Source organism: Cellvibrio sp. PSBB006, assembly GCF_002162135.1.
Classification (GTDB): domain Bacteria; phylum Pseudomonadota; class Gammaproteobacteria; order Pseudomonadales; family Cellvibrionaceae; genus Cellvibrio.
This window is the reverse complement of record NZ_CP021382.1, coordinates 807400-922742: the sequence shown is the minus strand read 5'-3', so window position 1 is coordinate 922742 and position 115343 is coordinate 807400. Positions and strand designations below refer to the sequence as shown.

The 115343-nt window shown below is 48.6% G+C and carries 73 protein-coding genes (1 of these 73 running past the window's edge); 48 read left to right on the top strand and 25 right to left on the bottom strand.

Annotation, left to right across the window (positions count from 1 at the left end):
• Positions 1-40 precede the first annotated feature (40 nt).
• From CBR65_RS03805 to CBR65_RS03795, 3 genes are all read left to right on the top strand, one after another.
• Positions 41-1651 carry a methyl-accepting chemotaxis protein gene (locus tag CBR65_RS03805; RefSeq protein WP_087465620.1) on the top strand — a complete coding sequence of 537 codons (1611 nt, stop codon included), beginning with the start codon at positions 41-43 and terminating at the stop codon, positions 1649-1651.
• 82 nt (positions 1652-1733) lie between these two features.
• Complete coding sequence (locus CBR65_RS03800) at positions 1734-2942, top strand: hypothetical protein (RefSeq protein ID WP_087465619.1); 1209 nt, start codon at positions 1734-1736, stop codon at positions 2940-2942.
• 10 nt (positions 2943-2952) lie between these two features.
• On the top strand, positions 2953-3363 hold the full coding sequence (locus tag CBR65_RS03795) for a phosphate ABC transporter substrate-binding protein (protein ID WP_087465618.1): 411 nt from the start codon (positions 2953-2955) through the stop codon (positions 3361-3363).
• A gap of 25 nt (positions 3364-3388) precedes the next feature.
• On the opposite strand, the gene CBR65_RS03790 is transcribed toward CBR65_RS03795, so the two are convergent.
• Together CBR65_RS03790 and CBR65_RS03785 are read right to left on the bottom strand one after the other, a co-directional pair.
• Positions 3389-4705, bottom strand: coding sequence for a sorbosone dehydrogenase family protein (locus CBR65_RS03790; RefSeq protein ID WP_087465617.1), 1317 nt, complete (start codon positions 4703-4705; stop codon positions 3389-3391).
• Positions 4702-5130, bottom strand: coding sequence for a DUF2231 domain-containing protein (locus CBR65_RS03785; RefSeq protein ID WP_087468913.1), 429 nt, complete (start codon positions 5128-5130; stop codon positions 4702-4704). The genes CBR65_RS03790 and CBR65_RS03785 overlap by 4 nt, the downstream gene beginning before the upstream one ends.
• Positions 5131-5338: 208 nt before the next feature.
• On the opposite strand from CBR65_RS03785, the gene CBR65_RS03780 reads away from it, so the two are divergent.
• The 5 genes from CBR65_RS03780 to CBR65_RS03760 all read left to right on the top strand — a co-directional run bounded on the left by CBR65_RS03780 (position 5339) and on the right by CBR65_RS03760 (position 8409).
• Positions 5339-5917: a hypothetical protein gene (locus tag CBR65_RS03780; RefSeq protein WP_087465616.1), complete on the top strand. Its 579-nt coding sequence runs from the start codon at positions 5339-5341 to the stop codon at positions 5915-5917.
• Positions 5918-5984: 67 nt separating this feature from the next.
• Positions 5985-6281 (top strand): putative quinol monooxygenase, encoded by a 297-nt coding sequence (locus CBR65_RS03775; protein WP_087465615.1) that lies wholly within the window; start codon positions 5985-5987, stop codon positions 6279-6281.
• 160 nt (positions 6282-6441) lie between these two features.
• A complete protein-coding gene (locus tag CBR65_RS03770; RefSeq protein ID WP_087465614.1) occupies positions 6442-6861 on the top strand; it encodes a VOC family protein in 420 nt (139 codons plus the stop codon).
• 217 nt (positions 6862-7078) lie between these two features.
• Positions 7079-7432, top strand: a complete 354-nt coding sequence (locus CBR65_RS22675) for a GFA family protein (RefSeq protein ID WP_087465613.1) — start codon at positions 7079-7081, stop codon at positions 7430-7432.
• A 203-nt stretch (positions 7433-7635) separates the two neighbouring features.
• The gene (locus CBR65_RS03760; protein ID WP_087465612.1) at positions 7636-8409 is read left to right on the top strand and encodes a lysozyme inhibitor LprI family protein; all 774 of its coding nucleotides are present in this window, start codon (positions 7636-7638) and stop codon (positions 8407-8409) included.
• Positions 8410-8479: 70 nt separating this feature from the next.
• On the opposite strand, the gene glgA is transcribed toward CBR65_RS03760, so the two are convergent.
• Both glgA and glgB read right to left on the bottom strand, forming a co-directional pair.
• Positions 8480-9916, bottom strand: coding sequence for a glycogen synthase GlgA (gene glgA, locus CBR65_RS03755; protein WP_087465611.1), 1437 nt, complete (start codon positions 9914-9916; stop codon positions 8480-8482).
• A 200-nt stretch (positions 9917-10116) separates the two neighbouring features.
• Positions 10117-12345 carry a 1,4-alpha-glucan branching protein GlgB gene (glgB, locus tag CBR65_RS03750; RefSeq protein ID WP_087465610.1) on the bottom strand — a complete coding sequence of 743 codons (2229 nt, stop codon included), beginning with the start codon at positions 12343-12345 and terminating at the stop codon, positions 10117-10119.
• A 548-nt stretch (positions 12346-12893) separates the two neighbouring features.
• Between glgB and glgC the strand changes: the two genes are divergently transcribed.
• The 8 genes from glgC (at position 12894) to CBR65_RS03710 (ending at position 22911) form a co-directional block, all read left to right on the top strand.
• Complete coding sequence (gene glgC, locus CBR65_RS03745; protein ID WP_087465609.1) at positions 12894-14165, top strand: glucose-1-phosphate adenylyltransferase; 1272 nt, start codon at positions 12894-12896, stop codon at positions 14163-14165.
• On the top strand, positions 14155-15903 hold the full coding sequence (locus tag CBR65_RS03740) for a glycoside hydrolase family 57 protein (protein WP_087465608.1): 1749 nt from the start codon (positions 14155-14157) through the stop codon (positions 15901-15903). Before glgC ends, CBR65_RS03740 begins: the two co-directional genes overlap by 11 nt.
• Before the next feature lie 10 nt (positions 15904-15913).
• On the top strand, positions 15914-17428 hold the full coding sequence (malQ, locus tag CBR65_RS03735) for a 4-alpha-glucanotransferase (RefSeq protein WP_198300869.1): 1515 nt from the start codon (positions 15914-15916) through the stop codon (positions 17426-17428).
• 112 nt (positions 17429-17540) lie between these two features.
• On the top strand, positions 17541-17948 hold the full coding sequence (locus tag CBR65_RS03730; RefSeq protein WP_087465607.1) for a hypothetical protein: 408 nt from the start codon (positions 17541-17543) through the stop codon (positions 17946-17948).
• Between the two features lie 243 nt (positions 17949-18191).
• Complete coding sequence (locus tag CBR65_RS03725; RefSeq protein WP_369825647.1) at positions 18192-19283, top strand: helix-turn-helix domain-containing protein; 1092 nt, start codon at positions 18192-18194, stop codon at positions 19281-19283.
• Between the two features lie 184 nt (positions 19284-19467).
• A complete protein-coding gene (locus CBR65_RS03720) occupies positions 19468-20781 on the top strand; it encodes a glycoside hydrolase family 5 protein (protein WP_232461343.1) in 1314 nt (437 codons plus the stop codon).
• A 43-nt stretch (positions 20782-20824) separates the two neighbouring features.
• Positions 20825-21223 carry a hypothetical protein gene (locus tag CBR65_RS03715; protein WP_087465604.1) on the top strand — a complete coding sequence of 133 codons (399 nt, stop codon included), beginning with the start codon at positions 20825-20827 and terminating at the stop codon, positions 21221-21223.
• A 47-nt stretch (positions 21224-21270) separates the two neighbouring features.
• Entirely contained in the window at positions 21271-22911 is a 1641-nt protein-coding gene (locus CBR65_RS03710; RefSeq protein WP_087468911.1) for a family 43 glycosylhydrolase, read from the top strand.
• 82 nt (positions 22912-22993) lie between these two features.
• On the opposite strand, the gene CBR65_RS03705 is transcribed toward CBR65_RS03710, so the two are convergent.
• The 14 genes from CBR65_RS03705 to CBR65_RS03640 all read right to left on the bottom strand — a co-directional run bounded on the left by CBR65_RS03705 (position 22994) and on the right by CBR65_RS03640 (position 40088).
• A complete protein-coding gene (locus tag CBR65_RS03705; RefSeq protein ID WP_087465603.1) occupies positions 22994-23239 on the bottom strand; it encodes a hypothetical protein in 246 nt (81 codons plus the stop codon).
• Positions 23240-23292: 53 nt separating this feature from the next.
• Positions 23293-24174, bottom strand: coding sequence for an SDR family oxidoreductase (locus tag CBR65_RS03700; protein WP_087465602.1), 882 nt, complete (start codon positions 24172-24174; stop codon positions 23293-23295).
• A 31-nt stretch (positions 24175-24205) separates the two neighbouring features.
• Positions 24206-25300 (bottom strand): glycosyltransferase, encoded by a 1095-nt coding sequence (locus CBR65_RS03695; protein WP_087465601.1) that lies wholly within the window; start codon positions 25298-25300, stop codon positions 24206-24208.
• Positions 25301-25348: 48 nt separating this feature from the next.
• Positions 25349-26374, bottom strand: a complete 1026-nt coding sequence (locus CBR65_RS03690) for a Gfo/Idh/MocA family protein (RefSeq protein WP_087465600.1) — start codon at positions 26372-26374, stop codon at positions 25349-25351.
• A gap of 69 nt (positions 26375-26443) precedes the next feature.
• Complete coding sequence (locus tag CBR65_RS03685) at positions 26444-27442, bottom strand: NAD-dependent epimerase/dehydratase family protein (RefSeq protein ID WP_087465599.1); 999 nt, start codon at positions 27440-27442, stop codon at positions 26444-26446.
• 389 nt (positions 27443-27831) lie between these two features.
• Positions 27832-29991 (bottom strand): cellulase family glycosylhydrolase, encoded by a 2160-nt coding sequence (locus CBR65_RS03680; protein WP_087465598.1) that lies wholly within the window; start codon positions 29989-29991, stop codon positions 27832-27834.
• A 779-nt stretch (positions 29992-30770) separates the two neighbouring features.
• Positions 30771-31931, bottom strand: a complete 1161-nt coding sequence (gene cfa, locus CBR65_RS03675) for a cyclopropane fatty acyl phospholipid synthase (protein WP_087465597.1) — start codon at positions 31929-31931, stop codon at positions 30771-30773.
• A 142-nt stretch (positions 31932-32073) separates the two neighbouring features.
• Positions 32074-34143, bottom strand: coding sequence for a TonB-dependent receptor (locus CBR65_RS03670; RefSeq protein WP_087465596.1), 2070 nt, complete (start codon positions 34141-34143; stop codon positions 32074-32076).
• Positions 34144-34171: 28 nt separating this feature from the next.
• Positions 34172-35296: a HupE/UreJ family protein gene (locus tag CBR65_RS03665; protein ID WP_087465595.1), complete on the bottom strand. Its 1125-nt coding sequence runs from the start codon at positions 35294-35296 to the stop codon at positions 34172-34174.
• On the bottom strand, positions 35296-36381 hold the full coding sequence (locus CBR65_RS03660; protein WP_087465594.1) for a lipopolysaccharide assembly protein LapB: 1086 nt from the start codon (positions 36379-36381) through the stop codon (positions 35296-35298). The genes CBR65_RS03665 and CBR65_RS03660 overlap by 1 nt, the downstream gene beginning before the upstream one ends.
• A 77-nt stretch (positions 36382-36458) precedes the next feature.
• The gene (locus CBR65_RS03655) at positions 36459-36956 is read right to left on the bottom strand and encodes an Ig-like domain-containing protein (protein ID WP_087465593.1); all 498 of its coding nucleotides are present in this window, start codon (positions 36954-36956) and stop codon (positions 36459-36461) included.
• Positions 36957-36966: 10 nt separating this feature from the next.
• Entirely contained in the window at positions 36967-38556 is a 1590-nt protein-coding gene (locus tag CBR65_RS03650; RefSeq protein ID WP_087465592.1) for a DUF4331 domain-containing protein, read from the bottom strand.
• 276 nt (positions 38557-38832) lie between these two features.
• Entirely contained in the window at positions 38833-39543 is a 711-nt protein-coding gene (locus tag CBR65_RS03645; RefSeq protein ID WP_087465591.1) for an anti-sigma factor domain-containing protein, read from the bottom strand.
• The gene (locus tag CBR65_RS03640; RefSeq protein WP_087465590.1) at positions 39540-40088 is read right to left on the bottom strand and encodes a sigma-70 family RNA polymerase sigma factor; all 549 of its coding nucleotides are present in this window, start codon (positions 40086-40088) and stop codon (positions 39540-39542) included. The genes CBR65_RS03645 and CBR65_RS03640 overlap by 4 nt, the downstream gene beginning before the upstream one ends.
• A 437-nt stretch (positions 40089-40525) precedes the next feature.
• On the opposite strand from CBR65_RS03640, the gene CBR65_RS03635 reads away from it, so the two are divergent.
• The 22 genes from CBR65_RS03635 (at position 40526) to CBR65_RS03535 (ending at position 71010) form a co-directional block, all read left to right on the top strand.
• Complete coding sequence (locus CBR65_RS03635; RefSeq protein ID WP_198300868.1) at positions 40526-41119, top strand: DUF4255 domain-containing protein; 594 nt, start codon at positions 40526-40528, stop codon at positions 41117-41119.
• A 49-nt stretch (positions 41120-41168) separates the two neighbouring features.
• The gene (locus tag CBR65_RS03630; protein WP_087465589.1) at positions 41169-42020 is read left to right on the top strand and encodes a hypothetical protein; all 852 of its coding nucleotides are present in this window, start codon (positions 41169-41171) and stop codon (positions 42018-42020) included.
• A 58-nt stretch (positions 42021-42078) separates the two neighbouring features.
• Complete coding sequence (locus CBR65_RS03625; RefSeq protein WP_087465588.1) at positions 42079-44307, top strand: phage tail sheath subtilisin-like domain-containing protein; 2229 nt, start codon at positions 42079-42081, stop codon at positions 44305-44307.
• A 29-nt stretch (positions 44308-44336) separates the two neighbouring features.
• The gene (locus CBR65_RS03620; protein ID WP_087465587.1) at positions 44337-44795 is read left to right on the top strand and encodes a phage tail protein; all 459 of its coding nucleotides are present in this window, start codon (positions 44337-44339) and stop codon (positions 44793-44795) included.
• An 82-nt stretch (positions 44796-44877) separates the two neighbouring features.
• The gene (locus tag CBR65_RS03615; RefSeq protein ID WP_087465586.1) at positions 44878-46359 is read left to right on the top strand and encodes a hypothetical protein; all 1482 of its coding nucleotides are present in this window, start codon (positions 44878-44880) and stop codon (positions 46357-46359) included.
• Positions 46352-46834 (top strand): phage tail protein, encoded by a 483-nt coding sequence (locus CBR65_RS03610; protein WP_087465585.1) that lies wholly within the window; start codon positions 46352-46354, stop codon positions 46832-46834. Before CBR65_RS03615 ends, CBR65_RS03610 begins: the two co-directional genes overlap by 8 nt.
• Positions 46827-47747 (top strand): hypothetical protein, encoded by a 921-nt coding sequence (locus tag CBR65_RS03605; protein WP_087465584.1) that lies wholly within the window; start codon positions 46827-46829, stop codon positions 47745-47747. The genes CBR65_RS03610 and CBR65_RS03605 overlap by 8 nt, the downstream gene beginning before the upstream one ends.
• A 3-nt stretch (positions 47748-47750) precedes the next feature.
• Complete coding sequence (locus tag CBR65_RS21980) at positions 47751-47909, top strand: hypothetical protein (protein WP_157671963.1); 159 nt, start codon at positions 47751-47753, stop codon at positions 47907-47909.
• Positions 47902-48951, top strand: coding sequence for a phage late control D family protein (locus CBR65_RS03600; RefSeq protein ID WP_087465583.1), 1050 nt, complete (start codon positions 47902-47904; stop codon positions 48949-48951). Before CBR65_RS21980 ends, CBR65_RS03600 begins: the two co-directional genes overlap by 8 nt.
• Before the next feature lie 9 nt (positions 48952-48960).
• A complete protein-coding gene (locus tag CBR65_RS03595; RefSeq protein ID WP_087465582.1) occupies positions 48961-49599 on the top strand; it encodes a phage baseplate assembly protein V in 639 nt (212 codons plus the stop codon).
• A complete protein-coding gene (locus CBR65_RS03590) occupies positions 49593-51269 on the top strand; it encodes a hypothetical protein (RefSeq protein ID WP_087465581.1) in 1677 nt (558 codons plus the stop codon). Before CBR65_RS03595 ends, CBR65_RS03590 begins: the two co-directional genes overlap by 7 nt.
• 11 nt (positions 51270-51280) lie before the next feature.
• On the top strand, positions 51281-51652 hold the full coding sequence (locus CBR65_RS03585) for a GPW/gp25 family protein (RefSeq protein ID WP_087465580.1): 372 nt from the start codon (positions 51281-51283) through the stop codon (positions 51650-51652).
• A 4-nt stretch (positions 51653-51656) separates the two neighbouring features.
• The gene (locus CBR65_RS03580; RefSeq protein ID WP_087465579.1) at positions 51657-53822 is read left to right on the top strand and encodes a putative baseplate assembly protein; all 2166 of its coding nucleotides are present in this window, start codon (positions 51657-51659) and stop codon (positions 53820-53822) included.
• 46 nt (positions 53823-53868) lie between these two features.
• On the top strand, positions 53869-56289 hold the full coding sequence (locus CBR65_RS03575; RefSeq protein ID WP_087465578.1) for a hypothetical protein: 2421 nt from the start codon (positions 53869-53871) through the stop codon (positions 56287-56289).
• Entirely contained in the window at positions 56286-57221 is a 936-nt protein-coding gene (locus CBR65_RS03570; RefSeq protein ID WP_087465577.1) for a hypothetical protein, read from the top strand. The genes CBR65_RS03575 and CBR65_RS03570 overlap by 4 nt, the downstream gene beginning before the upstream one ends.
• Positions 57218-59245, top strand: coding sequence for a hypothetical protein (locus CBR65_RS03565; RefSeq protein ID WP_087465576.1), 2028 nt, complete (start codon positions 57218-57220; stop codon positions 59243-59245). Before CBR65_RS03570 ends, CBR65_RS03565 begins: the two co-directional genes overlap by 4 nt.
• A 21-nt stretch (positions 59246-59266) precedes the next feature.
• Positions 59267-61024 (top strand): hypothetical protein, encoded by a 1758-nt coding sequence (locus CBR65_RS03560; protein WP_087465575.1) that lies wholly within the window; start codon positions 59267-59269, stop codon positions 61022-61024.
• A gap of 18 nt (positions 61025-61042) precedes the next feature.
• A complete protein-coding gene (locus CBR65_RS03555) occupies positions 61043-62908 on the top strand; it encodes a hypothetical protein (RefSeq protein ID WP_087465574.1) in 1866 nt (621 codons plus the stop codon).
• Between the two features lie 6 nt (positions 62909-62914).
• Entirely contained in the window at positions 62915-64390 is a 1476-nt protein-coding gene (locus CBR65_RS03550) for a hypothetical protein (RefSeq protein WP_087465573.1), read from the top strand.
• Positions 64387-66381 carry an ATP-binding protein gene (locus CBR65_RS03545; RefSeq protein ID WP_087465572.1) on the top strand — a complete coding sequence of 665 codons (1995 nt, stop codon included), beginning with the start codon at positions 64387-64389 and terminating at the stop codon, positions 66379-66381. Before CBR65_RS03550 ends, CBR65_RS03545 begins: the two co-directional genes overlap by 4 nt.
• Positions 66382-66393: 12 nt before the next feature.
• On the top strand, positions 66394-70047 hold the full coding sequence (locus CBR65_RS03540; RefSeq protein ID WP_087465571.1) for a DUF4157 domain-containing protein: 3654 nt from the start codon (positions 66394-66396) through the stop codon (positions 70045-70047).
• Positions 70048-71010: a lipopolysaccharide assembly protein LapB gene (locus tag CBR65_RS03535; RefSeq protein ID WP_087465570.1), complete on the top strand. Its 963-nt coding sequence runs from the start codon at positions 70048-70050 to the stop codon at positions 71008-71010.
• On the opposite strand, the gene CBR65_RS03530 is transcribed toward CBR65_RS03535, so the two are convergent.
• Complete coding sequence (locus CBR65_RS03530; RefSeq protein ID WP_087465569.1) at positions 71007-71420, bottom strand: putative quinol monooxygenase; 414 nt, start codon at positions 71418-71420, stop codon at positions 71007-71009. The genes CBR65_RS03535 and CBR65_RS03530 overlap by 4 nt on opposite strands.
• Positions 71421-71452: 32 nt before the next feature.
• A complete protein-coding gene (locus CBR65_RS03525) occupies positions 71453-71905 on the bottom strand; it encodes a DUF1330 domain-containing protein (protein ID WP_198300867.1) in 453 nt (150 codons plus the stop codon).
• A gap of 95 nt (positions 71906-72000) precedes the next feature.
• Between CBR65_RS03525 and CBR65_RS03520 the strand changes: the two genes are divergently transcribed.
• A complete protein-coding gene (locus CBR65_RS03520) occupies positions 72001-72954 on the top strand; it encodes a LysR family transcriptional regulator (protein ID WP_087465567.1) in 954 nt (317 codons plus the stop codon).
• 101 nt (positions 72955-73055) lie between these two features.
• On the top strand, positions 73056-73610 hold the full coding sequence (locus tag CBR65_RS03515) for a DUF1566 domain-containing protein (RefSeq protein ID WP_157671962.1): 555 nt from the start codon (positions 73056-73058) through the stop codon (positions 73608-73610).
• An 18-nt stretch (positions 73611-73628) separates the two neighbouring features.
• On the opposite strand, the gene CBR65_RS03510 is transcribed toward CBR65_RS03515, so the two are convergent.
• Positions 73629-75527 (bottom strand): TonB-dependent siderophore receptor, encoded by a 1899-nt coding sequence (locus CBR65_RS03510; protein ID WP_087465565.1) that lies wholly within the window; start codon positions 75525-75527, stop codon positions 73629-73631.
• A 180-nt stretch (positions 75528-75707) separates the two neighbouring features.
• On the bottom strand, positions 75708-81260 hold the full coding sequence (locus tag CBR65_RS03505) for a discoidin domain-containing protein (protein ID WP_087465564.1): 5553 nt from the start codon (positions 81258-81260) through the stop codon (positions 75708-75710).
• A 227-nt stretch (positions 81261-81487) separates the two neighbouring features.
• Here CBR65_RS03505 and CBR65_RS21975 point away from each other — a divergent pair, with 227 nt between their 5' ends.
• Complete coding sequence (locus CBR65_RS21975; RefSeq protein WP_157671961.1) at positions 81488-81838, top strand: hypothetical protein; 351 nt, start codon at positions 81488-81490, stop codon at positions 81836-81838.
• A gap of 116 nt (positions 81839-81954) precedes the next feature.
• Here the strand turns inward: CBR65_RS21975 and CBR65_RS03495 are convergent, their stop codons facing one another.
• A complete protein-coding gene (locus tag CBR65_RS03495; RefSeq protein ID WP_087465562.1) occupies positions 81955-84423 on the bottom strand; it encodes a TonB-dependent receptor in 2469 nt (822 codons plus the stop codon).
• Positions 84424-84765: 342 nt separating this feature from the next.
• On the opposite strand from CBR65_RS03495, the gene CBR65_RS03490 reads away from it, so the two are divergent.
• On the top strand, positions 84766-85746 hold the full coding sequence (locus CBR65_RS03490) for an IS110 family transposase (RefSeq protein ID WP_087465561.1): 981 nt from the start codon (positions 84766-84768) through the stop codon (positions 85744-85746).
• 65 nt (positions 85747-85811) lie between these two features.
• On the opposite strand, the gene CBR65_RS03485 is transcribed toward CBR65_RS03490, so the two are convergent.
• Both CBR65_RS03485 and CBR65_RS03480 read right to left on the bottom strand, forming a co-directional pair.
• On the bottom strand, positions 85812-86558 hold the full coding sequence (locus CBR65_RS03485; RefSeq protein ID WP_087465560.1) for an AraC family transcriptional regulator: 747 nt from the start codon (positions 86556-86558) through the stop codon (positions 85812-85814).
• Between the two features lie 69 nt (positions 86559-86627).
• Positions 86628-87773 carry a glycosyl hydrolase gene (locus tag CBR65_RS03480; protein WP_255377177.1) on the bottom strand — a complete coding sequence of 382 codons (1146 nt, stop codon included), beginning with the start codon at positions 87771-87773 and terminating at the stop codon, positions 86628-86630.
• A 22-nt stretch (positions 87774-87795) separates the two neighbouring features.
• Between CBR65_RS03480 and CBR65_RS22415 the strand changes: the two genes are divergently transcribed.
• The 6 genes from CBR65_RS22415 to CBR65_RS03455 form a co-directional block, all read left to right on the top strand.
• Positions 87796-88095 (top strand): hypothetical protein, encoded by a 300-nt coding sequence (locus CBR65_RS22415; RefSeq protein WP_232461341.1) that lies wholly within the window; start codon positions 87796-87798, stop codon positions 88093-88095.
• Between the two features lie 1156 nt (positions 88096-89251).
• Positions 89252-91201 (top strand): hypothetical protein, encoded by a 1950-nt coding sequence (locus tag CBR65_RS03475; RefSeq protein WP_087465558.1) that lies wholly within the window; start codon positions 89252-89254, stop codon positions 91199-91201.
• Between the two features lie 288 nt (positions 91202-91489).
• Positions 91490-91720 carry an MbtH family NRPS accessory protein gene (locus CBR65_RS03470; RefSeq protein ID WP_087465557.1) on the top strand — a complete coding sequence of 77 codons (231 nt, stop codon included), beginning with the start codon at positions 91490-91492 and terminating at the stop codon, positions 91718-91720.
• 361 nt (positions 91721-92081) lie between these two features.
• Positions 92082-103706, top strand: a complete 11625-nt coding sequence (locus tag CBR65_RS03465) for a non-ribosomal peptide synthetase (protein WP_087465556.1) — start codon at positions 92082-92084, stop codon at positions 103704-103706.
• Complete coding sequence (locus tag CBR65_RS03460; protein ID WP_087465555.1) at positions 103703-108334, top strand: MupA/Atu3671 family FMN-dependent luciferase-like monooxygenase; 4632 nt, start codon at positions 103703-103705, stop codon at positions 108332-108334. Before CBR65_RS03465 ends, CBR65_RS03460 begins: the two co-directional genes overlap by 4 nt.
• 68 nt (positions 108335-108402) lie before the next feature.
• Positions 108403-115343, top strand: partial view of a hybrid non-ribosomal peptide synthetase/type I polyketide synthase gene (locus CBR65_RS03455; RefSeq protein WP_087465554.1) — the 5' portion only. It continues 82 nt past the right edge of the window; 6941 of the gene's 7023 nt are visible here — the first part of the coding sequence; it begins with the start codon at positions 108403-108405; its stop codon lies beyond the right edge, outside the window.

Sequence of the window (115343 nt, the reverse complement as noted above, 5' to 3'; positions counted from 1 at the left end):
TCAAAATCGAGTCGCCATTTTCCGCCTTGAGGGCACACTGATGTTTCGCTTTACCATTTCCCAAAAGCTCATGCTATTGGTCAGCATTGCCTTGTTGGCATTTTTATTTACCCAAGGGTATTCGTACCATGTAGAGCGTGAAAACGCATTCCGGTTACAGGATGTCGATCAGCGCCTTTACCCCACTTTGGAACTCACGACTATTAATCTCGGATCTTTGTTGCTCATGGAGCAGCAAATTAATAACTCTGTTACTACGGGTGATGAAGAAGCCCTACAGTTGGCCGAAAATTATTATCGCGAAATTCGTGAAAATCTCGCGCGCCTTGCGACCCTGAGCTCTGAACTGTCCGGCCAGGTGGGTGCCATCGACAGCGAACTGCAAATCTGGTACGAAACGGCAACCCGTATCGCGCAGAGTTTTATCTCAGGCACTGTCGATTTCACCAAGGTGGCGGCCGAAGCGAACGCCAATGCCGAACGATTGACCAATCTGCGCGAAGACCTGGAGGCCATGAAGCAACAAACAGAACTCGCATTCACAAACAGTATTCGTGTCACGATCGAGCGATCACATAACGCCAGTTTTATTGTGCTCATTATTGCCATTCTTGCAATCGTCGTTTTAGCGATGGTGAGTTTAATTATCGGCCGTTCGATCAGGGCAAGTATATTTCAAGTTTCCAATTCATTGCATGAGATGTCGAAAGGTGAGGGCGATTTGACCACTCGCATTGAATATCACGGGCGTGATGAAGTGCGCGACCTAGTGAATCATTTTAATGAGTTTATCAGCAAGCTACACAGTTCATTCGCCAATGTGAGCCACGATGTCGGCGGGCTGAGTCAGGTAGCGTCGCGCTTGATGGATTCCAGTAGCACCAACTTAAAGCAAATTAACGCGCAATCACAAGCTATTTCGTCGGTACGCACTGCCATCGAAGAACTTATGAACAGCGTAACTGAAGTTGCTGCGTTTGCAGAAAATGCCTCGGTGCAAGCGGGGGATGCCAGTCAAGCCGCCGCCTTGGGAAAAACCACCTTAACCACTAACGTAGACACCATTCGTACTCTCGCGGTGGAAGTGAAGCAGTCTGCTGATGTTGTTAATCGTTTTGAAAGCTTCTCGACGGATGTAGGACAGTTATTAAACACAATTCAAACGGTAGCGGAACAAACGAACTTGCTTGCGCTTAACGCAGCTATTGAAGCAGCGCGCGCGGGTGAGCATGGTCGTGGCTTTGCCGTTGTGGCGGATGAGGTGAGGGGGCTTGCGGTGCGTACGCGCCAGGCTACCGAGGAAATTCATAAAGTCATTAATGAGCTGAGACAGGTATCGGCCAGTGCCGTGACGGCCATGCAGGGCAGTGTAGAGCGTGCAAATCGCGGTCTGGACGCAACCAATGCGTCAGGTGAAGTATTAAATTCCATTTTAAATAATGTACAGAATATCAGTCAGATAAACGAAAAAATTGCATCAGCAACCAACCAACAAAGCCAAACATTTTCCTCGGTACTGCACCACGTTACAGAAATTTATCATAACGCCGAAGGCGTCACTGAACGAACCAACGAGCTGGACACCATCAGCCACGACATCGATCGCATTAGTCAGGCATTGCGAACTATCGCTGGTCAATTCCGCGTTTAATTAGCACTTTCCCTATAAGAAAAATTAAATAGATTCTTAACAGCTGCTTTATTGTTAACTATAAAACAATCTGGAGGTTTCAATGAAAAACTTAGCGCCGTTTGAAAAACATGGGATGGCAGTAGTAGCTTTATTAGCGGTAACTGGTGCACAAGCGCAAACATCGGATACCCAACGTATCGAGCAGCTGGAGCGGCAAGTTGCGACTTTGCAACAGAAGCAGGCAATGCCGACTGCAGAGCGGGTACGCTTTAATGGTTTCCTCAGCGTGGCTTATGGGCGTGCGAGTAATGACGCCGGTTACGGCGGCTACCTGGAAGATTACAGCCTTGAAGATGAAAGCCGGTTGGGCCTTCAGGGCACTTTTAATATCAGCGCTTCTACCGAAGTCGTTATGCAACTCGTTGCTCGTGGTATCGACGAATGGGACCCTGATATGGAGTGGGCGTATATCTCGCATAAGTTCAACAATAATTTTAAAGCACGCGCGGGGAAAATGCGGCAACCTTTATTTATGTATTCCGATTCTCTGGAAGTAGGTTACGCGCAACCTTGGGCGCGACCACCCATAGAAGTATATGGCCAACTACCCTTTAGCACCTACACCGGAGTGGATGGCATTTACGACTGGAATTTCGATAATTCCACGCTGTCGGCGCAACCATTCTTCGGTCAAACGAATGTAAATATTGAAGGTACTGAGATTGATGTAAGGGACATCACCGGCGGGTCACTTACCTGGACCGATTTTGTCTGGACGTTCCGTGGTGTATACAGTGCCGCAGAGGTGGTTCTGGGATCGGAGGCGCTGGATGCAAGTTTCTACGGTTTTGGTGCGGCCTATAACAACGGCAACTGGCATGTTCTTGGTGAGTTTACCAACATTGAGCTGGACGGTCCGACAACCGATTCGCGTTCCGCTTACATCACGGCGGCAAGACGATTTGGGTCGCTTACACCTTACGTCACCGTCGCGATGATCGAATCCACAGATGATGGGGAGCGGTCATTGTCAGCAGCGCAAGCGTTTGCGTTGTTCACCACGCCCGGCAGTCCTTTCTATAATGATCCCAATATTTTTACTGCTAGTGACCTGAATAATATTGAACGTACAGCAACCGGTGTTGGCTTGCGGTGGGACGCACTAACCAATGTTGCGATTAAATTTGATGTGACACGTACCAGTAGTTTTGGCGATACGGGAGGTGGGTTGCCGGGCAATCTCACCGCGCCGGCGCGGCAATACAGTGATGCCACGCTTTACACCATCAAACTCGATGCTGTTTTCTAAGGAGGCCACAATGAAAATCAACTACTGGATATTACTTATGCTGCTTGCATCGCCTTTCGCTTTTGCCGATGTTGTAGTTATCGGCCACCCGGCGGGCCCGGATTCGCTAGACGCCAATCAAATACGCGATTTGTTTATCGGCCGAAGTAATCAACTTCCGAATGGGCAAGCCGCAGTACCGCTCGACCTGGAAGCGGGCAATCCTTTGCGCGAAGAATTTCACACCAAGGTTACCGGTCGCAGTCAGGCGCAATTGAACGCCTTTTGGTCGCAGCAGGTTTTCACGGGCAAAGGCCATCCCCCGCGAACCCTCGACTCGACTGCGGCGATGAAAGCCACGGTTTCTGCCACACCTGGTGCTGTGGGATATATCTCGGCCAGCGAAGTGGATAACAGCGTGAAGGTATTGCTAACGCCCTAATTTTCTCTGTGATGTAGAAAGCCCGCTATTCGCGGGCTTTTTCCACCGGCGTCACCCGCCAAATCGTATTGGAAAGATCGTCTGCGATAATCAGCGCGCCTTCTGGATCTACCGTCACTCCAACGGGGCGGCCGCGGGTTTTGCCGTCGTCGCCGCGAAAACCGGTAACGAAATCCACCGGTTGGCCGTCGGGACGGCCGTTGCGGAAGGGGACGAACACCACTTTATATCCCACCGGATTTTCACGATTCCAACTACCGTGCATACCGACGAACACGCCATCGGCGAACTTCGCGCCCATGCTGGCTTCTGAAAAGTCGAGCCCGAGTGCCGCAACATGCGATCCCAACGCATAATCAGGCGTGATGGCGGACGCGACCTTTTGTGGGTCTTGTGGGCGAACCCGGTCATCCACATGTTGGCCCCAATAACTGTAAGGCCAACCGTAAAATCCGCCCTCCTGAACCGAGGTCAGGTAATCAGGCACCAGGTTCGGTCCTATTTCATCGCGTTCATTCACCACTGCCCACAACTGATCGGTACCAGGTTGAATCGTCAGCGCGGTAGGATTTCGTAAACCCGTCGCATAAGGTCGATGCGCGCCGGTTTCTGCATTCACTTCCCAGATCATGGCGCGGTCGACTTCGGCAATCATGCCGCGCTCAGTAATATTGCTGTTGGAACCGATGCCGACGTAGAGGAATTGTCCATCAGCGCTGGCGGTTAAGGCTTTGGTCCAGTGGTGATTAATGCGCGACGGCAGATCAGTAACCTTGGTGGGCGGACCGCTCGCCTCGGTTTGCCCTTCGCTATAATCGAAGCGGACCAGTGCATCCTGGTTGGCGACGTAAAGGTTATTATCAACCAGCGCCAGGCCGTAGGGCGCATTCAGGTTGTCGGCGAACACAGTGCGCAATTCATAAGTGCCGTCGCCATCGGCGTCTCGCAACAACGTCAACCGATTACCGCTCTTCACCGAGGTAGTCCCTTTGGATTTTATATACCCGGCGATAATATCTTTCGGTTTAAGTGCGGGAGCATTTCCGCCTTTGCCTTCCGCAACCAGGATGTCACCATTGGGCAGGACCAGCATCTGCCGTGGGACTTTGAGGTCGGTAGCAATGGCAGACACGGTGTAACCTTGCGGTACAGTTGGTTGTTGATCGCCCCAAGGGGCAGGCTGGGCAATCGTCATCGCTGGCAACAGTCCGCGTTCTGGCGGCGGAAGCTCAGGATTGGTTCCGTGCTGCGCAGACTCAGGATCATTGCCATCACAAGCGCTGAGCAGACCAGCCACGATCACAGGAATAAACAGCCGCTTATTCGACGTAAAAAAGTTCATCTTGCACCTCCTACACCAAATCTGGCGAAGCCGATCCAGGTGGACGCACAGGCGAGTAACATCACGATAATCGACAGAATCAAGCCGGTCGGCATCGTAGCCCAAGCGTCTTTGGCGTGGATGAGGGCATTAAAGAATCCAAGTATCCAGGTCGCCAGCAGGAAAAAAATATAGAGAAAGGCGTGGTGGTGACGATGCGCCGCGCGCACCAGATAAATAACGGCGGCCAACAATGCGAAGCCGCCAAATACAAGGCCCCCGGTAATGAACCAGGACGCGAAATTGCTCCACTGAATATGGTAAGTTGATGTGTAGGCCAGGTCGCTTAATAAACTCCCCAGAAATAAGGGGATAGTACCTGCGAGCACAACGCCATGAAGCGGATGAAGTCTTCTATGAAGTGCTCGACCGTCGTTGACTGTCACAACATTTCTCCTCGTTAGTGCAATGAATAAGGCTCCAATGCGAGCCACCGAGTTAACCATTGCTAGCCGCTTTTACGGGCATGTGACGTTCTCACGGCTGTCTGGTTCCACGTCATCATCGCGAATGTGGCCTAGCAAACGCATAGCCATGGCACATTAAACGCGAACGGGGTCATTGAAACGTATCATCTGTAAAAGGAAATAAAAAATGAAAAGTGCCATTCTTATTTTAATTTTATGCTTTTTGTCTGCCTGTAATTCTGCAACTAAAAAAGTAGATGCTCAGACCACTCAAGGTTCTGAGGCTTCATCATTAGAGAACTTCTGCGCAGAAAACCATTGCCGCAAGAACCGCCGAGTTACATTTATGACAGACGGTGAGCCAGTTGATGAGTTGCTTGAATTATATTGGCCGATTGTTCAAGGTGATAAGATATCTCTTTTACCTGGAGATAAGATTTACGTCGAAGCGGAAATAGTCGATGGCATGTTTTCCAATTTTAAGCAGGTTGAAGAAATTGTTAACGACGAGAAAACCATCGTCTTCGATTTTCAGCAGATGGAGGGGAAGGTCGATATGATGCTGAATGTTAAAAACCCCTTCCAAAAAGCCATGAAGTTTCATGTGGATATGATTGACTTTAAAGGGAACGCACACCAAACGAGTAGTTGTCCAGTGATGTCAGGTGGCGGTGTATATGAGCATTGGCCACATGCTATTCCGGAAATTATTTTGTCCAATATTCGAGCTGTCGAATTAACCGATATAGCGGGTTGCATTTACTAATGACACAACGTGTGAATTGCTAAGATTCACTTCAAATATCCAAAATGATCAATTTCAGGAAGACTCAATGTACGGTTTAATCGGAAAAATGAAAGCAGTATCAGGGCAGCGCGATGCACTTATTGCCATTTTGCTTGACGGCATTTCAAATATGCCAGGCTGCCTGAGTTATATTGTTGCGAAAGATCCAAAGGATGATGATTCGATCTGGATCACGGAGGTCTGGGACAATCAATCCAGCCATAAAGCTTCACTGTCGTTGGATTCTGTCAGAGAAGCGATCACGAAGGCGCGCCCGCTGATCGCAGGTTTTGATGAGCATATTGAGACGCAGCCCGTTGGTGGTCAGGGTATTCAGGCGTAAGACTGGGCCGATTGCGCGTGGACGGACACGGGTCCAAGACAGTTAAAATGCAGGGGCAGAATTTTTTTCCCGACCGTTGTCGAAATCCATTCGCGCTATTCGACTATAAAGTACAGCGCATGAGGCTGTTTATTAACCAACAATCTGGAGAAAATGAGTCATGTCCCGAATGATCTTTATCAACCTGCCCGTTACCGACCTTAAAGCCTCAATGGCTTTTTATGCAGCGCTTGGTTTCGAGAATAACCCGCAGTTCACCGACGATACCGCCGCCTGCATGGTCTGGAGTGAAGCGATTCATGTGATGTTACTGACCCATGACAAGTGGCGCACCTTTACCCAGCGCCCGATTCCACCCAAGACCTCCAGCGAAGTGATGATCGCACTGGCCCTCGACAGCCGTGAAGCGGTGGATGCCATGAACAAAACAGCCGCAGAACATGGCGGTACAGCAGATATCAACCCGGTTCAGGATCTCGGTTTTATGTACAACCGGAATCTGGCTGATCTTGATGGTCACGTTTGGGAAGCTTTCTGGATGGATATGGCTGCATTTCCGGGTACCGAGCAGGCGAGTTAAGCAACCCTGGCACAGCGACTTTGGCCAAACGCCCCTTCGGGGGCTTTATGTTTTTACCGTCCGGAATTATTACTTGAAACTTTTTCTGCGGTGACACGCTATGACTGAGAGAATCAAATCCAGGACAATTGAAGAATATATTCAGGCTGCGCCCGATATAGAGGGTGCTACCTGGATGTGAATATTTTCATACTTGCAAAGACGTAAGGAATGGCAAATGTACCAAGGCTCTTGTTTGTGTGGCGATGTGCAATATAAAGTTGATGAGAATATCACGCAGATCGAATGTTGCCATTGCCTTACCTGCCGTAAGGCGCATGCGTCGGCTTTTGCGATGGGAGTGACTATCGCCAAAAGCAGTTTTAGCCTCATAGGTGGTGCTGAATCATTAAAAGAGTTTGAGTCTTCTCCTGGAAAATTCCGGGTGTTCTGTAAGAATTGTGGTTCACACCTTTATGCCTATAGGGTTACAGAGCCTTCGCTAATACGGTTAAGACCTGCATGTCTTGATACTGATTTATCCAGCTTTGCAGTTAAACACATACATTGTGAAAATAGAATCGTCCTGTAATAAACTTGATGTTGCGTAAAAAATGGATTCTATTTAAACAGCCGATATTTGAGTAACAATCAATATATTTTTTGCAACACGCTATTGATATGATTCATGAAAATAAAAATGTCTAATACTGTCTGCCGCGACTTTAGATGATGGATTCCATGGTCCTGACTGGAATCTTTAAAAAGAAGTTCTAATTTAAATAAGGATGACCAATGTTAAGAGTAGTTGTATTGCTGAGTTGTATAATGTCTTTACCGCTATATGCCGCAAGTTTTAATTGCGATAAGGCTAGTTCAGGTATCGAAAAGATGATCTGTAACAATGCCGAGATTTCGTCTGCTGATGAAGCTTTGGCAAAGCGGTATAGTGAGGTGAAGGGTAAGGCCAAGCGTCCGGATTTGCTTACCAACAATCAATTGGAGTGGTTGTCGCAACGAAATTCCTGCAAATCTGAAGCCTGTGTTCTGGAGGAGTATAAAAGCCGAATCGAGTTCATTGGTGGTTGGTTGGATTATGAAGAGAAAACCTTGCCAAAGCCAGGCGGCGAAGTTCAGTGTACAGATCGACCGGAATGTTGGCCGGAAGGGAGCGCTATGCATACTGGTCTTGTAATAGCAGAAAAAAGACGGAAGGTATCGAGCCAATTGGAAGTCAAACTCGCTGACCTTATCGCTCTTCTGGCTTCCTCGCCAGATAATAACGGCGATATTTACCCTGATTCACGAACTATCTCTGCATTAAAAAAGCAGCAGCCCGCATGGGATCAATACGCAACTGATGAATGCGAATTAATCGGATCACTGACGGGAGCTGGTGGTTCCTGGCCTTCAACTTACGCGACGCGCTGCAAATTTAATTTGATGGAAGAACGATTGCGTAGGATTAATTCATCAATCAAATGCATTCAGAAGATACCGCTTGAAAAACGTTGGTTAGAGCAGTCAAGCTGCCTTCAACAGTTGGCGCCCTTGGCAAATAAAATTTAAATTTAGGTAAACAACAGCGAGCTGCCGAGAACGAGTAGCTCGCGAACTTCTATAATATCTCTATTAATCTTTATTCCAACAACTCCCCATAAAGCCTCCCATACTCCTCCGCACTCCGCTGCCAGCTCAGGTCTTTGCTCATGCCGTTGTTCTGTAACATCCGCCAGATTTTCTTATCCTGAAACGCAGCTAGCGCACGCTGGATTGCGTTGTAAAGGCCGTGGGCTGTGTATTGATAAAACATAAAGCCGGTGGCGTCGGTTTGGGTTGGTTCGGCGAAGTCGATGACGCTATCGCGCAGGCCGCCGACGGCGTGGACGATGGGCAGGGTGCCGTAGCGCAGGCTGTAGAGTTGGTTGAGTCCGCAGGGTTCATAGGCGGACGGCATCAGAAAAATATCGGCACCGGCTTCGATCTGATGGGCGAGGGTTTCGCTGTAGCCGATGGTTACAGACAACTGTTCTGAAAATTCCTGCGCGAGTTGGGCGAGCCTTTCTTCGTAATCTTTCATCCCGCTACCGAGGATGACGCATTGACAGCCTTCACTTAGCAGTTGTGGCAGATTACTGAGTATCAGATCCACACCTTTTTGATCGACCAATCGTCCGATAAAACCGAGCAAGGGTTTTTCTGATACCTCCAAGCCGCTACGCTCCTGCAACGCCACTTTATTTTTTTCTTTATTGGTGAGCGTGCGACGGTTGTAGGTTTGTGCGATATGTTTGTCAGTGCCGGGATTCCATTCGTCGGCATCAATACCATTTAAAATACCCGATAACACCGCTTGCCGATGTCTGAGCAAACCATCCAGACCGTTGCCCGCATCGGGCGTTTGTATTTCCTCCGCATAAGTTGGGCTCACCGTCGTAACACGATCAGCATACACCAGGCCGCCTTTCATAAACGAAAACTGGCCATAGAATTCCAGCCGGTCCATATGCCACAACTCATGGGGTAAACCCAGACTGACAAAAGTATCCCAGGAAAATAAACCGCGATAGGCAAGGTTATGGATGGTAAAAACAGTAGCAGGGCGCGGATTATCCTGCGCCAGAAGCGCCGGGACCATGCCAGTTTGCCAATCATTACAATGCACAACATCCACCGGCCAATCCAGACCGGCCTGATTCAAAGCAATCAACCGCGCTACCTTGGCAAACAACAAAAAACGCTGCGCATTATCCGGCCAATCAAAACCATCCGGACCGCAATAAGGATTCCCATCCCGCTCAGAAAACGCCGGCGCATCAACCAACCACACCAACACCCGCGTACCGGGCAACAACGTTTTCCACAGCGTTACAGGCTCTCCATCAACATCAAACACCGTCACTTTTTTCACATCACCAGCCGCCGCTTTCATAACCGACGCATAACCCGGCAACACAATCCGCACGTTATGTTTCAGCTTGATCAACGCACGCGGCAAACTCGCCGCTACATCGGCCAGGCCACCGGTTTTAATTAATGGAAAGACCTCGCTGGTGGCAAATAAAATATTGCTCATCGTTTAGATATGTTCCCAAGAAGATACAACTTAATAAAAATTGACATTAATACGATGCGAGTTTGGCGTTAGGCCTTGGGTTTCGAAACCCTCAATTCAAGGATGAATTGAGGGAGCTACAGGGATGTATGCATGCGTTTTCGAAACCCAAGGCCTAATGACAAACGGATTCCGAAGCCCCAACCCATCTATACTTAATTCTATGACTCCACCCGCAACACCAAAGCCCCCAACGGCGGCAACTTAATCTCTATCGACTGCTGCTGCCCCATCCAGGGAATAGGCGACGTATAAACCGGACTCCCATTCCCCACATTACTACCCGCATAAAACGCCGAATCCGAATTCACCAACTCACGATAACCACCCGCCACCGGCACACCAATACGATAATTGTCGCGCGGTGACGGTGTAAAATTAAGCACCACCACCGTCATCTCATCGCCACCCTTACGAATATAACTGATGACCGATTGTTCGCTGTCATGGCAATCAATCCACTCAAAACCATCGTGCTGAAAACTGCGCTCATAGAGCGAGGGAGAACCCGTGTAAAGGTGATTCAGATCCTTCACCAGATTTTGTAATCCCTGATGAAAATGCTCACCGGTTAAATACCAATCCAATTGTTTCCAGTGCGCCCACTCACTCCATTGCCCGAACTCGCAACCCATAAACAATAATTTGCTGCCGGGGTAGGTATATAAATAGGTGTAGAGCAAGCGCAGGTTAGCGAACTTTTGCCAATCATCACCGGGCATTTTGTTAATCATGCTGCCTTTACCGTGAACGACTTCATCGTGAGAAAACGGCAGCAAAAAGTTTTCGGTAAAGGCGTACATCATGCCAAAGGTTAATTGATCGTGATGATACTTGCGGAAGATCGGGTCCTTGGTCATATATTCCAGCGTATCGTGCATCCAGCCCATATTCCATTTCATGGAGAAGCCGAGGCCACCGACCCAGGTGGGCCGCGTGACTTGCGGCCAGGCCGTGGATTCTTCAGCGATCACGATCGCACCGGGATGCTGGCCGTGACACAACACATTGAGTTCGCTTAAAAAACTCATGGCTTCCAGATTTTCGTTACCACCGTATTTGTTGGGAATCCATTCGCCGTCTTTGCGCGAGTAATCCAGATGCAACATAGCCGCGACGGCATCGACACGCAGGCCATCAATGTGGAATTCTTTCAGCCAATACAGCGCATTGGCGAGCAGGAAGTTGCGCACTTCGTTGCGGCTGAAGTTGTAAATCAGCGTGCCCCAGTCCGGGTGTTCTCCCATGCGCGGGTCGGCGTGTTCATACAATGCTGTACCGTCGAATTGGGCGAGGGCGTGACCATCTTTGGGAAAGTGCGCTGGTACCCAGTCGAGGATCAGGCCCAGGCCATGGCGGTGCAAATGATCGACAAAATAACGGAAGTCATCCGGTGTGCCGAAACGGCTGGTGGGCGCGTAGTAGCCGGTGGTCTGGTAACCCCAGGAATCGTCGAGCGGGTGTTCAGTCAGCGGCAGGACTTCAATATGGGTGAAGCCCAGCGGTTTAACGTAATCCACCAGTTGATGGGCCAGGTCGCGATAGTTAAGGAATTCGCCATTGGCGCCGCGCCGCCATGAGCCGAGGTGAACTTCGTATACCGAGAGCGGTGCGTGTTGCCAGTTCCATTGCGCGCGCTGCTCCAGCCACTGGTTGTCCTGCCATTGATATTGTGAGGGCGGTACAACAATAGAAGAGGTTTTCGGGCGATGTTCAAACATTTGCCCATAGGGATCGGTTTTTAGAAAGACTTTGCTGGTCGCCCGATTGCGTATCTCGAATTTGTAGAGATCGCCACCGCTCAACCCGGGAATAAATAATTCCCAGATACCACTGCCACCGCGCACTCGCATGGGATGCTGGCGGCCGTCCCATGCATTGAAATCACCCACCACGCTGACGCGCTCGGCGTTTGGTGCCCAGGTTGCAAACAAAACACCGCTGACACCATCAACCTGGTGCAGGTGTGCGCCGAGCTTATTGTAGATGCTCCAATTTTGACCCTCTCCGAACAGGTGTAGATCGAAATCGCTCACTTGTGGTGCAAAGCAGTAGGGGTCGTACTCCCGGCGCAGTTGATCGTATCTGTCGCGCCATTCAACCTGGTAGTGAGGAGCTATGTTGGCTTCCGCACCGTACCATTCAAAAAAATCAGTACCCTCAACACGGCTCATGGCTACCGGTTTATTCTGGAGCAGCAAACTTGCGGACCGCGCACCGGGTAAAAAGCAGCGCACGCAGGTATCGAGTGTCGCAGGATTATCGGTTACCAAACGGGTAGGGCTGGTCGCCTTGTGTTTGCCAAGAACTTCAAATGGATCGTGGTGACTGGCGTTGATGATGCGTAACATCGCGTCATTAATAGGTTGTCCTTGTTGCAAATTCACCATTGAGGGTATTCCTGTTGTCATAAAAAAATCACTTATTGAGCGTTACTGTAACGGAATTGTGTGGTTTTTGCTGAACGCATTTTTCCCCGTCGGATGATAAAAAATCGAGGCACGCGCCAGCATCCCTGCGACAAGCTGATAAACACCTTGATGAAACACGCGAATGAGCACCCATGAAAAAACTACATAACGTGGCTATCAGTTTCGTTACATCGATTAGTGCGCCAATATTTTCATCACAACTTGGCTATAGCAGGTTCGGTGCCATTCTTGTAGCTACACTAGTTAATCGACAGTTCGGGATCTAACGTATAACGCGTTTAAAAATCCGGTTGATGTAAATCAATCGGTTCGTTTGATAGCAGGCTTAAAATTGAATTCCAGCCTTGGCATTGATATTGCTCCGCATACTGTGACGAAGTCTTGCAGCATTTCAGAATCTTTCTGGTTTATGGCCTGATTTATGGCCCGGTTTACGACATGGGTTCTATTGGTCAGTTGGAATCTTTTAAAAGAAAATTTTTCGATTCAACAGTAAGGGAGTTTTAATGAGTATTCACCAGACCTCTGGCCGTTTTGTAAGTCGCCTCACACGCGAAACCCTCGCAATCATCCTCGCTGGCGGGCGCGGATCGCGGTTACACCAACTCACCAACTGGCGTGCTAAACCGGCGGTACATTTTGGTGGCAAGTTTCGTATCATTGATTTCCCCTTATCCAATTGTGTTAATTCCGGTATCCGGCGCATCAGCGTATTAACGCAATATAAATCCCACTCCCTGGATCGTCATATACAGCGCGGTTGGGGCTTCCTCGGCGGCGAGCTGGGCGAGTTCGTTGAGCTGCTGCCGGCGCAACAACGTTTGGAAACCTCCTGGTATGCTGGCACAGCCGATGCCGTGTTACAGAATCTCGATATCATTCGCCGTCATAATCCTGAATATGTGTTGATCCTCGCAGGTGACCATGTTTACAAGATGGACTACGGTACTATGCTCGCAGCCCATGTTGAACGTGGTGCTGATATAACCGTGGGTTGTATCGAAGTACCGCTGGAGATGGCCACTGCGTTCGGTGTGATGGATGTCGATGCTGATCTCAAGATTACCCGCTTTACCGAAAAGCCTCCCAAACCCGAACCCATTCCCGGCCGCCCGAATCACGCGCTGGCGTCCATGGGTATTTATGTGTTCAGTACCAAAGTGTTGTTCCGCGAATTGTTGCGCGATCAGAACCTACCAGGTTCATCGCACGATTTTGGGAAAGACATTATTCCATCGCTGATTCACAGTCACAGCGTGATGGCATTTCCGTTCCGCGATCCGGTCAGTGGTGGCGAAGCCTACTGGCGCGATGTGGGAACAGTCGATGCGCTCTGGGAAGCTAACCTGGAATTAACCAGCGTCAGCCCGGAACTGGATTTATACGATGAAGAATGGCCGATCTGGACGTATCAGGAGCAGGTGCCGCCCGCCAAATTTGTTTTTGATGATGATGGCCGGCGCGGCTTCGCCGTAGACTCGATGATTGCCGGCGGTTGTATCGTGTCCGGTTCTACAGTTCGCCATTCACAATTATTCCCGCGCGTGCGTGTGCATTCCTACTGCGAAATTACCGACTCGGTTTTATTTCCGAATGTAGAAGTCGGACGCAACTGCAAGATTCGCAAAGCCCTGATTGACCGTTATTGCAAGATTCCTGAGGGTACTGTGATTGGTTACAACGAGGAGGACGATCGTAGACGCTTCCACGTTTCACCCAAAGGTGTCGTCCTGGTAACACCGGAAATGCTTGATGAGGATTTCCCCCATGTCAGCTAAAGGTGATGCAACCGCACGCAAAATGAAAGTTGTCTTTTGCTGGCACATGCACCAGCCTGATTACCGCGATCTGATGACCGGTGAATATTATTTTCCCTGGACCTATCTACATGCGATTAAAGATTATGTTGATATGGTGGCGCATCTGGAGCGTTATCCCGAGGCCCATGCCGTCTTCAATTTTGCGCCAATTTTGTTGGAGCAATTGGAAGATTATGCACATCAGATCGACGCGTGCCTGACGCGCGGCAAACCCATCAAAGATACATTGTTAAATGCACTGGTCGCAGAAAAATTACCGGCGGCGGGCACACCGGGTTTTGCCGAGCTAACGCATAAATGTCTGCGTTCTAATCGTGAACGGATTATTAACCGTTTTCCGGCTTACGCCGAATTGGCCGATGCCGTGGCGATGTTCGAAGAAAAGCCGGGCAACCTGCGTTACGTTAACGAGCAGTTTCTGATTGATTTGCTGGTGTGGTATCACCTGGGTTGGATGGGGGAAACCGTGCGCCGCACAGATTCCCGCGTGAAACGGCTACAAGAGAAAGAGGGCAGTTACACCCAGGATGATCGTCGGGAATTGTTGCGTATTATTGGCGAACAATTGAGTTCACTGGGTCCGCGTTATCGCCAGTTGGCGCAACGGGGCCAAATTGAAATTTCCATGAGCCCTTATGCGCATCCCATTGTGCCGTTATTGCTGGATCTGAAAAGTGCCCGGCAGGCCATGCCGGATGTAGCCTTGCCACACGCTGAAAAATATCCCGGCGGCGATGAGCGCGCGCGCTGGCATATGACGCATGGCTTGCACACCTTTGAACGCTTTTTCGGTTTTCGCCCACGCGGTTGTTGGGCTTCCGAAGGTTCATTAAGCGATGCCACCTTGCATCTGCTTGACGATTTCAATTTTGATTGGGCAGCCACCGGTGATTCGGTACTGCACAACAGCCTGGGGCATAAAACAAATCACCAGGCTGTACAGGCGTTGCACGAACGCAATGGCGGCGCGGTTCATCGGGTATATCAATTCAATAAAGCGTCTGCCTGTTGTTTTTTTCGCGACGACGGACTCTCCGATTTGATCGGTTTTAAATACGCGACCTGGCATGCTGACCACGCGGTGGATGATCTGATCAAGCATATGGAAAAAATTGCCGAGAGCAGTGAATTTTCCAGCGACGCAGTGATCTCCATCATTATGGATGGTGAAAATGCCTGGGAATATTTTCCCGAAAATGCCTATTACTTTCTCGATGCACTTTACGCACGCCTGAGCAAACATCCTACGCTGGAACTCTCAACATACAGCCGTGTGCTTGACGAGCAAAAACCTGCCCCGGTTGCACTGGAGCATTTGGTAGCCGGCAGTTGGGTTTATGGCACTTTTTCAACCTGGATTGGTGATCGGGACAAAAATCGCGGTTGGGATATGTTGTGCGAAGCCAAGCTGCAAGTGGACAAGGTACTCGCTAAAGATGTTTTGTCACCGGAACAGGTTGTGCAAGTAGAAAAACAATTGGCGTTATGTGAAGGCTCGGATTGGTTTTGGTGGTTCGGTGATTACAACCCCGCCGAAAGTGTCAGTGATTTTGAATATTTGTATCGTCGTCATTTAATGAATTTATACGCATTGATCGATCAGCCAGCACCGGATTACCTCTGCCAAAGTATCAGTAAGGGCAGTGGTTCGCCGGCGGCGGGTGGGGTGATGCGTCAAGGACACGCTGAGGCGTAAGGGTAAAAGAGTGACAGAAAACGGAAAGGCTTTCACAGGTTCTCCATTGTTCGCTAATCGTTGTGCCGGGGTATTGCTACACCCAACATCTTTACCTTCCAGTGCCGGTTTCTCGTCCGGTGATTTGGGAAAAGAAGCTTACCACTTTGTTAATTTTTTGGCCGATGCCGGTTTTACGATTTGGCAAATGTTGCCGACTGGCCCGACCCATGGTGATTTATCACCTTACCAGTCGCTGTCGGCCCATGCCGGTAACCCGGATCTGATCAGCCTGGATGCACTGGTGGAGCGCGGATGGATTGCAGCGGATGATCCAGGTCTGCACAGCAAGGAACGCAGCGAGCGGCAGGCAGCACGCCAGCGCGCAGAGAAACGTTTTTTTGCTTCAACGCAACATGATTCACAACTGCATCAGCAGTATCAGGAATTCTGTCAGGCCAACGCCACCTGGTTAAATGATTTCGCGTTGTTCCTTTCCTTGCGCGAACACTTTCATCGCAAACCCTGGAATGAATGGCCACTGGAGTTTGTGCAACGTGATACCACCTCCTTAAACGAGGCGCGTGAACAATTCGCTGAGCAGATTCAATTTTATTGTTTTGAACAATTTGTGTTTTTTCAGCAGTGGCAGGATTTGCGTAGCTATGCGCGCAAAAAAGGCATTTATTTTTTTGGCGATATGCCGATCTTCGTGGCCCATGACAGTGCAGATGTCTGGGCAGAGCAACAGAGTTTTCGCCTGGATGATCAAGGTAATCCATTGACGGTAGCTGGCGTGCCACCGGATTACTTTTCCGAGTTCGGCCAGCATTGGGGTAATCCACATTACGATTGGGAACGCATGGAGGCCGATGGTTTCCAGTGGTGGCTGGCGCGTTTGCGTTCGCAGCTGAATTTATTTGATTTGATCCGCGTGGATCATTTCCGTGGCTTTGAAGCCTTTTGGGAGATTCCGGGTAAGGTGAAGGATGCACGTCAGGGACGGTGGGTTAAGGCACCAGGGAAAGCGTTATTGGCAGCGTGTTTCAAGGAATATCACAGCTTGCCGTTGGTAGCGGAAAATCTCGGCGTTATTACTGATGAAGTAGAAGCATTGCGCCAGGATTTTTCACTGCCGGGGATGTTGGTACTGCAGTTTGGATTTGACGGGAATGCCGAGAATCCACATTTACCACATCGCCACAGTTTGCTCGACGTGATTTATACCGGTACCCACGACAACGATACAACCGTGGGCTGGTATCAATCCCTGAGTCAAACATCGCGTAAACAGATCGATGAATATTTTTTTCACGCGCAGGACACCATGCCCTGGCTGTTAATCAAGGCGGCTTTTGCTTCGGTTTCGCGGATGGCCATTGTGCCTATGCAGGATTTACTGGAGTTATCCAGCGAGCATCGCATGAACATGCCGGGGACGACAGATAAAAATTGGACATGGCGTTTTAGTTGGGACCAGGTACCGGAGAATCTCGCAGTGAAGGTACATAAACTCCTGGCTTTGTATGGTCGTTTGGCCAAGTAATGTGATTACTTCGTGTCGGTTGTAAGGGTAGGCGTGCGAGGGAATGTCGAACAATATGGGAAGGCAGACTTACATCCGGCGACATACATTCATTGACTAACGGGACGGCATTATGGAACACAGATGCAGCGAACGCGTAACGACAGACTTCAAAGTTCTGATATACAAAATGGGAGTGCCGGTCGCTATCGGGCGGTTAAAAAACGGCAGTAAATTAGGTTTCTTTGTGGAGACCGACTTTGCTGATATCAATGTCCTGCAACCGCTGGATATTGAAGTGCTGCTTCAACAGGGCCCGCATAACCTCGAACGCTACAGATACACCTCGCGTGTTATTCGCAAAGCAGAGACGGGTTTAGGACTGGAGCTGGAATATATGAGCCCCGAAGCAGCGCAGGCACTGGATGATTTATTGCGCTCGCCCCAGGCACGCCAGCAGCCGAAGCCGGCAGATCGCCCCTTGGCCGACGTGGTTCAAGTGGCCGCGAAGCTGCCAAAGAAAATGGCGCAAGCCAACTAGCTACTCCGGCAGGGTTTCCGCCTGCCGTCATCCCTAGCGTGAAACCCTTGTCTTGCAAGGGTTTCAGCTACACCGACACGAGCCCCATCGACCGCATCGATAAGCCACCCGAATTCCTATAGTATTGCGCCTGCGACATCCGGCTAATTGCAGGCGATAGATTACATGCAGGATTTTTATAATAAAGCGCTGATAAGTTTCATATGCCTGGTTCTGGTGAGCTGCCTTGCTGGCTATCTGTGTGTGGATAACACCTTTCTGAGGGTATCGCTGTTGCCTGTCACCAAGAGTGATCTTGCATGGCGCACGGAGAAGAATACGGATACTTCCCAAGGTGGGCTGTCAACGCTGACAATCGTAGATGACAGATTCAGCCTGAACTATAACATTACGCTATCACGCAAGGCTCAATACCCTTATGCGGCGTTTACCCTGGTTTTTGGCGAGGATCAGAATAACCCCAACCTTGTCGACTTATCCCGGTTCAACAGCATGTCTTTCAGCGTCAAATGCTCTGTGGCGAATACGCTCAGTTTTTCTATGCTGACTTTTGATGAAAAAGTATCCAGTGTTAACGACTTTTTGAGCTACCGCGCGCCGTCGACATTTTTCTCCTGCAGTGAAGATTGGGAATATGTCGAGCTTGATCTGACCAGACTCGAAACACCCCAGTGGTGGTTTACGATGTTTGATGTCGAGCTCTCACGCAAGGCGTACAAACTCGATAAGGTATCAAAAATAAGCTTTGGCAGCAGCTCCCAGAGTCCTTTTGATGTGGAGTCTAATGTCCAACTGAGTGAGATAACCCTGGTGGGGCGCAATTGGTTTTACATGTACGTGTTGGGCGGGTTCTTGCTACTGACCTGGGGTGGTTATGCTTTCTGGTTCTTCAATCAGCACACGCAGGCTTTGGTAGACGATTTGCGCAACAAGTTTCAGCGTGATCGACCTTTGGTGGCTTACCAGCAGCTTTCTGTGGAGACGCATAAAGACAAGGACCGGAGCGCGATCCTGCATTTTATGGCGACGCAGTACGCTAACGCCGATCTGAGCCTGGATACCATGACCTCCGCTATCGGTGTCAGCCGCACCAAGATCAACGACATTCTTAAATCGGAACTGGGTTTTACCTTTACCGGTTACCTGAACAAGCTGCGCCTGACTGAGGCCGCACGCCTGTTGAAACAAAGTGAGGATGCCAACATCGCCGAGATTGCTTATTCGGTCGGCTACAAAAACGTTTCCTATTTCAATAAGTTATTTAAAGAGGAATACGGTTGCCCGCCCAAGGCATTCAAAATACTGTACGAGAAGACTTCACATCCCAATTCGTGACCCAGCCACTTCAAATTTACTGAAAAAAACTTCAATTATTTGCAAATTGATACATTTTTTAGTGCAAAAGCTAATGGTTCATGCTGTTTTCCGAGCAAACTCTGCGTGAAGGTGCGGCCATGACAAGATGGGCCGCCAGGCTGTCATGCGCAGCTGCTTTTTGCTACGAATTCAGAGACTGATCATGAAAATAATAAATAGATTGTTACTGTCCTGTTGTCTGGTATCACTTATTAATTGCGGGGGCGGCGGAAGTGACAGCGCTACCGCACAATCCAGTTCAGCAACCCCATCATCCGTATCCTCCTCCAGCTCATCCGTTGCACCGCCGTCCTCCAGTTCGGCGGCATCCTCTTCCAGTACTGCGGCTGTGGAGGAGCTTTACCCAAGCTACAACACGAATCCGCTTCCTGCGGATAGCACAGGAATGTCAAGCAACGCGGTGGACATCGCCAGCAAGATCAGTCTGGGCTGGAACATCGGCAATACGCTGGAAGCAATCGGTGGTGAAACGGCCTGGGGCAACCCGATGGTGACGAATGAATTGATTCAACTGGTGAAAAGCAATGGGTTTGAGGCAGTCCGGATACCGGTGTCCTGGGATCAATACGCTAACCAGGAAACGGCAGAGATAAATTCGGCCTGGCTCGACAGGGTGAAGGATGTTGTGCAGCTCTGCGTCGACAATGATATTTACGTGATCGTCAACATCCATTGGGATGGAGGATGGCTGGAAAACAATGTCACGCCGAATAAGCAGGCCGCCAATGTCGCCAAACAAAAAGCATTTTGGGAGCAGATTGCGACGCATCTGCGCGAGTTTGATGAGCGCGTGATGTTTGCCGGTGCCAACGAGCCCAATGTGGATACCGCAGAACAAATGGACGTATTGCTTGCGTATCATCAAACCTTTGTTGATGCGGTACGCGCGACAGGTGGCCGGAACGCCTATCGGGTTTTGATCGTACAAGGGCCTGCAACCGACATTGAAAAAACTCACGAGCTGTGGTCGGACATGCCTGATGACACCGTCGCTGATCGGTTAATGGCCGAAGTCCATTTTTATACTCCCTATAATTTCACCTTAATGCGAGAGGACGAGAGTTGGGGGAACCAGTTCTATTACTGGGGTGAAGGTTTCCATTCGTTAACCGATACTGAACACAATCCCACCTGGGGCGAAGAGCCCTTTGTTACCGAGTTGTTTGAGCTTATGCAGCAACAGTTTATTGCGCAGGGTATTCCGGTGATTCTGGGTGAATTTGCCGCTATGCGTCGCGATAACCTTACCGGTGAAGCACTTGAATTGCACCTGGCGTCACGTGCGCACTACCTCAAATACGTTACGCAGGAAGCCCTGGATAAGGGGCTGATCCCGTTCTATTGGGATAGCGGCGCATTAAATAATCTTGGGTCGGGAATTTTTAATCGCCAGGACAATACCGTTTTTGATCAGCAAGCACTTGATGGATTATTGCAAGGTGCAGGAAAACAATAAGGTTTCCAGGGTGTCCCTGGCTACACTAACCGATGGAACATATATGCAAACCGTTACAGAAATTGTCAATAACCATCTGCTTAAATCATTTTTCATGGTGGACTTATTAGAGTGCAGCGCTAAAAAAGTCGCCTTTGGTTTGACGCCACAGGCAAGCCTTTTCAACAAAGAGCTGCAAGGCATGTATGGTTGTGTGTTTGACTGCGCGGCGCGCTCGGCCGGGTATGCAAGTATCGGCCAATGTGTTTTGTCTGAATGTGAGATGACTGTGCATTCCTCACCCTCATCTCCCGAGTTGATTGTGAAAGCCCGCATTGCCTCTGCGCATACGCTGCACGCGATTTACTGCTCGGAGATTTACAGTATGAGAGGGCGCCGGAAAATTCTGGTGGCGGAATCCCAGGGGACTTTATCTAAAACCACACCCATAGATCCGGCTTGATATGTCGAGCTTTCTGATATGGCTACACAATGTTTGGATGTTTTTTTATGCCAGAAGTAACGCGTAGAACACTGTTTAAAGCCTGTCTGGCGGGAGCGGCGGCATCTCCGTTGGCACTTCTCGCCAATCCGCAGCCGAAACCCACAGCCCCATGCACGCGAGCAGCGCCGCAATGGAAAACCGGAATAGAGGGACAACGTAAAGCGGATTTGGAAAACGGTACTTATCTTAATCCCATTATTGCCGGTGATCGCCCCGATCCTACTATCCTGAAAGACGGCAGCGATTATTACATGACATTCTCGTCATTTAATTCCTACCCGGGCATTGTGATATGGCACTCAACAGATCTGGTGAATTGGGCTCCCCTTGGCGCCGCGTTAACACGCAACATTGGCACCGTGTGGGCGCTGGATCTTTGTAAATTCGGCGACCGTTATTTCATATATATTCCAGCGCTCAGCGAAGGCAAACCCTGGTCGATTTATGTCATTTGGGCGGATGATATCAACGGCCCCTGGAGTGATCCGGTTGATCTGAAGATTACTGGCTGCATTGACCCGGGACACATCCGGGGCGAAGACGGAAAACGCTATTTGTTTGTGAATGGTATTCGCAAAATTCGTTTGACCGACGACGGACTGGCCACCGATGGCGAACTACAACCTGCCTATGATCCCTGGCGTTATCCCGATCACTGGATCGTAGAAAATTTCGCACCTGAAGGCCCTAAACTCTTGCGCAGGGGAGAGTGGTTTTATCTGGTAACGGCTGTTGGCGGCACTGCCGGCCCGGTGACGGGCCACATGGTCATTGCAGCGCGCTCCCGCTCGGTTCACGGCCCCTGGGAACATTGTCCGTACAATCCATTGGTACGCACCTTGTCTGATGAAGAACCCTGGTGGTCAAAAGGTCATGCCACGCTGATCGAAGGTCCGGCGGGTGATTGGTGGATGGTGTATCACGGTTACGAAAATGGCTTCAGAACTCTTGGACGGCAAGCCTTGCTCGAACCTGTTGAGTGGACTGAGGATGGCTGGTTTCGTGCACAAGGCGGTGATCTTTCACAACCGATGCGCAAACCTGTACAGGGTAAAGCAGGGCCACATGGCGCTGCGTTGTCTGATGATTTCTCCACCAATAAATTCGGTACGCAATGGTGTTTCCATCATCCCGCTGAGAATGAAATGGCGCGCGTCACTTATCGCGAAAACGCGTTGGAGCTTAATGCAAAAGGTCGCTCGCCCGCCGACAGTGCGCCATTGACTTGTGGGGTTGTCGATCGTGCCTATCAGGTTGAAGTGAGCCTGACGTTAACGGGAAGCGCCGAGGCGGGCTTGCTGCTTTTTTACAACCATAACGCCTTTGTGGGACTGGGTTTTACCGCAGATGTGCTCAAAAGTTTTCAATATGCAGAAGAGCAATCCTGGGCGCGCATGCCGCTAAAAACCCGCAGTTTACGCATGCGTATTACCAATGATCATCACGTTATCACCTACGAATACTCGCAGGATGCAGGCCGAAACTGGACGCGCCATCCAACCCGTATGGAAGTATCCGGCTTGAATCACAACGTGTTTGGTGGGTTTTTAAGCCTTAAAGCCGGTATCTATTGTGCTGGCAGTGGCAAAGTGCAGCTGCGCGATTTTCAATATCGTGCGCTGGACGAGGGTAAAAAGTTTAGCTAAACCTTGATAGCTTTCTTACGCGTGTTCGCTAAAAAGTGCATCGACAGCGCAATCTGTAAATGCACTTTGTCTGCCTGCCTGATCAATACTCTGACAATAAATCAATCAGATCCTGCTTACTCATCTTCCCGGCATGTTCAATTCCGAACTCCGCGGCTTTCTGATCCAGGTCGTAACGCGACCATTTTTCATAGCGGGAATATTTACTGTGGTGGCGGGTAGACGTCGGGTCCGCTTTGACGGAAAACTTTTTGCGATACATCCGTTGCATGCGTTGGGCTTTATAGTTGTCGCCATCGTCAAGATGGTTTTGATGATGAACAGCCATTTACACAATCTCCTGAGTTTTTATCATGTGGATCATAGCGAGGTGGGTAGCAATCAAAGTTGCCGCCGCCCACCGGTAACACCGTAAATTTCACCGCTAATATAGCTGGCATCTTCCGAAGCCAGGAATACATAGATCGGAGCCAATTCTGCCGGCTGGGCCGGGCGTTCGAATAGCGTGTTGGAACCAAAGCTTTTTACTTTTTCTTCCGGCATGGTGGAAGGAATGAGCGGCGTCCACACAGGTCCTGGTGCAACCGCATTCACGCGAATACCCTTCTTGATGGCTTCTTCGGCCAGCGACAGTGTGAAGTTGGCAATCGCTGCTTTGGTCGCTGCATAGGGTGCGAGGTTCGCGCTGGGTGAAAACGCCTGGATCGAAGTTGTGTTGATGATCGAACCACCAATAGACATAAACTTCAAGGCGTAACGCGAAAAGAAAAAGAAGGATTCGATATTTGTGCGAAACGTATAATCAATTTCTTCGTCGGGGATGTCTTCAATAGAGGAATAGGTTTTTTGAAAAGCCGCGTTGTTGATCAGGATATCCAGCCGACCAAAGCGTTCAAGGCAATCGTCTATCACGCGTTCGCAAGCAGCGCGATCCGCCTGGTTCATCTTGATTGACATGACCTCTACACCACATTGCCGAACAAGCTGTTCAGTTTCGCGCGCATCTTTTTCTTCTTCAAGATAAGTAAACACCACATGTGCACCTTCGCGCGCATAGGCCACGGCGATAGCGCGGCCTATGCCGCTGTCGCCGCCGGTAATAATAGCGACAGCACCATTGAGTTTTTTATTGCCGTGGTAGCTTTGTTCACCATGGTCTGCTTGTGGATTCATTTCACCTTCCGTGCCCGGAATGCTTTGCATGTCCGCGGGGAAGGTGGGGGTAGGGTATTTGGTTCTTGGATCTATAAAGACACTGTTCATACGGAGACTCCGTTAAGTGATCGAGTGTGCGTCATAATGCTTGCGCCAGAACAGGGGTACAGACATCTTCCCAGTAGTGCTCCAATTCCAGTGCGCGATGTGCTGAGGTGTGCTCGTGTAATATTTTCTGTTGTGCACGGCGGGCAATGGCAGTACGTTCGATGTCTGGCATTTGCAGATATTCCAATACGTCTTGCGAGCGTTGCGCGACCAAAATTTCATTGCCGGGTGTAAAAAATTGCTCCAGCCCCGGCCATGGGTTTGTGATAATCGGGGTTCCGCAAGCTGCGGCTTCAAAAAGGCGCAGGCTAGGGGTGTAACCAACGTTCATCATGACCTTGCGGGCTATATTCAAGGTAAATTTCTGCCCGTGATAAAAAGCACAATGTTGATAGGGTGCTATGTGCTGCACATAATCGACGTTGTCTGGCCAATAAATCGTCGGCGGATATTTTCCGCCGGAAACACAAAATTTTGCATCCCGATCGGTTATGGCGGGTTCCAGCAAAAGTTTGTTCAGCATGGGTTGGCGATCTTCTGTGTAAGTTCCCAAATAACCAAGGCTGTACGCCGGAGTATGTTGATCATCCTTGACCGGGTGGTACCAATCAGGATCAATGGCAAATAGCAAAGACCGCGCGCGCAATGCCCCCCATTTTTGCTCCAACAGGTCAAGCACTGGCCCCGCACTGCACGATAGATATAGGTCAAAGCGGGTAATCATGTTGGGTGTCAGGTATTCATAATCGCCATGCTGCAATTTCTCCAATGTCATCGGTGTATCGAGATCATAGAAAGCAAAACACGGGGGTGAGAATAGCGTGATTTTTTTCGACAGGAGTTCGGCATCGGTAACGCGCGAGCCAAGGATAACCAGATCAGCCTTTGCCAGTGTTAAACGGTAATCGTCTATCTCAGCAACAGAGTGATACAAAATGGTTTCACAAAACGAGGGGCTGGGGAGATCCCGGTATTGTTGATGGGAAGGCGTATTTTTTTCAAAGAAGGTGATCCTGTGGCCTCGTTTGGCTAAGGCTTTTATCAGGCTACGGTAAGTCGTTGCGTGGCTGTTGTTCCATGCTGAGGTGATCGATAAACCAAATACAACAATGTTCAGTGGCTTCATGATCCATATCCTGTGATGATATTAATTACGGCAGTCGCTGCCGCAAATTTAGCGGCAATAAATTCGGTCAACGACATCGGCGACCTGAATAATCTGTTCTATATCAGGATCAAAGCGATTGGTGCTGCACAGGGTTTTTGCCCAGTCGATTAGCGCGCGACCGCCATGTTCACCGGTCGCCCGCGCAATTTTTTCACGCCGATTTCCAGCAAACTGATGCACCTCAAAATCATTGAAAGATCCATTTACATTGGTGATGGAGGCTCCGCCCAGCGTGCCATAAAAACGTAATTCAATAATGGCATCGCGACCCGCATGCATCCCCCAGGAGCAGGTAAGCCGGGTGCGTGTCCTGCCATGCAGGAATTCGGCTGTTGCATAATCTTCGGTGGCTTCATAGGGTGGGAGCAGGGCTTTGCCGCGTTGCATTAAATTGCTGGAGACTTGCTTTATATCGCGGTTTCCCAGGATAAAAATAGCCAGATCAATAAGGTGAGCCCCAAGATCCATCACACAGCCGCCACCTGACGTGCTCACGTTGTAGTTCCAGGTTTTATCCGGGCCGTAAGCGCTGTGGAAGACCAGATCGGCAGCATAGATTTCACCAAATTCACCCATAGCGACTTTTTGCTTCAACGTTTCTACACCGGGTAAATAACGATAGGGAAAATCCACGCTCAACAGTTTATTGGTGGCGCGAGCTGCCTCAAATATTTGTTGGGTTTCCGCGACGGTTGGTGCAAGCGGTTGTTGGCAGAATACGGCTTTACTGGTTTTTAATGCGGCAATGCAGTGGTCGCCGTGCATGGCAGTAGGGCTGGCGACAACAACGCCATCAAGGTCTTGCGAAAGGATATCGGCCAGGCTGTTACTGACAGTAATACCGGATTGCATGGCAGCAGCCATGCTCGCCGCATCTAGCGAAGGATCATAGAGTGTGCAGCAATCGGCAATATGTTCTTCCATCAGCATCTGCATTTGTGTCGTGCCGATATGTCCAATACCGATGAAACCTAATTTCGGTTTTATTGGTGCGATAAACGCATCAAGAAGGTGTGCGGTGGCAGTGTTCATGTGTACTCCAACTGTAAATCTGTCAGGGTGTTGGCTTTATCCTCATGCACGACTGTTCATTAAGGTGTATCAGTACCCGCCATGAACGGCAAAGGGATAACGTTTGGTGTGCGCAAAACTGATAGCGTTCTCAAGTAACGTGTTGCTATGCAATTGCTGTTCTACATAGTCAATCGTTTTCATCAGTCCTTGCTCCAACTGCATTTTTTGTGGCCAACTCCGTTGGATATTCAGTGCCCTCTCTCTTGACGTTGTGTTGTTGTGATGTACTGCAAAATTGATAGGAGATGAAGATTGGGTCAGTTCAACAACCTTGTGGGCGAGCTCGATAATAGACAATTCGAATGTCTTGCCGCACTTAACCCACTCACTGGGTAATGACGAGTTCAGTGTTCGTTGTAGCGCGCTCACCAGGTCATCCACATACGAAAATGAACAGGGTTTTCCCGCATTGTTACAGAGATTAATTGGCTGGTTCATCAATGCTTTTACGATGATATCGGGAAGCAACAAACCTTTATCCAGCGGTAAGTGAGGGCCAAAAGCATTGGTGATTCGCATAACTCTGATGTCCAGGTTATGCAAGCGGCGATAATCCGAGCACAAGGCTTCAGAGCTGCGCTGCGCTTCTTTCTGGCAGATGAGTGGATGAATCGGGTCCAATTGATGACTGCTATCCAGTTGTTGGAATTCGCTATAAATGTTGCTCACGGATGCATGCAGTACACGCGCGTTTTGCGCAACAGCGAGTTTAAGCAGGTTGTTGGTAACCTCCATGCTCTGCCGCATGGTTTCAAGGGGATTTGCCTGGTAATGCGTGGGGGTTGCAGTATCGGTGAGGTTATAAATTTGATCTACATGAGCCTTGATAGGGTCAGTCATTTTCTGCTCAAGTAAAATGCAGTGCTTATAGGCGGATAAATGCTCGATAACATCGGCTTCGATACCAGGTTCCATACTTTGGAAATCATCCAGGCACACGACCTGGTAACCTTTGTCCAGCAGCTGCTTGCACAACTGAAATCCTGGAAATCTGCCTCCACCTGCAACAAGAGCGCGCTTTTTCATAAATTACATTCACCGTCAATATTAATTCTGCGTAATGACGCGTCTGACGGGTATCCTGAAATGCTCACCACACACTGGCTCGCCGATAGATACTCAATGACGCTGATATGTCAGAGCCATATTTATGCCAAGTTGGTGAAACGGCATTTAATTCGTCACGGACGCAGAATCAGGCGCTTAAAGTGCGGAAATTGTCGGCAAAGTTCGCGAGGATATAGCATCAATAACAACATAAACAGCAATAATTTTACAAACGTTTGTAATATTTACCCGGACCGTTCTGTTTGTTTAACGATGCCAATAAAAAAGCCAGATCCCGAAAGATCTGGCTTCATTTTCAACCTGTTTTTTGTGAAGCGGGATCAGCGTTAACCGATCCCACCGAACGATTAGTTACCGTTCCACAAACGTTGCAGCAGGCTGGTTTTTCTACTATCGAAGTTCAGCCAGGTGCCCCAACCGGATTCGTTAACATCGGGGACGTATGAGTGCTCATACAAACCGCCGGTGTCGGCAGATTCCGGGTTGATGGACCAGTAACAGGCCTCGATATCTTTTTCGATCATGTAATCAACAAACGCGTTTTGCCATTGTTGATCCACATTGGTGGTGATATGGCCCCACATTTCCTGCTCGGCTGCACGAGTGTTTTGTGGCCAGTCCATGTTGCCGCCGAACTCACCGATGATCATGGCATAGCCTTGGTCACGCAGGTAACCAAAGTGTTCTTGCCAGCCCGGCTCAAGTTTGGCTGGGTCGATGGTGATCTGGCAGTCAGCATTGCCAGCTTCATCGCCTTCCAGCTCAGCACATTCGCCAGTCATGAAGTGACGTTGAACGAACACGGAAGGACCGTAGGTGTGCGGAGACAGCACCAGACGCTCTTTCGGAATGTTCAGCGGACGCTCAGCGAAGCCGAAGAAGTTCTCACCCCAGTTCGGGTTGTAGTCCATGCTGCCGTGGGCAACATCAGTGCCGTCAGACTTCGCAGAACCTACACCTTCCACCACGATCAGCACATTCTGGTTAACTTCGTTGATGGCCTGGTAAGCGCTTTCAGCGAGGGTAGCCCACTCGTCCCAGGTGTAATCCCATGGTTCGTTGAAGATATCGATACCGAGGATGTTGTCCACACCGAGAGACTGCTCAAACCCTGCAATGGTACGCAGGTCTTCCAGCCACAGTTGCTCATTGTACGGATCATCATTCGGCGCACCACCGCCACAGGAGTATTCTTCACGGGTGAAGTCATACCCTTCGCGAGTCGCGTCCGCGTAAGGTGGATTTGCATCCAGACGGCCGGCACGCCAGCCTACGTAGTTGGAGCAGGAATGGATGTCGATGATGACTTCAAGATCGTTCTGGTCAGCCAGCTTGATGAAATCTTCCAGAGCCTGACGCGCGTTTGTTTGACGCACAGATTCATGGTTTTTCAGCACGCCACCGGAACGAATGTCGCCGATACCTTGCGGATCAGTTGGATCAAGGGTTTGTGGTGCGATAGGTATACGCAGTACGTTGATACCCACGTTTTTGATTTCGGTCATGGTTTGTTGCATGTCACGACCGGTATCCGCCCACCACATGTTGCCTACGTACAATTCCATCGGCGCACCGCCAGGATTGTTTTCAGCATCGGTTGGCTCATGTTGACCTTCAAGACCGAACCAGGCGCCACACTGAACGGGGAAAATGCTGCCGTTCTTGGTGATCTTACCGGTTGAATCTACACGCCAGCGACCGCTAGTTGGGGTACTGGAAGAGACTGAACTGGCCACGCTGGAGGCAACGCTTGAAGCGACGCTTGATGCAACGCTAGAGGGCGCACTGGATGCAACACTGGACGGTGCACTAGAGGCAACACTCGATGGTGCGCTTGATGCAACGCTTGAAGGTGCGCTGGAGGCTACGCTTGAAGGTGCACTGGAACTGTTACCCACCGGACCGTAAGGCGCCGGCTGGCTGCTACAGGTGCTGAGGGAGATACAGCTGCGGTTTTGTTCCCAACCCCAGCCACTCTGGGTGCTGGTACACAAGGGGTACAAAGTGCCGTACCAGTTACATTGTCCGCCCGTATTGTTGTTGGGGCTGGAACTGGATGCGACTGAAGAAGCCACGGAGCTAACGGTACTGCTCGCGGCGGATGATTGGTTGCCATTGCTGCCACAAACCGCACCGTTGACGGTAGGGTTCTCAGCGCTGCCGCCGTTTTTGTTGACCTGGAAACCGAACTCGACGGTCTGGCCGGGCTGAATTGAGCCGTTCCATCCGAGGTTGGTTGCTGAGTATGGATTGCTACCGCTGAGGTTGGCGTTCCACGAACTGGTCACGCGGTTGGCATTATATTGCCAGCTCACATTCCAGCCGTTGATCGCGGTGTTGCCATCATTGGTAATGCGAATGGCGGCAGTGTAACCACTGTTCCATTCGTTACTAATGACGTGGCTACACACGGCGGCCTCGGCAGAATTGCCGTAACCCGCAGCAGCGATACCAACGCTGAGGGCGGCGACTGCCAGGCTTAAGCCCTTTGGATTTGCCGTTAACATTTGTTAGCTCCTATCTTATTTATGATTTAAGAAGTTATGGCTCTTGCTCTGTTGTGTGTCACACGCGATACCCTAGAGCTGCAGACTTCACCGCGTGCTTGTGTCTTCCCTGTTGTGCGTAACAAGGCAAAATTGCCTGGCTTGTCGTTCCATGGCAGACGAAATTCATCCTGAATGATCAGGGTGAAGTTCGAATCTGTTCGGATATTGAAATTCTTGTTTGCGCATCAGCGATAGAGCACAAGCCAGGCAGTCAACGGATGACTGTAGCTAGGTGTTTACCTGACTGACGGGCAGCAAAGAAAAAAGCAAAACTCACCGCAGCTATTCGAAAATGTCGAATAGTGGCCGTGGTTTACGTCGATGTGAACTGTGTGGAACGCACTAAGAGCTTGCGTTTATTATTGATTTTTTTATATATAAAATTTTTAACTGCTTATCTACTTCTTACTTCATTTCGTCATGTATCAATTAACTTTTAATAGCTATTAAAAAAGAAATCCAATTAAAAGAAACGTTATTAAAAGAAAGCCCCGTGATACATAGCAAAAAATCATTGCGTTACGATTGATGCTGCAACGTGTATTGCGAATACTACTTCAGCTTGGCGATTATTTTCGGTATCGAGTTCCGCTTTATATTATTTTATGTGCCAATGTTTATTTCGTGTGAAAAATATCACAATAAATAGATTCATACCATCATCATTTGCTAAAAAAATAAGCAATGTGCGCATCATGACACTGTGATAACTGAAAGTTGTAGCTGCCATGTCGCTGTCATTCCGGCCGACGATAACCGCCGGGAATGCCGTGCTTGCTTAAAACCCATTGCCACAGCTGAATATTGCGCGCGCGAAACGCCCCGGCGCATGACAATAAATAATATCGCCACATGCGTAAGAATCGCTCACCGAGTCGATCAGAAAAATCTGGCCAGGCGTTCATCACATTGTCGTACCAGGCCATGAGCGTTTTATCGTAATCTGCGCCGAAATTATGCACATCTTCCACAATGAAATAATCCTCCAGCGCTTCGTCAATCTGACTGATTGCGGGTAGTTCCCCGTTAGGAAAAATATAGCGGTCAAGCCAGGGGTCCGGTGTGGTGCGGCGACGATTTTTGCCGATGGTGTGCAGTAAAAACAATCCATCATTGTGTAAACAGCGGTGAGCAACTTTCATGTAAGTGCGATAGTTTTTCTGGCCCACATGTTCAAACATCCCGACGCTGACGATGCGATCAAATTTTTCGTTCAGATCGCGGTAGTCCTGCAAACGAAATTCCAGCGGCAAACCGCGATAACGTTCCTGCGCCCATTTCGCTTGCTCTTTGGAGATCGTCACGCCGACACAGTTCACGTGATAATGCTCCGCCGCGTACCCCATGAAACTGCCCCAGCCGCAACCGATATCCAATACTCGCATGCCCGGTTGCAACTGTAATTTTCGGCAAATGAGATCCAGCTTCGCCTCTTGTGCCTGAACGAGATTATTCGCGTTTTTCCAATAACCACAGGTGTAAGTCATGCGCGGGTCAAGCATTGCCGCATAAAAATCGTTACCCAAATCATAATGCACTTCGCCTACTTGCCAGGCGCGTTTAGCATTCTGGCGATTCAGCAAGCGTGAACGCAGTGCATGAAAAATAAGTGTGTGTGGCTTGGCATGTTGTGCGACTCGCCCGCGCAGCAACCGATAAAAAAACTCATCCAGTTGTTCAACGTCCCATTCGCCATCCATATAAGCTTCACCCAGTCCCAGATTACCCTGTGCAAATGCGCGTTCAATAACACCGGGTGCGAGCAGTTGAATATCCCAGGGGCGGGTGCCGTTAATGGTAATGTCGGCTTGTTCCAGAAGCTCGGAAATCAGTTGGTGGAGGCTGGACTGCTCGGGAGAGAAATACTCACTATGAAGGGAAGGCAGGTCATGGGGCATAACAAACTCCTCTCAGTCATAAACAATTAACGCGTGAGGCGAGTGAGGCTACCGGAATACTGTCACGCCAATGTAACTGATCTTTTGGAAGGAAAAAAGTTTTTTATGTCGTGTGGAGTTGCATCAATGGTCGCGCTTCCTTTTAAAAGTACCATTCAATCGCCAGCCGCGCTGTGCGAGGTTCAAAGACATGATAATGATGATCGTCCGTGGGCTCGGCTTCCCCCGATAGTTGCGACGCATAAAAATATTCAATGTCATGATCATTGGAGTCGAACAGATTGAGTATATCAAGGGTCACTCTCACCTGATCTTTAACCTGATACCCCATACGCCAGTTCACTAATGTGCTGGCATCAGCAGTGGCTCCACCATCAAGAGGGTATTCGGCGATGTGGCGCAGGCGCAGGTGTGTAAAGAGATGGTCACTAAATTGCCAGTTAACGCCAGTGGTTAATACATGTTCCAGCGCCCCGGGAATGCGAGTCGAACCATCAAGCGCTTGATCAAACTCTGCATCGCTAAAGGAATATTCCACATCAAACATCCAGTGGTGGTTGAGGCGGTAATAAGCGGTCAGTTCGAGACCATGACGGGTACTGCCGACACCGGTATCTTCTGTAACGCCTTCATCACCGACGAATAACAATTCGGAGTCAATGTCCAGTTGCCATAATGCAACGGACGTGTTGAGTTTTTCAAAATTACCTCGCCATCCGATTTCATAGCCGAGCGTATCGACTAACGGGTCTGCCGGGTCGAGCGCTTCGGCAGTAACGGGATCAACACGCAAGGTCACGCCACGGGCATCGTTACTGTGAAAGCCCTGGCCCACACTGGAATAGATTTCCTGCTGATCATCAAGCGCATATATCAAGGAGAGCGAGCTGGTGGCAATGTCATCATGTTTTTCGCCACGATTGAGTATCAAAGAATCCGGATTTGCAGCAGACAGCGGTGAAACATCAAAAGAAAAATAATCGTAACGCAGACCCAGCACGCTACGCAGTGACGGTGTGAGAGCCCATTTGTGTTGCCAATAAAGGCTGTGGCTGGTTTCTTCCACGGCATCGGTGCGGATAGTACTGATGAATTGCCGCGCATGGGTGCGATTCAAACCGACCTCATTAATGTCATCTGTCCGGGTTTGCAACCCGAAGGTGTATTGAGAGGGCTTTCCCAGGAGTTCACGGCTGAACGTCCAGCTAAGGTCACCGCCATAAATTTTTCGGTCATCAATCTGTTGAAATTGGTCGCCATCTGGGTCGGTAAAATAGCTGAAGTTGGACCATAACGTCATATCATAATCAATGACGTACAGGTGCGCCTGTAACACATTTTCATCGGTATATTGATGGCGAAATGTACCCGATAAACTGTAGCGGCTGGATTCGCCGCCGACACTGGTGTCAATTGAACCGAGGTCGCTTATTAACCCTTGTTGCACGGCGCGTTGGGGTATCTGGTCCGCAGAATTCCATTGGTTATCGTAGGCCATGGCCAGCAAATGAAATGAAGAATTTCCTTGCGTCCATTGCTGCTTCAGCCAGACATTGGTCTTGCCCACGTCTTCATTGATGTCGTCCCACGGGCCTTGATAAGTTTGATATTCAATACCATAAACTAATTTACCCGCAGCGGCGTCAGCTTCACCCATGAACAGGGCGCGGTAAAAATCGTGTTCACCCACTCCAATCAGAAAGCGATCTTCGGTGGTGTGGGCAGTGAGAATATCGGCAGAACCTGCACCAGAAAAATCACCGACATCTGCGTAATAAGGGCCTTTTTTGTAATGAATACCACCGACCAATTCCGGAATAATAAAGTTGATATCGGTGTAGCCTTGGCCGTGGCCATGAGTGCGCATATTGACGGGCATACCATCAACACTGGTTGCGAAATCCGTTCCGTGATCAAGATTGAAACCGCGCAAGAAAAACTGGTTCGCCTTGCCGCTGCCACTGTGTTGTGTGGCGACGAGCCCGGGTACTGCTTCAAGTATTTCGCCGACCCTGAGCAGTGGCCGTATCGCGAGATCCTCTTGTGAAATACTGCCTTCGGATGCGGATATACGCTGACCGATAACGTGTGCATTGCGGCCCAGGACCCTGATTTCTTCAATACCGATTTTATCGGCAGTCGTGTAAGCCGAGAGTGTGGATAGTGTCGTTATTCCAGTCAGCCAGGCAATCCTGCGTGCATGCTTATTCATCTTGTCTCCATCAAATAATGTAAACATTTCAAAAACGTTCGAATACCCATTGCAGTGCAACCAGAGAGATCACGACCGATGCCGCAGTCAAGCTGTAGCGCGAGTACCAGATGCTGTTGCGCACAAAGATAAGCAGCGGTAATACTGCGATCACAATCACCATTTGTCCTATCTCCACACCAATATTAAATGCCAGTACCGTTAACACTTTTTGATCCGCCGGCAGGCCGAGTTCACCGAGCACACCAGCAAAACCCATTCCATGCAGCAACCCAAACGCAAAGGTCAGCCAGCCCAGGCGTATAACGACCGGAAAAATATTATTGAGCGCTGCAATCGCAACCGATGCGGCGATGCCTACTTCCACCCAGCGGCTGGGAAAATTAATCCAACCCAAGGCCGTAGCGGTAAGTGTGATGGAATGGGCGAGGGTAAAGGCAGTGACAATCCAGGTGGTATCTATCACGATATCGCGCACGCTGCTTTTGCCAACCCAGTGATGCTTTTTGCGGGTCAGTACACAGGTCAATAACAGCGATAGCAGGAATAAAATGTGGTCGAGTCCTTTCCAGATGTGGATTACCCCTTGGATGACGAATTCTTGAAAAGTAAGCCAGGTACTGCCGTTATTGTGACTGAGTGTGACGTTGCGCTGTACGTTGGATATCACGCGGCTGCTGATGTGATTGTCAGTTTCCGTTATTGATTCGGTCGCAACAGAAACCAATAATTTATGCTCACTGTCTTCCTTGAAGAACGCGCTGTAGTGAATGTGCAAATCGCCGGTTATTGGACATTGCGCGCGAACCGGTAATACGAGATAGCCCTCGTTGAAATGCTCGGTGATCTGCCACGCTGATTCAATCAACAGGGAGCACGGCAATTCACCGCGCTCGAACCGCAAATGGTGGGAAAGGTATTCATGGGCTTCTTGCGCGCGCGTTTGCAGCTCGCCCCACAACAATTCGCCATCCTGATTGCTGTCGACACCAATGGCCTGTTCAAGATCGTAAAGCCGAATTTGCCATTCGCCTTCAAGTATTCCGGTCTCGCCAAGCGTCCCGTTGAGATAGGCTGTACTCAACTGATGAGCGAAAGTTGCTTGGCTCAACAACCATAGAGATGCAATGAGAAAAATGAACCGTGATCGCATTAGTTATTATCCTTCTGTTGCTGTGCTGCACTTGCTCTTGCGCGTTCGAGTAATTCACGGTCGCTGTATTCGCGCGCGTTTTGCCAGTTTATTTGTGCCCAATAAAGCGCTTGCTGCGGCTGAGGGTCAATATCCAGGTAATAACGTGCAATCTCGTTGGCATGTTGATTGTCCATGCGTTGTTCGCGTAGCGTGATACGTTCGCGTAATTCTGTTCGCCATTGCTCACCGCCCATTTTTTTCTCCGCCAAGGCCAAACGTAATAAAAGTGCATCGTCAACATCGGTAGCGCCTTGAACGATCGGCTGTAATGTCTGTACTAATTTTTTCGGTTGATCGAGCGCGAGTTGTACATCTGCCCATTGACTCAGAAGGTTGACACTGGCGTTTTCTTTGCGCTGGGTGTCGAGCCATTTTTCAGCTGCAAGCGGATTTTTCAGACGTAGCGCCATATCTGCCAGTATCTGCGCCAGCCAGGGACCACGTTCATCTTGTGGCAGTTGTTCGCGTTCAACCAGTGATGCCAGTTGCTGATAACTTTGTGCGAGATCACTCTGGAAACTGGTTACCTCTAGCGCACAGCCGCTGGCCGTAAGAAGGTCGGCGTTGCCAAGTAATATCAGGCAGGACTGGCGTGCTGCATCGGCGTTGTCCTGGATTAAAAAAATACGTGCCGCCAGCAAATGGGCGTTGATGTTGTCCGGTTGCTGCTGCTTGACTTTTTCCAATGCGGCGAGGGCATCCTTGAAGGCGTGTTGGTGCTGTTGTACCTGAGCCCAGGCGAGCCAAATATCCGCATTGCCAGTACCCTGGTTGATCAAGGGTTGAAGCGCGGCCTGGGCCAAACCGTAGAAGCGCGAGTGGCCGGGCAGGGCAGCCTCGCGTAAATAGGCGTTGGCGAGTTGTGCTACGGCATGGGAGTCAGCGGGGCGCATACGTGTCGCTAGCTGTGCTTCCTGTACTGGCGTTGAACGTGATACGGGCCAGGTAGCAATCACCGTATCCGCTGATGCGGGAATTGTCTTCGCGGCAAATGTTGTTTGTGTTGCGATGGTTAAGACGATAAAAACAAGCCATTTTTTCATAAGCAAATTCCTGATGAATACGCATCGAATCGATAACGCCATCCCTGGCGATGTGTGTTTTTATGTTCAGCCCTGATTTATTCCAACAGATCGTCGTAAGCCATCGGGTCGGTCACATCCTGTTCAAACTCACGGCCATTAACCGGTAACGGTTCATCGGTGGCTGATTGTTCAAACGCTGCACGGCTGTAATCGTTGAAGGACACTTGCAGTGCTTCGATGGTGATATTCACCGTTGCGGTCATGGAAGTAGCTTTGCCATCCGAAACCGTGAAGGTAAATTGATCCATACCTGTCACTGTCGCGTTGGGCAAATAAGTAAAGCTGCCAGTGGCAGTAAGCGTTAATGTGCCTTGAGAGGGCTGCTCCACAGCGGCAAAAGTCAGGGAGTCCCGATCAGCGTCCATCCCTTCAAGCATGTCGCTGAGTTCGGTATCCGCCTGGGTTGTAAAACTGGCGGCCGTTGCAACCGGGGCAGTATTCATCTTCGGTGGTTTCGGTTTGCCGTCGCTTCCACCACACCCGATCAATGCAGTGGCAAGTAGCAGCGGCAATAACACATGATGGTTGTTCATGATGTGCTCCTTATTGTGAGCCTGGCAGTGGATCGGCCAGATAGGGGAAGGTCGCCTTCATCATTGATGCATCAAGCGGCGCGCCATCGGTAAAGGCCACGTTGCCGACATTGGCGTCAGCCGGATCACACAAGCCGAGGTCGGTATCAACACCATTAACCGGTATCGGATAACACAGGCGTCCCATCACCACACGCAACGCAATATCAACCACATCATCACCGGGACGGCGACCATTGGGGAAACCCGCCAGATCATTGCCAGCTACACCGAATGGCGATTGCTCTGCGGCCGGGGTAGCGCCGATGCCTGTGTTCAGGCGCAGCATTTCCGAGGGCGTGACCGTTGCTAATTGGTTAACGCCGGGGAAGCCGGTGAGGAACGCTGTTACCAGATCTGTGCGTGGAATGTTGGTGGGTGCCAAAGTCGGCAGGCTGGCACCGAGGGTGGTATTAACGGCGTCCTTGAAGAGGATATTCAACAATTCCGGTAAGGATGGATGGGTAACATAGTCGGCAAACTGACCGTCATCTTTGGGCTCTGCGCTGGAAAAGCGATCTTTATCTTTCAAGCCGATAACCAGCTCATTCACCAGTGGATTACCCAAACGCGACACCTGGGTTAATGCTCCGCCATTGACTTCGGTGTTATTGAATGCGGCTTGCGGGTTGAGGATTCGTGCCTGGGGCAGACTGGCGGTAGTCCAGGTACCAATGCTCCCATTGCCGCCACCGGTCAGGCACGCCTTGGGAATTTCAAGCGCAATCGCCGTGACATTTTTGAATTGCAGATCATCATTGCCGGCGGCTTGTGTAATCCCGCCCGGGAAGCCTTCACCGTCGCCAGCACCAGGCGCACTGTCACCTTCGACCGGAACGTAATTCACCAGATCAAAGGTCTTACCCAGATTTACGACGAAGGGATCTTTGCGTTGACCGACGAAGACGCGACCGGCCATGCTGCAATTGGGAATAGTAATGTCGTAGATAAAACTGTCTGCATAAGTGGCATAGGCTTCGATCGAACTGAAGCTCTTGGTGCCGATAAAATCCAACGGTTTATTAAAACTGGTACCGGGCGTGGTTGCATTCATCACATCGGCAGAGGTGCCGGTGCGGCGATTGCCGGTAATCAGCTTGACGCTGTAGCTCTCGCTAAAATTTACTGCGGACATATCCCCAGCCGATACACCACCGACATTTTTCAAAGGCACGGCAACGGATCGCGTATTGCCCTCCGGGCCTACCGTCAGCTTCACACCTTCACCATCGGCCAATGCCTGGGTGAAACGAAACTCATACGTCAGGTCTTCAACGGCATCGCCATTATTGTCAATGTGAATGCTATAAACACCCGCCGGGTCCATCGCAAAATAATTTGGGCCGCCGTAGGCATCTTGCAGTGGAATGTAGTTGGCAATCAGGGTGACATAATCACCACGCCCGCTTTCATAGCTGTTAAACGCATAAAAGTCAGTCGAGTCGAGTGTTGGCATACGGGTGATATTAGGTGCTTCGCGGTGGCTGGACGCCAGGCTGTTGACAGAAATCAGACCGGCACACAGTGCGCCGATAACTGCCGATAGATAGGTAGTCTTCATGATATTTCCTTCTCGTAAGATGTGGGTTGCATACTCCAAACGGCTCAAGTGGTTATTTGGATGCAGTATTTTTCAAATTTTTTTTGATTCTCTGGGGGCGCGAGGATTTATGTGAACATCTATGGATAAGACGTCGACGAATAGGCGTGATGTCGATGGGGAGATAGCGATAAGCGAATGGCGGGAAACAGCAAAATAAAAAGGCCCACGAAGGGCCTTCTATTGTTCGCTGCTTTATTTTTATTGCAACTGTGTTCTATGTTGGTCGCATACTCGTTACAGCGTGACTAATTCAGCGGTGTATAACACGGTGGTGGGTTGGCCCGTCGGCGATCCGCCTAATGGTTCCAGGCTAACGGCCAAGGCCGCAATCTCCACCTGATCCATCAACGCTATGCGTGGCAGCACCAGCTTGCCTTGTTTTGGTAATACACCGAGAGAGATTGGCGCGCGTCCATCAGCGGCCACCAGCCACAACTCATAATCCTTGTCGGTTTGAGCTTGCAATTTATCCGTTGCCTGAACTTCAAGTGTGTCAGCCCCCAACTCTATTAGCCACAGGGCCTGAGCTTTGTCACCTTGCACAATAGCGACTTGTGCTGGTGCTGGCGGCACTGAAGCAGGCTGCGGCCACATCAACATTACCGCGAACAAAATTGCCGCCGCTGTTGATAGTCCCGCGAGCCATTGCCACCGGTGTGGTGTGCGCTGGATGGGCAAGCGCACGACATTGTTAACCGGTGCTTGAGATGTTTCGTCAAAGCCGAGCCGGGCTTGAATGTTCTCCCATACCTGTGGACGCGGTGCTACAGAGGGCAGGGCACCGCCCATCGCGTTAAGGTATCTTTCCCAATACCAAAGACTCTGGCGCATGGATGGATACTGCATCAGGAGACGCTGATAGCGCACACGAGCGGGTCCGTGGAGTGTGCCGAGAACATACTCTGACGCTAAGGCATTTTGACGTTCTTCGATAAGATAATTCATGATTCAAGACACCTTTTTAAGCGTTCCAGTCCGCGACGAATCCAGCTTTTAACAGAACCAAGGGGCGATTCCAGATGGTCACACACCTCGATGTGTGTCAGCCCTTTAAAGTACGCCAGATGAATAGCCTGGCGCTGTGGCCCCTCAAGATGATCCATGCACTTATCAATGCGTACACGCTCGCGTTTTTCATATAAATCAAGCTCCGGGGAGCGATCATCCTCAGCTTCATTAAGGTGTTCATCGCCGCTGTTTTCACGTCGACTTTTGCTGGCGCGAAGCATATCCAGGGCACGATAACGCACGATGCTGATCATCCAGGTGAGAACGGTACCTTTTTCCTGTTGATACTCCCCCGCGTTGTGCCAGATGCGCACATAGGCCTCTTGTACCGCATCCTCGGCCCAATCGCGTCGGTGCAGCATCTGCAAACTAATGGCGTAGAGTTTTCCCGCCGTGTCATGGTAAAGCTCTGAAAATGCCGTTCGGTCACCTTGCGCGGTGGCGCTTAACAAGCGCAGGTAATGCTGGTGCGAGTCATCCATAAGATTAGTGTCTCTATTTATTGTGTGAGTATAGAAATAGGGGTTAACGCAGCTAATACGCGCAGGGCGTAAATTTGGATGCAAAATGTATCGCTAAATTTTCCACAATATTCACGCTCATTTTTTTCAGGTTGTATTGGGGCAGGTCTTTTCTATCACGCATGGCGTGGTAACGCATGTGGATGTTAGAAAAGGGTGGGTAATTTTTTACCCGAGCGGGTAAAAGTAAACCATCGCTTCGTGCCCTTACAGAGTCGATAACAAGTGGGTTTACCAAGTATGTATAGATAACAAGGGTGCGTTTTTTTTAACCCGCCGTCCGGATAAAAAATTATTAATTCGTAATATTTTCAATAGGTTATTTGAAAATATTCATCTGGCATAGAGCTTGCTCTCCATAATTAAAAGCCCATAAACGGAAATGGAGGTGTAGCTGAGTGGCATCGTTCAGGGCAGTTCCAGCGATATTGGAAGCATTAAGGAATTTTCTGGAGCTGCGTGCCGAAGCAGATCTCGCCAGTTTTATTACCTCGCCCGGCGTTTTGATTCTGGGCACCAAAGAGCTGGACGCGGAGCCGACAGGCAATAACCTTGGCATTTATCTACACCGTGTTTCGGTAGATCCGTTTGGCAGAAACCGATATCTGAATCCCACCAGCACAACCAAACCCATGCAACCGGAGTTGCCGATAAATTTGCATTTTCTATTGGTTGCCTGGACGGATACCGGTGAAAACGAAAGTGCGTTGATCAGTTGGGGATTACAACATCTGGGGGCATCGCTGGATCTGGATATTTCCCACATCGGTGGTGCAGATGCGTTCTGGCGGGATAACGAAAGTGTGCAAATTATTCCGGAAGACATGAGTACGGAAGATTTGTTGCGTATCTGGGATGGCCTGCCGCGCAGTTACAAATTATCAGTACCTTTTCTGGTTAAAACGGTGCGCTTGCTACCGGTACCGGAAAGGGTCAATGGACCGCTGGTGCAAACGCTTGTTACGCCGATGAACGTGATAAAAGGCGCCTGACCGGGATGCAGAAAAGAGGCTTATGGAAAATGATTAAGTGGACGCTGTTATGTTGACGTCGCAATTGCTTGAAATTCCGTTGCGCCACGGCAGTGATTACCTTCACTGCTATGACGCCACCGGTTATTCAGCGCCGGACCATCGCCCCATGGTGCGCGATGCATGGAGTTTGACCTTGCATCAGCCGCCGCGCGATTTACGTGTGCTCAGCAAAGCGCATCAAGTGCAATTTTTTCGCAAACTACCGGAAGCGATGCAACGCATTGTATTGCCCGATGAAACAGATTTTTCCCGTCCGCTTGCGGGTAGCTATCCATTGCATGGTCGCATCTCGCCCGCCAGGCGCTATTTCAACCCACGATTGTTTTCCATTGATGCAGGCCAGGGAACGGGGCACTGGCTTGCGTTGTATCGCTCGCCGTCAGGCACAGTGATTCCCTCAGCCGGAGCATTGATCGGTACGGTGATGTATGACGCGGAGGATGATCAACCCCCGCAAGATCAATCCTGGAAGCCTGCCGCCTGGGCTCTAGTGACGGCGGTAGTAACGCCAACGGTGGGTGACCCCTTGCGTTTTATCGCACAAGCGGACGCGCACGGCGATTTTATTTTGCCATTAAATCGTATGCCGGCACTGGCGAAGGATGCCCCTTCGTCCACTTACGCCGCTGTGTTAACAGTTCAAATGGCTGCGATTGATGAGGAAACGGATAACGAGGAAGAAAACACGAATCTGGACGAAGACAATGTGATCAATCCGGATCAATTAGTCGATGCAGATATTGAGAGCTTTACCGAGGCAGATGATTTCTTGCCTGCAATCGAGTTAGCAGTAACGCCGGGTAATGCAATGCGCATCACCAGTCAGGACAAAAATTTTATTGTGCTAAGACAGCGTTAAACCGTTTTTATGAACATGCCGTTACGGCCCCATTAACCTACGCAAAAGGAATCTGGTCATGCCGGAATATCTTGCTCCTGGAGTGTTTGTCGAAGAAGTCAGTTTCCGCTCAAAATCTATCGAAGGTGTAGGCACCAGTGTGGCCGCCATCGCGGGGCCGACCCGTTATGGTCCCGTGCGCGGCGCACCGGAAGTCATCACCAGCTATAACGAATATGAGCGGATTTATGGCGACCCCGGTTCCCTGACATTCGGCGATGAAATCCATATTAATTACACCGCGCTAGCCGCACGCGCATTCTTTGAGAATGGCGGCAAGCAATTATTTGTCGCGCGCGTCGTAAACGGCGGTAACGATACGGATACCAGCGGTGCCGGCAGTACGGCGGGAACTGCTGGCGCGGCGGCGCAAGGTTTAAGTATAGAAGCGCGCTTTCCCGGTTCCGGTGGCAATTTTGATGTCGAAGTGCTTTGGGAAGATACGCAAAGCTTACTCAAAACCCGCAGCTATTCCCTGGCAGATGACATTCCTGTTGGCGCTGTGGGATTGCTTTCACTGACGGGCATCGCCAGGGATCAATTCGATGAAACGCCTTCGCATCCACAGGAAAATTTTCCTCTGCTGTCGTTACAAGTTGTAGCAACCAAAACGGAAACCGGATTTGCTTTTCTGGCTGGCTCAACAGCGCAAGTAAGAAACACGCCGCCTGAAGATACGCCCCCTGCGAGCAGTTCTGTCGAAGTTGATGTTGCTGCGTTAGGTGAGGGTATCAGTAATGAAGTATTTGATGAGCTGCCATCAAGCTTCCGCCATGCGTCATTGTCTGCACCACCAAGCGGTCCCTTGGTTGGTGATACGCCGGTCGAAATAAGGCTCAATGCACCCTTGGCAGAAAATGGCCATATCGAGCTTGAGCTGGATGATCGTTTGATATTTCGTGGCACGATTAATCAGACGGGCGATACGCTCACGCTTGATCCCTTACCTCCAGCAGAAGAAGGTGATGAACCCGGTGAGCCCATAGCATTAGATCTGGAACACCTGGCCCTTTATCCCAACGAGGTAAAAGGCGTTTATATACAACGTGAATTTTCCCTGGACGTGATTCGGCGGAAAGTCGGCGTTGAGGATGAAGGAACACCCGGTAGGGGAGAGGTGGCATATCGCGCAGCCGGGCTCTCTCTGGATAGCACCCGGAGAAATTTCGTTTCCCGCGCCTTGCGACACGACCCGGAAAAGAAACTGGATGGTTTAACCCAACCCATTGCAGTAACAGCAGAAGGAAGTATTGAACAATTACATACTGCGCTTTTTGCGTTATTCAATACTGATTTAGTAAACCCTGACGAAGACTCCTTTGATGATCCCCGTTACATCATTACGCTGGCGGGCGGCACCGATGGAAACTTGCCGATTGCAATCGATTACGCCGGCGAAACGGATGAGCAACAGGGTTCCACCGGTTTGGCCGCGTTGGAAGAAATTGATGATATTTCTATCGTGATGACACCGGCGGCAGCGAATGATCCGGATAATCATCAAGCCGTTGTCGCAGAGTTACTTAAACATTGCATAAAGATGCGTTACCGCATCGGATTGGTCGACAGCCGTGAAAATATGAGCCTGTCGGAAGTGCGCGCTTTCCGCGATAACTTTGATGATTCCCGCCTCGCACTCTACACGCCCTGGGTTGTTACGTCTGATCCCACCGGCCAATCGCAAACCATTAATTTACCGCCCTCCGGTTTTATGGCCGGCATTTATGCGCGAACTGATGTTGACTTCGGGGTGCACAAGGCACCAGCCAATACACCGGTATTGGGCGCGCTTCGGTTTGAACAGGACATCAATAAATTCCAGCAGGAATTACTCAACCCCAACGGTATTAATTGTCTGCGTTCGTTTGCCGGTCGCGGTCATCGTGTCTGGGGCGGGCGCACCTTATCCAGTGACCCTGAGTGGAAGTACGTGAATGTGCGGCGTTACTTTCTTTATCTCGAACGCTCCATTGATAAAGGCACACAGTGGGCCGTGTTTGAACCCAATGGGGAAAAGCTGTGGGCCAATGTGGTTACCACGGTGGAAAGCTTTTTATTCAATGAGTGGAAAAACGGCCGCCTGCTCGGCAGTAAACCAGCGTCCGCGTATTTTGTGCGCTGCGATCGCAGCACCATGACGCAAAACGATATTGATAACGGCAGGCTGATTTGCGAAGTGGGCGTGGCGCCCTTGCGTCCCGCTGAATTTGTCGTTTTCCGAATCGGCCAGAAAACGGCTGATGCTTAATTTCTTCAGCCAATAGAAAGGAATTGATTATGCCTATTTCACGAGAAACACCTTATTCAGCGTTTAATTTTTTGGTGAATACCGGTTTTGGCGGCGAAGAAGAAGTCATCGGCGGATTCTCCGAAGTCTCAGGGTTAAATGCAGAAGTGACCGTTGCGGAATATCGCGCGGGCAATGCCAAGGTTAATTACGTCAGCAAAATATTGGGTATTCACAAAAGTGGTGATGTGACACTCAAGCGCGGCGTGATTGGTGCGGAAAATATCTGGGAATGGTTGAACCAGGCACGGGACGGCGAGATCACTGCCAAGCGCGATGGCATCACCATTAAATTACTCAGCGAAAACCGCCAGCAAACGGTGGTGACCTGGACACTGCACGGCGTTACCCCGATCAAATGGACCGGACCTACCTTGACCGCCAAGGGCGGTGGCGATGTCGCCATGGAAGAACTGGTGCTGTCGGTTGAAATGATTGAAGAGTCCTGATGAATTCTTTTGGGATTAGCGTAATTCAATAAACATAAACCATGCGCGACATTGTCGCGCCGACGGGCAGGGAATGGGTGCAATGAATTTTGATGGCAAGCGCATATACCTCGATCCGGAACCGGTGGTTGACCGTCAAGCTGCCTTTGAGGTGGTGATGATCGGGCATTGCCCCGGTGCGGCGAGTAAAGACGTTCTCTTCAACCATCAATCCATGACCAGGGAAATGGCTGCAATGGGCTACGCCGAGCAATTGGATGCCCTGAAAAAAAGCAGCGAGAAGTCAGACCCGTTATACAACCTGCCGATTCCGATTTATTCCCTGGCGGAATTCCTTCAATTGTTTTCGCAAGAAAAATCGGCCGCACAAGAAAACCCGGCGACCCTGTACCGCAGCCGCCTTGCCGGAAGCCAATTATGGTTGCCAGCCGCCGTGGAGGATTTTTTTCGCTATAGCGGTAGTCATGTGTTTAAAAAATTGTGGGTGATCAATGTTGATCAGGCCCTGGCACAACAAGCCTTTCTGCCTGATGAGCAGAACACCACGATGGACCTTCGTCCAGACAATGCTTTTATTCGCGCGTTGGGCTTGCCACGGGTGGGCTTGATGGTTATGCCGGATCTGGAGCGTTTGCAAATCCCTGCACATATTGAAGGTGTGCCGCACCTGCGTATTGCCAATCCGGTGCCGCAGTTTTTGCCCTGCAGCGCGAATCTCGAAGACGGTGTGCGCGAACGACGTAACAGCGAAGAAATGCAGCAGCCGCCTGCACCGCGCAATTTCGGTGAACTGATGCGGCAAATGCTCGCCGCGATTTCCCGCTTCCGGCCAGACCTGCGTATGTTGATCAGCCTGCCGCTGGATCGCGAATTGCTCGGTGAATTACCCCAGGAATCGCGCAGTGCATTGGCTGACATCAACACCTTACAGAAAAGCCAATTTGCCGAATCATTGCACCGCGTCCAGATTATTTATCCCTACGTGCGCGATCACCGCTATCGATTGATGAGCGCATCGGGATTGCTGGCGGGCAAGATGGCAGAAACCGTGGCCAGTAAAGGTGCCTGGCGCTCTGTGGCCGGCACGCCCCTGGCCGGCAGCTATGAACCTTTTCCACGACTGTCACAGCAACACATTGAAGTGCTGCGCAATGACAAATCGATTGGTGTATTGCGCTCACGCTTACAAAAAACGGAGCTGGATGATGAGCGTCTTTCCGGCGGCGTATTCGGTGATCAAACTGAGCATGCCCGCAGCGGCGAGATTTCCCGCTTTCTTGGTTGGCTCTACCGCGAACTGGAACACATGGGGCACCAACTCTTGTTTAATGTGGACCCGGCCGATCCGAAACCACTCATTGTTTTACAGGATTTTTTTAATCGTTTGCATCAACTGGGTGCGTTGCGCGGCAAAACGGCGGAACAGGCATTCAGCATCCAGCGGCTGCTGAGTGAAAACGATCCGTCTATCCTGATCTTCATCATTGATATTGCACCGGCATTTCCCATCGACACGATTCGTTTGCGGTTGCAACAGGATCGACTGGAGCTAAGCCGTGGCTGAATTTGTCCCGTTTCGTTTTGTTGTCAGCTTGTACGCTATTGATGGCGATAAAAATTCGCCCATCTGCCAGGGCGCATTCAGTGAAGTGTCCGGTTTTGAATCCACCATGACACCCAAGACGATGAAAGAAGGTGGACGTAACTGGGGCGAAATTCAATTGGCTGGCAACACCACCTTTCCAGCCATCGTGCTGAAACGGGGAGTAACCAAAATTCGCGATTTATATGCCTGGTTTGATGTCACAACCCGTCAGGCGAATTACGCTTACCGCATGACCGGCATCATTGAAGTGTATGACAACAACCGCTTCAATCAGGAGATAAAACCGATACTGAGCTGGAAACTGGAGCGCGCCATGGCGACCAAATTTAAAGGCCCGGATTTATCGGCCACTAGCAGTCAGGTTGCTATTGAGGAACTGCATTTGGTTCACGAAGGTTTATCGCTGCAACTGGAGGATCAACAAAATGAGTAGCAGCCCACCGCTGACCAAAGCTGTGTTGATTCCCATGAATGGCGATCAACCGGAAACCGATGAAACACAACATATCATCGTGCAGTTTAATCCCACGAGTTTGCGCGTGACCTTATCGAACACGCTCAAAGCGGAAAATGCCGGTGGCGAAACGTCCAACGCGGCGCAATACATTGATAAGAGCGAATCGACCCTGGCGGTGCAGTTGCTTTTCGATACCACGGTGCCAGGTGCGGTGAGTGGCTCGACCGGTACGCCATCAAATGATACGCAAAGAACGCAAACCCAATCGCGCGCGTCCCAGGCAGATCATGAAGCCAATACCGATGTGCGCCTGTTAACCAAAGCCATCGCCGATGTCTTTATGCAACCGCAGAATCCCGAAGCCGAACGGCCCAGCGCACCGAAACGTTGCCGCTTTCAATGGGGCGCTTTTGTGTTTGTGGGTATGGTCAGCAGCTACAACGAAACCCTGGATTATTTTTCGCCGGAAGGTGTGCCCTTGCGGGCAAGCCTGGCATTAACACTTAAAGAAGATCGTTATCAGTTTGAGACTGATCCCAACACAACCATCAGTGAGCGTAATCAACCCACATTTGCGCCCGGTGGTGAAGATGTCAGTGCCGCCAGTGCAACCCGCGCAGCGAATAAAAAGCCTCAACAATGGCGTGAGTTGGCGCTGTTTAACGGCATGGAAAATCCGCGCCTCAGTGCACAGTCCGGCTTGTCGATTCCCGGTGTGAGCCTCGGTGCGAGTGTTGGCATCTCCGCCAACGCGGGGTTGGGTTTTCGCGTCGGTAATTCTGCTGCACTGGGCACAAATATTCCCGGTGCTTTTTCGCTTAAAACAGAAAAAACCATCAAGGGCAGCGTAACGCTGCGGCTTGATGCGCATACAGAGTTGGAGGGGTAGATCATGCCGCTAATTATCAATGAACTGCTCACCCATATTGAATCCCCGGCGGATCATGCCACACAGCCGGCAACCGCTACCGGTTCGGATGACGCAGAGCAACAGGTGATGGAAGCGCTGGCGCTCAGCATGGAACGTGAGGAGCGGCTGAAAATTGACTGAAGAAAATATCGCCACCGTTAACGCGCGTCCGCGTATTCGTCTGCAAAACGAATTGCGCCCCGAATTAAATTCTTCGCTCCTGGATATGCGCATTAATTTGCCGCTGAGTGGTATGGCCAATGCGGAGGTGCGCTTTGTTAATTGGCGCAGTAACAGCGCAGATGGCGACGCTGACTTTGCTTTTCAAACCATTGAGCATGGCAACCGCCTGGAAATTCTGGCGGGTGACAGTGATGCTGACCCTTTATTCAGCGGCGAGATTACCGCCATCGAAGAGCGCTACGGTGAGGGCGCGCCGCAATTGGTGTTATTGGCAGAAGATCTTTTACATCACCTTGCGCGCATTCGGCACAACCGCGTCTTTGAAGACATGAGTCTTGATGATGTTATCACCTCACTGGTACGTGATCTGGGATTGGAAAACGATATTCAGGTCAGTCAATTGCAAAGTACCTGGCACCAGATGAACGAAAGTAATCTGGCGTTTATTGCGCGTTTACTCGCGCCCTACGATGTGAGTCTGCGGATCGATAACGGCAGGTTGCGTGCAAAAGCAGAAGAGCCGGATGCACAACCAGAGCCGCTTCATGCGCAGAATAATATTCAGCACCTGCGCATTGCCGCAGATTTGAATCATCAGCCGACACGGGCGCAGGTGAAAGGTTTTGATCTGGGAACCGACGCCGACTCCGACAGTGAGAACGACGATTTTCCCGGCGCGAGTGACACCAAAGCGACTGACATGTTGCAGGATTTATCCTGGGGGCAGACGGAAATTTTTCCGCAACCTTTCGCGCGCACACAAATGGAAGCGCAGGATTGGGCTAAAGGACGCTTTCACCAAAAAGCCAAACGCTTTCTGTACGGCGATATTTTATGCAGCGGCATTGCCGGTATGCGTGTCGGTCGTGAAGTGGAATTGCAGGGCGTGAGTCAACGGTTGCAAGGTAAATATCAAGTGGTGGATTGCCAGCATTGTTTTGATGCGCAGCGCGGTTATATCACGCACCTGAAAGTGCAACGTGGCGGTTGGAGTGGTTGATTAATTGTTATGAATCATCAAGCCGGTGTATTACAGGCGTTACACCTCGGGCGGGTACTGGATAACAGTGATCCGGAAACCCGCGGGCGATTGCAGGTGGAGATACTGAATACCGGTATGCAGCTGTGGGCAACCTGTATGACCAGCAGCGCGGGCCAAGGCTACGGAATAAGTTGCTTACCGAAAGTTGATGAAATTGTGGTGCTGGCATTTTTAAGCCCGGAATTGCCGGTGGTGTTAGGCGCAGTCTGGAGCGGTGGCAGCAGTCATCCCGGCGATGCGCAAGCGGTGGAAGATAAATACAGTTTGATTTCACCGCAGGGCACGCGCGTGATTCTCGATGATAGTGATGGACCGAAAGTCAATATCCAGACCAGCAGCGGCTATCACCTGACCATTACGGAAGCAAGTGGTGGGGAAATCAAGATAGAGAAGGGCAGTGAGTCGGTAACCCTGTCCACATCGGGCATCAGTATTGTCAGCGCATCAACGGTTGACGTGCAGGCTTCGCAGGTGAATGTCAGTGCGGGAATGGTAAAAGTGGACGCAGCGATGAGCCAATTTTCGGGCGTGGTGAAGTGCGATACCTTGATCGCCACCTCCGTGGTTGGCACCAGTTATACACCGGGAGCAGGAAACATATGGTAAAGCATCACGGCATTCATGTAACGGCGCCTTATTACGCCGCCAGTAATGACGGCACTATGTTGCATCGCTACCTGGACGATCAATTCATTGATCGGTTCCAGCGTGAAGCCAGCACCGGAAAACTGACCGGGCGCAGTGCGCAACGCTGGTTGACGGATGATCGCTTCGGCAAGGATCGCGTTGTGTTGCGTTTGCCGATTCATCGCACATTTTATGTGGTGTCTTGTGAAGTCAGTTGTGACCGTCAGGGCCAGCCCGCGTTGGACCCGGCGCGCATAGTGTCTGCCGGTTTGGTCGTACGCAAAGGCACACCACAGAATTACCAAACCTGGCAAGTGCGCGATGGTGTTGCCATTGGTTGGCGCCCCGCCAATGCCATTGATCCGGGGCAGGAACCGGATCATTATCGTCGTTTGCTGAAACGCGGGTTTATAAAAAGTAAATCGAAAACACCACCTTACAGTGGTGAACAAACTCACCCGCTGCATACGCAACTTGTTGCTCAACAAACAGAGCAGCACAGTCGCAATCACACCTTGCTGTTTGGTTATTTACCCTTAAGTGGTTCTGTTGAAGCGAGTCTGGCTAGCGATGTGGAGGACAACACAACATCACCGGCAGGCGCTTCACAAGTGTCCGCAACCGGACAACTGGCAGAGCACGAATGGCCCTTCGGCAGTTGGGATGTTAACAACGATAAACCCGTCTGCGATTGCAGCGGCCAATTGTCAGAAGTGGTTGATGAAATCGCACAACATTTCCATTGGCACCAGGAAACCGGATTGCAGGTGGACAACGGCATACCGACCCGCGCATTTGTCGGACTGCTACGCACGCTGATGCAACGCTATCAAGTGTTTGATGCCTCCATTGAAGACAACGAAGCCCTGCGTTATCTCTTATCCCAGATTTATTTTTACGACGGCATTGTGGTGAATGTGGGTGTGGCTGGCGATGCGTCGACACTAGGTCGTCCGGTAGTGGAGACGCTGTTGCATTACCTGCAGACACATCGCGATGACCTGTTTATGTGGCTGGCGGAACTGGATCGACAAGACATTCTGCATGCGAAAGAAAATCTGGCTCCACCTACGCTTTCTGTGTTGCCGGGCATCAATAAGGATTTATACATACGTGAAACCCAGGCCGCCAATTTGCGCGAGCAATTGGTGCTGCGCGCAGAACAAGCCGAACAGTTAATTGAAAAATCCCTGCCGCTGCCACGCTATACCCAGGGAAAAGACGATTATTACTTTGTGGTGCCGTTTGTGCGCTATCGCAACGACTGCGGTGATGAAGAGGTCGCCTGGGGTAGCCCCAGCCAATCCTTTCGCGTAGCCAGTCCGCTGGATGCGGAAGCGGCGCGCCCAGTGGTTATCCAGCTGCCTGAATTTCAGGACCTTAAACGCGGCTTCGCCAAAGGCGTAACCTTTTTGACACCCAAGTCCATGGCAGAAGCGCTCAACAGTGTGGTGCCGGATATGGAATTCAAAAAGCAAAACAAAAAGCATCGCCTGGATGCCTGCCTCGGTTTCAGTATCAGCTTCAGTATTCCGATCATTACCATCTGCGCCATGATTTTATTGATGATTATTCTGAACTTATTGAACCTGATTTTTTTCTGGCTGCCCTGGGCGTTTTTGCAACTGCCACGCTTGTGTCGCAAGTAAGGATCTCGACTATGCCATCGGTTATCAGTTTTCCGTTGAGCGGTTTTGACAGCAAGCGTTTGCCCTGGTCGACAGGCAATCAGAGTGTGCGTGAAGTGATCTGGAATATTTTGTTGACCCAGCCCGGCGAGCGATTGATGCGTCCGGAATTCGGTGCCGGGTTAAAACAATTTATCCACAAACCCAACAATGAAACGACACGGCGTTTGATGGCGGATATCGCACTTAAGGCGGTTCAACGGTGGGAACCACGCATTGATATTCTGGAATTAACGGTTAGCACCGAACCGGCGCAATTGAACAAGGTTATTTTGAGTTTGCGTTACCGAATCAGGATGACCGCCGAGGAAGACAACCTGGAACTGGGACTGCAATTGAGTTAAGACGATGCCAATACCCATTACATCACTCGATAACAGAAGTTTTGACGATCTGGTTGCCGAAGCCAGGCAGCGCCTGCAAGCGCACTTGCCAGAGATGCAACCGCTCGTCGAAGGCGACCCCATGTTGGCTTTGGTCGATGTCTTCGCATGGATGACGGAATCGGTAATCTATCGCGCGAACCTGATTCCCGAGCGACAACGACAAGCTTTCCTGAATTTATTGCATTTGCCTATGCGGCCAGCCCAGCCTGCGCGGGGTATTGTTTCTATCGATACCAAACCCAAAGGGCCTGCGTTGCCGCCGTTACTGCGCAGTGAAAGTACACTCGCCGCTGGCGAAGTTATCTTCAGCACACTCGGTGAGTTGCAATCAACACCCCTGGCATTGGCGGTGATGACGAAAGAGTCCGTATCCGACAACGACCTGGACGCCTTGGGTATACCGCGCCACAGCTTGCAGGAAATTTATGGCGTGAAGACCAAAGCATTTCGCCCGCGCAGTTTCAGTGCTGGCAAGGATGTGCTCGATTTGGCACACAGTCAGGACAAACGCTTTTATTTGTTGCTGCATTTGCCGGATAAAAAGCTGGCAGCACCGGCGACACTGGCCACCTTGCGTGAGAATCTGGCGGGGCAAATCATCAATGTGGGCATTGCACCGATGGATGATCAACCGGCAGAGATTGCTGAATCCCTCGCGCCGCGAAAATTGCAGTGGCATATCATCTGGCAAAAAAATGCGGCTGATCGCAAAGCGATGTATCTCCCGCTGGAAGTGATTCACGATACATCAAAAGGTGGGCGACAAACCGGTGTGGTGCGTCTGCGTTTACCTAAAAGTGTCGGGGTGTTGAAATCGCAATTTGCCAATGATCCCCAATACGCCGGTTTTGGTAATACACCACCGGAGCAGCCCGCCGATATTCCACCGGAGCAGGTTGTGTGCTGGTTAAGTTTAAGTGCACCGGGTGAGACGGATCTCAAGCTGGGTTATCTCGGTATCAATGCGGTAGATGTGATTGCCCAGGGTATTGTGCGCGACCAGGTAATTGGGATTGGCGATGGTCGGGTAGGGCAGGTTGCTTTGCTGAATCGCTCCGATGTGGATGCATCCAGCGTGCAAATTGAAGTCAGTGAACACGGCACCTATGTACCCTGGCAACCCGTACCCCATTTTGCGGCGAGCCGACCGGATGATCGTGTGTATCGCTTTGACAGCGCAACCGGTACCGTGCAATTCGGCGATGGTATTCGCGGCAGTCGGCCAGCACCGAACGCACGTATTCGCGCAGCCTATTATCGTTATGGCGGCGGCAAGCAAGGCAATTTACCCGCAGACAATATCAAACAATTGATTACCCCGGCGAGCACAGCATTTTTGCTGCGCCATGAATGGCGCACGGCTTACGGCCTTGATGCTGAAACCGTCGCTGACGCAGAGCAGCGCATTCCCGCACATTTAAATCACCGCAACCGCGCCGTAACCCAGAACGATTTTATTCAACTGGCGCGGGACAATCCCATTGCACCGGTCGGCCGGGCAGAAATGATTGCCGGTTTGTTGCCGGGGAATAGTCTGGCAAGTGTTCGTTTACATGTCCCCGGTGTTGTCAGTTTATTTGTGATGCCGCCGGCCATCCCCGCCTTTGCTGCCGCTCCGAAACCAACAGCGGGTTTGCTGCGCGATGTGTATACCTACATGGATGAGCGCAAATTACTCGGTACGGAATTGTATGTGCTCAGCCCGGAATTTATTCCCGTCGCGATTTCGTTAAGCGTCGAAGTCATTGATCCTGCTGTATTAACGGAAACCTTGAACACGGTGAATCAGGCCGTGTTGTTGTATCTGTGGGCCTTGGCTCCCGGTGGCCATTTAGCGCAAGGCTGGCCGATGGGGCGCGCGCTGGAAATCAATGAATTAATAACCGTTGCGGCACGCGTTAAAGGCGTGTTGGCGGTTAACCATGTGCGTCTGTTTTATCAGGTTGACAGTGGTGAGTGGATTGAAACGGACAAGCTGGCATTGCAGAAATATCAATTGCCGGAAGTCATGGTGGTAGAAACGCATGAAGGTGAAGATCCGCCACCAGCGCCGGCGATTATCGAGGGTGTGGACGGCGGCGATGATGACGATGCGATTGCCGTCCCGATTATTCCTGAGTTGTGCTAACAGTACGTGATGCGCTATTAGCGAGAATAGCTAAAGAGAGAAAGCAATGGATAGTTACGGAACACAATTTCAATTACTCAGCAGTGCCGGTGATTTTCGCACCGGCGGCTTTGATAATTGTGTGTGGGATGAATCCGTAGCGCTGTTTCGCCTGGCGGTTCAACAGACGCCCCGGGTGTCGGTTATCAATCGTGCCGGCGCATTTTTACAATGGCAGGAAGCGCAGCCCTTGGTTGAAGACGCGTTTGGTCAATTGGGTTTTTTAAGCGAAGACCGCCAACAACTGTGGTACGCACTTAACTGGCAACACAAACAAAAATTTGATGCGGGTGATGCAACTGCAACGGCTGGGCCAGTGCTGGCCACTAGCCAATCCACAACCGGTGACACTGCCGCTGCTATCAGTCTCGATCCGGTTGATGCGCCGACCAATACCCGCTTTATTGATCTACACCTGGGGGGCGATGGTCGCGTTGCGTTGATCTATCGTGGTGACACAAACCGGGGATTACTGCTGGTGCATCTGGCACGGCGTTGGCAATTGCGTCTGGATCTGGGCCTGGACCTGGATCAGGGTTTGAACCTTGACGCGCAACGCGTGTGGGTGGATTACCTTAATCGGATATGGGTTATTGGTAATAACAGCCTGGGTTTGTGCAGCGGGGAACCTTTGCCGCAAGCTTACCAAAAACGTGTAGATCGCTTTGAACCCTTGCAGGAAAATCCGCACCCGTTAAAACTTCATTGGCAACAAAATTTGCCAGATGATTTGACGATCATCGGTGTGTGTGCCGATGAACAGCATCTGTATTTATTGCTGCTAAATCAGATTACCGAAAAACAAGTATTGATAACACGTAGTCTCGACGATGATCCCGGTGCGCCATTGTCCACCTGGGATTTACCCGACTCGCCTTTTTTTACCGACATTGCCGTGTTGGCACCGCACAAAATTGTGTTGATGGTGCCGCAGGAAAACACGCCTGATCCCGCGCTCGATTTACCGGCGATGCTCTTGCATGACGGCGGCAATTTTACGCTTGAGCCACGCCGTTATCCGCAGCACAGCCAACAGAGCGTGCGCTTTGTCACCGGGCAGCGCGGCATGGTGCGCTACTTGTCAGAACAGGGCCCGAAGCGTTTGTATCCATTAGCCCAGGCGCGTTTCAAGGCCGAGGGCAGTGCCATCCTGAGCCAAACACTCGATTCAGGAAATTACGATACCGTTTGGCATCGGATTTATATGGAGGCCTGTATTCCACCCGGATGTGAATTGCGCGTGTCGGTAAAAGCGTTTGACGACTTCGATCAAGAAGGGTCCGACTGGCAGGAACAACCTGGACCACTCTGGTTGCCGTTGCAATCTGAAATACCTTTTTATCGCGGGCGCTTCGAGCCGGACCCACATCACGAAGGCTTGTTTGAAATTCAACTGCAACGCCAGCAAGGTGCCGTGAGACAAATTCGCGGTCGCTACCTGAAATTAAAAATTGCAATGCGCGGTGACGGACGGCACACACCGGCCATTGCCAGCATGCGCGTGTATTGCCCGCGTTTTTCCTGGCAAGCCCATTACCTGCCGGAACATTTTCATCAACAGGAAAGTATCAACATTACCGACACACGCGCAGCAAACGGCGCCGATGTGCGCGAACGCTTGTTGGCCAGCTTTGAAGGTTTGATGACGCCGGTGGAAGAAACCATTGTCAATGCCGAGTGCTGGTTGTATCCGGCCACGACACCGGAGCGTCGTTTGATGCGTCTGGGTTCCACTATCGGTTCAACCATGCCCGCAAGTTGGCCGACAGCGCGCAAGCGTCGCTGGTTGGATGTGGAAGGTTATCTGCAACAAATAAAAGGAACCTATGCGGGCTTGTGCCTTGCACTGGATGTTGCGACTGACGGTGCGGTCAGTCGTGGCCAGGTTATACCGGTGGAAAATTATCGCCTGCGGCGCACTCTGGCGACGATCATCGGTATCGACCTGGATGATAACGATCACCCGTTAACCTTGGGTACGGGTCAAAGCGGTAACAGTATTGTCGGTGAATCGCTGATTCTGACCGACGAAACCTCCCAGGAATTCCTTGCGCTGTTTGCGCCGGAGTTGGCAGAAACGTCGGAGCAACAAGAAGAAGTAGCGTCGTTTTTTGATCGCTATGCCTACCGGCTTTCGATTGTGTTGCACGGCGATGCACAGCCACAACGCAAGATGATCGAACAATTCCTGGTACAGCAAATTCCCGCGCATATGGAATGGAAAATTATCGAAAGCGATCTGCCGTTTGTGTTGGGTTTATCGCCGTTACTAGGCATCGATACTTATCTGCAACATGCCATTCCCTGGCGTGAAGTTATTCTGGATGACACCTGGTTGGGGCGCGAAGGCATCATGCGTAATCACGCGGCCTTGTCGCCCGCAGATCTGTTGTATGGCGACCGACGTTTTTATGGAGATCACCAATGAGTCAATTCACACTTGAAGAACACCTGCAACAGGATGCCGATTTCCACACGCCCCTGGAACGCGTGAATTTTGAAGCGGGTATGTTGTTAGGCATCGATGCCACGCGTGCCGAGCAGGCATACCATCGCTTGCGTATCAATCGCCATAATTATTGGTTTCACGGTGCGGGAACTCTGGTGGGCTTTGCGGTTAAGCTGGACCCGCCAGAGGGTACTGAGCCGGAAGAGCCGCCAGAGCCCGGTGAAGAACCGGACAATATCAGCGTGCGATTAATTGTCACGCCCGGCATAGGCATCGATGGGTTGGGGCGCGAAGTCATGAGCTTTGAACCCTATTGCGTCAACTTGCGCGATTGGCTCACCGCACAGCTTGAACAGCCCGATGGCAATCAATTATTGAGTGATGGTTTTATTGAAGGCGATACCGTTCTGAGTTTGTTGATCACCATGCGCTACCACGCGTGCGCAACCGGTTTGCAACCCGTGCTGGCGCGCAAGATCAACGCCGGAACTGATCCGGTACAACCCAGCCGCGCGCGCGATAGTGTATTGCTGGAAATTATTCCCGGACCTACACCCACTGCTACTGAAAATCCCTGGCGAGGCCTGAATCTGGAAACGGTTGATCCGGAAACGGACCTTACACCAACCGAAACCGCATTTAAGGAAGCAGCCGGCGAAGCGGAAGAAAAATTTTATGACGATAAAAGCCGTTTGATCTACGCCGTTCCGGCGTCCAATCGCGCGCTTGAAATCGATGGCGACATCGAGGATTTGTCGCGTACTTTGCTCGCCCAGGTGCGGGTTCCACTGACTGCCGATTTGCAGCCCGATATCGATCCCGCACGCATTACCGTTAACAACCTTGTGCGTCCTTTCGTCAGCACGGCAAACCAGCTGGCGTGGTTGAGCAGACAGGAGCCTACGTCATGAGTTTTTTTCAAAGCCCATTTAATCCGGTAAATTTTGCGCTGACCGAAGATAAAGCACGCAATATTTCCAGCATCGATCCCAAGCTATCGCGCACCAATTATTACGATGGCCGATTACTGAAAGCATCGGATTTGATTCGCGATCAATTGTATCTGGATGAACGCCTGCGCGAAGCAGGTCGAGTCATTGGTCAGGGCATTATCCGAGGTCTGGATGTACAACTGACCGATGAAGGAATGTTGCTGGTTACACCAGGATTAGCCATCGCCCCTTCCGGCAGAATTCTGGAGTTGGAGAAAGAAACCCTTGAAATCAATCTTTATGATCCAGCGAAGATGGCCGAGCTGAATCCCGGCTTTCGTTATCTGGAGCGAGGGTTGTATGCCGTGGTGTTGGAGTATGCGGAGAAGGGCGAGGGCAGCGCTGAGATCTATCCGCGCGACCTGGAGGCGGAGCGCGGTTTTCATTTTAATTTTTACGCTGAGGGTGTTGTTCTGACCTTGCAGGCATTGCCAACGCGCTACGTTTATACGACCAAATCCTCGGGCCAACGTTTGCACAGCTCGGTGGTATCGCGTGCGGCATTGGTGCGGGATTTTATTATGACGCAGCGCACTCAACCGCCGGAGCTGCCGGAGAATGGCATTGCCTTGGGATTGCTAGCGATAGAGAATGGAAAACCACAGTGGTTGGATCGCGGACTGCTACGTCGTCAACATCGGCCGGCCCAGTCACGTTACAACCTGCAAATGGATTTGTTTTATCACTATGAAGAACTCTTGCAGGACGTCTTGAAACTGCGCCAGCAAAGCACCCGCGAAGATCCTTTTCCCGCTACACATTACTTTGATCTTTTACCGCCTTTCGGCTCAATCCCCAAGCGTTGTGTCGATCCCGTCAATGGCTATCAGGGTTACTTTCCCGAGGGCTTTGAAGTCAGTATTGCGCCGGTCCGGCGCGACGACATCAATGCCATTGTTGAACAAAGTAAAGCGCTGGAACCCATCGATCTGCAAAAAGATACGGATGTGGACATCGTCATTCTGGTGCCCCTCAGCGATCAGGAATTTTCATTGCGGGCGCGGCAGCTCCAGCATACGCGGTTACTTTCAGATAGCGTCCCGGATAGCGATAGTGAACGTGACTTCGTGCATCCTCCCCATCTGGATGATTATGGATTGCGCGCGTATGGAGAAACCACACACGAGGAGAATACAGATTCAGCCATCTGGAATGCACTGTGGGCCGGCGATAAAAATATTTTCTATGTACGACGGCCAACGCGCGTGGCAGAAACGCAAGTCAGCGCTATCGTTCTGGCGGCGGGACGCTACGAAGACTTACCCGATATTAATGCTGAATTACCGCAGGATGTCGAAGAACTGGAAGCGCGCATTGATGAGCTGGAAGAAGATAACGAAGCCCTCCTGCTGGAATTGAATCGCGATCCGGATGAACGCCTCGACGAGGCGCGAGCCCTTATCGAAGATCTTAACGAGCAGATTGAAGAGCTTGAAGATGCGCTGGAGGCGGCGGAGAGCGGCGACGATCAAACTGCCGCTCTGCGTGAAAGAATCAGCCAGCTGGAAGAAGAAAATAAAAAAATCCTGGAAGAGCAGGATGCTCTTGAAAAGAAACTGGCAGAAGCCGAACAACGGATCAAGGAATTGGAATCTGGCAATGGCGGTCAATCAATGTCTATTGAAGAGATCCTTAAGCGCCGCCCCGTGAATGACGATGCAGCCAGAAAAGCGGCGCAGGAAATCCACGAGAATTTTGCGGATAGCCCGCGAACCCTGGCAACGATTGTTGATGCCTTGCTGGTGATGCCCGCGCGTTACGATGCGTTGAACTGGCCAACGCTTGCCGCCGTAGCGAATCAAAAGCAATTGCCCGATTTATTGACTTTATTCGAGAAAAATCCCGATACCAGTTTGCCGCAATTGATGGCGAAGATCGGCGAGCAATTCAAGTTGGATGAAAAGATTATTGAGCAGTGGAAGAAACTGGCCGAATCAGAATAGCTTTTGTCGTTGGAGTGCATTATGGAAACCAAGCGCTTGCAGTTGCATAACGTCATCGCCGACAACAATACCCGGCGTCTGCATTATTTTGCCGGGCGTTATCTGTCGGAGCAGGAATTTGACCTGATGCAGCAATATGTCGATGAGCGTTGCGAGGATTTACTGCGCAGCGCGCCGCCGGGAATTGTTTACGGCCTTGATGTGAGCATCACCGAAACGGACGACAGTATTGATATCAGCGTTCGCCCTGGCCTTGGTGTCGGTGGTGATGGTCGCGCCGTGCACGTTAATTTTCCTATTCGTCTCGACTGGGACTCGCTGATTGATGAATACCAGAACCGCATTACTCCTGAAGACCACGAAGCCGTACCGGTCGAAGGATATTATTTCCTCACCGTAAAACGTCAGATTGCCTTGCTCGATGAGAGCGAAGGCGCCGATCCCTGTTCACGCACCGAACCCAACCCGTTGCGCGACAGCCGTTTGGAAACCTTTGCAACCCTGGATTTACATTTTGTGTCCAAGGCCGCGTCCTGGATGAGCATGGAAAAAAATCGCGCGGCCATGCGCGTATTGGTGCGGTCATTGTCCGAATCACCTTTTGATCCAGACACCGGTGCAGTGCCTGTCTGCCTGCTCAAGATTGTCGACGACCAATTGCAATGGGTGGAGGACCGGGTAGGGCGTTTCGATGCGACAGGCGATAATGTTTACCAGAATATTCTGGGTTATTGGCAATTTTTGCAAAGCCAACTGCGGCATGAACATACCGACGGGGAAACGCTGGATAATCTGGCAACACTAACGGGCGTTGATTATTTGCCCGCCGCTGGACCCTTCCCTCGGGATTTGATTACCGATATCGCCGGTCGTGAAAGTGAAGACGACAGCAATCTCTGGCAGCGACCGGTATTGCATTTCAATCCCCGCGACTTGCAAATGGAACTGGTCGCAGTACCGGCCAACAGCGTCGACGGTGTTATTCAGCATGAATTACCTCGCGGCGTTATTGATCTCGTGCACAACCAACAGGATCGTATCCGCATCATGGTCGCTGTGGAGCCGGACGATTACCGGGCTGATCTGCTCGACCTGCCGGATATTGATATGGCATTGCTCAATGAATTGCACGAGCGCTATGTGCAGGCTGCTTCCGATTACAACGCCTGGGCTATCGAGTATTTTCTGTTGTATGGAAACATTACCCGGACGCCGACCGATTTTACCGAAGAAGATAAGGTATCGGTCCTTAAACAGATTTATAAAACCGCCGGCCCCGTTAGCGATTATTTTGATTTAACCGAAGAGGAGCGCAAGCTCGCCGGTTTGCCTGTCAGCCAGCCAGCGCCGCAAGCTACCTTTGACTATTTTACAGAGCTGGTTTCACAGCGACGTTTGCAATTGCGTGAGCCGGAAACCTTGCCTCGTCCTTACAGCGCAATTGATGCGCGAATATCCGATGAGGTTTGGGATGAAATTTTTTACACTTCACCGGAACCGGAATACCCCGACGAGCAAGAGGTCACTGACGGCCTTTATCGCCAGCGGGAAAATTTGCTCTATGAAATAGAAACCATTGAAAACTTTATCAGCCGCAGTACGGAGTTGATCAATGAGGTCAGTGACTTCCTGATCCTCCAGCGTCAACAACTCGATTCCATTACCGTGTCCTTTGCCGGGCTTGCCAGTGGCGTCGCTGGTGATGGAAGCGGCCTTAACCTGATGCGCTGGAGCGACAGTCTGGAGTATCGGGCCGTAGTGGAAGTTAAAGAGGATTAATCCTTAGGGGGCGTCATTATGGCAATCAAATATAACAAGATGTTATTAGGTGCAATGCAGGAAAAGACAGAAATTGCCAAGGTTGTCGAATACCAGACATCAGCCACGCACTATCTTGATCCGAAATACCTCGCCACCGAGAAAGGCCAAAGTATTAACGAGCATATCGGTATTATTAACGCTCAACTTTATACGCCCATGTTTTTGGATACCGAAGTGTATGAAAAACCGAATGAAAAATTCGGTACTATCGCCCATATCAATTTTGCGGATATCAGTTTTCTCGATGCGAAGAATGGTATTGGTACGTTACGCGATGAATTTGGCCTCAGCCAGGAAAACCGACTCGTCGGAAAAGTAAAGAAGTATCTGGATGAGATAAAGGGCAGTTGGGTTTATAGAATTTATGATTTCAAGAATTTTTCATTTATACGAAAAGATGTAAGCACCGCGCCTTGGGCTGATTATGAGATCGAAAAACTAACCGCCTACGATGACCCCAAGGATTCAACCGACACAAAAAAAATTACCAGCCATACTGCGTTATTCACTACCGGAAAGGCAATACGCCAAGATATTCTGCTTATAGAGCGGCTGCGTCGCGAACTGATCAATTTGCACAAGCTCCAACAAAAAATCCTGGCTGAAAAACGAACTGCTTTAAACAAGGTAGAAACCGACATTCCCCAACACCACCAGACGCTCGCTAACCTCAATCGACAACGGGTCCGCAGCGAAGGCGACTATCAGGTCGCGCGCCTGTTGGTTGCGGAAAATTGGACCGATGTTGAAAAAGCATACGCTGAGCGCGCCCGTATCCTCAATAATCACAAAGGTTTGTTCTACGCTCGCGTCCGCGAAACACCGATTAATTTACGCCCGGTCAACCCTTTGCCCCTACGCCACGGCAGTCTGGATGACCTGGTGCCGGGTTACCCTCTGGAAGATATCGATTTGCCTGAAGATCTACAGGTGTTTATGGAAGCAGTTCTGGATATCTCCATGAGTGACTGGGTGAGTCTGCACAACCACTACACGCTCTTGCCAAACCGTCCACAGTTGCAACGTATGTTGGGTGTGCGCCAGGCGCGCCTGGGTTATCGCATCAATCAGAATCATCAAGCAGACGTCAAGATGATTTCAGTAAAGCTGGGTCGCTTGCGCAATCAAAACCAGATGTTAATGAGCGATATGTTGCATAAAGCTTTTATTCCCAGTCCGTCCATCGTTGAATACCAACGCAATGCCGCGCAATTGCTATCGCTGGAAGATTTACTGAGCGGGCCGCCACATCGGTTACGGGGCTTGGCGGAAACCCAACGCAATAAACTGGATCAGGCTACGCACTCGTTGCTGAAAGAATTACGCAAGGTGTCGCCCTCTATTCGTTTGCAGTGGGCCGAAGCGGCTGAGCTGGATACGCTCAATGTAAAACAGCCTACCCAATGGCCCGGTATTGGACAGGCAGAAGCCAAAGACCTGAACGGTATTCGCACCTTGGTGGAATTAATCCAGTGGTGGTGGCGGCAACTCACAACAAACGCCAGCAGTACAAGCCATTCTGCCGTGCGCAATTTAATTCGTGCAACCTTGATGCTCGCTGCAGCGGATGACCCCGATCAGATACTGCGCGGTAATCTGGCTACGGTGCCGGGGCGTTTTGTTGTGGGAGATGCGTTGCGTTTAACTCTCAACAAGGAAGCCTTGCCAGGCACCTTGCTGCAAATGGTGAGTCCGGCGAATGTCTTGATCGGAACCTTAAGGATCGACGATTTTGATGATAAAGGTGCAGTGGCAACCTTGACCCAGCTGGTAACACAAAACGCTACGCCATCCACGGCTTACACCGTTACCGGTTTTATCATGCCCGGTAAGAAAAGGTAGATCGGAATGGACCATAGCAGTGTTGCCATTCAACGTATGACGCTAAGCGGAGCAACGCATCACCGCGAAGCGCTGCTGCAATCCCTGGACGCGCAATCCTGGCCGGGAGAGGATGACGAAAAGTTGATGGTAATCCGGCGGATTGATGTACGTGGACCCTGGTGGCAGTTGGGTGCAGATGCTGCCGCCATTGCTCGACAGATGACGGCCAGTGCTGTGCATATTTCACAGCCGGGCGCTCAGGTGGCAGACGTTATCTATTTTCACCATCGCACTGAGCAAGTGATTTATTTTTGTCTGGATCTTCTACGCAATACCTACCAGCATTGGTATTGGCAACCATTTATTCGTTCCGCATCAACTCCCGCCGCTATATTGCGTCATCTGTTTCAGGAAAACCTGTTTGATTTGCCCGACATTTTGTTTCAGCTGAATCGCGCGCAATGTTTCCCTGCGTTGATCAAAATCCTGGGGGCTGACAATGTTCGCGATATCTATCGGGATTTATGTCGTATCACACAATGGAACAGTGTCCCGGAAAAGACAATAAAAGACGGGGCGTTAACGCAAGAACATGTCGCTGTTGAAACTAAAAAAATCCTCAGTGAATGGAGCAATACGTTGGCCGCGCTCAAACATGATGCATCGGCTGATCCCCCCGTTATCTCATTAGTTGCATTGATCTGTGCCTGGAAAAGCTATCCACATAAATTAACAGATGGAGATTTCTCAAGGCGCTGGGAAAACGGGTTTCGTGAAGCTATCTATAACGTTAAAAAACCCGCTGACGATCAATATATCGCGCAGCACGATGCTCCATCTATTAAGACGAGCGAAGATGACATTCCCACAAATAAACATGAAAACCGCGAGAGCGATCCTGATACCCGTATATCCAAACAATCGCATCAGGTTTTGTACGCCGATACTGAAATTTCATCCAGGTTATCAAGTGATTCCACTGAAACAACGCCGTTGACGGATAGTCACATTTACCTGACCCAATACGGCGGAATTTTTTTCCTGATTAACGCATTGTTAGTCACCAGATGTACTGAAGATATTCAGGAAAGCCGGGTATCCCCATGGCAGCTCATCCAGCACATGGCGCACATGCTGGGGTGCGGCAAAGATGCAGGTTTGACAGATTTTCTGGAAAGCCAATTGACAACGCCCGAAGAAGAGGGCGCTTTACGATTTGCATCGGAACTTGCTGAAAAGCTGACGCCGCAAGTGATACATCGCTTTCATCAACACCTGCAATGGGATGCAGATTTTTTTCTTTTAAAAGCGCATATCGAACAACGCCTGCCTTATATCAACGTGTATTTCCATGTGTCGTCGATACAACTGCCGTTACGCTTACTGGGGTTGGATATCAATCCGGGGTGGCAACCCTGGCTGGGGCAGGTGATCAAGTATCACTATGTCACTGATCCGGATCTCCTACCATTAAACTCCCTACGAGAGCAAAATCCATGAACAGCAATGTCAGGATTTCAGCAATACCGGCGCAGTATGCGCGCCCAAAACAGGAATCGTTTTTTTCGTTGTGGATTCTGGCAGGTATCAGTGACTTCGGCAGGGCGCGGCTCGAATCACCATCGATCACATTTACGCAATCGGAGCACGCGCAACAATTAGCAACCCATTGGCAGCTTTCACGTTATGACTGGGCAGCTATTCGTTCACATACCCGCATCCCGCACCTGACGTTATCCGAACCGCTGCAACAGATGCTCAAGGATTATCAGCTTAGCCTGGCTGATATTTTTTTACTCGGTTTGTGCGGCGAAGTGGAAAATAGTCACTGGCTCAACCTGGCATTCGCGGAATTACAAACGCCGGATCAGCATCCGCGCCCGCGCGTGCACCTTGTGTGTGAATTATTGAATGATTTATTTGATGCGGATGTCACACCGATTGATCTTGTTAATCACCCCTTGGTGAGTGCAGGCATTCTCCAGGTGGTGGGTGATGAACCCTGGCCCTTGCGCCATCTACAAGTCGATGGACTATTGTGGTCATTACTGACGGGTGCGACGGTAATCTGGCCAAGTACCAAACAGCTTGTCGGTGATGAGCCTTTGGTGCCTGACGCCTTGCAACAACCGCTGGCGATTCTCGCGCAACATATTCGGTTAGGTCGCGCTCACACGATTGTATTGCGCGGCGCGCGTGCCACCGCTATCCATGTCGCCAGAGAGTTGGCCCGTTATTTGAATATTCAACCGATAAAAATCGCACCGGAATTGTGGGCGCGTGACAAAGCATTGCACCTCGCCGCCACCTACGGCAAATGGCTTCCGGTTATTGAACCGGTGCTCGGTCCGGGCGAGATTTATCAACTACCCGATGCCGCCGCCATGGCGCAAGTGGTGATCTGTGGCCATGAAGGTATTGTGCAGGGGCGCGCATCGGTTGAGTTGGATATTCCCGGATTTTCATTGCAAGAGCGGCAGATGTTGTGGCAGAGCTATTTGTCATCGCCAGATCTTGCGCAGGAGTTGGCGGAATCGTCCTTGATCGATGGTGCAAGTATTCAGACGCTGTCGCACATGGCACAAACCCAGGCAGCCCGTGAACAGCTACCACTTAAGCGCCAGCACATTCTGGACTCGCGTCTTCACCTGGGGAATCATCGGTTACGTCAATTAGCACAACCGGTGTTGCGCCAGGTGGATAGCAACGCGCTGGTGTTACCGGCGGGCGTGGATCAACAATTAAACCAGTTAATCCAGCGTTGTAAAAAACGCGAAACCTTATGGCAGGATTTAGGTTGCACAGCCCAGGCGTCAGTAAACCTTGGCATTCGCGTGTTATTTTCCGGCGAAAGTGGAACGGGGAAAACATTGGCTGCCAGTTATATTGCAACGCAACTTGGCGCTCCCTTGTATCGGGTAGACCTGGCATCGGTGATGAATAAATACATCGGTGAGACAGAAAAAAATCTTGGTCTGTTGTTAGATGAAGCAGCCGCGAGTGACACGATATTGCTATTGGATGAGGCTGATGCGTTGTTCGGAAAACGCACTGATACCGGTGGAGCCGGTGATCGCTTTGCCAATATGTTGACCAATTATTTACTCACTCGTATCGAAACCCATCCGGGCATTGCCATCCTGACCAGTAACGGTCGATCCCGTATTGATTCAGCATTTACCCGCCGTCTGGATGCCATTATCGAATTTATACCGCCGGCAGCCGCCGAGCGTTACCTGATTTGGCAATCCCATCTCGGCGCGCGAAATCCCGGTGATCAATTTTGCCAACTGCTAGCCAGCTACTCCGAATTGCCTGGTGGATTTATTCGCAACGCCGTGCTCACAGCTGCAACACACATCAATAGCGCGGAAAATCAAACAATCCCGCCTGGTATTTTGTTGCGCGCATTGATGGATGAATATCGCAAACTGGGTAAAGCCATCCCCACCAAACTTGAACATCTGGCGCAGTCATTGGCAGCACAGTAAAGGACGCCGACCATGGCAACACTTGCACAAAAAAAGCGTTCGGGAAAATCCGGTGGCCACGATAATAAAACGGCCCACCGCCAGGCTGAAGAGAAAAAAGATTCGGCAGCGCAGCGCAAGGTGATGCGTTCAGCCTACCTGCAAACCAAGATGGCTGTCAGCACGCCGGGCGATACCCAGGAACAGGAAGCCGACCGCGTGGCCGATGAAGTCAGCCGCATGCCAAAAGGTGTAGCACGCGTGGCCGACGAAACAGCACCACCGGGTTCATCCCAACCAGAAAATAATGCAGAGCAACCACAATCCCTGCAAACAAAAATTTCCCGAATGGGCGAAGAACCGGAAACTGCGCGCACCAAATTGTGCCGCGACAACCTTGAAGAAGCCAACCCAAAGTTAATGCGCAGCGAAGAAGAGGACACTACCGCGCAAGCAAAGCTCCATCGACAGGAAGAAGAACCCACCAATACGGAAACTGATGCTGAAGCGGCATCGCCCGAAACACCCGTCGTCGCCGACGAAACCGAACAAAAAATTGAATCCCTGCGCGGCCAGGGAAATCCCATGGCCGACGATATTCGCCAGGAAATGGAAGGCAAGCTGCACGCCGACTTCTCCCGCGTCTCCATACACACCAGCGGCGACGCCGATGCGCTATGCAAACAACTCAGCGCACGCGCCTTCACAGTAGGCAACGACATCTTCTTCGCCGCCGGCGAATACGCGCCTACGACAGAAGCTGGGAGGAAACTGCTTGCTCATGAGTTGACGCATGTTGTGCAGCAGCAAAAAGGGGTCAGCAGGAAGATATATCGCACGAATGGAACATCAGGTAGCCATTCTCCTCCGCCAGGGGTAACGCCTATTGAACCGGAACAAAGTTCCGGCCCTTTTGAATTTTCAAAGGAAGGAAAGAGATATAAATACATAGCGACGCCATCACCTAAACAGCTCCATATGCCGGAAGTCAGGATTCCAAATTTTAAAAGAAGGCACAGGGCGCTTCATACAGTCCCGGTTTCCCGGGAGGCCCATGCCCGCCCAACAGACCAGAGAACCAAGTGGGGGGATCACTTTAGTCCGCTCATGGATTCCAAAGTTGAAGACAAAATTAACGAGGCTAGAAGAAGAGGTGGCGTTTCCGACGCAGGTGGAGAGGAAATATATTTTTTTAAGGGAACGAGAAATCCTCAACTGATGCTTTTTGGTAACAGAGCTCAGTTAAAAGAAAAAGCGATATTTCCATTCTGGGACGCAAGACAGCAAGTTCGATCCTTTCAGGTTGATCATTGTAGGGAGGATCAACTCGGCGGCGAAAACGATATAACAAATTACGAACTATTGGATGCCGGTGCGAATGGTAGTTCGGGTTCACAAATATCAAGACAGATTAGCAATGAGATAAGCGAAGCAGTTTCTGTTTTTACGAGTCCTTACTATCGAGGTGTGATAGGTGGTGGAAGTGCAAGAATTTCTGCTAATACATCTCGTATTAGAGATAACTATACAATTCAATTTAATCTGGTTCGTTATGACTTGGGTGATGTAGAGAATTCAGATAGATATTGGTCAACAACCCAGTTCAATCAAGGTCAACATTTAAATCAATTCACGGCGCTCACCGATAGAGAACTAACACGGTTTGGAGATCCCAGGCGACCTTTACTTTATACCTCACCTAATGGCGGGATTGGAGTAAGGGCCCCACAGACTGCTGGTCAGACCGTTGAGATTTGGCCAAGGGTCGAAACAAGCAGCGCGTTGACCGTGGACGCAAACGATGAAAATCATGCAACCTTGACGGTAGATGCATACAAGAGCAGCGATAATCGTTCGCTTCAGGCATCTTATTCTGGCCTTACATTTCACTTTCGTCCCGTTCCGGGAATGGAGAATGCTGGCACATATAAATGCTGGGCACTGGATAAACGTCCGACATTGACAGGTGCTCGCAACATGGGGTCTGGTGGTGTGTTTCAGAGCCTCAGATTACCAGGTTTAAGCCCGGTCAGGATTGATGAGCTTGATATAGACCCCGCCAGAGGGTTTGTTGGAGGAGGAAAATTACTACCATCCATTCCCATATTATCGGATGCTGATATTGATTTGGTTATCGACGGTAGTGATGTTCGTTTGCAGAAGACATTTGATTTCGAAGAAATTGATATTCCTGCTCCCTTTGAAATTCAGCAATCATCTATTACAGCATTCATGGGGTCTCGTGGGCTTGGTGTAGATGGGTTGTTGAAATTCGGAATTACTAATATCGGTGACGGAGAGATACAAGCCAGTTTGTCAACCGAACAAGGCTTTGCATTAAATGGTCAATTCTCATTTGATGAGCGTATTTTCGGCGAAGGCACCACAGCCCAGGTCCGCATGGGCTACGCCAACGAACAATGGAGCATGGGCGGCACCATTACAATTCCGGAAGGAAAAGTACCAGGCGTTACCTCGGCAACCATTGATGTCAATTATTCCGAAGGTGACGGTTTTTCCGCGCGCGGTGACGCAACGCTGGATATTCCCGGTGTTGAAAGCGGCACGATTGAAATTACACAATCGGAAGAAGCCGGCTTTTCCATTGGAGGCACATTTAATTTGTCACCGGACGCTCCCGGTATCCGCGGTGGTTCTATCAGTGTCACGCTGAGTGAACGACCTGATGGTACCGGTTATGCGCTCAGTGCAACCGGTGAAGCGCAACCGGATATTCCGGGGATCAATTCAAACCTCATCGTCAGCTACAACGACGGCGCCTTCACCGCCGAAATCGAAGCCGATTATTCGCGCGGTATGTTATCCGGTCGCGTCAATGCCGGTGTTACGAATCGCAGCGTGAGCGAAGATGGTCAAACACTTACGGAAACCGCCGAGCCAGATAATCCCTTGATTGTTTACGGCGGCGGTTCGCTTTCCTTGCAACTCGCGCCCTGGTTACAAGCAACAGCCGGTATACAGTTTTCACCAAACGGTGAAATTACTGTAACCGGTGAAATTGGTTTGCCCGATGAGTTGGAAATTTTTGCGCGGCGCGAAATCAATAAATCTATTTTCAATATTGCCGTGCAGGCGCCAATTTTTCCCGGCATTGTGGCGGAGATCGGTGGCGGGTTGAGTGCTACGGCGGGTATTGGTCCCGGCGTTATTGATCAATTACGCCTCGGTGTGACTTACAACCCGGACCACGAAGAAGATACGCATATCACTGGCGATGCGCATTTAAATATTCCTGCGAATGCCGGTTTGCGTTTATCGGTGCGCGCGGGCATCGGTTTGGGTATTACCGGTGCCAGCGCAACCGGCGGCCTGGATATCGGTGGCACATTGGGTATTGAAGGCGCAGCAGAAGCCGGTGTGCATGTGGACTGGACGCCGGCTACCGGTCTGGATATCGAAGCGGAAGTGGCGGTGCATGCACAACCGAGTTTTACATTTGATATCGGTGGCTATGTCAGTGTGCGCGCGTTGGGCTTCAGTGTTTACGACGAGCGTTGGGAATTTGCGTCTTATACCTTCGGCTCCGACTATCGTTTCGGTATTCGACTGCCGATTCATTATCGCGAAGGTGAACCCTTTGATATTTCACTGGACGATGTTGAGTTTGAAGTGCCGGATATCGATACCAATCAATTACTACGTGGACTTGTTGCGAGGATTGCCTAAATGAATACAGCCATTGAACAAATCAAAGCCGGTGTAGAAGCGCATTTAAATGGCAACCTGAGAGCAGCAGAGTCTGCTTACCTGGCTGCGCTAACGGTGGATTCGGAGAATGCGACTGCCCATAATAATTTGGGGTTTATTTATGGTCAGTGCCAACGTTGGGATGAAGCGCTGTTACATTTACGCATGGCACTGGATTTAAACCCGGATCTATCCATGGCTCACAGTAATCTTGGTCAGGTGTTGATGAACCTGGGGTCGGCAGAAGAGGGGATGGCACACCTCGAAAAGGCGGTGGATATTGCCCCGGATAACCTGCAAGCCTGGGACAACCTCGGACGATTCTGTTTGCATGCAGGAAATTTTCAGCGCGCTGAATACAGTTGGTTGCGTGCGCTGGCAATTCGTCCGCACACTGCACATTTAATGGTGCGACTGGGAACGGCTATCGCGGCCCAAGGCCGGGTTGACGAAGCGATTGAACTCTATCAACAAGTTTTGCAGCAAAATCCTGCTGACGTAGATGCATGGGCGCAATTAGGCGTCTGCTATTTTTTACGCAAGGACTTTGGTAGTTGCCAGAATGCATTAGAACGTGCACTACACATTAAACCGGATGATCATATTGCCTTGCGTCATCTCGGATTGGTCCACATAGCCCTGGGTGCCAAGCAACGCGCGGAGGCGGCTTTTGCAAAACTGTTGCGTCATTACCCGGAAGACCGGGAGACATCCCTGGACCTCGCGGTGCTGCAATTATCGCTGGACAATCCAGCTACGGCACTGGCAAAACTGGAACAACTCTATGCAAACGATGCTACCAACGAACGCATTCGATTTTATTTAGCGCTTGCTTTACGCGCTTGCGGTGAACCAGCAAGAGCGGCTGATTATTTGATGGAGATCGCCGGTGCAAATGGACTCTATGCGCAAAAGGCCAGGCAGATGTTGGAGGTTCACTAGCGCTCATCTTGAGCAGGGGCGGGTTTAATACCCAGGTTGGGAATCAATGCATCGCCATCAATCAGTTCAAGGTGTTTCACCATGGCTTGAGTGCCGACTTTGTACTTTAAAAAATGAGGGCTTTTAATGTGCGCTTGATAAGCCTCCTGATCGGCGTAGATCTCTAAAATGGTCAGGTGGTTTGGCCGATTTTTTTCAAACACTGCATACAGGGTCAATACCCCCGGCTCAAGCCGTATGGAATCTTCAATCTCTTTCTTGAGCGCTTTTTTGTAATCATCCAACTGCGCCGGATCAATCTCCAGGCGAGAGAGCCGCACCAGCTGTTCGGACGCCGATTGTGTGAATGCGCTAAAAACCAATATCAATAAAAAAGTAATGCTTTTTAGCAGGTTCATATTAAGTCTCATGGATATCTCCTGGTATTCAAAATGTAAGAGGTTCAGTGCGAGTTTTGTGTATTAAGCGGCAGCGATACCCCTTCCACAAAATAAACTGTTGCTGTGGCGGATTTCTGACGAATCGGAATGAGGGATTGATAACGCTCGGAGTAATACCAGGCTTTGGCTTGTTCGAGGCTGTCAAAGGCGATAATCACCATTCGCTTATCCTGTTTGCCTTCCAGCGATGTAATTTTGCCTCCGCGCACCATATAACGTCCGCCATAAGGTTGAAAGCTGGCAGTAACCTGGGCGCTATAGGGCTTTATCCCCTCGGTATCGGTCACCTCAAACTCAGAGATGTAATAGGCCAGCCCTTTGGTCTCAGTTACGTCTAATGCGTACGCAGTAATTGAACTGTTCAAGATGCCCGCAAGCACGAATGTCAAAAGTGTTTTCATCGCTAAATTCCAGAGTGATAGCTGCCGGGTGAGTCGGCTGATAATAATCCACATTATTAGAAACCATAAGTCGATGATTGGTTGATGATTGCATAACCTAAGGTTGATAATGAGCGGCACTCCCTAACCAACCTTAAAGGCGCTCTACTATGAGCTCATCTAAACGTGTACGGGCAATCCTGTCATTTATCCAGGCAGCAGATGCGGGGAGCTTCGCCGCTGCGGCGCGGGTATTGGGAATTAGCTCGGCGGCAGTCAGTAAAAATGTGGCAAGCCTGGAGCAGAGTTTGGGTGTGCGTTTGATGAACCGAACAACGCGCACACTTAGCCTGACAGATGAGGGGGCTGCTTTCCTGGAGCAGGCGCGCATTGCCTTGGCTGCCCTGGATACTGCAGTCGAAGCGGTGGCCTCCCGCCAACAGGCGCCAAGTGGGCGTATTCGTATTGCAAGTAGTGTTGCTTTTGGTCGCGAGCAAATCATGCCGATATTGCCGGGTCTATTAGCGCGGTATCCAGAATTGTCAGTGGAAGTAGATTTTGATGATCGCATGATTGACTTTGTGCAGGAGGGTTACGATATCGCCGTCAGAGGTGGCGTGATTACCGATTCGGCGCTGATATCACGCCCTATCTGCCGTCTGAATATGGTGCTGGTGGCGACGCCAGCCTATTTGTCCCAGCGCGGTATTCCTCGTACCCCACAAGATCTTGTTCGTCATAAATTAATTGCCCGAAAATTTTTAGGAGGACGATTATCACCATGGAATTTTCACACCGCTGATGGCGGTTCGACTTCCATTGATCCATGTGCCGCTGTGCTGACACTCTCCGAGCCCGAGTCGCTGGTGCGGGCGGCGCTGGCCGGTATCGGTATTGCACAAGTTGGTGTGCATCACGCATGGGCGCATCTGGTGTCAGGTGATTTGAATGTGTTGTTGCCTGGCATCCACAATCCGGGCAGCTATGAGCTGGTCATGCAGTATCCCCACCGTGCATTGATTGCTCCACGTGTGCGAGTGACCCTGGATTACTTACTCAATGCGTTTGCCGAAGATAAAAGGCTGCACATTCCACTGAGCGACCTAAATACATTTAGTGTTTAAATAGCAGTAACCATTTGCTTGGGTTATGATTTCTTGCAGTCAATTATCACATCGGACTATCAATCATGAAAAAAATTAGCGCTACAAAACAGGCTGTTGTCATGGCTGCAATGGTTATTACTGTAATACCGCAGTATCTGTTCGCCGATACGGAGAAAAAGGTGTCAGCAGATTTTTATATTTCATTGAGTGCTGAGGGTGAGCCGACATCAACCGCAGCGCGCTGCCTGCAAGATCATCAAACCAGTTTGGTATGGGAATTAAAAGCAGACGACGACAGTCTGCACGATAAAGATAAAATTTTTCGTTGGGGTGGTGTGGGTGCTGATAAGGTCGGGAGCATTGCTTTTGATGATTGGAATGCGTTGGTAAAAGCAGCTAATAACGATACGTTATGTGGCTTCACCGATTGGCGTGTGCCAACCATTGATGAGTTAAAGCAGTTGTATAGCTTGCAGCAGTCTTCCGAAATAAAGCCGTATTTTTCTAATACTCTAGCCTCACCTTACTGGTCAGTTTCCGCTTACGAAAAATATCCGGAGCATGCGCAGACCGTACATTTCGGTAACGGGGTTTCTTATTATTACAACGGCTATCGCGGCAATCCTTTGCCGGTGCATCTGGTACGCGGCAATAAGCAGGATTCACCGCAATAGCCGGTGTCATTACATTATTTAATTAGCCAACTGCCAGCGCAAACCCACTCGCCACAATACACCGGGAGCAGGGAAGCCAACGGCAGTTTGATATTCCTCGTCCAGCACATTTTCCAGCGTGAAATTCGCTTTCACCACCTCGTTGATATTCCAGAATACATTCGCATCCACGCGATGATATTCATCCAGTTTCTCAAACACGGTGTCGCCGGTGTGTTGGCTGCTGGCGAATTGTTCGTCGACCCATTGGTAATCCACTGACGTATTCCAGCTGTCATTCACTTGCCAGTTTACCGTTACACCGGCGCGGGCTTGTGGACGGCCGGTGAGGATGGAGACGCTGTCTTTCACATCAATATCCGTATAGGTCGCATGAGTGCGTACACCGACGCGGCCATCGATGCTTTGCCACTGGGCTTGCCATTCCACGCCGCTGGTGTCGACGCGATCGCGGTTGACGTTGGTAAATAATTCGCTGTCGAAATCGATGGCGTCGCGGTAGGCGTTGTCAAAATAATTTACGCTGCTAAATAGTTGATCATTCACTTGCCATTCAATGCCCACATCCCAACTTTCCGCTTTTTCCGGTTGCAATGCCGGGTTGCCGACCAAGGGATGACCTAACGCAAAAAAGCTCGGCAATTTGTAGCCTTCGCCGAAGCTTGAACGCAGGGTTACTGCATCGGTAAGCGCAAAACGTAAACCGACTTTGGTAGACGTCTGGCTGTCAAAATTTTCCGGGTCGTCGTAGCGCACACTGCCTTGTAACAACAAGCGTTCGTTAACTTGTGCATTCAGATCGACAAAACCGCTGTCGGTGGTGCGTTCAAGAGAGAAGTCGGTGGGGAAGGGGAAGCCGATATCGAGATAACCGCGACTGTCGCCATCTTCTTTACGCTGTTCTACGCCGAGGTTAGCCCAGAATTTTCCTTGCTGACCGAGGGTGTTAATCCAGGACATTTGATCGCGCGTGAATTCAGTCTGCGCGCCGTTGGCGGGCACGGCCATATAAGGTGCAATGCCGGGTGATTCGTAATCTTCTTCACGCTGATAGCGTGTTGCTTGTACCTGGCTTTTCCAGAATTCCGTGACCTGATATTGCCAGGTAAGTGCGGCGCTTTCGTCGGTGTAATCGGTGAAATCCAGGTCGGGTGATGTTGCAAACAAAGGACCGCCACTTTGTTCAGGATAACTACTGCGCTCGCCGTCAAAATAACGGTAACTTACGGCAATATAATGCGCGTCGTTGGGTTGCCAACCTAAACGCAGGTTGGCTTCGTTGTCTTCTGCTTCACTGCCTTCCACCGGCTCGCCGCTATCGCGTGCGCGGAATTGCAGTGAGTAATCGAATTGTTCGGTTTTACCGGACGCGCCTAAACCGATTTGTTGATAGCCTTCATCGCCGCCGGCAGCAGACAGGGTTTGCTGATGACCCTCCTGCGGGCGCAAGGTAATAATATTGATTACGCCAGCCAAAGCATCGGCGCCGTAAATTGCTGATTGTGGACCACTCACAATTTCAATGCGCTCGATGGAATCCACATTGATGTTGCCAAGATCAAATGCACCGCCGCGTGTATTGCCGGGATCGTTCATGGCAACACCGTCAACCATCACCATGGTGTAGTTGGATTCACCGCCGCGAATCGAGGCAACAGTTAAACCACCGGGACCGCCCTGACGCTCGACGAGAACGCCCGGAACCGTTTGTAAAACATCAGCAAGATTGGTTTTGTTAAGTTGGGTAATTGTCGCGCGATCAATCACACTGACAGTCGATGACACTTGCGTCGTTGTGAGCGGGCTATAGGTGCCAGTCACAATGAGTTGTTCCTGTAATGGTTCCTGGAGCTGTTGGGCATACAGTGGTGCTGACGCCATGGTCAGGGCAATGGGCAGCAGTGGCGAAAATCTCATAATGCGTCTCTTCACTCGTTAAGGGTATGTCTGCAGTCATATGGCGCGCTGCGACAAAATTTTTTGCAGCGGCGTGGAGTGTAATGGATGTTGAAGGGAATGGTCACCCCTTCTTTCGTTAAGAAAAGAAGGGGGACATTGTTGTGAGAACTTCAGGTTTTTTTGCGGGCTATCGGCGGATTAATCCGCCGATGTCCATTCAATAGCCTTGCGAATCATCTCGATCATTTTTGGATCAGAGAAGTTGGCATCCACGTGGCCCATGGCAGTGTAAAACGCACGACCGGCGCCCACGGTATTTTTGAAGATCACAGGATGATCTTCCACTGGATAATTCGAGTTGTAACTTGAACGATCCAGATTGGCGAGTACTTCAATGTTACCCACATTGCGTGGATTATCTCGCCAGAAATACCACTCATCACCGATAGTCCATTCGCTGCCGATGTGATTAACCAGCACGTCACCGGGCTGCTCGATCTCCACGCGCGCTTGCGGGATACCATCACCGTGGTGAATAAATTCAGCTCCGCCCAGCAGCGTATCGGTATACCAGGTCCAATCGTGTTCGGTGTCGGCCGCCGAATGTAATCCGACAAAACCGCCGCCGTTTTCGATGTAGGAACGGAAGGCCGTTTCCTGGCTGGTATTGAAGATATCGCCGGTGGTGTTCATAAATACGATGGTGCTGTATTGCGCCAGGTTGGCGGTGGTGAACAGGCTGGAATCTTCACTAAAGGTGATATCGAAACCGTAGGTGTCGGCAATATCCTGCACCATAGCGTTACCGGCCTCGATCGAACCGTGGCGGAAGCCGGAGGTTTTGGAGAACACCAGCACATTGGGGCAGTTGTCGCCGCAGCTGACCGTAAATTCACGGGTACGCGGAATACCGACTTCGTTACCGCCATCATCCAACAGGCTGACGCGCAGGGTGTGGCGACCGGTGGGCAAGATGCCGAGGTTCACTGGCGTCAGACTGGCTAAAGTCACCGGCGCATTGCCGTCCAATGAGTAGCGGTAACTACCACCGCTGGACAACCAGCTGCTGTCGGTAATGCTGACCTGCAAGCTGACATTCTGATCTTCCGCAATGGCTTGGCCGGCACTGGGTGACACGACGTTGATAAAGGCCACACCCGCGTCGGCGGGGATGCCGTATATATCCACGTCATACAGCGAGTAACCGTAACCCGTACCGCGCTGGGTACCGTAGATGCGGATATAACGGCCTTGTTGGCCATCCAGCGCAAGATCCACCACGCCGCCAATGCCATTGTCGGTTTCGTAGATGGTCTGCCAGCTACCGCCCGTTGCAGAGATCTGGATGCTGTAGGCCCGCGCATAGGCGCCCTCCCAATCCAGGCGCATACGGCTCAGGTAAACGCTTTCGCCCATATCGGCCTGCAAGTACTGCGGGTCAGCGGATTCGCTTTCCCAACGGGTGGCGCGGTTGCCATCGAAGCCGCCAGCAGCTGTATTACCACCGACTGAAGTTGACGCGCTACTGCCGACCGGGATGAGTTTGGCCGGGGCAGGGGTGTCTGGCGTACTGCCGCCGGATTCCCGCACCGAGAAGCTGGCCGAACTGCTGGTGCCCACGGTCTGGCCCTGATTGTTGACGAGTGTGACCTGCACGCTGTGGTTACCGACTGACAACGCGCCCAGGTTCACGGGGTTGCCATTAGTGACAGTCACCGCAGCGCCGCCATCCAGCGAGTAGCGATAACGACCACCATCGGCAAACCAGTCACTGTCGGAGATCGCTACTTGCAGGTTCACCGCTGTGCCTTGCTGATACTGCTGGCCCGCTGCCGGTGCGGTGATGCTGATTTGCGGTGTCGGCGTTGGGTCGGTGCCGCCCGGTTCAGTACCCCAGACTTGGAATTCCCACAGCGAATAGCCCCAGGGCGTTGCGCGTGCAGTACCGGTCAGGCGCACGTAGCGGCCCTGGCCATTCACGATTAAATCATCTGTACCGCCATTGCCGGTGGTGGTGTTATAGATTTGCGTCCAGCTGCTGCCGTTGTCGGAAACCTCAATACGGTAGCCGCTGCCGTAGGCCCCTTCCCATTCCAGCAGGATGCGGGTGATGGTCATGCTTTCACCCAGATCAATCTGGATAAATTGGTTGTCGCTGTGGGCGCTGCTCCAACGGGTATTCATATTGCCATCCACCGCGTTGCTGCCCACGTAATCGCCCTCAATGTCGGACGTAGTGACCGTCTTACCGGTGGACAATAACTCAGGTTCTGCCGGTGCACCCGGGTCAACCGTAAACTGCACGGTTCGGGCGGTGCCGGTTAAGGCGCCGGACGCATTCAGCAGTTGCACCTGAACACTGTGCTGGCCGACCGCCAGGGCACCCAGGCTGATGGTGGTGCCGCTGATCACTTCCACCGGATTATTGCTGTCCAGGATGTAGCGGAAACTGCCGCCATTGCTGAACCAGTTTGCATCAGAAATACCTACCTGCAGGTTTACTGGCTGACCTTGGGTATAAGTCTGCCCGGCGGTGGGCGCTAGTACATTAATGGTCGGCGTAGGTGCGGAGGTGCCGCCCCAGACTTCAAACTCAAACAATGAATAGCCCCACACGGTAGCGCGCTGGGTGCCGGTGAGGCGGATATAACGGTAGGTGCCTGACAAGTCGTCAAAGGTTTCTGTACCGCCGGTGCCATTGGTCCGGGTCACGATGTTGGACCAGGTGTTGCCGTCGGTTGAACCTTCAATCACATAGGCACTGCCGTAGGCTGCTTCCCAGGTCAGCACAATGCGGTTGATGCGGTAGGCGGCTTCCAGGTCGATACGAATCCACTGCGGATCTTCAAACTCGCTGCCCCAGCGCGTCGTTGCACTTCCGTCCACGGCACTTTGGCCAGTGAAACCGCCTTCGTAGCTGGAGACTGTCACGGGTTTGTTGAGCGACAGCAATTCTTCGCCCACAGGTTCTTCCGGCTCATCGCCCGACAAACTGTCGATCCACTGTTCCAATACCTGGATGTATTCGCCATGCTCTAGGGCGCGGCCAATGGGTGGCATACGGTCATTCGGGTCGACGCTCTTATCGCGGATGTAAAGGATAGATTCCTCCGGTGCGCCGGCCGCGACTACCTTGGCATTATCAATACCGTAATCGTTCAGGTAATTACGAATACCGGTGGTGTTGGCGTTGACGATTTGCATCTGGTTCAGCGGCGTGTTGTAGCGCGCATCCCATTGCGAACCGCCTTTACCGACACCGTGGCAGTGGGCGCAGTTAGCGTCGATGTAGGACTTCACGCGTTGCTCCAGTGAGGCGCTGGTATCGGAGATATCCACCATCTTGTCGAAGCCCGAGACCTGGCTGTTGGTAAACGCGGGGCTGAACAGGTTGCGGTTGTTCCAATGGACCAACTGGTTCTGCGTGCCCGCACCGGGGTAGGCGAAGTTCTTGTTCAACTGCCGCGTGCTGAGGCCCAGAATCTTGCTGGATTCAGCATTGTGGCAATCGGTACATTCCGTCGGGCTCGGGTAAGCCCAGGTTTGCGTCCAGGTGGAGCCGTCTGCGGCGGTGATATTGATGTTCTCCGTCGCACCGGCCATCAGCAGGTCAGCATCGCTGTTGTCCGCGCGCCATTTGTAGGTCACACCGTAAATATTGCCATCGGCCTGCACCACAATCAGCCGGGTTTCCAGGCGTTTGGTCTGGGCCGGGTTGTTAGCGTTCAAAGGCAATTCGAAATGTTTAACCGCGACAGTGCCTTGCGGATAGGTCCAGTTATCCCGCGCGTGCCAGTTAATCGTTTTGTCAGCGGGGATGGAGATCCAGCGCAGTTTGTCGGCGCGGTCGGACCAAAGTTTGGCGTTGGGCTCAAACGGCAAGAGGTTTTCGCTCGGTGTCATATTGGCGGTGTTGCTGAACACGCCGGTTTGTGACAGCAGGCGCGGTACGCCGGTAAATTGCGTATCCAGCGTGTGCGGCATATTCAGGTAAGCGAACTCGGTCAGCTCTTCCGGTGGTTCTTCATCGCCACCGGCGAAGATTTCGAATTCATAAATGGAATGACCGTAGCCCGTGCCACGCTCAGTGCCGGTCAGGCGAATGAAGCGGTATTCGGTGGTCGAGTCGATCAAGTGAAACTCGGTTCCGCCGTGGCCGTCGGTGTTGTTCACCAGCACATCCCAATTAGTGCCATCCATAGAACCTTCAATCACGTAACGCGAGCTGTAGGCATTTTCCCAGGTAATGACAATGCTGCCGATGGTGGATGCCTGTTGCAGTTCAATATTGAGTGTTTGCGGATCAGACGCGGCACTTTCCCACCGGGTCTCCGGGTCGCCATCCACCGCGTAGGCCGCGAGGTTGCCGCCGACGGCAGAGGTTGCGCTTGCGGTGCTGCCCACAGAAATATTGGTGCCGTTATCTCGATCGCCGATGTGGTCAAAGCGATAGAGTGCGCCGCCACCGTAGGGCTCTTTATCACAGCAGCCGGAACCCCACTGCAACACGTAAAGCTGATGGGTGCGTGGGTCCAGTTCTGCATCAATCGCGCCCTGGAAGCCGTTGGTGTTGAGCGGCATGGGTTCAGCAATGGGCGGATTGTTGTTGGCGGTCAGGTCAATGGTGAAGAAACGGCTGCTGTTGAAATCCCAGAAGATCAACTTGCCGTTGTAATACGCTGGCAATTTGAAATCGTGGTCGACGCTTTCATTAAAGCGATACACCGGGCCAGACATGGTCGCCTGGTGGCGAATGGTCCACAGCGCCGATTTGGACGGGGGCAGGTTAGTGGCCCCGGTGTTGAGGTTGTAATTGTTGACAATATTGTTGGGGTTGAAACCGGCATAAGGCTGGTTGTAGCCGATGATATACGGCCAGCCGAAGTTGCCTGCTTCGCGAATCTCATTGATCTCATCCAGCCCGCCGGGGCCCTCGGCGCTATCCGCAGACGCGTCCGGGCCGATGTCGCCGACATACAAATAACCGGTCAGCGGGTCGATGTTAAGGCGGAAGGGATTACGAAAACCCATGGCATAAATTTCCGGCCGATGGGTTGCATCGCCGGTAAATAAATTGCCTGCCGGAATCGTGTAGCCACCGGCGGCGGTCGGTCTGATACGCAATACCTTGCCGCGCAGATCGTTGGTGTTACCGGACGTTTGTTGCGCAGCCGGCTGGAAATAACCACCGGCGGCCTTGTTATCACCGGTGGTGATGATCAGGTTGCCAGCAGTATCAAATTGCAATGCGCCGCCCATGTGCCCGTGAGCTTCATCACCGGTTTGCCATTCGAGCAGGATGCTCTCTGAATTTAAATTCAGCGTGTTGTTCGCGTTCACCGTATAGCGCGATACCCTTGTGAGACTGCCGGGCGCGGTGTATTGGAAATAAATATAACCGTTGCTGGTGAAGTCGGGGTCGAGCGCTACGCTCAACAAACCATCTTCAAATTCACAGCGGACATTGGGCACCGTCGAGGTCTGTGAAGCCACGCCGCCATCGAGATTCCACGCGTAAAACGCGCCGCATTTTCCGACCACAAACGCGCGACCATCTTGGGAGATCTCAAATTCCATCGGCAAGTCCAGACCTTCCGCGACAACATGCCGTTGAAAGTCGGTGCTTACCGGTGCTTGCGCAAATGCCGTTGTTGCGGCGAGCAGGTTGAAAACAAGAACGGATAGTAACCAGCGTGCATAGCGATCAATACTATTGCTTCGCCCACGCCAGAGCGTCTTCAGAGAGTTCATCGATGTTCTCCATTGTTATTATGTGGATGATTATTATGTGGATGCAGAGTTTGTACACACCACGGTTGTTGGTGAAACGAATGGATGAGAGCCATCCCGCCACCGTTTTTCGTGAGGTAAATCACAGATCCTTTAAAAAACAACTCCTTGAACGTCAGTTGAGCAACCGATATGGTGAAAGTCAGGAGGTTTTTATTTTCTCGGGCAAGTTAACCTGACTTATTCTCATGAAATCACAATCGCCAACCAATAACCGCGAAATCCCCACAACTTCATTCCCGCTTATCGCAACAGAAGCCCCTTTTATCGCAAGCGCTGGCTTGACGAGTAACAGCACGAAACGACGTAACGAAAAGAGAAATAAAAATCGATTGATGCGTGACCGGAAGAACGCAGAAGGTTATTGCAAACATGCTGTTTATCGTTATGTTTTCTGCACGCGGAATAAACTCACTGTCAACGGTGACTGGACTATAACTGAGGTACTAGTCGATCATCCAGTAACAGTTAACGCTGAGCGAAAGGTGGGAATTGGCAGTAGTGAAGTAAAGTGGGAAGCAAGGAAAACCGGCGTGTAGCGGCGATAAAAATACTGCGCTATTCCCTTGTTTCCCACACCAAACAAAAAGTGGGACACCTACAAAACCGTAGGTCGGATTAGCGCAGCGTAATCCGACACTGGTCAATCAATTACCTAAAAATCATACTTCGCCTTAACCCCCCAGGTAATCCCCCGCGCACGATAGGCCACGTCTTTTGCCGCGCCACCAAACAACTCTTTTTCCGTCGGTGCGTATTCAGAGTCATATTCCGTATCAAAACAATTCTTGCACCACAACTGGAATTCAAGGTTATCCGCCAATTGCAGCGCTATGCTCGAATCCACCAGGTTGACGGACTCCTGCACATCCTGACCATCCAGCCACCAGTAACGATCACCGGAATAGTTGTAATCCACGCGAGTGATCAGGGTTTTATCGCGACCAAAGGGTAATTCATGTAGTAAAAACAGATTGGCAGTCTGATGTGCAAAGTTGGGCAAGTGTTCGCCTTCAAACTGGTGATCAAAGGCTTCGCGCGTACCGGCGGGTAACTTTACGCTGTTGGCGGTACGTGCCAATAATTCGGATTCCATTCGATTAAAGATTTCATCATCAAATTCAACGATTTCAGAATCCATCCAGCCGAAACCGGCACCGGCAGTCAATGTCTCAGTCACCGCAAGATCAATGGTGCCTTCGATGCCGTAAATCGTACTTTCCGGAATGTTGTAAAGACTTTGCACAAAGGTGTTGCCATCGAACTCAAATTGCTGCGCGTTTTGGTAATCCTGATAAAAAATCGCTGAGCTTGCGCGGAGGCGACCATCCAGCAGTGTGGTTTTGAAACCGAATTCAAAGCTGTCGAGCGTTTCTTTGTCGTAAGTGTCAGTCAGCAGTGCGCCGGAGGCATTGAAACCGCCGCTGCGGAAACCGCGTGCATAAGTGGTATATAAACTCCAGTCTTCATTCGGTGTATAAACCAGGGACGCTTTGGGTTGAAACGCATCAAACGTTTCTTCAAGTTTTAAACCGGCAGGCGCACAATTTTCCGGATCGGCATCTGAATCGCAGGCGCCGACACCCGCGCCGTTGGTATCAACAGTGGGGCCATCAATGCGCGTGACTTCGCGCCGGTCTTCGTCGTAACGCGCTGCCAAGGTCAGCGTGAACACATCGGACAATTGATAATCGGTGCTGGCGAATAATGCCCAGGCGGTATTGTCCTGTTCATTCTGGGTCGCGTTGATTAATCCGTTGCACGTGAAGTCCGTAACACTCGGGCCGCCGGCGTAGGCGGGTGTGCAATTAAACGGCGCACCATTAGGTGTTTCCCAGGTTGCGCGAATCGTGTCAGCGCGATCCGTCAACAAGACATAAGCACCGGCGACGTAACTCAAACGATCACGTTCGCCTGAAAAACGCGCTTCGGATGACAGGGTTTCCACATCGTAATATTGATCGCTGCCGACAAAATTGCCCGCGAGCTGGTCGGCCATCTGCGCACTAAAAAATGCCTGATCCACGGGATCATCCAATTGCGCAATAAATTCTTCGACAAAGGGTTGGGTGAAAAACAAGACATTCCCGGTGCGATCATTGCCGCGCACTTCACCGGCAACACCGTAACGTTCGTTGGTGTCGGTGTGGTTGGTGATCCAGGAAAACTCCGTGTTATCGAATGCGTGTTTGAAAATCACGGTGTGGCTATCGATACCGCGAATCGCAACGGGGTTGCCGTTGGAATTGATCGGAAACTCATAGGTTTCTTCAGGATTACTTTCCAGGCGATAAATATTGCGGTACCACATAGCCCCGGATTCAAGATTATTTTCTGAATAACGATAATCCAAGGAGGTAAATTCCGAGGGATCCCACAATAATTGCACGCGGAAATCTTCGTTATCTTCAAAATCCATATAGGAATCTGATGGCGCATCACCACTTACACCACGGCTGTTGCGTTCAAGCACACGCTCAAGGTATTCGTTTTCGATGGTGCCATCAAAAGTGCGTTGGTTGCCGGCCACACGAAAGAATAAGTCATCTGCCAGTGGCCCGGAGAAGGATGCAGAGACCTCTTTCAAACCGCCACTGCCGGTGCCGATATTCACCTTGCCGGTAAAATCATCGCCCGGTTTTTTGGACGTAATAATCAGCGCGCCGCCCAGTGCATTTCGCCCATAGAGTGCACCTTGCGGGCCTTTTAATAATTCTATTTGCTCCACATCGTAATAAGACTGCGACACTTCAGAGGCACTGCCGACCTGAACGCCATCAACAACGACCGCCACGGCAGGCTCCGAATTGCGCACTGAAGAAATCCCGCGCACGATAATAAACGTGGACGTAGGACTAAGTGATTCCACAATAGACACGTTGGGCATACGCATCGTGATATCGCGCGCTGCACTGATGTTGGCGCGCTCAACGGTTTCGCCGGAAAGCACGGCCACCGTGTCCGGTACGGTTTGCAGGTTTTCGGTTTTTTTACGCGCCGTGACCAACACTTCTTCCAGTGCATATTTACCCGGTTGGGCATTGGCTGCGTGGATTAAACCGCCAATACTGGCAGCGGCGATGAGTTGTGAAAGCACTATTGAAAGTTTTTTTTGACGTAGCATGGTCTTCCCTTTAGAGGTTTATTGTTATCTTGAATGGAAAGCCAGACTACACCTGAGTGTGTAATGCAGTTTGTAACGTTTGCGCTAATTTTTGGTGGATTTTCGGCAATTGGGCGTGAAAACATTTGTCGGATTACGCTGCGCTAATCCGACCTTGTATCTCTCTGAAGAAGTTGATTAGCTACCAACTTCAACACCCGAGCCGGGTGAATGCGTATTCGACCTGAGGGAAACACCCTGTGCTGTAGATAGCATCCCCGGCTTGTTCTTCGATGAAAAATTGAATGGTATCCGAGCGCCTGATGTATCAGTGACGCTGCATAGACAAGGGTAATTTCAGAGATGACGAGTATCGTTGGTATTGATGTCAGTAAAGCTAAGATGGATGTGTTGTGGCTCAAAGACCGTGAGAGCGGCAAGGTTAAATCGAAAGTCTTCCCCAATGATCGGGCTGGCCATATGGCCCTGGTCGCCTGGCTTGATAAACATATTGCCCAACCACGGGAAGATATCCAGGTGGTGATGGAAGCCACCGGGGTTTATCACGAAGCGCTGGCCTATTGGCTATTTGAGCAAGGGTTGAAGGTGAGTGTGGTGAATCCGGCCTATGTGCGCGACTTTGCCCGGAGCCTGGGCAGTGTTCACAAGACGGACAAGAAAGACAGTGTCGTTCTGGCGTTATACGGTGTGCGAGCTTGTCCGGGTTTATGGCAGCCGGAACCGCAAAGTATTCGGGAATTAAAGGCCCTGCTGGCCCGGTTAGAGGCGCTGGAGACGGATTTGCAGCGGGAATTAAATCGTCAGGAAAAGGCGCAGATCAGCCAGGCCTCAACGATTGTTCTGGAATCATTGGGCAAGATGATTGTGGAATTACAACGGGAGCGGGATCGGGTGGATCAGGAGATAGACGACCACATTGACCGTCACCCGGATTTGAAAAATGACGTGGCGTTACTAAAAAGTATTCCCGGTGTAGGCCGGGTGGTATCGCGTCTGATGCTGTCGGTCATCCGCAGCCGGGACTTCAAGGCGGCGAGTGAATGCGCGGCGTTTGTCGGGGTTATTCCCGCTCTGCGTGAATCGGGCATCTTGCGTGGGCGCAGCTTTCTGAGCAAGAAAGGCTCGCCGAAGGTGCGGGCGAAATTGTATATGGCGGCCATTGTAGCGGGTCAATATAACCCCACGATCAAAGCGCAACAGGACCGCCTGATCCGCAACGGCAAAACAAGGATGCAGGCGCTGGGGGCGGCGATGCGTAAGTTGGTGCACCTGTGTTTCGGTGTGCTCAAGCATCAAACAGCATACTCACCACAAGCGGCCTGATGGGTTGCTTGTGGTGGTATCGGAGAGATGGTATCTACGGGTGTGGGTTTGGTTGTGAGTGTTGGTTAGGGGAGGGTGATGTCGCGTTGGAATTTTTTGGGCGTTTTGCCCATGATGGCGCGAAATTCACGGGTAAAGTAACTTTGATCACAGAAACCGCTTTCCATGGCGGCCTGTTGAATGGTCAGACCGGCGCGCAATAAACGGCAGGATTCCTGTATGCGTAAACGTTTGATGTGTTGCTTGGGAGAGTAGCCAAATTGTTTTTTGAATTTTCGCTCAAAGGTACTCACCGACATGCACGCCATACTCGCCAATGTTTCAATATAAATGCCTTGCCTGAAATTTTTCTGCATGTAATTAATACAGTCGTAGAAAACGTTATAGGGCTTCATATTCATTTCAGTATGACGTGCTGAGCGGCTGACGCCTTCTACGCCAACGATCAGGCCATCGCGATTTTTTAGCGCAATCTTGGATGTGATAAGCCAGAGTACTTCGCCGCGCCCGTCTTCTATCAATTCCAGTTTGTTCACCATCGCGCGACCGCTCATGACACTGAGGTCGTCGCGCCGAATTTGCTCGGTAATTTCTCCGCGAAAAAAATCCGCGTCGGTTTTACCGATAGCATCTTCAGGGTCGGCTAAATCAAAATAATCAAACAATAACTGGTTGGCGTAAACAAAACGTCCAAGTAAATCCTTGGCAAAGTAGAAACTGTCGGTGAAGGTATTCACCAACTCAGACGGGCGATTGACGCGCTGTGTATCGTAAAAGTGGGTGGCATCGTCCAGGCAAGCGGCACGTATCATCTATTGTCATCCCTTTAATGAATCAACAGTGAGCGAGATCTGACGCAGAAGTCAGATCTCACCGCTTCCTTACAACGGCGAAACTTCCAGCCAATTTATCGCGAGGTTCGCGGTGGGTATTTCCAATTGAAGACTATGATTACCGGCGCTTAAGGTGATGTTTGCACTCAGCGTTTGCCACACCTGTTCACCACCGGTTTGAATATTGTTGATCGTCGCCAAGGGTGCATCATCCAGTAGCACACGTAACTCAGGATGGGTTTCAGCACTCGCTACACGCAGATTCAATAGATAATTTCCCGCTTGCGGGACGTGCACCTTGAACTCTGCCGTGGCATTGTTGGCAGCCACCAGATTCACATAGCCGGATGTATCCGCCGTTGCGCGGTGGGTGAAATTGGTTTGACTGTGCGCGCCTTCTGCTTCAATGCGGCCGGGCAGGGTGTGGCGATAATCTTCCGCAGGAATTGCCGTATACAAGCCGCCCAAAGGACTCAGCTGTCCATCACCTGCAAGAATATCAATATAGGGAAATGCCGATGGGCCGCCGTCGGTGCGACCAATAAACCAGGAGTAGCGATACACATTGGGATTGGCTTCCATCCAACGCACGGTGCTTGCCAGGTAATCCATCTGTTCGCCGACATTTGCTGGGCCACCCTCATCCCAGGAAGCCCATTCCGTTACCCAAACGGGGCGATCGTAACGTTCGAACTCACCGATAAACCATTCAAACGCGCCGGCATATTTCATGTAGCAATGCACGGCGATGTAATCCACGCGGCAACCTTCACAGGCTTCAAAAAATGCATCCAGATATTCCCAGGGGCTCCAGTCATCATCGGTGCCCGGGATGTCGACATTACCGGGGCTGTAATTCACGGCTGGCGCGACTAATTTCAAATTGTAATCATCGGCAATGGCTTCCAGTTGCGGCCACAAATCCGCCGCTTGCTGCGGTGTAAGGTTGGCTTGTTCAGCAAAATTGGGTTCATTAAACCCGAGCAGGTATTTTGCGCTGGGATGTTCATCAAGAAATTCACGCAACGCGGTTTCATTAAACGTACCGTTCCAGGCCATGGGTACAAAATCAACGTCATAATCTTCGTAATAATCCCTCACCGCCGATTCCGGCGTAACGGCCCAGTTGTACCACCAACTGACTTTACCTTGCATCATCGCCAAGTCGTTTAACGAATGATAACCATAAGCCAGCCCGCGTTTTTGACTTACCAGATTGGCAGATGACGATGATGTTGATGAAGAGGATTCACTCGACAGAGAAGCGGAAAGTGAGGACGAAGAAACCGCACTGGAAACCGCAGCCGATGCATTACTCGACGATACCGATGAAACGGCTGGCACACTCGAACTTGCCACAACGGATGTTGATGACGACGCAAGTGATGATGCAACAACAGATGAAGACGATACCGCAGAAGATACGCTGGAAGCTGTTGAATCACCACCGGATGACGACCCGCCGCAACCACTCAATGCGGCGCAGACAAGTACACAAGCGGACAAAAATCGATAGTGCTTGCCGATGGCAAAAGAGGCGAGCAAAGACATAAGACATTACCTTGTAAAATACGTTATATCGGGCCGGTGTTAACCGTCCGATAGCGATGCCAGGTAATCGTCCGGCTGTGCCGGTGCTCTCCAGATGGCCTCTTAAAAGGGCCTTATATTGTGCGCGTGTTATGGGGGAGGGATACTAAACGAAGTTGATAGACGGATTCTGTGCGCAAGTTAAACCTACGAACCAATTGCGACGAAACGGACGATTTACGGGTTAGACGGGACATGAAGAGGACTTCACAAAATGCGTTTTACGGATATCAAGGTAGAAATCGACTATTGGACTTACCGAACTTCAATGTGTTCGCTCTTTGTTGTAGTCAACCCACCCAAGCCAAGCCATATCCTTGGCTTGGGTCAATGATTCGAGTAGTTAAGGATCCAAAAACTCTCTTCGGCAAGATCCGTTAAAACGGTCTACAAAACCACTCTGTTGCGGGTAGTCCGATTGGATGTAGATCGTTTTACTCGCATCAGTGGATTACCATCGCGTAACTGCTCCCACAAACTGCGTCCTATCTTGAATTATTCTGGGGCACGAACCACCCGCTCAACCGCCGAACTTTTATCAGTGAAAAATTTTCGTAAGTAAAATAGGTTGGCCTAACATTCAAATAATAGATTGGATTATATTTTGGCCGCGCTGGCAGGCTGGAATGGGTCAATAAAATATAATACACTGAAATCGTAAAATATTTATATATTAGTATCTTTGTGGGCAGAAGAAGGGTGAGCTGAAATATAGCGAAGAGCGGCCCATGGTTTTTTCAGAAGAATTTAACCCTCCATTATGGAAATGTCTGACTAAAAAATCATGCGAAAAATTTAATTTAGGCTGCCATGAGGGACGTTTTCATTATTGGTAATATTCTCAAAAACTTCAATTATTTCTGTCTCAGCGTAGGGGGAAATCAATACTGAAGATTTTATCGTTTGGCGGCGTTCGCGATGAATAGCGCGCCAATAGATTGTTTTTGTCAATATAAATGGTAGAAAAATTACTTTTAGGCAGGTAATGTATATCACCTTCAGGCGGTAACACTAGGATTTGAAGGCGTGCAGGACAGTTAAGCGTCGCCCAAGGATAATTTAGGATTAATATAGGATATAAGATGACTGGATTTGATGAGCTTGCGCCCGATATGGATATTGAGTTTTCGGGGCGTCAGCTGATAGGAAATGTAAACAAGGATTTGGCCTGTGGTGAAATTTCAAGAAACCATTTTTTCATTGACTTGTTAGATTTTGATGCCATAAAAGGTGGTTTGGTTTTCTGTATTACTATCTATAACGAGCCTGGAATCGCACTCCAAACAACGATTAAGTCCCTGATTGATTCAATCGCCCACGCTATCCTCTCTTCAAAAATTGAACCGGGAACCCCAATAACTTTCTGCATTATTGCGGATGGTATTGCAAGGGTACCTGACACGGTTATCGATTTCTTAGAGTTCTTTGGTCTGTACTTGTCTGAAAACCTCGATATAGATAAAGACCTACTTTATTTTAAAAATGTATTTAATTTGGAAGATTTAAGGAAAAATTTAGCTGTTTATTTAGACAGCAATTTAAGCTTTATTGAAAATTGGAAAAAAGTTTATCCGGAACGTTTAAAATGCTCAGATTCTCATTTATACCGTATAAACAATGAAAGTAAGATCCAGTTGCTTTTTCTATTGAAAAAGGAGAACGCGGGAAAGCTAGACTCTCATTGGTGGTTTTACCACGTGTTTTGTTCAATTTTGACTCCCGATATATGCTTTCAGATAGATGTTGGAACCGTTCCGGCGCGAGATTGTATTGGCGAGATGCTTTGGATGATACAGTCGGAAAAGAACGTGGCAGCTGTTGCGAGTAGTGTTGTTGTACCAAGACCGAAAGAGACCTTTAATGTTTTAAATGGTTGGCAGTATTTTACTTTTATGAAATGCATGGCCCAGGAATGGCCGGCAGAAGTCGAAAGCGGATATTTAAGCGTGATACCTGGACAGCTTAGTGCTATCAAATGGGATGCCATATCTTATGATCAGCAGGGCATGGGGCCATTGGTCAAGTACTTTAAAGGATTGGGGGAGCTTGCCCCTCACGAGTCAATGCTTTACATGGCTGAGGATCGTGTTTTATGTAGCGAAATAATAGTTCGCAAAACCGCTGATTGGAAATTAACATATTCACCTTCTGCTGTTGCGGTGACTGACCCATGCGAGTCTTGGGCGGAATTGTTTCGTCAGCGTAGACGCTGGTGTAACAGTTATCTGGCATGTAGAATTAATTTTTTCAATAAAATTAGAGAAAACCTATTTAATAACGAGAGAAACTTTACGAAAAAGTTTGAAGCTCTTACGGCAAGCATATATCAGTTCTTTTTGTTGGTTAAGGATTGGTTCTTTCCTGCAATGCTATTTTTAGTTTATCAAAACCTTCTTCAAATGGTAACTAATGATCAAGAGGTAACTTGGCTCTCGCATCTGGTGAATGTGCTGTGGGGTTTCGTTATAGGCTCTTCTGTTCTTGCTATCTTGGTTTGCATCAGAGGAAAGCTGGATCGATATTCTGGTTTTGCCTTTATATTAAATGGGGTATCCCAACTGCTTTTTATTCTGATGTCCGCTATTGCTTTAATTGGTTTTTTTAACGTTAATTTTGGTTTAGTACTAATTTTTTTATGTATTTACATCCTTTTAATCGGAATTTCCGTTTGTATACTAGAAGGGCGCGAAGCTGCTAAAAATTTTAAATTTTTAGTTCCGGGTATGGTAATGTTAGCACCGGTATGGTTGCTTATATGGGTATACTCAATCTGTAATGGCCATGACAGTAGTTGGGGCACCAAAGGACTGCATCGGCAAAATAATAATACCAAGTCTTCTTATCTGTCCCGAAGTGTGTTTCGATATGGCTATTTAATCTCTTGGGTAATGTCCAATTTTTTGTTTGGGTGGGCAGTGTTGATTCTCTCAAGCGCTTTAGGTATCGAGGTAATTTTCCTTATTTTTCTAGTTTTTATTATTAATTCTGTGTATTCGGTTTTTAGTATAAAGAAAATTATGGGAATCCGTTAGATTGTTGGATTTATTACAGGCATTAAGAGTTAGTTTCGCTTTTTATATAAAGATATAATATGTTGAGTGGCGATAAAAATATTATTTTTCTGGGTTACCTAACTCTTTTATTATAATGGATTGAGTATTAAGGCTTGTGCTCTACTGAAATTGAAATGAGTAGATTAATATTCAAGTAATCTCGCGCTGAACGTATAGTAAAAATTACACGAAAGATTTTTTCCCGGTTTTATTTTTCAGTTAATTTAATCTTTTCTATGTTAAATATAAAGTAAAAGGAGATTTAAAATGAGTGATTATAATGATGAAGATCGTTTGTATAAAGTAGTTCTTAATCATGAAGAACAGTACTCGCTTTGGCCTTTAGAAAAAGCAAATGCTCCAGGCTGGGTAGATGAAGGAACAGTTGGAAACAAGGCAAAGTGCTTGGCTCATATAGAAAATGTTTGGACAGACATGAGGCCGCTAAGTCTAAGAAAATATATGGAGAAAATAGATAAAGAAAATAGTATTGCTTAATCCGCGTAAATATTTTGCAATAGCAGTATTGGATTTTACTAAAAGTATAGGAAATGGAAATCAAAATGCAAAAAAGTCTGTGCCTACCTATAAAAATCATGCTTGATAGCTTTCTTTTATTGCTGTGCATGAGGACCTCCCAAAAGTTAAATAGATTTGGAATTACATCGCCTAATAATATCAGCTCATCTCGCAGTCGCTACCGTTAGTAAATTAGAGAAAATGATGACTTTAGTCTTAGATGACCGGTGATTTTTTTCACAGGTCACTGGATTATATCCGGTTCTCAAATTTATATTGATATCAGAATTGAGAAGTAATTATTAAACTAAAAATCAGAGTTTAAGAACAAGGCAGTGTTATGAACTTAGTCGATGTATTGAAGAGTCGTGCAGAATCCTGTAGCGATAAAGTCGCGTTCTTTAATTTAATAGATGCAAATAAGACTACTGGTGTCACATATCGTGAGTTGGAAATTAGAGCTAGGTCGATTGCGGCCTTATTGCAATCGCTGGGTTTAAAACGGCAGCGAGTTCTGCTTATGTTCCCCTCGGGTATTGAGTTTATTGCAGCGTTTTGGGGATGTATTTTTGCGGAAGTAACCCCTGTTCCTGTCTTCACGCCAAAAAAAAGAAAAGAGCATTGGTCAAGGCTAGATCAAATAGCAATTGATTGCGAAGCATTGGCCATACTGACCTCTAAAAATAATGAAGAGCTAATAAGAGGCGTTCAACAAGATCCTGGTTTCGCAATCAGTTCGATAAAGTGCATTGTGACAGACCAGATTGGTAGTGATTTCGCATCTTCCTGGATACAACCCAATATCAATCAAAGCACTGTCGCTTTTCTTCAATATACCTCTGGTTCAACAGGCAACCCTAAAGGGGTTATCGTTACTCATAAGAATTTAATACATAATCAAAAAATGATGGCAGAGGCTTTTTCCCAAACGGAAAAAAGTATCTTTGTCACTTGGTTGCCTCTGTATCATGATATGGGACTCATTGGAAACGTTCTGTTGAACGTTTATCTGGGGGCAGAGTGCAACATAATGACTCCTGCATCTTTCTTGGCCCAGCCGTACCTATGGTTAAAAGCAATCAGTAATCATAAAGGCACGTCAAGTTTTGCTCCTAATTTTGCCTACGAGTTATGTGCCAATAGAATCACCGATGAGCAAAAATCGACGCTCGACCTGAGTGCATGGAAATTTGCTCTAAATGGAGCTGAACCTATTCGGGCAGATACATTAAAACGATTTGTTAAGGCGTTTTCGCCCTGCGGTTTTAGTTCAAATGGCTGTTATCCCGGATATGGACTTGCCGAAGCAACTTTATTTGTAACGGGGGGAGACAAGCTCGCGCCACCAATCACAAAAACTGTTGATTCCGATGAGCTAAAGAAAGGCGTTGTCGCCCCCGCAATAAGTGTAAAAAGTCAATCCGAGTTGGTTTGCTCTGGTAAGGCGTGGGACGGGCAATTAATTAAAATTGTTAATCCTGAGACCTATGAGGAAGCTAAACCAAATGAGGTTGGTGAAATATGGCTTCAGGGTGACAGTGTCGCTCAGGGATATTGGAATAAAGAGGAAGAAACAAAGCTTACTTTTCATGCTTTCATAAAAAATACTCATGAAGGGCCTTTCCTAAGGACAGGCGACCAGGGGTTTGTTGATGCTGATAATCAGTTATACATTACCGGTCGTTTGAAAGAGCTTATTATTATTCGTGGAAGAAACTATTATCCCCAGGATATTGAATATACAGTACAGGAACATCCGGAGTTAAAAGAAAGCAGCGGTGCTGCGTTTTCCATTAATGTCGATCAACATGGTGAAAAGCTGGTAGTTGTTCAGGAAGTGGAGCGGACCTTTTTGAACAGCGCAAATTATGATGACCTATTCATAAAAACTCGCGAAGCCATATCTGAAAACCATGATATTCAATTGCATGCGATTGTTTTTATAAAGCCGGCCACATTACCCAAAACATCAAGTGGTAAAATTCAAAGACGAAAAGTCCGTGATTCATTTATAAATAACCAACTTGTTGAAGTGGCGCGAATGGTGTGGGCGCCAATGGAGTTGGAAGAAGTTTCTTTTCCTGATGATCACTATTGGAGTTCTGTTGCAAAAGAAAATCTTGATGATGAAATATTCTACCAATTTAAAAAATTTATTGGAAAATTATTGGGTGTAGCTGAGTCGGAAATCAATGATGGCTTCACTCTGGGTCGATATGGTATGGACTCTGTCTCCGCCGTCAGGCTCCATTATGAATTAGGGATTCCTTTAGAGTCTGTGTTGGGAGATGCAGTCATATCGGAAATCGGACAAGTTTTAAAAAATGAAATTTTATTAAAATTGGCTGGCGAAAATAATAATAATTCTAATTGTAGTGCTAGTGAATTTAATCCAAACTCATTGTCCTACAACCAGCAATCCATACATCATCTGGATCAGTTATCAAAAGGGACGGGGGCTTATCACATTGCGTTGCCTCTGCAAGTTAAGGAACTTGATGTTGAGGTTTTCAGAAAAACTTTAAATTCACTATTGAAGAAACATGAGTCTTTGCGTTCTTTTTTCTCTTATAAAGATGGTGTTCTATCCCAAGGTGTAAATAATACGTTTGCGGTTCCTTATTTTACTCACGATGCCTCTGAATCTACTATTGAGCAGCTCGAAAAAGAGATTAAAAGTAGCATTAACCAAGAAATTGATCTCTGTACGGGATCTGTATTCAGGGTGGAACATTTCAAGATAAGTAACGAAAAAGCTATCTTATTGTTTGTATTTCATCATATTGCTGTCGACCTCTTTTCCATAAAAATTTTATTAGATGACCTGGGGAGCATATATACAGCCTTTCTGGTTGGTAAAGATGCTGACTCGATAAAAAAACCTGAAAAATATAAAGATTATGTGCAGGAGCAATGGCTTTACCTGCACAGCGACAGAATGGAAAGGGATTGGCTTCATTGGAAGGAGAACCTTTCCGGTGAGCTTCCAATATTAAGTTTGCCTACGCTTCAGCCCAGAGGTGTCAGGCAGTCCTTTAATGGTGGCTTTCTTGATATAGATATATCACCCGAAACAACAAAAAATTTAAAAGATTTAAGTTTACGTTCTGGCGCTACTCTGAATGTAATATTGCTCGCAGTGTATCAGCTGGTGCTATCCCGTTTCTCTAACCAGAAAGATATTTGTATAGGGCTACCTGCTGCGGGAAGATTAAGGAAAAAATGGGAAGATGTGGTTGGGTATTTTGTAAATCCGGTGGTGGTTCGCTACAGATTGGACCATAACCATACTTTTCGTGAGCATCTGGAATGCGTCAAAAAAACGGTATTGAACACGCTTAAACATCAGGAATATCCTTTTCCCTTGTTGGTTGAGCGCCTTTGTAAATCGCACAACCCGGCTATATCGCCCATCTATCAAACTATGTTTGCACTATATCCTAAAAGGGATATTGGAGAGTTGGGGGCATTTATTTTTAGTGATAAAGATGCGCGAATGCACCTTGGTGCGCTGGAGGTTGAAAGTTTTCCTATAGATCCGTCCTTTTCACAAATGGATATATCGCTGTTTCTTATCGAAAAAGATGATGGGATGAAAGGCAGAATTCAGTTTAACAAGGACCTTCTTTCCAAATCATTGGTGAACAGTTTTGCGGAACATTTTGTGAATTCGCTCAATGATTGTGTTAAAAATGAAGAGGTTTCTCTTGTCGATGTTAAATCATATTCTATTGATGAATATGACAAAATTCGAAAAATGTGGAAGCCTGACCGCACTGAATATTCCTCTAGGAAATTTGTTCATCAACTGATTAATGATCAACTATCAGGGAATGCAGCAAGTACCGCCTTGATCGTTGATTTCGAAAGATTAAGCTACGCTGAATTACTCGATAGAACCTCAAGGCTTACCAATTTCCTACAAAAACATGAAATTGGTCCGGAATGCGTTGTAGGTATTTGCATGGATCGATCTATTGATATGGTCGTTTCAATTCTAGCCATCCTGAATGCAGGTGCTGCGTACCTTCCAATAGATCCAGATTACCCGGATGCAAGGATCGAATACATCTTAACCGACGCTAATCCCGAAGTGGTTCTAAGTCATTCCACATGCAATCCGAAATTGGGAATGACAAGGCAAAAAGTTCTATATGTAGATCAATTAAGTCATGAAATTGGTAATTGCGAAAACACATTTATTGAGCGGAAGTTACATGCAGATAATATAGCCTACATCATATATACATCTGGCTCTACAGGTCGACCCAAAGGAGCGGCCAATACCCACGGCGCCATCTTAAACCGCTTGCAGTGGATGCAAAAAGAGTTTGGACTGGATACCAGTGATTGCGTGTTGCAAAAAACCAGTTTCGGCTTTGATGTCTCTGTGTGGGAATTTTTATGGCCCTTGATGTACGGTGCGACCTTGGCTATGGCCAAACCGGGCGGGCACCGGGATAGTCACTATCTGTGTAATTACATCAATGAAGTTGGCGTGACGACGATCCATTTTGTTCCCTCAATGTTGGAGCTCTTTTTAGATGAAGCAACCCACGTTAGACCCTCGTATTTAAAAAGAGTGATTTGTAGCGGTGAGGAGCTAAAAGCTTCGCTTCAAAAGAAATTTTTTAATGTTTTTCATAATGTCCTGCTAAGCAATTTATACGGGCCAACGGAAGCAGCTATTGATGTCAGCTCCTGGCAATGTAATGCTAAAGATCAGAACACCATAATTCCTATTGGAAAGGCCATTTCTAACATTTCCCTTTATGTGTTGGATGAGAACCTAAATCCATTACCTATAGATGTGCCCGGTCAGCTTTATATTGGTGGCGTAGGGCTTGCGAGGGGCTATGTAGCTAATCCCGCACTTACTGCGCAACGATTTATTCCTGATCCTTTTAGCTCCGAACCCGGGTCAAGAATGTATGCTACTGGCGACTTGGCCTGTTTTCAGGTAGATGGAAATCTTAATTATTTGGGAAGGGCTGATTTCCAAATAAAGCTTCGCGGGTTCAGGATAGAACTGGGAGAAATTGAAGCCTCGCTCGAGCAACATGAAAATATTATTCAGGTCGTGGCAAAAGTCCACCATGAAAAAGAATCCGCTATATTGGCTGTTTATTGTTTAGCTAAGGACCATGCCGGGTTTTATCCTGAAGAGTTAACGAGGTTCCTAAGAAAGTCTTTACCTGAATACATGATTCCTTCATTTTTTATCCAGGTAAATGCATTTCCCATAAATGCGAACGGTAAGCTTGATCGAAAACAATTGGAGCTGCCAAAGGATGAAATCAACCCGAACAACGCATACCGGGAACCAACTACGACTAATGAGATCCTCATTGCCGGGGTATGGCGTGAGGCCCTTAAAGTAGAGCGAGTGGGGTTAACAGACAGCTTTTTTTCATTAGGCGGGCACTCGCTTAATGCAAACAAAGTAATTTTTCAAATTAAGTCATTGTTGTCTGTAGATATCACAGTTGCTGCACTATTTGAAAGTCCGGTACTTATTGACTTTGTCCGCGCGGTCGAAAATAAGAGGGCGAATATAACGCACCTTCCTGTTGATCTGGCGAGAAATATAGTGGCCAACAAGCTAACCCATGCCCAGGAAAGTATCTATTTTCTAACTTCTCTGGATGGTGCTTCTGCTGTCTACAACATTCCTTCGGTTCATAAAATAGTTGGGCCTCTGGATATTGATGTATTGGCTCGCTGTATAAAAGATTTAATGATTCAACATGAGTCCCTGAGAACTACCTTTATTCCTTCCGATGAAGGACTTGTTGCAAAAGTTACTGAAAACGTTGATTCAAATTTAATTTATATTGATCTGCGAGGATTGCCTGATACTGAACTAGAGCCCCGGATAACCCAACTAATTGATGAAGAGGTTCACACTCCTTTTGATTTGGAAAAAGGTCCGCTGTTCAGAAGTGTTTTGTTGCAAAAGGGTAATAGTGAATTCATTTTTATTATAAATATGCATCATATTATTTCTGATGGTTGGTCATTAGGTCTTATTTTGCGTGATCTATCCTCACTGTATAACGGATCATCAAGCGATTCGGCGAAAAATATAGCTCCCGTCAGCTACTTGGCTTTCTCCAGTTGGCAGCGGACCTTAAGCGATAAGAATCACTATGAGTACCAGTTGGATTATTGGAAAAACCAGCTCAGAGACCAGCCGCCGATATTGAATCTGCCGACAAATAAAAGAAGACCAAGCAAGAGAAGTTATCGCGGTAGCACAATCAATATTGGATTACCAAAGGATATCGTCAAGCGGCTAAATGAGTGGAGCCTTAAGGAAAATAGTACGTTATTCATGACGTTGCTGGCGGCCTTCAAAGTCATCATGATGCGGTTTTCATCTGAAAAAGATATATCTGTAGGTATTCCTGTTTCAAATAGAACGCTCCCGGAAGTTGAAGAGGTCGTAGGCTTATTTGTAAATACATTGGTAATTCGATCCAGGGTCGACGATGAGTTGACGTTTGGCGAATTTTTAAAAGAAGTCAAGCAAACGACATTAAATGCCTATTCCAATCAGGATGTTCCGTTTGAAGTAGTTGTGAAGCACGTTAGCCAGGGGCGTAACCTGAGTTACACACCGCTTTTTCAGGTAATGTTTAACTTTCAAAAGGAAATGCAAAGTAAGCTTGATTTCGAGCTTTTGAGAGCCGAGGCTTTACCCCTCAACCAAAAATTAGCAAAGTTTGATTTAACTTTTTCCCTTGAGGAAAAGCATGAGGAAATAAAAGGTTATATTGAATTTAACAGTGACGTGTACAGTCGAGAGACTATTCAGGAATTGTTTTCTCACTATTGTAATCTTTTGAATACAATTTTGGTTTCCGGTCACGCTAAAATTAGAACAATCGATCTATTAAGCCCATCAGAGCGAGAAAAAATTCTTGTCGATTGGAATAATACAAAAAGAGAATATCCCGATACTGCTTGCCTTCATGAGCTTTTTCTAACACAGGCATTATCAAATCCAAATTCAATCGCCATCCTATACAAAGACCAATCTATAACCTACAAGGAGCTCAATGAGCAGTCTGACAGGGTGGCTGGTTGGCTGATTAGTTATGGCATCCGCCCGGATGATTTGGTGGCCATATGTATGGATCGCTCACCGGAATTGATAATTGGATTGCTCGGAATCCTCAAGGCTGGTGCAGGCTACTTGCCGATTGATGCATCCTATCCCCAGGATCGCATCAGTTTTATATTGCAAGACGCAGGGGTTGGTTTATTAATTGCCGATACGAAATCTCAAAATCTATTGAGAAGTACAGGTTGTACGGTAATTAATTTCAATGCCCTTGGTAAACATTCAAACTTTTCGACTTCGATTATTCTACCTAAGTCAAATTCTCGACAGTTGGCCTATGTCAACTATACATCGGGCACCACGGGAACCCCCAAAGGTACCGAAATCGAGCACCGATCAGTTGTGCGGTTGTTATTTGGCGTGGATTATATAAATCTCGATGCAAAAAGTCGTGTCCTCCATGCTTCTTCCATCTCATTTGATGCTTCTACATTTGAAATATGGGCAGCTTTGCTTCATGGCGGTTGTTGTGTGCTATTGGCGGACCGGCTCCCCACAGGCGATAGTTTTCAAAGAATGATTGAGGATTATCGGGTCAACGTCATGTGGATTACTGCTCCTTTGTTCAATAGTATTATTGATGAAGAAGCAGAAAAACTTTGCGGTGTTGAACAACTGATTGTTGGTGGCGATGCGCTTTCCGTTCCTCACATACAACAAGCTCTGAAAGTATTGCATGGAACGCGATTGATTAACGGTTATGGACCTACCGAAAGTACCACGTTTACCTGTTGTTATCCCATACCTGAGGTAATCAGCGAGCCAGAGGCAATTTCAATTCCTATTGGCAAGCCAATTGGAAACACAAGCGTCTATATTCTGGATAACAATCTGAACCCTGCGGCAATAGGTATTCCCGGCGAGTTGTACATAGGGGGAGACGGCCTTGCGAGAGGGTACCTTAACCGCCCCGGATTAACTGCGAATGTGTTTATCCCAAATCCCTTTTCTCCGGAAGAGGGTGGGCGCATGTACCGTACCGGGGATATGGCACGATTCCTCCCCGATGGGAAGGTTGAATATGTTGGTCGGGTAGACAACCAACTCAAAATTCGCGGCTTCCGCATAGAGCCCCAGGAAGTGGTTATTGCGCTTAAGAATATTGAGTGTGTTAATGAAGCAATTGTAGTACCGGATATTGCTAAAACCGGTGAAAAGCGTTTACTTGCCTACGTGGTTGTAAAGGAAAACTCAGGTGTGAGTGCCTCTTCAATAGAGACCTCCCTTGCTTCGGTTCTTCCCGAATACATGATGCCCGAGAGCATTATGTTATTAGATAAATTTCCATTGTCGTCAACCGGTAAGGTAGATAGGAACCAGCTGCCCAAGCCTCTAAAAGTCGAACAGCATCTTCAGGGTTCTATAGTGCCGGCTGCAACGCTGACGGAAGAACAGCTTGTAAGTGTTTGGAAAGACTTACTGGACATCGAACATTTAAGCGTAACGGATAATTTCTTTGAAATAGGCGGCCATTCGCTTATCTTGATAAGAATTGTTGCCAGAATTAAAAAGCAATTTTCGGTAAATATTTCAATAGAATCGATTTTTGAAAATCCCACGATCAGAAAATTGGCAGCCCTGATCGATCTTCGAGATAAAGATTCCGGAACTATAGGCAACCAGTTTTATAAAATTGAAACTCGCCCCTATTATCCGCAATCGTTCGCCCAAAAAAGGTTTTGGTTCCTGGATTCATTGGAGGGTGGTAGCTCTAATTATAATGTTCAGGGATGCTGGTCTTATAAAGGTGCTTTGGATCATGACCTTGTCACCGAAGCTGTCGAGGTCATGGTCAAAAAACACGAAATACTAAGAACCTCCTTTAAAAGTATTGACAATGAACCGGTGCAGATTGTCCATTCAGAGGCGAGGGTTGATGTCGTATTGCATGACCTATCCCAAAATAGCTCAGATGAAAATTCGGAAATAGTACGGCTTCTTATTAAAGATCATGCAGATAAATGTTTCGATCTTTCCAGGTGCCCGATATTCAACATTCAAATGATACGGTTGGCCACCCATGAAACTCTATTATTAATAAATATTCATCACATCATCACAGATGGATGGTCGGTTGAGCTATTTATTAAGGAATTTTGTGCCGTATATCAATTGTTACTGAACGGAAATCCGCCGCAAATCCTAAACTCCGGATTCCAATATGTTGATTATACTTATTGGCAAAATAAATGGTTAGAAAGCGGCGCTGCGCAATCACAAGTGGCCTATTGGCGGCGAGAACTGGCAAGCGCCATACCCCTGATCGAGTTACCTACCGACCGTCCAAGAAATAGTGTTCAGAGCTTTAAAGGGGGAGTTATTACGTTCTCCTTTTCAGATGAATTATCAAAAAAACTGGTTAGCTTAAGTAAAAGGTACGAATGCACACTATTCCATTTAACCCTGGCTGCATTTAACGTTTTATTGTCAAAATATACCGGCCAATCAGACATCTCTGTGGGAACGCCCATTGCCAACAGGGACCTGGTGGAAGTTGATGGTATGTTAGGTTTATTCCTTAATACGGTAGTGTTAAGGAATAAAATTCCCCAAGGTATGACCTTTTTGTCTTTCCTTGAAAGCGTCAAACAAAATGCCTTGAACTCATTTTCCAATAAAGATGTCCCATTTGAGCAAATTGTGGAGGAGATTAATCCCGAGCGAAGCCTAAGTCACTCACCGTTGTTTCAGGTGATGTTCACTTTGCTCAACCATAGGAATACAAACTCGATCAACGGCGTTGAATTAGATAATATCAGGATAGATCGTTGGATTTCGAAATTCGATCTGAGTCTGTTTATTGATAACTCTGAAAAAGGCCTGGAAGGGAGCTTTGAGTTCAGCAGAGATTTATTTGATGAATCCACGATCCGGAGAATGGTTAATAATTATGTCACACTGTTATCTAACATTGCCGATGATCCATTAACCGCTATTGAACATCTGTCGATACTATCGAGCGATGAATATGAAACGATAGTTGTAGAATGGAATGCACACCCATCTGTGGTGGAAGCCGGAGTCTGTATCCAGGATTTGATCCGGCTTCAGACAAATAGGTCACCAAATAATACAGCGGTAATTTTTAGAGACCAGTCATTAACATACAGTGAATTGCACAGTAGGGTAAATCAGCTCGCTTATTACCTTGTATCTGAAAATGTAGGCCCGGAAACCCGTGTTGGAGTCTGCCTCAACCGCTCAGCTTCAATGTTAGTAGCTATGTTAGCTGTTCTTCAGGCTGGCGGTACTTATGTCCCGATCGACCCAAATTATCCCCGCGAAAGGATTCAATTAATCCTGGGTGATTCATCCCCCAAAGTTTTATTAACGGAACGATCCGTTGTTGAAAAGCATTTCGCGAATTCGATGTTGAAGGAAACACAGTTATTTTTGCTGGATGAGAATGTACATCTCCTTGAAAAATACCCTTCTACACTCTGCAAACATGCCGCCTCACCAGAAAATCTGGCGTATGTTATCTATACATCCGGATCAACGGGGCGGCCAAAAGGCGTTGCAATTACTCATGCAAATGCGGTGGCGATGCTTTCCTGGGGTCTTGAAAAATACACAGTGGATGAACTGGAAGGTACCTTGGCATCCACATCTATTTGCTTTGATCTATCTGTCTTTGAAATATTCCTGCCACTTATTTGTGGTGGAACAGTATTGCTTGTGGAAAATGCCCTTGAACTGCTAACAATGCCCAATCGCGAATTGGTCACGTTAGTGAATACAGTCCCATCCGCAATTGATGCTATTTTAAAGGTCCAGAATCTGCCTGCCTCTGTGAAAGTTGTAAATTTAGCGGGTGAGCCGCTATCCAGAAAATTAGTGGATAAAATATACGAACAAAAAGAGGTTGAAAAAGTTTACAACCTTTATGGGCCTTCTGAAGACACCACTTACTCCACATGGTCGTTGGTTTCCAAAAAAGTTCCGGAAAAGCCACTAATCGGGAAGCCGATTTCCAATACCCAGTGTTATGTTCTGGACAAATCCCTTCAACCAGTTCCTGTCGGTGTATCAGGCGAGCTTTACATAGGAGGTGCCGGTGTAAGTCGGGGATATCTGGGGCGTCCTGATTTAACTGCGGAGCGGTATATTCCATCACCCTTTGGTCCGCCGGGCGATCGCCTCTATAAAACGGGTGACGTTGTTCGATATCTTCCCAATGCCGAACTTGACTATATTGGACGAAATGACCATCAGGTTAAGTTAAGGGGGTTTCGTATTGAATTAGGCGAAATAGAAAACTGTATTGCAAGTATGCCCGGGGTGGAGGAGGCAGTATTAAAGCTGCATAACGCTAAAAATGGCGAGCAATTGTTAATTGCTTATATAACGGGTAATGACCAGGTAAAACTGGAATCTTCCCAGTTGAAAATCGCCGTTACTTCATCCTTGCCGCCGCATATGGTTCCCTCCCGGTTTATTTTTCTGAAGCAGATGCCATTAACCTCCAACGGAAAAATAGACAGAAAAGGACTGCCAGAACCTGATGATATGGATGAAAGCAGCGCTTATGTTGCGCCGAAAACAAAAACTGAAAAAGCATTGGCCGATATTTGGAAATCGCTGCTGAAGAAAGAGATTAGTTTGAATGGCGACTTCTTTGCGTTGGGCGGCCATTCACTGCTCGTTGTTCAGTTGTCGGTAAAAATAAATGAATCATTTGGTTTAAATATCTCCATGAAAGATATCTTTCAACACCCGGATCTTGAGGGCCTTTCTGACTTTATAGATTTTAGTTTGTGGATCTCGGAGTCAAATAATAAAGATATTAACGTTTTGTCAAATTACGAAGATCAAGCCTTTGAGACTGGGGAATTATGAAAGATATTCAATCGTTGTTTAAAGAGCTTAGGAAAAGAGAAATCCGTCTTTGGTTAGAAGGAGAAAAGCTGCGATTTAATGGGCCACAGGGAAGTTTGACACCTGAGCTGAAAAGTTTTCTGGTTGAAAAAAAGTCGGAAATTATCGCGATCCTGAAGTCTTCCGGGCAACAATCATCAGATGATATTCCCCTTGCAAATGTAGATAAGGAAAATATTCTTCCTGTCTCCTTTTCACAGCGGCGACTCCTGTTTATGCAGCAGATGGAAGGGCCATCATCCAGCTATAACATTCCACTTGCTTTCCGGTTTAAGGGGAAGATGAATTTTGAAGCCCTGCAACAAGCACTTTCCCAGCTTGTTGATAGGCATGAAAGCTTCAGAACTACTTTTACACAAAAAGACGGAGATTTTTATTCAACCATATCCTCCAATGGTGAATTGGCTATGGCGAGAATAAATATAGACTCCGCTCAAGTTGAATCACGGGAAAGCGAACTGATGCAAATATTGCAGCAGGAAGCAAAAAAAATATTCAACATTTTTGAGTCTTCCTTGTATCGCTTTCTCCTGGTAAGGGTGGGTGAGAATGACAATGTTCTCATGATTACCATGCACCATGTAATTTCGGATGGATGGTCGTTAGGTGTTTTATCAAGAGACCTCATTGAGATATACAATTCTCTGGTTTTGATCCGGTCTCCCGAGCTGCCGAACCTCACAGTTCAATACGCTGATTATACGAATTGGCAGATAGAATGGGCAAAGCGGGAAGATGCAAAACGACTTACAGACTATTGGAAACATCAACTAAATGGCATTCCAACTCTATTGGAGTTACCTACAGATTTTCCCAGGCCGCCTGAACAAAAATACCGGGGTCAAACAAAAAGCTTCCGGATTGATTCCGTTTTGTATGAGCGGCTGCTGAGTTTCAACAAAGCCAATCAATCCACGCTTTTTATGACTTTGTTGGCTGCATTCAAAGTTTTGTTGTCTCGTTACTCTGGTCAAACAGATGTGGTTGTTGGCACGACTATGGCAAACAGACGGAAGAGGGAGCTCGAAAATGTAATTGGATTCTTTATGAATACAGTCGTGTTGCGATCAAATCTGGATCGTAACAAAGCGTTCACATTACTACTGGAAGAGGTGAAGCAAACAGTTATTAGTGCTGATCTGCATCAAGATATACCGTTTGAACAGCTTGTTGAGGAGCTAAGTCCAAAAAGGAGTTTAAGTCATTCGCCATTATTTCAGGTTATGGTGATTTTCAACAATTTTCCGGTTGAAAATATTGATATGGCTGGCCTTGAGGTATCTAGATGCCCGGTGCCTAACGATATATCAAAATATGATTTAACACTCACCTTTAATGAATCAGAAGGGACGTTATCAGGTGGCATTGAATATAATGTAGATCTATTTAAAGGCGAAACAATCGATCAGTTATTAAATCACTTTCACAATATCATTGAGAGTGTGTGTAAAAATGTAAATGTAAAAATTGAGAATATTTCATTGCTTGACCAAAAAGAAGAAAATCTGGTTATAACGCAATGGAATGATACGGAAATCGAACTTGAAAAGGATGCATGCATACATCAACTTATCGAAAAGCAGGTGAAATCAAGCCCGAGCGAAATCGCAATAATCTTCGAAGGTGAATCGATTTCCTATGAGGAACTGGATAACCGTGCCGACCAATTGGCCAGGGCTCTTCAAAGGAAAGGTGTTGGGCCAGATGTGAAGGTTGGTGTTTGCCTGGGGCGTTCTATAGATTTGGTTGTTTCATTATTTGCAATCCTAAAGGCTGGTGGTGCCTATGTTCCTCTGGATCCTGCCTACCCGATAGGACGTTTATCTCTGGTTGCAGCGGACGCGGAGTTAAAATTTATACTAACGCATTCCGATCTGGAATTGATTTTTCAACAAGAAAATATACCTACATTCTGTATTGATAAGAGGGTAGATTTCCTGGGTGATGAATTTTTTGAATTAACATCCACCGTTAGTTCAAAAAACATTGCATATATGATTTATACCTCCGGGACTACCGGTAAGCCAAAAGGAGTCATGGTTTCCCATTATAATGTGATCAATTTCTTTAAGGGATTGGATAAAAATATAAATCTTAATTACACCTCAAATTCAAAAAATTCAGATATAAATCCCCGTCCGGTCTGGTTGTCGGTTACCAGTATTTCATTTGATATATCCGTTTTGGAATTGTTTTGGACATTAGCGAATGGAATGAAAGTAATTCTTATGCCGGAATTGCCACAAGGCGGTATCAGGGAAACGCAATCATGGAGAAGAAGCGATATAGGCACTGATGATATAGGTACTGGGGATAAAGTTACCCCGCCCAAATTTAGCTTATTCTACTTTGCCGCTGACGAGCAAAAAAATACTGACAAATATAAGTTGCTTGTTGAAGGTGCAAAATTTGCCGATCAGAATGGATTCGAGTCGGTTTGGGTTCCTGAGCGGCATTTCCATACCTTTGGCGGACAATTTCCAAATCCATCCGTCGCGGCATCGGCGATTTCCACCATAACGAGTAATGTTGGTATTCGCGCGGGTAGTATTGTTGCCCCATTACATAATCCGATCAGGATTGCGGAAGAATGGTCAATGATCGATAACCTGAGCAAAGGAAGGGTGGGGGTTGCTTTTGCCTCGGGTTGGCATTTTAACGATTTTGTTTTTGCTCCGGAAAATTTTAAAAAACGGCATGAAGTACTGAGAAAGCATGTTCAACAAGTGCAGGCTTTATGGAAAGGAGAATCTATCAAATGCACAGCGGGAAATGGTGAAGAAATAGATATCACTGTTCGTCCCAGGGCTGTGCAACCTGAGCTGCCAACCTGGATTACAACAGCAGGTAATCCGGAAACCTATCGGTATGCTGGCTCGATTGGTGCAAATATTTTGACCCATTTACTGGGGCAAAATCTAAACGACCTGAAAAACAACATTAATATATACCGGTCTTCCCTGGCGGAAAATGGTTTCGATGCCGGCAAAGGAATTGTAACCCTTATGGTGCATACATACATTGGCGACAATGTAGATGATGTTAAAAGCCTGGTGAAATCGCCGTTTAAAACGTACTTAAAAAATTCCGTTGGTTTGCTTAAAGCTGTCGCTGAAAGTGAGGGCCTCAATACCAATGTTGATGAAGATGCAATTGTGGAGGCTGGCTTTCACCGTTATTTTGAATCAAGTGCATTGTTTGGCACTAAAGAAAGCTGTTTGCAGATGGTACAAAAGATACATCAGAGTGGCGTTGACGAAATTGCATGCCTGATTGATTTTGGTGTGGATGACGAAAATACCATAACGGGCTTCAGGAATATCAATCAACTTCGTTTGTTAACAAATGCTCATGTTGCCCAATTTAATTTTAAAAATAAAAATCAGGTTTCTTCACCTGTTGATTTAATGGCGCAATACAAGGTAGATCATCTACAGTGCACACCGTCCTTTGCCAAAATGCTAATGAATTACCCCGAAGGCAGGAAGTCGTGCCAGAACCTGAAGCGGTTGTTTATGGGTGGGGAAGCTATACCCGCTAATCTGGTGAGTGAATATGCGGATATCCTGGGTGATGGTGAAATCTTTAATATGTATGGCCCTACCGAAACTACGGTATGGTCAGGTGTTAGAAAAATCACTGCAAATGATGTCCGCATTGGCGGCCCCATTGCCAATACTAAATTAATCGTGCTCGACGCCAATTTTATGTTAGTTCCTGTCGGTGTTCCTGGAGAACTGTACATTGCCGGCGAAGGTGTTACACGAGGATATTGGAATCGTCCGGGATTAACCGCTGACCGTTATATGCCAGATCCCTGGGGCGAGCCCGGTGGAAGAATGTATAAAACAGGTGACAGGGCCAGATATCACTCCGATGGAAATATAGAATATTTAGGCCGTGCGGATTTCCAGGTCAAGTATAAAGGTTTCCGCATTGAAACCGCGGAGATTGAGCAGAATATCCTGGATATCCCAGGAATATTGGAGGCAATTGTTACTGTGAATAAGTCTTCATCTGGCGATGAAAGATTGGTGGCTTACATTGCGCAAACAAAGAATGAATTGAAGGATGAGCTTTCAATTGCGGACATTCAACTCCATTTGATTGATCGTTTGCCGGAGTACATGATTCCCCGGGATTTTGTTTTTCTTGAGCATATACCTTTGACCCCTAATGGAAAAATTGATCGGAATAACCTGCCAGCCTTAAAAGCTACAGGGGATTCAGCGGCTCACGACCCTGTAAAATCTGCACCCACTAGCGAAATGGAAATTCAGATTTCCTTAATATGGAAAACCCTTTTACAGAAAGAAAATATAGGTATCTACGATAACTTTTTTGAAATAGGTGGCAATTCCCTTTTAATTGCACACATGAAAATTGAATTGGAAAAATTGCTGGATAGGGAGGTTGGTATTATTGAAATATTCAAGCATCCCACCATCGAAAGCATGTCGAGATATCTGGGGCAGTCTGATGTGGAACGTCCATCGTATAACGACGCCAGAAAGCGAGCTGAATCCCGAAGACTAAGAATGAAGCAAAAAATCAGGTATGAAGCTAATGAGGATGCCGTTACAACTTAATATTTATTCGGTTAGAAATTGACAGTATTAATTTATCAAGCCATATGCAATGAGGTTAAAAACATACAATGGGAAATGAAAATAAAGTAGCAATTATTGGAATGGCTGGTCGTTTTCCAGGAGCAAAGACGCTAAAGGAATTTTGGAGTAATCTGGAAAATGGCGTGGAGTCATTGTCAGATTTTACTGATGAGGATCTGTTAGAGTCTGGAATCCCTGAATCTCGTATTAATGACGAGAACCTTGTTAAAAAAGGATTTGTCCTGGATGACATCGATAAATTCGATGCTAAATTTTTTAACTGCTCCCCTTCTGAAGCAAGAATGATGGACCCTCAGATCCGCTTCTTTTTGGAGTGTGCATGGGAGGTACTTGAGAATTCAGGGTACGATGCCGATAGATATACTGGGAAAATAGGTGTTTTTTCCGGCATGGGAATGAATAGCTACATTTTCAATTTTGCAAAAAATCGAAGCACAATTAAATCTGGTGAAGCGTTTCAAACAAAAATCCTCAACGACAAAGACTTTTTAAGTACCTGGACATCATACAAACTGAATTTAACGGGCCCCAGTGTCAGTATTCAAACGGCGTGTTCAACTTCGCTAGTTGCAGTTCACATGGCTGTTCAGAGCTTACTCAATGGTGAGTGTGATATAGCGATTGCGGGAGCTGTTTCAATCGGTGTTCCCCAAAAGCTTGGCCATTACTATTACAAGGGCGGGATCGAATCTATTGACGGCCATTGCCGTGCGTTCGATGCCGACGGTCGCGGGACTATGAACTCCAGTGGACTGGGCCTTGTTGCATTACAGCGATTGGACGATGCGATTGCCAATCGTAATTCAATCGATGCTGTGATTCTTGGAAGTGCGATCAATAATGATGGCACTATGAAAATGAGTTATACCGCTCCCAGTATTCAGGGGCAATCTGAAGTAATCGCCGAGGCACTTGCGATTGCTGATGTTCCCGCGGATTCGATAACGTATGTCGAAGCACATGGCACGGGTACACCGATTGGTGACCCTGCAGAAGTTGCCGCACTGTCAGAAGCTTTTGGTGCATTCACCGATAAAAAGCACTTTTGCGGAATTGGTTCTGTTAAAACAAACATTGGCCACCTGGATACCGCAGCAGGAATTGCCGGTTTGATCAAAACAGTGCTTGCGATGAAAAATAAAAAAATACCTGCAAGCTTGCATTTCAAAAAGCCTAACCCGGAAATAGATTTTGAGAATAGCCCATTTTATGTGAACGCCGAGTTGAAAGAGTGGAATCAACATGAACCGTTGAGAGCTGGCGTCAGCTCCTTTGGAATTGGTGGAACTAATGCCCATCTAATATTGGAGAGCTATCCGGAAACATTTTCTTCCGAGGAGTCAGATAGCTGGAAAGTTATGACGCTCTCAGCCAAGACTGAGTCTGCACTAAACAAAATCGCAATCAATCTGGCTGATTATTTGGAATCCAGCCCTGGCGTGAATTTGACGGATGTGGTGCATACCCTCCAGATTGGTCGTAAAGAGTTTGAACATCGCCGTGTTGTTGTCTGTCAGAAGCGCGAACAAGCTATTGACATGCTGAGGGCCAAAGCCGAGCGTGTTTTGACGGATAAACATGATCGAAGTGAAAGACGCCTTGTCTTCATGTTTCCCGGTCAGGGTAGCCAATACCCTCAAATGGCAAAGGATTTATACCAACAGGAGAGTGTATTCAAGAAAGAGCTTGATCGATGTTTTGCTATTGTTTCAGCAGTTGCCAACATAGATCTAAAGTCTGCGTTATTTCCGGTCTCCGATACTGAAGATGCGTCAGCGTTGATAAATCAAACACATTACACCCAGCCATTGATTTTTTCCGTGGAGTACGCTTTAGCAAAATTGCTTATCCACTGGGGCTTTCTACCTAAAGCTATGATTGGCCATAGTATCGGTGAATATGTTGCCGCATGTATATCCGGAGTGTTTACACTGGAGGATGCTTTGCTGTTGGTTTCAGCGAGGGGAGCCCTGATCCGGGAATTGCCCGCCGGGAAAATGTTGGCTGTAAGGCAATCGCGAGAAGAGCTCAAATCTATTTTATCCGGAGACTACGATTTTGCGGCGATTAACTCGCCTAAATCGTGCGTCATTTCCGGTGAGGGCGCACTTATCGATTCAATATATCAACAGCTGGATGAAAGAGGCATTAAAAGTCAGCTTTTGCGTACGTCTCATGCATTTCATTCGGAAATGATGAATCCTATATTGGATGCTTTTAAGGCTAAAGTAAAAGCCATATCACTAAATACTCCCCAAATACCGTATGTTTCAAATGTCACTGGTGAGTGGATACAGGCGGAGCAGGCTACATCTCCCGACTATTGGGTGAACCATCTGCGCGGAGCCGTTCTTTTTTCCAAGGGGATCGAAACATTGGTGAATAACTCCACCAACGTGTTTTTGGAGGTTGGCCCCGGCCAGGCCTTATTGGGAATGGTCAATGAACACGATATTGGCGACTTGTGCCGAGCTATCCCAACAATTCGCCATCGCGAAAACAATTGTAATGATTCTGAATTTCTAGCCCGGTCTATCGGGAGAATTTGGTTATCCGGGGTGAAGATTAATTGGGACAAGTTTCATAATAACTCACCTCGCCGAAGAGTTCATTTGCCGTCCTATCCGTTGCAACCTGAACGTTATTGGATTGATGCCCAGAAGCAAGTCGCTGATGTAGACTCTACTCTATCAAACTCAATAATTTGTTCGACAGATACCAAAAACTTTCATCCGAGGCCAGAGTTAAATGATGACTTCGAAGCGCCCCGGAACTCGTTGGAAAGGGAGTTGGTTTTACTGTGGGAGCGATCTTTTGAAATTGACAGGATAGGTGTCCTTGATAATTTCTTTGAGTTGGGTGGCAATTCGCTTCAGGCGTTACTTTTGATTGATTTGATAATTGATAAGTTCGATGTCGATGTCACACTTAGCCGCTTGTTCATGAATCCAACAGTAAGATTGCTTGCTGAAGACATCGCAAAAGAATTCCCCTCGCTTGCTGAGGAAGTTGTCCCGGAGAAACGGAAAGTTTCCCGCAGTAGCATGGACAGAATTATTCCGGATCTGAAAAACCGTCATGAACCATTCCCATTAAATGATATCCAGCATGCTTATTGGCTTGGCCGCACCGGAGTATTTTCATTAGGGGATAATTCCACGCATATTTATCTTGAAATAGAAATATATTCAGGGGAAATTGCAGCGTTCAATAAAGCCTGGAATAAACTGGTAAACAGACACGATATGCTTCGGGCCGTTGTGCTTTCTTCCAGCGAACAAAAAATTCTGGAAAAGGTACCTGAATATACATTTGAAGTATTGGATGTTGTTGACAAGTCTCCAGATGATATTCGTTTGTTGCAAGAAAATGTCAGGAAGGAGATGTCTCATAATGTCATTTCCCTGGAGCAATGGCCGCTGTTTGAAATACGTGCTATTCGCTCAAAGCCTGAAGGCTTCAGGTTGTGTTTTAGCATTGATATTCTCATTGCTGATGCCTGGAGCATCAATATGCTTATTGAGCAGTGGTTGATGTTCTACCAAAATCCTGAGTTGGAACTTCCAAAGCTGGATTTATCTTTCCGTGATTATGTGATCGCAGAAGAAAAAATTAAAGATTCGGAAATTTTCCATAAATGTCGTAATTATTGGTTTGACAGAATAGATGGTTTGCCGCCTTCACCTCAACTTCCTCTAGCCCTATCACCGGAGAAGGTCACCAACCCTGAATTCAAGCGCAGAACATACCAATTAGAAGCAGATAAATGGAACGTTATTAAGAATAAGGCGATTAAATTAGGCGTAACTCCCTCAGCAGTATTGATGGGAATATTTTCTGAAATACTGGCTTTATGGAGCAGGTCGCCACATTTTACAATTAATTTGACACTGTATAATCGCCACCCCGCGCACGAACAGGTTAATGAAATAGTAGGAGATTTCACTTCCCTGACGCTGTTGGAGATCAATAACGCAGAAACTTCTACAATCACTGGACGTATCAAACGAATTCAGCAGCAATTGTGGGAAGACCTGGATAATAGATTTTGTGGAGCTATTTCTGTTCTGCGTGAAATGACGAGAAGACATGGTTCACAAGTCTCGATGCCGGTGGTTTTTACCAGTACCTTGGGAGTCAGATCCCTTAAACATGAAAACTCCAATTCCAAAGCTATTGGCGAAGAGGGATACGGTATTAGCCAAACAACACAAGTGTGGCTGGATCACCAGGTGATGGAATGGAATGGAATGCTTCGCTTCAATTGGGATACCGTGGAATCCTTGTTTCCCAACGGTTTATTAGATTCGATGTTTGAGTCTTATTGCAAAATGCTGACGCGCTTAGCGGCAGATGAAAAGCTTTGGGACATGGACATTGCCCCGCTATTGCTTCCCGATGACCAGGCCGAAGCACTGAAACTGGTTAATCAAACCAGGAAACCATTAGAAGAAGATCTGTTACAAACGCTTTTTGAAAAACAAGTCAGTATCAACCCTGATCAAATAGCGGTGGTTTCGTCCGAAAAAAGTTTTACATATCGCCAGCTATACAATCGTTCTGTCTCGTTAGCTGTTGATCTCAGGGAAAAGGGATGCAGGCCTAATCATTTGGTCGCGGTTGTTATGGACAAAAGTGTATATCAAGTCGTCGCGGTGATGGGAATCCTCTTTGCAGGGTCGGCATATCTACCAATCGATCCTGGTATTCCGCAGGATAGGCTGCATTATTTGCTAAAAAATAGTAATGCGTCGGTTGCCTTGACGGTATCTGCTTTAGCTGAAAACCTGGTTTTTCCTCCCGATGTCAAGGTCATTTGCATTGATGGTTTACCCGAACCTGTACCTGCGCAGAAATTGGAGCCCCTGCAAAAATTTGATGACTTGGCTTATGTGCTTTATACCTCTGGCTCAACCGGCGTACCTAAAGGAGTGATGATTCCGCATAGAGGTGCCGTTAATACCATATTGGATATTAATCGTCGATATTCACTGGGCAGTGGAGATCGTGTTATTGGCCTCTCGGCTTTAAATTTTGATTTGTCTGTTTATGATCTTTTTGGCACGCTTTCCAGTGGTGCCACGCTAGTTATTCCGGACGCTGGCACATCAAGGAATCCCGCACATTGGGTTAATTTAATTAAACAACATAACATCACGTTCTGGAATACTGTTCCCGCCTTAATGCAAATTCTGGTTGATTATATTGAGGATAATCCAGAAGAAAACTTTAATGAGCTGCGGTTGGCAATGATGAGTGGCGATTGGATTCCCCCGAAGTTGCCGGAGCGGATGTTGAAACTTTGGCCTGGGGTTCAGGTGATCAGCGCCGGCGGTCCTACGGAATGCTCTATATGGTCAGCTACCCATATTATTGATCCGCAAGATTGTCAATTAGACAGTATTCCGTATGGGACTGCGCTGGATAACCAGGAAATACATATTCTTAATCATGCGTTGAAAACCTGCCCATTGTGGGTTCCGGGTGAGCTATATATTGCTGGTGATGGTTTAGCCAGGGGATATTTGAATGATCCCGAGAAGACTAACTCTTTATTTATAGAGCACCCGTTAACAAAACAGCGTCTGTATAAATCCGGTGACCTGGGACGATATCTTCCTAACGGTAATATTGAATTTTTAGGAAGAAATGATTTCCAGGTAAATATTAATGGAAACAGGGTAGAGTTAGGTGAAATTGAATCTGTATTAAAAGAACAGGTCGGTATTAAAGAGGCCGTTGTCGTTGCCCTTGGAAACCAGGGCAGTAAAAATAAAACAAAACTCGTTGCTTATGTCGTTCAGGAAGAGGGCTTTACTGATATCACAACGAATAAAATTGAACTGACAAATTTTAAGATAAGCCAGCCCGGGCTACGCCAGTCAAAGAGCAATGAAAGGACAATTACCCTTCCCCCGCCACAGCTGGATAATAGCACCTTTATAAGACGTCAAAGCTATCGACAATATCTGAAGGATGAGATTTCCAGAGCAGATTTCAATGGCTTGATCAGCACATTGTCCCAGCTCAAATTAGACGATGAGCCTTTGCCCAAGCATTTATATCCGTCGGCCGGTAGTTTACATGCAGTCAGAATTTATTTGCACGTTAAGGCAGGCAGGATAGAGGGGATCGAAGGAGGTATCTATTACTATCATCCTGCAGATCATGCGCTTGTTGAAGTGAACAACGAAGACGCAATTAACAGGGGCTGCTACGGCGTCGGCGAAAACCCTTACATGTATGATGACGCGGCTTTCTCATTATTTATGGTGGGCGACCTTAATGTAATCGCAACCATTTATGGAGCCGAAAAGGCAAAAGAATTTGCATTTATAGAAGCTGGCTACATGGGCCAAATTTTAATGGAAAAAGCGCCATTGAATTTAATTGGCTTAGCTCCGGTAGGTTACCTTTCCAAAAGGGTGAGCGAAGCGCTGCGGTTAGATGAAGGGCAGGTTGTCATCCATAGTATGGTCGGTGGTCGTATTAACCCCCAGCGAACGGAAAAATGGATTCAAGATGGCCCGTTATCTTTACCCGACAAACAGAACAGCAGGGATAGCGATGAAATACAGCAGGTCCTCAGGCAGCGCTTGCCAGAATATATGGTACCTTCTGTGTTTGTTCCAATAAAAGCCATACCGTTGACCGCCAACGGAAAGGTCGACAGGAAATCGTTAGCAACTATAGATTTGCCGGAAATTGAGGAGAAGCGCCACGTATTACCCAGCAATGAAGTAGAGAAAAAGATTGTTGATTTATGGAAGGAATACTTGCACGTAGAAAATATTAGCGTTTATGATAACTTTTTTGAATTAGGTGGTGATTCAATATTAATTGTCAGGGTACATAAAAAATTATCAACTTTGTTTGATAAAAAAATATCCATTATTGATATGTTTAAATACACAACCATTCATGAGTTAGCTTCATTCATCGGAATTAGCCAGCAAATCCTGAAAGA

What these genes read in the sequence shown, in the direction of transcription:
- CBR65_RS03660 (WP_087465594.1), bottom strand. Translation starts at nt 36,381, where the DNA reads ATGAAAAAATGGCTTGTTTTTATCGTCTTAACCATCGCAACACAAACA.
- CBR65_RS03580 (WP_087465579.1), top strand. Translation starts at nt 51,657, where the DNA reads ATGCCAATACCCATTACATCACTCGATAACAGAAGTTTTGACGATCTG.
- CBR65_RS03780 (WP_087465616.1), top strand. Translation starts at nt 5,339, where the DNA reads ATGAAAAGTGCCATTCTTATTTTAATTTTATGCTTTTTGTCTGCCTGT.
- CBR65_RS03680 (WP_087465598.1), bottom strand. Translation starts at nt 29,991, where the DNA reads ATGTTAACGGCAAATCCAAAGGGCTTAAGCCTGGCAGTCGCCGCCCTC.
- CBR65_RS03495 (WP_087465562.1), bottom strand. Translation starts at nt 84,423, where the DNA reads ATGCTACGTCAAAAAAAACTTTCAATAGTGCTTTCACAACTCATCGCC.
- CBR65_RS03770 (WP_087465614.1), top strand. Translation starts at nt 6,442, where the DNA reads ATGTCCCGAATGATCTTTATCAACCTGCCCGTTACCGACCTTAAAGCC.
- CBR65_RS03625 (WP_087465588.1), top strand. Translation starts at nt 42,079, where the DNA reads ATGCCGGAATATCTTGCTCCTGGAGTGTTTGTCGAAGAAGTCAGTTTC.
- CBR65_RS03710 (WP_087468911.1), top strand. Translation starts at nt 21,271, where the DNA reads ATGCCAGAAGTAACGCGTAGAACACTGTTTAAAGCCTGTCTGGCGGGA.
- CBR65_RS03515 (WP_157671962.1), top strand. Translation starts at nt 73,056, where the DNA reads ATGGCTGCAATGGTTATTACTGTAATACCGCAGTATCTGTTCGCCGAT.
- CBR65_RS03670 (WP_087465596.1), bottom strand. Translation starts at nt 34,143, where the DNA reads ATGAATAAGCATGCACGCAGGATTGCCTGGCTGACTGGAATAACGACA.
- CBR65_RS03650 (WP_087465592.1), bottom strand. Translation starts at nt 38,556, where the DNA reads ATGAAGACTACCTATCTATCGGCAGTTATCGGCGCACTGTGTGCCGGT.
- CBR65_RS03510 (WP_087465565.1), bottom strand. Translation starts at nt 75,527, where the DNA reads ATGAGATTTTCGCCACTGCTGCCCATTGCCCTGACCATGGCGTCAGCA.
- CBR65_RS03730 (WP_087465607.1), top strand. Translation starts at nt 17,541, where the DNA reads ATGGAACACAGATGCAGCGAACGCGTAACGACAGACTTCAAAGTTCTG.
- CBR65_RS03555 (WP_087465574.1), top strand. Translation starts at nt 61,043, where the DNA reads ATGGCAATCAAATATAACAAGATGTTATTAGGTGCAATGCAGGAAAAG.
- CBR65_RS03800 (WP_087465619.1), top strand. Translation starts at nt 1,734, where the DNA reads ATGAAAAACTTAGCGCCGTTTGAAAAACATGGGATGGCAGTAGTAGCT.
- CBR65_RS03470 (WP_087465557.1), top strand. Translation starts at nt 91,490, where the DNA reads ATGAGTGATTATAATGATGAAGATCGTTTGTATAAAGTAGTTCTTAAT.
- CBR65_RS03525 (WP_198300867.1), bottom strand. Translation starts at nt 71,905, where the DNA reads ATGTGGATTATTATCAGCCGACTCACCCGGCAGCTATCACTCTGGAAT.
- CBR65_RS03490 (WP_087465561.1), top strand. Translation starts at nt 84,766, where the DNA reads ATGACGAGTATCGTTGGTATTGATGTCAGTAAAGCTAAGATGGATGTG.
- CBR65_RS03530 (WP_087465569.1), bottom strand. Translation starts at nt 71,420, where the DNA reads ATGAGACTTAATATGAACCTGCTAAAAAGCATTACTTTTTTATTGATA.
- glgC (WP_087465609.1), top strand. Translation starts at nt 12,894, where the DNA reads ATGAGTATTCACCAGACCTCTGGCCGTTTTGTAAGTCGCCTCACACGC.
- CBR65_RS03630 (WP_087465589.1), top strand. Translation starts at nt 41,169, where the DNA reads ATGTTGACGTCGCAATTGCTTGAAATTCCGTTGCGCCACGGCAGTGAT.
- CBR65_RS03550 (WP_087465573.1), top strand. Translation starts at nt 62,915, where the DNA reads ATGGACCATAGCAGTGTTGCCATTCAACGTATGACGCTAAGCGGAGCA.
- CBR65_RS03485 (WP_087465560.1), bottom strand. Translation starts at nt 86,558, where the DNA reads ATGATACGTGCCGCTTGCCTGGACGATGCCACCCACTTTTACGATACA.
- CBR65_RS21975 (WP_157671961.1), top strand. Translation starts at nt 81,488, where the DNA reads ATGAAATCACAATCGCCAACCAATAACCGCGAAATCCCCACAACTTCA.
- CBR65_RS03565 (WP_087465576.1), top strand. Translation starts at nt 57,218, where the DNA reads ATGAGTTTTTTTCAAAGCCCATTTAATCCGGTAAATTTTGCGCTGACC.
- CBR65_RS03655 (WP_087465593.1), bottom strand. Translation starts at nt 36,956, where the DNA reads ATGAACAACCATCATGTGTTATTGCCGCTGCTACTTGCCACTGCATTG.
- CBR65_RS03605 (WP_087465584.1), top strand. Translation starts at nt 46,827, where the DNA reads ATGAGTAGCAGCCCACCGCTGACCAAAGCTGTGTTGATTCCCATGAAT.
- CBR65_RS21980 (WP_157671963.1), top strand. Translation starts at nt 47,751, where the DNA reads ATGCCGCTAATTATCAATGAACTGCTCACCCATATTGAATCCCCGGCG.
- CBR65_RS03700 (WP_087465602.1), bottom strand. Translation starts at nt 24,174, where the DNA reads ATGAACAGTGTCTTTATAGATCCAAGAACCAAATACCCTACCCCCACC.
- CBR65_RS03575 (WP_087465578.1), top strand. Translation starts at nt 53,869, where the DNA reads ATGGATAGTTACGGAACACAATTTCAATTACTCAGCAGTGCCGGTGAT.
- CBR65_RS03640 (WP_087465590.1), bottom strand. Translation starts at nt 40,088, where the DNA reads ATGGATGACTCGCACCAGCATTACCTGCGCTTGTTAAGCGCCACCGCG.
- CBR65_RS03570 (WP_087465577.1), top strand. Translation starts at nt 56,286, where the DNA reads ATGAGTCAATTCACACTTGAAGAACACCTGCAACAGGATGCCGATTTC.
- CBR65_RS03545 (WP_087465572.1), top strand. Translation starts at nt 64,387, where the DNA reads ATGAACAGCAATGTCAGGATTTCAGCAATACCGGCGCAGTATGCGCGC.
- CBR65_RS03715 (WP_087465604.1), top strand. Translation starts at nt 20,825, where the DNA reads ATGCAAACCGTTACAGAAATTGTCAATAACCATCTGCTTAAATCATTT.
- CBR65_RS03505 (WP_087465564.1), bottom strand. Translation starts at nt 81,260, where the DNA reads ATGAACTCTCTGAAGACGCTCTGGCGTGGGCGAAGCAATAGTATTGAT.
- CBR65_RS03520 (WP_087465567.1), top strand. Translation starts at nt 72,001, where the DNA reads ATGAGCTCATCTAAACGTGTACGGGCAATCCTGTCATTTATCCAGGCA.
- CBR65_RS03585 (WP_087465580.1), top strand. Translation starts at nt 51,281, where the DNA reads ATGCCATCGGTTATCAGTTTTCCGTTGAGCGGTTTTGACAGCAAGCGT.
- CBR65_RS03760 (WP_087465612.1), top strand. Translation starts at nt 7,636, where the DNA reads ATGTTAAGAGTAGTTGTATTGCTGAGTTGTATAATGTCTTTACCGCTA.
- CBR65_RS03465 (WP_087465556.1), top strand. Translation starts at nt 92,082, where the DNA reads ATGAACTTAGTCGATGTATTGAAGAGTCGTGCAGAATCCTGTAGCGAT.
- glgA (WP_087465611.1), bottom strand. Translation starts at nt 9,916, where the DNA reads ATGAGCAATATTTTATTTGCCACCAGCGAGGTCTTTCCATTAATTAAA.
- CBR65_RS03590 (WP_087465581.1), top strand. Translation starts at nt 49,593, where the DNA reads ATGGTAAAGCATCACGGCATTCATGTAACGGCGCCTTATTACGCCGCC.
- CBR65_RS03475 (WP_087465558.1), top strand. Translation starts at nt 89,252, where the DNA reads ATGACTGGATTTGATGAGCTTGCGCCCGATATGGATATTGAGTTTTCG.
- CBR65_RS03690 (WP_087465600.1), bottom strand. Translation starts at nt 26,374, where the DNA reads ATGAACACTGCCACCGCACACCTTCTTGATGCGTTTATCGCACCAATA.
- CBR65_RS03720 (WP_232461343.1), top strand. Translation starts at nt 19,468, where the DNA reads ATGAAAATAATAAATAGATTGTTACTGTCCTGTTGTCTGGTATCACTT.
- CBR65_RS03685 (WP_087465599.1), bottom strand. Translation starts at nt 27,442, where the DNA reads ATGAAAAAGCGCGCTCTTGTTGCAGGTGGAGGCAGATTTCCAGGATTT.
- CBR65_RS22675 (WP_087465613.1), top strand. Translation starts at nt 7,079, where the DNA reads ATGTACCAAGGCTCTTGTTTGTGTGGCGATGTGCAATATAAAGTTGAT.
- CBR65_RS03535 (WP_087465570.1), top strand. Translation starts at nt 70,048, where the DNA reads ATGAATACAGCCATTGAACAAATCAAAGCCGGTGTAGAAGCGCATTTA.
- CBR65_RS03460 (WP_087465555.1), top strand. Translation starts at nt 103,703, where the DNA reads ATGAAAGATATTCAATCGTTGTTTAAAGAGCTTAGGAAAAGAGAAATC.
- CBR65_RS03795 (WP_087465618.1), top strand. Translation starts at nt 2,953, where the DNA reads ATGAAAATCAACTACTGGATATTACTTATGCTGCTTGCATCGCCTTTC.
- CBR65_RS03805 (WP_087465620.1), top strand. Translation starts at nt 41, where the DNA reads ATGTTTCGCTTTACCATTTCCCAAAAGCTCATGCTATTGGTCAGCATT.
- CBR65_RS03615 (WP_087465586.1), top strand. Translation starts at nt 44,878, where the DNA reads ATGAATTTTGATGGCAAGCGCATATACCTCGATCCGGAACCGGTGGTT.
- glgB (WP_087465610.1), bottom strand. Translation starts at nt 12,345, where the DNA reads ATGGTGAATTTGCAACAAGGACAACCTATTAATGACGCGATGTTACGC.
- CBR65_RS03705 (WP_087465603.1), bottom strand. Translation starts at nt 23,239, where the DNA reads ATGGCTGTTCATCATCAAAACCATCTTGACGATGGCGACAACTATAAA.
- CBR65_RS03790 (WP_087465617.1), bottom strand. Translation starts at nt 4,705, where the DNA reads ATGAACTTTTTTACGTCGAATAAGCGGCTGTTTATTCCTGTGATCGTG.
- CBR65_RS03695 (WP_087465601.1), bottom strand. Translation starts at nt 25,300, where the DNA reads ATGAAGCCACTGAACATTGTTGTATTTGGTTTATCGATCACCTCAGCA.
- CBR65_RS03560 (WP_087465575.1), top strand. Translation starts at nt 59,267, where the DNA reads ATGGAAACCAAGCGCTTGCAGTTGCATAACGTCATCGCCGACAACAAT.
- cfa (WP_087465597.1), bottom strand. Translation starts at nt 31,931, where the DNA reads ATGCCCCATGACCTGCCTTCCCTTCATAGTGAGTATTTCTCTCCCGAG.
- CBR65_RS03620 (WP_087465587.1), top strand. Translation starts at nt 44,337, where the DNA reads ATGCCTATTTCACGAGAAACACCTTATTCAGCGTTTAATTTTTTGGTG.
- CBR65_RS03540 (WP_087465571.1), top strand. Translation starts at nt 66,394, where the DNA reads ATGGCAACACTTGCACAAAAAAAGCGTTCGGGAAAATCCGGTGGCCAC.
- CBR65_RS03740 (WP_087465608.1), top strand. Translation starts at nt 14,155, where the DNA reads ATGTCAGCTAAAGGTGATGCAACCGCACGCAAAATGAAAGTTGTCTTT.
- CBR65_RS03665 (WP_087465595.1), bottom strand. Translation starts at nt 35,296, where the DNA reads ATGCGATCACGGTTCATTTTTCTCATTGCATCTCTATGGTTGTTGAGC.
- CBR65_RS03645 (WP_087465591.1), bottom strand. Translation starts at nt 39,543, where the DNA reads ATGAATTATCTTATCGAAGAACGTCAAAATGCCTTAGCGTCAGAGTAT.
- CBR65_RS03595 (WP_087465582.1), top strand. Translation starts at nt 48,961, where the DNA reads ATGAATCATCAAGCCGGTGTATTACAGGCGTTACACCTCGGGCGGGTA.
- CBR65_RS03775 (WP_087465615.1), top strand. Translation starts at nt 5,985, where the DNA reads ATGTACGGTTTAATCGGAAAAATGAAAGCAGTATCAGGGCAGCGCGAT.